This window comes from Mesorhizobium sp. M0058 (assembly GCF_040323095.1).
In the GTDB taxonomy this organism is placed as follows: domain Bacteria; phylum Pseudomonadota; class Alphaproteobacteria; order Rhizobiales; family Rhizobiaceae; genus Mesorhizobium.
On sequence record NZ_JAMYUQ010000012.1, the window covers coordinates 163,470 to 263,244 of the forward strand.

At 62.4% G+C, this 99,775-nt stretch carries 89 protein-coding genes, 1 tRNA gene and 1 pseudogene (1 of these 91 running past the window's edge); 53 read left to right on the forward strand and 38 right to left on the reverse strand.

What is annotated here, in order from left to right; all coding sequences use genetic code 11:
- The 3 genes from NKJ75_RS21850 to NKJ75_RS21860 form a co-directional block, all read left to right on the forward strand.
- Positions 1 to 1,201 carry the 3' portion of a polyhydroxyalkanoate depolymerase gene (locus NKJ75_RS21850; RefSeq protein ID WP_352500179.1) on the forward strand. 77 nt of this gene lie to the left of the window's left edge, so the window shows 1,201 of its 1,278 coding nt (coding positions 78-1,278); the start codon falls outside the window, past its left edge; its stop codon occupies positions 1,199 to 1,201.
- 192 nt (positions 1,202 to 1,393) lie between these two features.
- Complete coding sequence (locus tag NKJ75_RS21855) at positions 1,394 to 2,011, forward strand: transglutaminase-like cysteine peptidase (RefSeq protein ID WP_023752821.1); 618 nt, start codon at positions 1,394 to 1,396, stop codon at positions 2,009 to 2,011.
- A gap of 285 nt (positions 2,012 to 2,296) precedes the next feature.
- Entirely contained in the window at positions 2,297 to 2,503 is a 207-nt protein-coding gene (locus tag NKJ75_RS21860) for a hypothetical protein (RefSeq protein WP_023672099.1), read from the forward strand.
- A 95-nt stretch (positions 2,504 to 2,598) separates the two neighbouring features.
- Here the strand turns inward: NKJ75_RS21860 and NKJ75_RS21865 are convergent, their stop codons facing one another.
- The 4 genes from NKJ75_RS21865 to NKJ75_RS21880 all read right to left on the reverse strand — a co-directional run bounded on the left by NKJ75_RS21865 (position 2,599) and on the right by NKJ75_RS21880 (position 5,366).
- Positions 2,599 to 2,967, reverse strand: coding sequence for a helix-turn-helix domain-containing protein (locus NKJ75_RS21865; RefSeq protein ID WP_023672100.1), 369 nt, complete (start codon positions 2,965 to 2,967; stop codon positions 2,599 to 2,601).
- A complete protein-coding gene (locus NKJ75_RS21870; RefSeq protein WP_023672101.1) occupies positions 2,967 to 3,485 on the reverse strand; it encodes a Smr/MutS family protein in 519 nt (172 codons plus the stop codon). Before NKJ75_RS21870 ends, NKJ75_RS21865 begins: the two co-directional genes overlap by 1 nt.
- Positions 3,482 to 4,582: a murein transglycosylase A gene (gene mltA / locus NKJ75_RS21875; RefSeq protein WP_023714415.1), complete on the reverse strand. Its 1,101-nt coding sequence runs from the start codon at positions 4,580 to 4,582 to the stop codon at positions 3,482 to 3,484. Before mltA ends, NKJ75_RS21870 begins: the two co-directional genes overlap by 4 nt.
- 79 nt (positions 4,583 to 4,661) lie before the next feature.
- Positions 4,662 to 5,366, reverse strand: coding sequence for a Tim44/TimA family putative adaptor protein (locus NKJ75_RS21880; protein WP_023672103.1), 705 nt, complete (start codon positions 5,364 to 5,366; stop codon positions 4,662 to 4,664).
- A gap of 196 nt (positions 5,367 to 5,562) precedes the next feature.
- On the opposite strand from NKJ75_RS21880, the gene NKJ75_RS21885 reads away from it, so the two are divergent.
- Positions 5,563 to 6,063, forward strand: coding sequence for an FxsA family protein (locus tag NKJ75_RS21885; RefSeq protein ID WP_352500180.1), 501 nt, complete (start codon positions 5,563 to 5,565; stop codon positions 6,061 to 6,063).
- Positions 6,064 to 6,202: 139 nt separating this feature from the next.
- Positions 6,203 to 6,703 (forward strand): protein-export chaperone SecB, encoded by a 501-nt coding sequence (secB, locus tag NKJ75_RS21890; protein WP_023672105.1) that lies wholly within the window; start codon positions 6,203 to 6,205, stop codon positions 6,701 to 6,703.
- A 272-nt stretch (positions 6,704 to 6,975) separates the two neighbouring features.
- Here the strand turns inward: secB and dnaQ are convergent, their stop codons facing one another.
- The 5 genes from dnaQ to NKJ75_RS21915 form a co-directional block, all read right to left on the reverse strand.
- Positions 6,976 to 7,680, reverse strand: coding sequence for a DNA polymerase III subunit epsilon (gene dnaQ, locus NKJ75_RS21895; protein WP_023728728.1), 705 nt, complete (start codon positions 7,678 to 7,680; stop codon positions 6,976 to 6,978).
- Positions 7,681 to 7,805: 125 nt separating this feature from the next.
- Complete coding sequence (gene coaE / locus NKJ75_RS21900) at positions 7,806 to 8,390, reverse strand: dephospho-CoA kinase (RefSeq protein ID WP_352500207.1); 585 nt, start codon at positions 8,388 to 8,390, stop codon at positions 7,806 to 7,808.
- 27 nt (positions 8,391 to 8,417) lie between these two features.
- Complete coding sequence (locus NKJ75_RS21905) at positions 8,418 to 9,245, reverse strand: shikimate dehydrogenase (RefSeq protein WP_352500181.1); 828 nt, start codon at positions 9,243 to 9,245, stop codon at positions 8,418 to 8,420.
- Positions 9,238 to 9,837, reverse strand: coding sequence for a Maf-like protein (locus NKJ75_RS21910; RefSeq protein WP_023685039.1), 600 nt, complete (start codon positions 9,835 to 9,837; stop codon positions 9,238 to 9,240). The genes NKJ75_RS21905 and NKJ75_RS21910 overlap by 8 nt, the downstream gene beginning before the upstream one ends.
- A 58-nt stretch (positions 9,838 to 9,895) precedes the next feature.
- Positions 9,896 to 10,834 (reverse strand): pyruvate, water dikinase regulatory protein, encoded by a 939-nt coding sequence (locus NKJ75_RS21915; protein WP_502903907.1) that lies wholly within the window; start codon positions 10,832 to 10,834, stop codon positions 9,896 to 9,898.
- 283 nt (positions 10,835 to 11,117) lie between these two features.
- Between NKJ75_RS21915 and hemE the strand changes: the two genes are divergently transcribed.
- From hemE to NKJ75_RS21960, 9 genes are all read left to right on the forward strand, one after another.
- Positions 11,118 to 12,149: a uroporphyrinogen decarboxylase gene (hemE, locus tag NKJ75_RS21920; RefSeq protein WP_352500183.1), complete on the forward strand. Its 1,032-nt coding sequence runs from the start codon at positions 11,118 to 11,120 to the stop codon at positions 12,147 to 12,149.
- Complete coding sequence (gene hemJ / locus NKJ75_RS21925; RefSeq protein ID WP_352500184.1) at positions 12,149 to 12,691, forward strand: protoporphyrinogen oxidase HemJ; 543 nt, start codon at positions 12,149 to 12,151, stop codon at positions 12,689 to 12,691. The genes hemE and hemJ overlap by 1 nt, the downstream gene beginning before the upstream one ends.
- Positions 12,692 to 12,854: 163 nt before the next feature.
- Complete coding sequence (rho, locus tag NKJ75_RS21930) at positions 12,855 to 14,120, forward strand: transcription termination factor Rho (RefSeq protein WP_023672113.1); 1,266 nt, start codon at positions 12,855 to 12,857, stop codon at positions 14,118 to 14,120.
- Between the two features lie 155 nt (positions 14,121 to 14,275).
- Positions 14,276 to 15,202, forward strand: a complete 927-nt coding sequence (yddG, locus tag NKJ75_RS21935) for an aromatic amino acid exporter YddG (protein WP_352500185.1) — start codon at positions 14,276 to 14,278, stop codon at positions 15,200 to 15,202.
- Between the two features lie 466 nt (positions 15,203 to 15,668).
- Entirely contained in the window at positions 15,669 to 16,991 is a 1,323-nt protein-coding gene (gene mnmE / locus NKJ75_RS21940; protein ID WP_352500186.1) for a tRNA uridine-5-carboxymethylaminomethyl(34) synthesis GTPase MnmE, read from the forward strand.
- A gap of 429 nt (positions 16,992 to 17,420) precedes the next feature.
- Positions 17,421 to 19,295, forward strand: coding sequence for a tRNA uridine-5-carboxymethylaminomethyl(34) synthesis enzyme MnmG (gene mnmG / locus NKJ75_RS21945; protein WP_352500187.1), 1,875 nt, complete (start codon positions 17,421 to 17,423; stop codon positions 19,293 to 19,295).
- Complete coding sequence (gene rsmG / locus NKJ75_RS21950) at positions 19,292 to 19,924, forward strand: 16S rRNA (guanine(527)-N(7))-methyltransferase RsmG (protein WP_352500188.1); 633 nt, start codon at positions 19,292 to 19,294, stop codon at positions 19,922 to 19,924. Before mnmG ends, rsmG begins: the two co-directional genes overlap by 4 nt.
- A 65-nt stretch (positions 19,925 to 19,989) precedes the next feature.
- Entirely contained in the window at positions 19,990 to 20,787 is a 798-nt protein-coding gene (locus NKJ75_RS21955) for a ParA family protein (RefSeq protein ID WP_023672118.1), read from the forward strand.
- Positions 20,788 to 20,849: 62 nt separating this feature from the next.
- The gene (locus NKJ75_RS21960; RefSeq protein WP_023687600.1) at positions 20,850 to 21,737 is read left to right on the forward strand and encodes a ParB/RepB/Spo0J family partition protein; all 888 of its coding nucleotides are present in this window, start codon (positions 20,850 to 20,852) and stop codon (positions 21,735 to 21,737) included.
- 273 nt (positions 21,738 to 22,010) lie between these two features.
- Here the strand turns inward: NKJ75_RS21960 and holA are convergent, their stop codons facing one another.
- On the reverse strand, positions 22,011 to 23,054 hold the full coding sequence (holA, locus tag NKJ75_RS21965) for a DNA polymerase III subunit delta (RefSeq protein WP_352500189.1): 1,044 nt from the start codon (positions 23,052 to 23,054) through the stop codon (positions 22,011 to 22,013).
- A gap of 511 nt (positions 23,055 to 23,565) precedes the next feature.
- Here holA and NKJ75_RS21970 point away from each other — a divergent pair.
- From NKJ75_RS21970 to NKJ75_RS21990, 5 genes are all read left to right on the forward strand, one after another.
- The gene (locus NKJ75_RS21970) at positions 23,566 to 24,798 is read left to right on the forward strand and encodes a 3-methyl-2-oxobutanoate dehydrogenase (2-methylpropanoyl-transferring) subunit alpha (RefSeq protein ID WP_023687602.1); all 1,233 of its coding nucleotides are present in this window, start codon (positions 23,566 to 23,568) and stop codon (positions 24,796 to 24,798) included.
- A 2-nt stretch (positions 24,799 to 24,800) separates the two neighbouring features.
- Positions 24,801 to 25,814, forward strand: a complete 1,014-nt coding sequence (locus NKJ75_RS21975) for an alpha-ketoacid dehydrogenase subunit beta (protein WP_023672171.1) — start codon at positions 24,801 to 24,803, stop codon at positions 25,812 to 25,814.
- Positions 25,815 to 25,816: 2 nt separating this feature from the next.
- A complete protein-coding gene (locus NKJ75_RS21980) occupies positions 25,817 to 27,220 on the forward strand; it encodes a dihydrolipoamide acetyltransferase family protein (RefSeq protein WP_023687604.1) in 1,404 nt (467 codons plus the stop codon).
- 235 nt (positions 27,221 to 27,455) lie between these two features.
- Positions 27,456 to 28,844, forward strand: a complete 1,389-nt coding sequence (gene lpdA / locus NKJ75_RS21985; RefSeq protein WP_352498845.1) for a dihydrolipoyl dehydrogenase — start codon at positions 27,456 to 27,458, stop codon at positions 28,842 to 28,844.
- A gap of 207 nt (positions 28,845 to 29,051) precedes the next feature.
- Entirely contained in the window at positions 29,052 to 29,918 is an 867-nt protein-coding gene (locus NKJ75_RS21990) for a glycosyltransferase (RefSeq protein ID WP_352500190.1), read from the forward strand.
- A 161-nt stretch (positions 29,919 to 30,079) separates the two neighbouring features.
- Here the strand turns inward: NKJ75_RS21990 and NKJ75_RS21995 are convergent, their stop codons facing one another.
- Entirely contained in the window at positions 30,080 to 31,183 is a 1,104-nt protein-coding gene (locus tag NKJ75_RS21995) for a saccharopine dehydrogenase family protein (protein ID WP_352500191.1), read from the reverse strand.
- A 150-nt stretch (positions 31,184 to 31,333) separates the two neighbouring features.
- Here NKJ75_RS21995 and NKJ75_RS22000 point away from each other — a divergent pair, with 150 nt between their 5' ends.
- On the forward strand, positions 31,334 to 31,762 hold the full coding sequence (locus NKJ75_RS22000; protein WP_023834533.1) for an Lrp/AsnC family transcriptional regulator: 429 nt from the start codon (positions 31,334 to 31,336) through the stop codon (positions 31,760 to 31,762).
- Between the two features lie 91 nt (positions 31,763 to 31,853).
- Here NKJ75_RS22000 and NKJ75_RS22005 read toward each other — a convergent pair whose 3' ends face one another.
- The 5 genes from NKJ75_RS22005 to NKJ75_RS22025 form a co-directional block, all read right to left on the reverse strand.
- Positions 31,854 to 33,887: an aldo/keto reductase gene (locus NKJ75_RS22005; protein WP_352500193.1), complete on the reverse strand. Its 2,034-nt coding sequence runs from the start codon at positions 33,885 to 33,887 to the stop codon at positions 31,854 to 31,856.
- 29 nt (positions 33,888 to 33,916) lie between these two features.
- Positions 33,917 to 34,996, reverse strand: coding sequence for an ABC transporter ATP-binding protein (locus tag NKJ75_RS22010; RefSeq protein ID WP_023726711.1), 1,080 nt, complete (start codon positions 34,994 to 34,996; stop codon positions 33,917 to 33,919).
- A 12-nt stretch (positions 34,997 to 35,008) separates the two neighbouring features.
- Positions 35,009 to 35,845 carry a carbohydrate ABC transporter permease gene (locus NKJ75_RS22015; protein WP_352500194.1) on the reverse strand — a complete coding sequence of 279 codons (837 nt, stop codon included), beginning with the start codon at positions 35,843 to 35,845 and terminating at the stop codon, positions 35,009 to 35,011.
- A 13-nt stretch (positions 35,846 to 35,858) separates the two neighbouring features.
- Positions 35,859 to 36,719 (reverse strand): carbohydrate ABC transporter permease, encoded by an 861-nt coding sequence (locus NKJ75_RS22020; RefSeq protein ID WP_023672163.1) that lies wholly within the window; start codon positions 36,717 to 36,719, stop codon positions 35,859 to 35,861.
- Between the two features lie 284 nt (positions 36,720 to 37,003).
- A complete protein-coding gene (locus NKJ75_RS22025; protein WP_023672162.1) occupies positions 37,004 to 38,272 on the reverse strand; it encodes an ABC transporter substrate-binding protein in 1,269 nt (422 codons plus the stop codon).
- 106 nt (positions 38,273 to 38,378) lie between these two features.
- Here NKJ75_RS22025 and NKJ75_RS22030 point away from each other — a divergent pair, with 106 nt between their 5' ends.
- Positions 38,379 to 39,248 carry a helix-turn-helix domain-containing protein gene (locus NKJ75_RS22030; RefSeq protein ID WP_352500195.1) on the forward strand — a complete coding sequence of 290 codons (870 nt, stop codon included), beginning with the start codon at positions 38,379 to 38,381 and terminating at the stop codon, positions 39,246 to 39,248.
- A 192-nt stretch (positions 39,249 to 39,440) separates the two neighbouring features.
- Here NKJ75_RS22030 and NKJ75_RS22035 read toward each other — a convergent pair whose 3' ends face one another.
- Together NKJ75_RS22035 and NKJ75_RS22040 are read right to left on the reverse strand one after the other, a co-directional pair.
- A complete protein-coding gene (locus NKJ75_RS22035; protein WP_023816117.1) occupies positions 39,441 to 40,829 on the reverse strand; it encodes a HAMP domain-containing sensor histidine kinase in 1,389 nt (462 codons plus the stop codon).
- 56 nt (positions 40,830 to 40,885) lie between these two features.
- Positions 40,886 to 41,557, reverse strand: coding sequence for a winged helix-turn-helix domain-containing protein (locus NKJ75_RS22040; protein WP_023742038.1), 672 nt, complete (start codon positions 41,555 to 41,557; stop codon positions 40,886 to 40,888).
- 224 nt (positions 41,558 to 41,781) lie between these two features.
- On the opposite strand from NKJ75_RS22040, the gene NKJ75_RS22045 reads away from it, so the two are divergent.
- The gene (locus tag NKJ75_RS22045) at positions 41,782 to 42,783 is read left to right on the forward strand and encodes a LacI family DNA-binding transcriptional regulator (protein ID WP_023692902.1); all 1,002 of its coding nucleotides are present in this window, start codon (positions 41,782 to 41,784) and stop codon (positions 42,781 to 42,783) included.
- A 6-nt stretch (positions 42,784 to 42,789) separates the two neighbouring features.
- Here the strand turns inward: NKJ75_RS22045 and ocd are convergent, their stop codons facing one another.
- Both ocd and rocF read right to left on the reverse strand, forming a co-directional pair.
- Positions 42,790 to 43,851 carry an ornithine cyclodeaminase gene (gene ocd, locus NKJ75_RS22050; RefSeq protein ID WP_023692901.1) on the reverse strand — a complete coding sequence of 354 codons (1,062 nt, stop codon included), beginning with the start codon at positions 43,849 to 43,851 and terminating at the stop codon, positions 42,790 to 42,792.
- A complete protein-coding gene (rocF, locus tag NKJ75_RS22055) occupies positions 43,848 to 44,783 on the reverse strand; it encodes an arginase (RefSeq protein ID WP_352500196.1) in 936 nt (311 codons plus the stop codon). The genes ocd and rocF overlap by 4 nt, the downstream gene beginning before the upstream one ends.
- A 146-nt stretch (positions 44,784 to 44,929) precedes the next feature.
- On the opposite strand from rocF, the gene NKJ75_RS22060 reads away from it, so the two are divergent.
- From NKJ75_RS22060 to NKJ75_RS22075, 4 genes are all read left to right on the forward strand, one after another.
- Positions 44,930 to 45,370 carry an Lrp/AsnC family transcriptional regulator gene (locus NKJ75_RS22060; protein WP_023685065.1) on the forward strand — a complete coding sequence of 147 codons (441 nt, stop codon included), beginning with the start codon at positions 44,930 to 44,932 and terminating at the stop codon, positions 45,368 to 45,370.
- A 590-nt stretch (positions 45,371 to 45,960) separates the two neighbouring features.
- A complete protein-coding gene (locus NKJ75_RS22065; RefSeq protein WP_023672150.1) occupies positions 45,961 to 47,175 on the forward strand; it encodes a glycosyltransferase family protein in 1,215 nt (404 codons plus the stop codon).
- 1 nt (position 47,176) lies between these two features.
- Entirely contained in the window at positions 47,177 to 48,421 is a 1,245-nt protein-coding gene (locus NKJ75_RS22070; protein ID WP_023692899.1) for a glycosyltransferase, read from the forward strand.
- Positions 48,418 to 49,566, forward strand: coding sequence for a glycosyltransferase family protein (locus NKJ75_RS22075; protein WP_352500197.1), 1,149 nt, complete (start codon positions 48,418 to 48,420; stop codon positions 49,564 to 49,566). The genes NKJ75_RS22070 and NKJ75_RS22075 overlap by 4 nt, the downstream gene beginning before the upstream one ends.
- Here NKJ75_RS22075 and NKJ75_RS22080 read toward each other — a convergent pair.
- Positions 49,544 to 50,215: a class I SAM-dependent methyltransferase gene (locus NKJ75_RS22080; protein WP_081725482.1), complete on the reverse strand. Its 672-nt coding sequence runs from the start codon at positions 50,213 to 50,215 to the stop codon at positions 49,544 to 49,546. The two genes, NKJ75_RS22075 and NKJ75_RS22080, sit on opposite strands and share 23 nt — an antisense overlap.
- Before the next feature lie 262 nt (positions 50,216 to 50,477).
- Between NKJ75_RS22080 and NKJ75_RS22085 the strand changes: the two genes are divergently transcribed.
- From NKJ75_RS22085 to NKJ75_RS22095, 3 genes are all read left to right on the forward strand, one after another.
- A complete protein-coding gene (locus tag NKJ75_RS22085) occupies positions 50,478 to 53,192 on the forward strand; it encodes an ABC transporter transmembrane domain-containing protein (protein ID WP_023706793.1) in 2,715 nt (904 codons plus the stop codon).
- A gap of 34 nt (positions 53,193 to 53,226) precedes the next feature.
- A complete protein-coding gene (locus NKJ75_RS22090; protein ID WP_023672144.1) occupies positions 53,227 to 53,694 on the forward strand; it encodes a cyclic nucleotide-binding domain-containing protein in 468 nt (155 codons plus the stop codon).
- 111 nt (positions 53,695 to 53,805) lie between these two features.
- Positions 53,806 to 54,657 (forward strand): MBL fold metallo-hydrolase, encoded by an 852-nt coding sequence (locus NKJ75_RS22095; RefSeq protein WP_352500198.1) that lies wholly within the window; start codon positions 53,806 to 53,808, stop codon positions 54,655 to 54,657.
- Between the two features lies 1 nt (position 54,658).
- Here the strand turns inward: NKJ75_RS22095 and NKJ75_RS22100 are convergent, their stop codons facing one another.
- Both NKJ75_RS22100 and NKJ75_RS22105 read right to left on the reverse strand, forming a co-directional pair.
- Positions 54,659 to 55,417 carry a polysaccharide deacetylase family protein gene (locus NKJ75_RS22100; protein WP_023816113.1) on the reverse strand — a complete coding sequence of 253 codons (759 nt, stop codon included), beginning with the start codon at positions 55,415 to 55,417 and terminating at the stop codon, positions 54,659 to 54,661.
- Positions 55,414 to 56,502, reverse strand: a complete 1,089-nt coding sequence (locus NKJ75_RS22105) for a glycosyltransferase family 4 protein (RefSeq protein WP_352500199.1) — start codon at positions 56,500 to 56,502, stop codon at positions 55,414 to 55,416. The genes NKJ75_RS22100 and NKJ75_RS22105 overlap by 4 nt, the downstream gene beginning before the upstream one ends.
- A 74-nt stretch (positions 56,503 to 56,576) precedes the next feature.
- Here NKJ75_RS22105 and NKJ75_RS22110 point away from each other — a divergent pair, with 74 nt between their 5' ends.
- From NKJ75_RS22110 to NKJ75_RS22140, 7 genes are all read left to right on the forward strand, one after another.
- On the forward strand, positions 56,577 to 57,755 hold the full coding sequence (locus NKJ75_RS22110) for a DUF3095 domain-containing protein (protein WP_502903908.1): 1,179 nt from the start codon (positions 56,577 to 56,579) through the stop codon (positions 57,753 to 57,755).
- Between the two features lie 303 nt (positions 57,756 to 58,058).
- Positions 58,059 to 59,399: an adenylate/guanylate cyclase domain-containing protein gene (locus NKJ75_RS22115; protein WP_023672139.1), complete on the forward strand. Its 1,341-nt coding sequence runs from the start codon at positions 58,059 to 58,061 to the stop codon at positions 59,397 to 59,399.
- Positions 59,400 to 59,550: 151 nt separating this feature from the next.
- Positions 59,551 to 61,446 (forward strand): ABC transporter ATP-binding protein, encoded by a 1,896-nt coding sequence (locus tag NKJ75_RS22120; protein ID WP_023745921.1) that lies wholly within the window; start codon positions 59,551 to 59,553, stop codon positions 61,444 to 61,446.
- Positions 61,443 to 63,341 carry an ABC transporter substrate-binding protein gene (locus NKJ75_RS22125; protein WP_023740137.1) on the forward strand — a complete coding sequence of 633 codons (1,899 nt, stop codon included), beginning with the start codon at positions 61,443 to 61,445 and terminating at the stop codon, positions 63,339 to 63,341. Before NKJ75_RS22120 ends, NKJ75_RS22125 begins: the two co-directional genes overlap by 4 nt.
- 2 nt (positions 63,342 to 63,343) lie before the next feature.
- Positions 63,344 to 64,342, forward strand: a complete 999-nt coding sequence (locus NKJ75_RS22130; protein WP_023672136.1) for an ABC transporter permease — start codon at positions 63,344 to 63,346, stop codon at positions 64,340 to 64,342.
- Positions 64,339 to 65,520 (forward strand): ABC transporter permease, encoded by a 1,182-nt coding sequence (locus NKJ75_RS22135; RefSeq protein ID WP_031193182.1) that lies wholly within the window; start codon positions 64,339 to 64,341, stop codon positions 65,518 to 65,520. The genes NKJ75_RS22130 and NKJ75_RS22135 overlap by 4 nt, the downstream gene beginning before the upstream one ends.
- Positions 65,521 to 65,667: 147 nt before the next feature.
- Positions 65,668 to 66,147, forward strand: a complete 480-nt coding sequence (locus NKJ75_RS22140; protein WP_023672134.1) for a class I SAM-dependent methyltransferase — start codon at positions 65,668 to 65,670, stop codon at positions 66,145 to 66,147.
- Positions 66,148 to 66,162: 15 nt separating this feature from the next.
- Here NKJ75_RS22140 and NKJ75_RS22145 read toward each other — a convergent pair whose 3' ends face one another.
- Positions 66,163 to 67,578 (reverse strand): adenylate/guanylate cyclase domain-containing protein, encoded by a 1,416-nt coding sequence (locus NKJ75_RS22145; RefSeq protein WP_023685078.1) that lies wholly within the window; start codon positions 67,576 to 67,578, stop codon positions 66,163 to 66,165.
- Between the two features lie 213 nt (positions 67,579 to 67,791).
- On the opposite strand from NKJ75_RS22145, the gene NKJ75_RS22150 reads away from it, so the two are divergent.
- From NKJ75_RS22150 to NKJ75_RS22160, 3 genes are all read left to right on the forward strand, one after another.
- Positions 67,792 to 68,700, forward strand: a complete 909-nt coding sequence (locus NKJ75_RS22150) for a hypothetical protein (RefSeq protein ID WP_352500200.1) — start codon at positions 67,792 to 67,794, stop codon at positions 68,698 to 68,700.
- A gap of 136 nt (positions 68,701 to 68,836) precedes the next feature.
- Complete coding sequence (locus NKJ75_RS22155; protein WP_023672131.1) at positions 68,837 to 69,355, forward strand: GNAT family N-acetyltransferase; 519 nt, start codon at positions 68,837 to 68,839, stop codon at positions 69,353 to 69,355.
- A complete protein-coding gene (locus NKJ75_RS22160) occupies positions 69,355 to 70,728 on the forward strand; it encodes a hypothetical protein (protein WP_031193181.1) in 1,374 nt (457 codons plus the stop codon). The genes NKJ75_RS22155 and NKJ75_RS22160 overlap by 1 nt, the downstream gene beginning before the upstream one ends.
- A gap of 20 nt (positions 70,729 to 70,748) precedes the next feature.
- Here NKJ75_RS22160 and NKJ75_RS22165 read toward each other — a convergent pair whose 3' ends face one another.
- Positions 70,749 to 72,512 carry an adenylate/guanylate cyclase domain-containing protein gene (locus NKJ75_RS22165; protein ID WP_023745924.1) on the reverse strand — a complete coding sequence of 588 codons (1,764 nt, stop codon included), beginning with the start codon at positions 72,510 to 72,512 and terminating at the stop codon, positions 70,749 to 70,751.
- 290 nt (positions 72,513 to 72,802) lie between these two features.
- Between NKJ75_RS22165 and NKJ75_RS22170 the strand changes: the two genes are divergently transcribed.
- Both NKJ75_RS22170 and NKJ75_RS22175 read left to right on the forward strand, forming a co-directional pair.
- Entirely contained in the window at positions 72,803 to 76,087 is a 3,285-nt protein-coding gene (locus tag NKJ75_RS22170; protein WP_023745925.1) for an adenylate/guanylate cyclase domain-containing protein, read from the forward strand.
- A gap of 19 nt (positions 76,088 to 76,106) precedes the next feature.
- Positions 76,107 to 76,787, forward strand: a complete 681-nt coding sequence (locus tag NKJ75_RS22175; RefSeq protein WP_023672127.1) for a redoxin domain-containing protein — start codon at positions 76,107 to 76,109, stop codon at positions 76,785 to 76,787.
- A gap of 20 nt (positions 76,788 to 76,807) precedes the next feature.
- On the opposite strand, the gene NKJ75_RS22180 is transcribed toward NKJ75_RS22175, so the two are convergent.
- Positions 76,808 to 79,030 carry an SAM-dependent methyltransferase gene (locus NKJ75_RS22180; RefSeq protein ID WP_352500201.1) on the reverse strand — a complete coding sequence of 741 codons (2,223 nt, stop codon included), beginning with the start codon at positions 79,028 to 79,030 and terminating at the stop codon, positions 76,808 to 76,810.
- 258 nt (positions 79,031 to 79,288) lie between these two features.
- On the opposite strand from NKJ75_RS22180, the gene NKJ75_RS22185 reads away from it, so the two are divergent.
- The 3 genes from NKJ75_RS22185 to NKJ75_RS22195 all read left to right on the forward strand — a co-directional run bounded on the left by NKJ75_RS22185 (position 79,289) and on the right by NKJ75_RS22195 (position 80,568).
- Entirely contained in the window at positions 79,289 to 79,615 is a 327-nt protein-coding gene (locus tag NKJ75_RS22185; protein ID WP_023745927.1) for a hypothetical protein, read from the forward strand.
- A 73-nt stretch (positions 79,616 to 79,688) separates the two neighbouring features.
- Entirely contained in the window at positions 79,689 to 80,345 is a 657-nt protein-coding gene (locus NKJ75_RS22190) for a hypothetical protein (protein ID WP_023745928.1), read from the forward strand.
- Positions 80,346 to 80,358: 13 nt separating this feature from the next.
- Positions 80,359 to 80,568, forward strand: a complete 210-nt coding sequence (locus tag NKJ75_RS22195; RefSeq protein WP_023745929.1) for a hypothetical protein — start codon at positions 80,359 to 80,361, stop codon at positions 80,566 to 80,568.
- Here the strand turns inward: NKJ75_RS22195 and NKJ75_RS22200 are convergent.
- A complete protein-coding gene (locus tag NKJ75_RS22200) occupies positions 80,561 to 81,685 on the reverse strand; it encodes an acyltransferase family protein (RefSeq protein ID WP_023745930.1) in 1,125 nt (374 codons plus the stop codon). The genes NKJ75_RS22195 and NKJ75_RS22200 overlap by 8 nt on opposite strands.
- A gap of 273 nt (positions 81,686 to 81,958) precedes the next feature.
- A complete protein-coding gene (locus NKJ75_RS22205; protein ID WP_023745931.1) occupies positions 81,959 to 82,288 on the reverse strand; it encodes a hypothetical protein in 330 nt (109 codons plus the stop codon).
- Between the two features lie 128 nt (positions 82,289 to 82,416).
- On the opposite strand from NKJ75_RS22205, the gene NKJ75_RS22210 reads away from it, so the two are divergent.
- Together NKJ75_RS22210 and NKJ75_RS22215 are read left to right on the forward strand one after the other, a co-directional pair.
- Positions 82,417 to 83,013: a Stf0 family sulfotransferase gene (locus NKJ75_RS22210; RefSeq protein WP_023745932.1), complete on the forward strand. Its 597-nt coding sequence runs from the start codon at positions 82,417 to 82,419 to the stop codon at positions 83,011 to 83,013.
- A gap of 118 nt (positions 83,014 to 83,131) precedes the next feature.
- Positions 83,132 to 83,329, forward strand: a complete 198-nt coding sequence (locus NKJ75_RS22215; protein WP_245265825.1) for a hypothetical protein — start codon at positions 83,132 to 83,134, stop codon at positions 83,327 to 83,329.
- A 461-nt stretch (positions 83,330 to 83,790) separates the two neighbouring features.
- Here the strand turns inward: NKJ75_RS22215 and NKJ75_RS22220 are convergent, their stop codons facing one another.
- The 5 genes and pseudogenes from NKJ75_RS22220 to NKJ75_RS22240 all read right to left on the reverse strand — a co-directional run bounded on the left by NKJ75_RS22220 (position 83,791) and on the right by NKJ75_RS22240 (position 88,336).
- Entirely contained in the window at positions 83,791 to 84,045 is a 255-nt protein-coding gene (locus NKJ75_RS22220) for a DUF768 domain-containing protein (protein WP_245265826.1), read from the reverse strand.
- A 349-nt stretch (positions 84,046 to 84,394) separates the two neighbouring features.
- Positions 84,395 to 85,251, reverse strand: a pseudogene (locus NKJ75_RS22225) (ATP-dependent DNA ligase).
- A gap of 196 nt (positions 85,252 to 85,447) precedes the next feature.
- Positions 85,448 to 85,969, reverse strand: coding sequence for a MerR family transcriptional regulator (locus tag NKJ75_RS22230; protein ID WP_352500202.1), 522 nt, complete (start codon positions 85,967 to 85,969; stop codon positions 85,448 to 85,450).
- Positions 85,970 to 86,259: 290 nt separating this feature from the next.
- Entirely contained in the window at positions 86,260 to 87,981 is a 1,722-nt protein-coding gene (locus tag NKJ75_RS22235) for an ATP-dependent nuclease (protein WP_352500203.1), read from the reverse strand.
- Positions 87,982 to 88,261: 280 nt separating this feature from the next.
- Positions 88,262 to 88,336: transfer RNA gene (locus NKJ75_RS22240), tRNA-Gly, on the reverse strand.
- 218 nt (positions 88,337 to 88,554) lie between these two features.
- Here NKJ75_RS22240 and NKJ75_RS22245 point away from each other — a divergent pair.
- The 4 genes from NKJ75_RS22245 to NKJ75_RS22260 all read left to right on the forward strand — a co-directional run bounded on the left by NKJ75_RS22245 (position 88,555) and on the right by NKJ75_RS22260 (position 91,195).
- On the forward strand, positions 88,555 to 89,052 hold the full coding sequence (locus NKJ75_RS22245) for a prolyl-tRNA synthetase associated domain-containing protein (protein WP_023710270.1): 498 nt from the start codon (positions 88,555 to 88,557) through the stop codon (positions 89,050 to 89,052).
- Between the two features lie 80 nt (positions 89,053 to 89,132).
- The gene (gene trxA / locus NKJ75_RS22250) at positions 89,133 to 90,140 is read left to right on the forward strand and encodes a thioredoxin (RefSeq protein ID WP_023745938.1); all 1,008 of its coding nucleotides are present in this window, start codon (positions 89,133 to 89,135) and stop codon (positions 90,138 to 90,140) included.
- Between the two features lie 110 nt (positions 90,141 to 90,250).
- Positions 90,251 to 90,922, forward strand: coding sequence for an LON peptidase substrate-binding domain-containing protein (locus tag NKJ75_RS22255; protein WP_023745939.1), 672 nt, complete (start codon positions 90,251 to 90,253; stop codon positions 90,920 to 90,922).
- Between the two features lie 30 nt (positions 90,923 to 90,952).
- Positions 90,953 to 91,195 (forward strand): Trm112 family protein, encoded by a 243-nt coding sequence (locus NKJ75_RS22260; protein ID WP_023672122.1) that lies wholly within the window; start codon positions 90,953 to 90,955, stop codon positions 91,193 to 91,195.
- A 119-nt stretch (positions 91,196 to 91,314) separates the two neighbouring features.
- Here the strand turns inward: NKJ75_RS22260 and NKJ75_RS22265 are convergent, their stop codons facing one another.
- From NKJ75_RS22265 to NKJ75_RS22275, 3 genes are read right to left on the reverse strand one after another with little or no spacing between them, the layout of a single operon-like run.
- Positions 91,315 to 94,587: an error-prone DNA polymerase gene (locus tag NKJ75_RS22265; RefSeq protein ID WP_023745940.1), complete on the reverse strand. Its 3,273-nt coding sequence runs from the start codon at positions 94,585 to 94,587 to the stop codon at positions 91,315 to 91,317.
- Entirely contained in the window at positions 94,584 to 96,062 is a 1,479-nt protein-coding gene (locus NKJ75_RS22270) for a DUF6504 family protein (protein ID WP_023745941.1), read from the reverse strand. The genes NKJ75_RS22265 and NKJ75_RS22270 overlap by 4 nt, the downstream gene beginning before the upstream one ends.
- Complete coding sequence (locus NKJ75_RS22275; RefSeq protein ID WP_023745942.1) at positions 96,004 to 97,056, reverse strand: ImuA family protein; 1,053 nt, start codon at positions 97,054 to 97,056, stop codon at positions 96,004 to 96,006. Before NKJ75_RS22275 ends, NKJ75_RS22270 begins: the two co-directional genes overlap by 59 nt.
- Before the next feature lie 229 nt (positions 97,057 to 97,285).
- On the opposite strand from NKJ75_RS22275, the gene NKJ75_RS22280 reads away from it, so the two are divergent.
- From NKJ75_RS22280 to NKJ75_RS22290, 3 genes are all read left to right on the forward strand, one after another.
- Positions 97,286 to 97,708 (forward strand): metallopeptidase family protein, encoded by a 423-nt coding sequence (locus NKJ75_RS22280; RefSeq protein WP_023673918.1) that lies wholly within the window; start codon positions 97,286 to 97,288, stop codon positions 97,706 to 97,708.
- 65 nt (positions 97,709 to 97,773) lie between these two features.
- Positions 97,774 to 98,094: a type II toxin-antitoxin system RelE/ParE family toxin gene (locus NKJ75_RS22285; RefSeq protein WP_023673919.1), complete on the forward strand. Its 321-nt coding sequence runs from the start codon at positions 97,774 to 97,776 to the stop codon at positions 98,092 to 98,094.
- Positions 98,095 to 98,103: 9 nt separating this feature from the next.
- Positions 98,104 to 98,385, forward strand: a complete 282-nt coding sequence (locus NKJ75_RS22290) for a helix-turn-helix domain-containing protein (RefSeq protein ID WP_023673920.1) — start codon at positions 98,104 to 98,106, stop codon at positions 98,383 to 98,385.
- 30 nt (positions 98,386 to 98,415) lie between these two features.
- Here the strand turns inward: NKJ75_RS22290 and NKJ75_RS22295 are convergent, their stop codons facing one another.
- Both NKJ75_RS22295 and NKJ75_RS22300 read right to left on the reverse strand, forming a co-directional pair.
- A complete protein-coding gene (locus NKJ75_RS22295; protein WP_023673921.1) occupies positions 98,416 to 98,622 on the reverse strand; it encodes a DUF1737 domain-containing protein in 207 nt (68 codons plus the stop codon).
- Between the two features lie 39 nt (positions 98,623 to 98,661).
- On the reverse strand, positions 98,662 to 99,543 hold the full coding sequence (locus tag NKJ75_RS22300) for an HpcH/HpaI aldolase/citrate lyase family protein (RefSeq protein ID WP_023745943.1): 882 nt from the start codon (positions 99,541 to 99,543) through the stop codon (positions 98,662 to 98,664).
- Positions 99,544 to 99,775 lie beyond the last annotated feature (232 nt).

Genomic DNA, 99,775 nt, shown 5'->3' on the forward strand with positions numbered 1-99,775 from the left:
CTACACCAACCCGCTCAATCCGTTTTCGCATACGCCGTGGGGCCGCTCGGTCGCCGCCACCGCCGAACTGTTCGAGCGCACGACGCGCCGCTACAGCAAGCCGCATTTCGGCCTGAGCAAGACCGTGGTCGACTGGAAGAGCGTCGAGGTCAGCGAAAAGACGGTGTGGTCGAAGCCGTTCTGCAATCTTACCCGCTTCGAGCGGTCGGTGCCCGCCGGGCGAAAGGCCGACCCCAAGCTTCTCATTGTGGCGCCGATGTCGGGCCATTATGCGACGCTGCTGCGCGGCACGGTCGAGGCGATGCTGCCCTATGCCGACGTGCACATCACCGACTGGGTCGATGCCCGCATGGTGCCGGTGACTGACGGCCATTTCGACCTCGACGATTATATCGACTACATCATCGACATGCTGCATGCGCTGGGGCCGGACACCCATGTGATGGCGGTGTGCCAGCCTTCGGTGCCGGTGCTGGCAGCGGTGGCGCTGATGGAAAAGCGCGGCGATCCCTTCGTGCCCTCGACCATGACCTTGATGGGCGGGCCGATCGACACCCGCCGCAATCCGACCGCGGTCAATCTTCTGGCCAAGGAAAAGGGCATCGACTGGTTCCGCGACAACGTCATCATGCACGCGCCCTGGCCGGTGCCGGGCTTCGGCCGCGAAGTCTATCCGGGCTTCCTGCAGCTGTCGGGCTTCATGAGCATGAACCTCGACCGGCACATCACCGCCCACAAGGACTTCTTCATGCACCTGGTCAAGCATGACGGCGACAGTGCCGAGAAGCACCGCGATTTCTACGACGAATATCTGGCGGTGATGGACCTGACGGCGGAATTCTATCTGCAGACCGTCGACACGGTGTTCGTGCGCCATGCGCTGCCCAAGGGCGAGATGACGCATCGCGGCGAGGTGGTCGACACCAAGGCGATCCGCAATGTCGCGCTGTTCACGGTCGAAGGCGAGAACGACGACATTTCCGGCCTCGGCCAGACCCAGGCCGCGCATGATCTCTGCCCCAACATCCCGGCTGACCGGCATGCGCATTACATGCAGCCGGCCGTCGGCCATTACGGCGTCTTCAACGGGTCGCGATTCCGCTCGGAAATCGTTCCGCGCATCGTCGATTTCATCACAAGCTACGGCCGCCAAACACGCGTAGCGGTGAAACCCAAGCTGGTCCGCTCCGCCAAAGGCTGAGGCTCGATCCGGCTGCAGAGTGCATTGCCCGCAGCAGCGGGGCGATTTTGCGCGCCACAGGCGTTCTGTTGCACAATAGACGCTGTTGGGCGGGCGCGGGTAACCATGCCGAAGAATCTGGCTCCCCCGATAATTGACACGGAGTGTAAATCCCCTTTAACCTTTCGTTAACAACAAGGGCGAACGGGGACAATGACTTCCTCACCGATAGCACGGACGCTGCGCTTGTGGGCGGCAGCAGGGCTGGCGATCTCTGCGTGCTGGGCAGTGCCGGCACTTGCAGGCGGCGCCATGGCGACGGGCGGCATGACCTCGCAGCCGATCGGCCACTATGATTTCTGTAAAACCCAGCCCGGCGAATGCTCGATCCGGCCGAGCAACCTCAACCCCGCCGCGATGACCGACGCCTTCATGCGCAAGCTGATCAACGTGACGTCAAGGGTCAACGCCGCCGTCAAGCCGATGAGCGACTACGACATCTATGGCAAGGACGAGGTCTGGGCCTATCCCGACAAGGGCGTCGGCGATTGCGAAGACTATGTGCTGGAAAAGCGCCGCCAGCTCTCGCGCTCTGGCGTGTCGCTGGCCGATCTCTTGATCACCGTCGTGCGCAAGCCGGACGGCGAAGGCCATGCCGTGCTGACGGTGCGCACCGACAAGGGCGACTACGTCCTCGACAATCTGACCGACAAGGTGAAGATCTGGGACGCCACCGGCTATCGCTTCCTCAAGCGGCAGGCCATCGACAACACCGGCCGCTGGGTCTCGATCCGCGGCGGCCAGCAGGTACTGGTCGGCGCGGTTCAGTAAGGACACGACGCTTTCGAACGAGCGGGATATCGGCCCGCGCGCCATCTTCAGGATGAGTCAGCGCCGCCCCTCATCAACGCTGCGGAATAGGTGCCGGCGCAGCGGCTATCTCCCTTCCCCCGTCACTACGGGGAGAAGGTGCCGGCAAGCGGATGAGGGCAGCGCTGCCCTCGAAATCTTATCTCTCGAAACGCCTCCTCAAAAAATTTCGCTACCTGCGTGAACCAAACCGTCTCCAGCGGCGACACACAGCCGTAAACAGAAACCCAACCATGGAGACTTCAAATGACTGCTTTCCTGCGTAATGCTTTCCTCGCCGCCATCGCGGTATCGTCCCTGGCCGGATCCGCTATGGCCGACCAGACCGGCTGCGCCAAGAACAACCAGTGGGGCAATCGCTGTTGCGATCTCACCTCGGACTGCCTGGGTGGCGGTCGCGGCGGCGATCATGACAGCACTGGCGGTCGTGGCGGCCAGGCCGGCGCGAAGTAATCTCGCTATATGCCCGCTGGCTAACGGCCGGCGGGCATCGCCTTCAGGATGAAATGCCGGCGCTATTGATGAGCATTCGTGGCCTTGGCGCCGCCCTACTTACGCCGCTCCAGTGCCGCCCGGATCGAGCCGGTGATGCGGGCAAGCTCGGCTTCGTCCAGCTTCTCGATGTTTTCGGCCAGGAGATTGGCCAACTCGGTGGCGGCAGGACTGAGGCCGGACGTATCGAGTCTCACCCGCGGATGTGAGGCCTCGGCCAGACGCGCCAGCTCTTCGGCATCGTCCCAGATGACGTTGAAATAGCCGATGATCTTCTGGATCAGCGTCCAGGTCGGCGCACCGCGGCGGCCATGTTCCAGCGCCGACAGATAGGCGGCGCTGACTCCGATCGCCTGCGCCATGTCCTTCTGGCGCAAGCCGCGCTCGGCTCGAAGCGCCCGCAGTTTTTCGCCGAACGGCGTCATCAGCGGGTTCGCCTGAGCCGAACGTAGAGCGCGCCCGAACCGCCGTGGTTGCGGGCGGCGTGATCGTGGCTGGAGACCAGCGGCCGGAAGGCAGGCGTCGACAGCCAGGCAGGCACGGCGCGCCGCAAGACGCCGTCGCCGCCCGACGACGACCCTTTTCCCGTAATGACGAGGACATAGCGGATGCCGCCGGCATGGGCCCGGTGCAGGAACGAAAACAGCAGCGAATAGGCCTCGTCCTGGGTCATGCCATGCAGATCGACGCGGCCTTCGATCGGCAGCCGGCCCTTCTTCAGCTTGTCCAATGTCGGCTCGTCCAGCGCGTGCGATACATGCTGCGCCTTCGGCTTGGCGGCGAGGACCGGACCGACAGCGACCGGCGTCTGTGCCGGCTTGGGGTCTACGACGATGTCGGGAATCTCGACCGCGGTCCGGCCCTTCAGCGGTCGGGCGGTGCGCGCCACCAGGTTCCACAGCACCCGATCGTCTTCGTTGAGTTTATCGGGGCGCTTGCTCATCGATTCGATTCCGAAACGAGAGCGCCTGGAACCAAGGCATAGAAATCGGCCGCATTGCGAACGACGCCGGCGATCTCGCCGGCCGCATCGCCGGAGCCGGCGAACAGATCGCCCCGCGCCGCTCCGATGATGGCCGAGCCGGTGTCCTGCGCAATCATCAGCCGCCGGAACGGTTTTCCGTCGAAGGCGGTCAGCGACGGAGCGTCGATGTAGAAGGGGGTACCGAATGTGTGCAGCAGCCGGTCGACCGCGAGCGAACGGCCGGGCGTCAACGGCACCTTGGCGGCGGCGATTGGACCGGATGCGGCATCGTCGACATCGGCTTCGCGAAAGAAGATGTAGGAGCGGTTCTGCCAGAGGATCTCGTCGACGCGATCCGGATGCGCCCTGAACCAGGCGCGGATAGACTGCATCGTCACTTTTTCCAGTGGGATTTCGCCGAGTTCGGCGAGAATCTTCCCCGGACCGCTGAAACGTTGGCCGGATTTGGCGGCGTAGGTGACGCGGCAAAGCCGGCCGTCGGTCATCTTCAGCCTGGCCGCACCTTGCACATGGATGAAGAAGACGTCGACCTTGTCGGCAAGCCAGGCGATTTCCAGGCCTTGGCCGGCCAGCGCGCCTCTCTCGATCTCACTGCGGTCGAAATACTCCACCAGGCCCTGCGGCGTATCGCGTGCGAAGGCGAGATAGTCGTCCATCCCTCGAGGACGGTTGGCGTCATCGATGTCGACGAGGTCGGCCGGCCGCTCCAGTAGCGGCACCGTGAATTCATCCGTGCGCACTGGTGAGGCCTCGACCTCCGGCTCGTAGAAGCCGGTGACCAGGCCGGGGTTTTCGGATCGAATCTGGACTGGGGCGAAATGGCGCTCGAAAAAACCCTTGGCCGCCGACCGATTCGCCGGCGAAACGGTGCGCGCCTCGTCATAAGCGCCGGCAAACGCGTCGAACCGGACGCCCAACGAACCGGTGCGGTAGGGCTTGTTCAGGACATGAAAGGCCGAACGGCGGAAGGCTTCGAAAGCGGGCAGATGGTCATCGGAATTCCAACCGGGAAGATCATCGAAGGACTTTTCCACGAAAAGCGGCGAGAGCGACACCTCAGCCTCGCCACTGCCCATGTTTGCCTGCATGTCGCTATCCCAAAAAAGCTGCCCGCATCGGGCGACATGCATAGGCTCAGTCTTCTTCCTCGGTGGCGACCAGCTTCCAGTTCGGATCGCGCGAGCGTGTGTCGCGGGCGAAGGTCCAGACATCCTTGACCTCGGCCACCGTCTCGGGATCGCCATCGATGACCGCACCCGCCTTGTCGCGGGTCGCCGAAATCAGTTCGCTCACGATGCGCAGCGTGATGTGGGCCTCGCCGCCCTTCATCTCGGCCGAGACGATGTCGGCCTTGTCGATGCCGACGAAGGAGGACTGGATCTTTTCGGCTTTCGCCTCGCGGTCGCCAATCGCGGCAACGAAGCCGTCAAAAACCTCGCGCGACAACAGGTTCTTCAGCGTTTTTCGGTCGCCATCGGCATAGGCCATGACGATCATCTCATAAGCCATCTTGGCGCCGTCGACGAAGACTTTGGGGTCGAAGGAGGGATCATTATCCTTGATCGCGCGCAGGCCCTTGTTGAGGTCGGTGTCGGGCTTGGCGAAGGCATCGATGGCCGCATAGGTCTCGGCAGCCGTCTCGCCCGGCATGCGCTTGCGCGGCAGCGAAACCACATTTTCGGGCTTCTGGGTCGCGTCCTTCTCGGTGCGGCTGGCCGTGTACGGATCGAAGGGCGGGCGCTCGCTGCCCGTGCGGCGGCCAAGCACGTTGCGCAGCTGGAAAAAGATCACCACCGCCGCAATCAGAAAGAAAATGGTGCCGAAGTCGAAGAATCCCATATCTTTCGCCAATCAATCCCTGACCTGGCCGGGACCGCCAGCCAATCGGGCGGCGGTCGCATGGCGTTAAACATGCAAAGCATATAGAACGCATGGCGCAATCATTCAAATCAAAGGCAGGCATACCTATCTAACGGCCTCAGTGCCAGCGGCGATTATGCGCCGCCCGGCAAACATGGAAACGATCGGTCAAGACTTGCGCATTTCCTTCCTTCCTCTGTTCCTGCTTGCGCTGCCGCTGCTGGAAATCGCCGGTTTCGTCATTGTCGGCCGCGAGGTCGGGGCGCTGGCGACGGTCGGCCTGGTGCTGGCTTCAAGCATTGCCGGCGTGCTTCTGCTCCGGCACCAGGGTTTTGGCGTCATGGCGCGGGTCCGCGCCGAGATGGCCGGCGGCGGCGACCCCAGCCGCCAGCTCGCGCATGGCGCCATGATCGTGGTCGCCGCGATCCTGTTGATCATCCCTGGCTTCATTACCGATATTGTCGGTCTGCTGCTGTTCCTGCCGCCGGTGCGCGACCTTGCCTGGCGCAGGCTCAAGGGCCGCATCGTCGTCGCGACCGATTTCACCGCCGGCGGTTTTCGCGGCAGGTCGCGCGACAAGGTCATCGACCTCGACGACGGCGACTATTCGCGCGAGGACGATTTCAAGCGCGGTCCCGACCATAACTCGCCGTGGCGCCGCCTGAAGGACGACTGAACGTCACCTTGCCAACGACTGACTATTGACCCCTTCCGGCCTGAAGGCGGCAAACCTTGTCTTGTCTTGCCGACCATGCTAGCCAACGCCCGATTTCAATTCGGTCAGCGCTGCTGTCCAGGCAAAAGGAACAAGGCTCATGGCCAGCAAAGATGACGCGCCGGTCGGCGCCGCCAACGGCAACGGCGAAACGGCGCAGCCGTCGCTCAACGTGCTTGCCCAGTATGTGAAGGACCTGTCCTTCGAAAGCCCCGGCGCGCCGAACTCGCTGCGCGGCCGCGACAAGGCCCCAGGCATTGCGATCAATGTCAATGTCAATGCCAACCCGCTCTCCGACAAGCAGTTCGACGTCAATCTGACCTTGAACGCCAAGGCGTCCTTCGACCAGGAAGTGCTGTTCAATGTCGAACTGGTCTATGGCGGCGTCTTCGCCATCGCCGGCTTCCCGCAGGAGCACATGCTGCCGATCCTGTTCATCGAATGCCCGCGGCTTTTGTTCCCGTTCGCCCGCCAGATCATCGCCGAAGCCACCCGCAATGGCGGCTTCCCGCCCCTGATGCTCGACCCGATCGATTTTGCCCAGATGTTCCAGCAGAAGCTGGCCGAGGACCAGGCGGCATCGAAGGTCAAGGTGAGCTGAAGGCAAGCGTCACGCGCATGAGTTGAAAGCCCGGCTTCGTGCCGGGCTTTTAGTATACTGAGATGCTGGCGGGACAGCACGCCCTCTGCCTTGCTAGGCATCTCCCCCTAAGGGGTCCCTAAGGGGGGAGATTGGCCGTCATCGCGACCTTCGCCAAATTTAGACGTTGCAGGAATGGGCTGGAGCGGCGAAGCTGCTGATCTCCCCCCTTGAGGGGGAGATGGCCGGCAGGCCAGAGAGGGGAGTGACGGAACGCTACCTCCGCGATCCGTTCACCCCGCCGCCACCTTCAGCCACAGCGCCTTTTCGCCCAGCGTCGCCACCAGCCCCGCATGCGCCGCTCGCTCGCCTTCAGTCAGGCGCGGCGGCAGGGCGATTGGCCTGACGGCGATCGAGATGTCGATGTCGGCAACGTCGCCATTGCTGTTGAGCTGCACCACGACCGCGTCGAGGACAAGTGCGGCCTGCTTGCCGCCGATGAGTTCGATGTAGACTTCGGCCAGGAGCTCGGAATCGAGCAGCGCGCCGTGCTTGGTGCGGTGGCCGTTGTCGATGCCGTAGCGGCGGCAGAGCGCGTCGAGCGAATTGGGTCCCATAGGGTGCTTGCGCCGCGCCAGCGCCAGCGTGTCGACGACGCGCCCGGTGTCTATGGCCGGCTGGCCGAGCCGCCCGAATTCCGTGTTGAGGAAGCCGATGTCGAAATTGGCGTTGTGGGCGACGAGCTTGGCGCCGTCGGTGAAGGCGAGCCATTCCTCGGCGATTTCGGCAAAGGTCGGCTTGCCGACGAGGTCGGCGGCGCTGATGCCGTGCACGGCTTGCGCCTCGACATGGACGGCGCGCCCCTGCGGATTGATGAATTTGTGGAAGGTGCGGCCGGTCGGGAAGCGGTTCACCAGCTCGACGCCACCAAGCTCGATGATGCGGTCGTCGCGCATGTCGAGTCCGGTGGTTTCGGTATCGAAAATGATCTCACGCATAGAATCAACCCACTCCTGGAGGAGTAGAATCATGGAGCGGAACAAAATGGCAATGGGCAATGCCGACAGCCTGCCGTCAGGAGCCTGATGGGCGCGACTTATCCCCCAGGAGTTAGCAGGCGAGTTCAGCGCCCTGAGAGCTCGGCAATGATCGCGCCGACCGCGGTGCGGGCGGCGTCCATGCCTTCGCCGGTGTCGATGACGAAATCGGCCTGCCGGCGCTTTTCGGCGTCGGGCACCTGCTTGGCCAGGATTGCCGCCAGCTTTTCCTCACTCATGTCAGGACGCGCCAGCACGCGGGCGCGCTGGATATCGGCCGGCGCGGTGACGACGACGACCTTGTCGACACGGTTGCGGCCGCCGGTTTCGAACAGCAGCGGAATGTCGAGCACGACGAGCGGCGCGCCGGCGGCGCGGTGCCTTGCCAGAAAGGCATCGGCATCGGCCCGCACCAGCGGATGGACGATCGCCTCCAATGTCTTCAGCGCAGCAGCGTTGCCGAGCACGCGGCGCGCCAACTCGGTGCGGTCGACCGAACCGGCAATCACGGTGCCGGGAAAGGCCGCCTCGACGAGAGGTGCTGCCTTGCCGGCATAGAGGCGATGCACGGTCTCGTCGGAATCATGCACCGGCACGCCGGCGTCGACGAACATCTTCGCCGTGGTCGACTTGCCCATGCCGATCGATCCGGTGAGGCCAAGCACGATCATCATTTGGCGCCCATCATTTGCAACCCATCATTTGGCGAGGATGTCGGCGACGATCATCTGCCGCAGTTCGGCAGTGACCTGCGGCATCTTGCCGAACCAGCGTTCGAAACCGGGCACAGCCTGGTGCAACAGCATGCCGAGCCCGTCGACCGTCTTCAAATTTCTCGCGCGGGCAGCGGCAAGCAGCGGTGTTTCCAGCGGCACATAGACGATGTCTGCGACAATGGCGTGAGCTGGCAGGCCGGCCGGATCGGCGGCCAGCGTCGCATCGCCATGCATGCCAAGTGCCGTCGTGTTGATCAGCAAGCCGGCATCGCCAAGCAAGTCGCCGACCGCGCCATGCGCCGAGACGCCGGCCCCGAAGCGGTCGGCGAGTTCCTGCGCCCGCGCCAATGTGCGGTTGACGATGCGGATATCTTTGATGCCGCGCGATTTAAGCGCGTGGATGACCGCGCGCGACGCGCCACCGGCGCCGAGCACCACGGCCGGAGCGTTTCTCTCCCAGCCCGGGGCATGCTCGTCGAGATTGCCGGCAAAGCCGATCCAGTCCGAATTGCCGCCCCACAGCACGCCGTCGTCCAGCCACAGCATGTTGACCGCGCCGATCATCTCCGCCGCCTCGTCGCGGCGTTCGACCTGGGCGAAGGCGGCTTCCTTGTGCGGGATGGTGACGTTGCCGCCTTGATAGCCATTGGCCTCGAGCGATGAGAGGAACTCGGGAAAATCGGCCGGCGCGACATCGATCGCACGGTAGCTGCCGTCGATGCCGTATGTATTCAGCCAATAGCCGTGGATCTTCGGCGAGCGCGAATGCGCGATCGGATGGCCGGTGACGAAAGCTTTTTTCTCAACCATCGATGGCTCCGAGCGCACGCAATTCCGCCAGCACCGGTAACAGCGGCAGGCCGACAATGGTGAAATAATCGCCTTCGATCTTTTCGAACAGCTGGATGCCTTCGCCCTCGATCTGGTAGGCGCCGACGCTCGACAGCGCCTTGGCGCCGACGCGGGCCAGGTGCCGGCCGACGAAGGCCGGATCGAGCTTGCGCATGGTAAGGCTGGCGATGCCGACATGGCGCCACAGCACCTTGCCGTTGCGGCAGAGCACGGCGGCGCTGTTCAACTGATGCGTCTTGCCTGACAGCGCCAACAGATGGCGGCGGGCGCCTTCCATGTCGGCCGGCTTGTGGAACACTTCATCTCCCAGTGACAAAGTCTGGTCGCAGCCGAGCACCAGGGCGCCCGGTCTGCGTTCGCTGACCTCGGTCGCCTTGGCTTCGGCGAGTATCAGGGCGACATCTTCCGGCGACACACCGCTGTCCTGCAACGGCGCCTCGAGCGCACGCTCGTCGACATCGGCAGGCACCGCTTCGATGCCGAGCCCGGCATTGATGAGCATTGCTTTGCGGAACGGGCTGCCGGAGGCAAGGATGATTTTTTCGGTCATGGGTTCTGGGCCTGGTCGATTGTGGTTGATCGGGGCAGGAGGTCGCGTTGCCATCCCATCATCTATTCTTCCCCCGCAGGGCAACAATGGCTGCCGCGGTCTCTTCGATCGAACGGCGGCTGACGTCTATCATCGGCCAATTGTGGCGGGTGCAGATCTGGCGGGCATAGGCGAGCTCTTCGGCGATCGAGGCATGGTCGACATAATCGGTCGCTTCGTAGGTGCTGCTGTTGCCGAGCACGCGGTTCTGCCGGACATGCGAGATGCGTTCGGCGGTGGCGATCAGCCCGACGATCAGCGGCTTGGTGGCAGCGACCAGGCTTTCGGGCACGGGCACGCCGAGCACGATCGGGATGTTGGCGGTCTTGATGCCGCGGTTGGCGAGATAGATGCTGGTCGGCGTCTTCGATGTCCTGGAAATACCGATCAGCACGACATCGGCGTCGTCCATGTTGAGCGGCAGCTGGCCGTCATCATGCTCCATCGTAAAATTGAGTGCGTCGATACGGTGGAAATAATCGGCGTCGAGCACATGCTGGGCGCCGACGCGGCGGCCGGCCGGCGTGCCGAGATAGGACTGGAAGACGGTGAGGACCGGCTCCAGCACCGAAACGCAGGGCAGCCCCATGGTGGCGCAGCGCTCGTCAATACCGCGCGCCAGCTTCTGGTCGACGACGGTGTAGAGGATGATGCCCGGTTCCTCCTCTATGTCCTCGAAGACTTTCGCCACCTGCTTTTCGGTGCGGATGAGCGGATAGATATGCTCTATGGCGCGCGCATCCTTGTATTGCGCCGAGGCGGCTCGGCCGGCTGCCAGCAGCGTCTCGCCGGTGGCGTCGGAAATCAGGTGCAGATGAAAGAAGCTCTGGGGTTTGTTCACAGGGGGCGCCTCAGGCTGTGGGCTTGTGTGGATAAACCGGGGCCGCAAAGGCGACCGGCTGGAGGCGACTGTATCAGAAGGCCAGTTGTCCACAATTCGATGCGCTGTCAGCTTCACTGTGCGGTTGGGGACAAATCTGGGGACGGGCGTTTTTGCCAGCGCTTCATCCACAGAGGCGGTTTTTCAGCGGCTACGCCAAACCATTGACTCCAGTGATGGAATCCTGGTCATCCACACTCATTGCCAATCCCGCGGAAGAAACACGCGACAAAATGCTGGCTGGCCTTTTCCAAGGCAAAGCGGGACAGGTGACAACCACCGATACCAACAGACTCTTAGAATCAGAAGATTCTAGAAATAGACTATTCAATTATAGAGAAGGCAGGGAAGAGAGCGCTCAATGCCCGAGAACCGCATCGTGCTGGACGTGCTGAGAGGCGAGGCAGTGTTTCCGCCGCCGCTCTGGATGATGCGCCAGGCCGGGCGCTATTTGCCGGAGTACCGCGAGACCAGAAAGCGCGCCGGGTCCTTTCTCGATCTTTGCTACAATCCTGATCTGGCTGTCGAAGTGACGCTGCAGCCGATCGAGCGCTTCGGCTTCGATGCCTCGATCCTGTTCTCTGACATTCTGGTCGTGCCGCATGCGCTGGGACGCGATGTCCGCTTCGAGGAGGGCCGCGGGCCGCTGCTGACGCCAATCACTGCAGCTGAGATTTCGGCTCTCAACAGTGAAACGTTTCACGTGAATCTCGAACCGGTCTACGAAACGGTTCGCCGGCTGCGGGCAAGATTGCCTGACGAGACCACGCTGATCGGCTTCTGCGGCGCGCCGTGGACGGTGGCGACCTACATGATCGCTGGCCACGGCACACCCGACCAAGCGCCGGCGCGGCTGTTTGCCTATCGCGAACCGACGGCCTTCAAGCATCTCCTGAAAGTGCTCGCCGATCACTCCGCGGCCTATTTGATCCGCCAGATCGAAGCCGGTGCCGACGTGGTGCAGATTTTCGATTCCTGGTCCGGCGTGCTTGATGATGCGTCTTTCGAGCAGTTCTGCGTGCAACCGGTGGCGGAGATCGTCAGGCAAGTTCGTGCGGTTCATCGCGATGTTCCGATCATAGGCTTTCCCAAGGGCGCCGGCGCCCGCTACGAGACCTATCGTGAGAAGACCGGGGTGACGGGGCTGGGGATCGACTGGACCGTGCCCCTGTCGGTTGCGAACGAACTGCAGCATTCAGGGGCGGTCCAGGGCAATCTCGATCCCTTGCGGCTCGTGGCTGGCGGCAAAGCCCTGTCGGACGGCGTCGATGCGATCCTCAAGGCGCTGGGCGACGGACCGCTGATCTTCAATCTCGGCCATGGCATTACGCCGGAGACGCCGGTGGCGCATGTCGAGGCGATGGTGAAGCAGGTGCGGAGCGCGACACGCTGATGGCTCAATCGGATAATACGGGCGGCAACAGCACTCGTGGGGCGATGATGCGCATGACCATCGGCATCGGAGTGCTGGTTGTTCTCACCGCACTTTTGTTTTTCTTTGCGCCTGAGGGTTTCTATCCCTGGGCGAAGGCAATCCATATCCTGGCCGTCATCTCCTGGATGGCCGGCATGCTCTATCTGCCGCGATTGCTGGTCTACCACGCCGACGCAGAGAAGGGGTCCGTCCAATCGGAGACCTTCAAGGTGATGGAGCGGCGTCTGCTGCGCGGCATCATCAATCCGGCGATGATCGTCACCTGGGTGTTCGGGCTTTGGCTTGCCTGGAAAGTGTTTGGCTTTCACGGCGGCTGGCTGCACGCCAAGATGGGCTTGGTGCTGTTGCTGTCGGGCGTGCATGGCTATCTGGCCGGTGCTGTCAGGAAATTCGCCGAGGACCGCAATGAAAAACCGGCGCGGCACTGGCGAATCGTCAACGAGATCCCCACATTGCTGATGATCGCCATCGTCATCCTGGTTATCGTCAAGCCGTTCTAGGCCCATTTCGGTCGACAAAACGCAGCTTGCTCTTTCCCCCGACCGACGATAAAAGACGGGTCTTCCTTCCCGTCATGCGCCGCCCTTGATTGCTTTCGGCCGCGCCCGGCATTTATCGCATCCAGCCGATATATTTTCCCCAAAGCAGATTCAGAGTCCGTCTATGCAAGAAATGAAACTCGCAGAGTTCAAGAACAAGAAGCCGCCAGAGCTGATCGCCTATGCCGAATCGCTCGAAGTGGAAAACGCCAGCGTCATGCGCAAGCAGGAACTGATGTTTGCCATCCTGAAGAAACTGGCCGCCCAGGACGTCGAGATCATCGGCGACGGTGTGGTCGAGTTGCTGCAGGACGGTTTCGGCTTCCTGCGCTCAGCCAACGCCAATTATCTGCCGGGTCCCGACGATATCTACATCTCGCCCTCGCAGATCCGCCGCTTCTCCTTGAAGACCGGCGATACCGTCGAAGGGCCGATCCGCAGCCCAAAAGAGGGCGAGCGCTATTTCGCCCTTCTCAAGGTCAACACGATCAATTTCGACGATCCCGAAAAGATCCGTCACAAGATCCATTTTGACAATCTGACGCCGCTCTATCCGACCAAGCGGCTGAAGATGGAGATCGACAATCCGACCGGCAAGGACATCTCGTCGCGGGTGATCGACCTGGTGGCGCCGATCGGCAAGGGACAGCGCGCGCTCATCAACGCGCAGCCGCGTACCGGTAAAACGGTGCTGATGCAGAATATCGCCCACTCGATCACGGCCAATCATCCGGAATGCTATCTGATCGTACTTCTGATCGACGAACGGCCAGAAGAAGTGACCGACATGCAGCGTTCGGTGAAGGGCGAGGTCGTGTCCTCGACCTTTGACGAACCGGCGGTGCGCCACGTCCAGGTCGCCGAAATGGTCATCGAAAAGGCCAAGCGCCTGGTCGAGCATGGCCGCGACGTCGTTATTCTGCTCGATTCGATCACCCGCCTCGGCCGTGCCTACAACACCGTTGTGCCGTCCTCCGGCAAGGTGCTGACCGGCGGTGTCGACGCCAACGCGCTGCAGCGGCCGAAGCGCTTCTTCGGCGCGGCCCGCAACATCGAGGAAGGCGGCTCGCTGACGATCATCGCCACCGCGCTGATCGACACCGGCAGCCGCATGGACGAAGTCATCTTCGAAGAGTTCAAGGGCACCGGCAACTGCGAAATCCAGCTCGACCGCAAGGTCGCCGACAAGCGCATCTACCCGGCCATGGACATCTTGAAGTCAGGCACCCGCAAGGAGGACCTGCTGGTCTCCAAGCAGGATCTGCAGAAGATCTTCGTCCTGCGCCGCATCCTGGCGCCGATGGGAACCACCGACGCGATCGAGTTCCTGATAGACAAGCTGAAGCAGACCAAGACCAACGCCGATTTCTTCGATTCAATGAACACGTAAGCAGTTTCACCGGATCATCGGTCATGCATGAAACCGGGACGGGGTTTTTCATTGCGGGGGCAAACAGGTCGCATTTCCGACAGGGCGTGGCCTTGGGCGGCAATTTCCATCGCCGTCGTCATGCGAGTAATCCCGTCTCGAAGATCGGAGGCCGCATGAAGAAAACAATCCCGACCCTGATCGGCTTCTCGGCCATTCTGACATGGTCGTTCCTGGCGCTGCTTTCGACTGCGGCTGGACCGATTCCGCCCTTTCAGCTGGCGGCGATGACGTTTCTGCTTGGCGGGTTGGCCGGCGCGTCGAGCTGGCTTGTCCGTCCGGCGGCGACCAAGTCGCTGCGCCAGCCGTGGCAGGTCTGGGCGCTCGGCACAGCGGGGCTGTGCATCTATCACTGCGCCTATTTCTTCGCCATCCAGTCGGCGCCGCCGGTCGAGGTCAGCCTGATCGCCTATCTCTGGCCGTTGCTGATCGTCGTCTTTGCCGCCTTCCTGCCTGGAGAAAAGCTTAGGGCCCATCACATCGCCGGCGTCGTGCTCGGCCTTGCCGGCGCCATTGTGGTGATCACCAAGGGCGGCACGATCGGACTGGCCAATGGTGTGATGAAGGGGCATGTCATCGCGCTGTTCTGCGCTTTCATCTGGGCCGGCTATTCGGTTCTATCGCGCCGCTTTGGCAAGGTGCCGACCGATGTCGTCGCCGGTTACTGCTTCATCACCGCTGCGGTCGCCTTGGTGCTGCACCTGACGCTTGAGGCTACCGTCTGGCCACAGACGGCGACGCAGTGGAGCGCCATCGTCATCTTGGGCGTAATACCGCTAGGCGCGGGCTTTTACGCCTGGGACTATGGCTGCAAGCACGGCGACATCATGATCCTCGGCGCCCTCTCCTATGCCGCGCCCCTCTTCTCGGTCCTCGTGCTTCTGCTGGCAGGCTTTGGTGTGTTTCACTGGTCGGTGGCTGTTGCTTGCATCCTGATCACGGTCGGAGCGGTGGTCGCAGCCAAGGATTTGCTGTTCCGGCCGCGGCCGCCATCCATTGATGTGAAGCCGCTTCCTTCGGCGTTGGACGGAAACACGGGTTGAGCTACCGGCGTCGCAGCAGCGGCTCGGTTCCTACGGAATCCGTCGCCACCGGCATGATAGCGGTGCATAGCCCCGGTCTGCCGTCGGCGGCCGGATGCCACTGGCCAATGTTAAGTCGATTCGCATCCGTCCCAATCGGGCGACGATCGGCGTGACGCGGGTCGGGATTTCCGATTCGCAACCGGAACGAGGCTTTCCCCATGGGGAGATGGGCTCCAGCTTCACGGTTCCGGGCCAGGAACAGGTGTTAACGATGCCGGCCAGCCGTAGGGCTTGCTGGCCCGCCCAGAACTGCTTGGCGTCGGGATTAGGACCCGCCTGCTCGCACATGGATGACAAGGCGGCTATACAGATTTGGTAATCCGGTCGCTCTCGCGATCGACCTTGATATTGACGGACAGCCGGTTCATGACGGCCGCGACACTGTGGGATTGTTGACACCTAGGCGACCGGTGAGAACGGGCAAATGATTTCGGGCGATTCGATCGTTGCGCTTTCCAGCGGGCGCCTGCCCGCCGGCATCGCTGTCATCCGCATTTCCGGACCGAGGACTCGATTCGTTGTCGAAACGGTGGCTGGTGGCACGGTCAAGGACCGGTGTGCGACCCTGCGCAAGCTCCGAACGGTGGACGGGTCGCTTATCGACAACGGCCTGGTGCTGTTTTTTCCTGGGCCGAACAGTTTTACCGGCGAGGATGTCGCCGAGTTCCACGTCCATGGCGGCCGCGCCGTCGCCGGCAAGATGCTGGAGATCGTCGCCGGCTTTGACGGCCTGCGTCATGCGGAGCCTGGGGAATTTACGCGCCGGGCTCTTCTCAACGGCAAGCTGGATCTGGTCGAGACGGAGGCGTTGGCCGATCTGGTCAACGCCGAAACCGAAGCGCAGCGGCGCTTTGCCGTGCAGAATGCCGAAGGAGTGCAAAGCGAACTCTATCTTGGCTGGCGCCATCGCCTGATCCATGCACGGGCCATGATCGAGGCGGAAATCGACTTCGCCGACGAAGACGACGTGCCCGGTTCCGTTTCGGACACGGTTTGGTCCGATGTGCGCGCAATGGTGGGGGAGATCGGCCGGCATGTCGATGGCTTCCATGCCGCCGAGATCATCCGTGACGGGCTTGAGGTTGTCATCCTCGGTGCACCGAACGCCGGCAAATCCAGCCTGTTCAACGCGCTGGCCAGGCGTGAGGCGGCGATTGTTACCGACGAGCCCGGCACGACGCGGGACTTGCTCGAAGTGGTGCTGGATGTCCACGGAGTGCGGGTCAGGGTAACCGACACCGCGGGCCTGCGCGAGGCGCCCGGCAAGATCGAAGCGATCGGTATCGAAAAGGCGCGGGCCAAGGCGCACACGGCTGACCTGGTGCTGTTGCTGGAAGATCTGGCGGACCCGAGTGCGATCGGCAACATGCCTGTCGAGGCCCCGGCCTTGAGAATCGGCACCAAGGTCGATCTCTTGAAAGGTTCGCCGCGATTGGAGGCGTATGATGCGTTGATCTCGACGGTGGACGGCACTGGGTTGGCTGAACTCCTGGCCGAGATCGGCAGGCGCGCCGCGGCTGCTATCGGCGATGCCGGTGACATCCTGCCGTCTCGGTTGCGGCATGTGGAGCTGCTCAATGAGACCAGACGCTTTCTGATCTCGGCTTTGTCGGGGCAAGAGCGCGGCCAGGAGCTGCGGGCGGAGGAGCTGCGTCTTGCGGCGGACCGGCTCGGCCGGATTGTCGGCGCGGTGGATGTCGAGGACCTGCTGGACGTAATCTTTTCGCAGTTTTGCATTGGAAAGTGACTCACGTGAAACAGGGGGGCGCGCTGTGTGAGTGACTCACGTGAAACACAGGGGGCCGCCCTAGTGCGTGTTTCACGTGAAATGAGGAGTTTGGCAAAAACGGCAAGTGCCGAAGGCCGGCCCCGCCCCTCATTGTCCTCCCGGGCATTTCTCACGTGCAGTGACGGGGAGAAAGATACTATTATCCAGGATTTCGCCAACCACCGAAACGCGCCAGCGCTTGAGCTCCTCCGTGTTCATCGGGAGAAGATGCCGGCAGGCAGATGAGGGGCAGCGCCAGCCGAGTAATTGTCGCCGCTTCCCTGACTCACGTGAAACACCTCTGCGGCTTTCAGCAATCCGTTCCCCGTGAACGAATCAACCTGCAATCCTTGACAGCGTCCTCTCGTGGGGACATGTGTCGGGAAATCTCTGAATCTGGAAGGGACAATGATCGATCACTATGATGTGGTTGTGGTGGGCGGTGGCCATGCCGGGTGCGAGGCTGCGAGCGCTGCCGCGCGCGCCGGTGCCAGGACCGCGCTGATCACGCTGCGCTTCGACACGATCGGTGTCATGTCCTGCAATCCGGCGATCGGCGGCCTCGGGAAGGGCCATCTGGTGCGTGAGATCGACGCCATGGACGGGCTGATGGGCCGCATCGCCGATGCTGCCGGCATCCAATTCCGCCTGCTTAATCGCCGCAAAGGCCCTGCCGTGCGCGGGCCGCGCACGCAGGCCGACCGCAAGCTTTACCGGCTGGCCATGCAGGAAGCGATTCGGCAGCAGAACGGTCTCGACGTCGTCGAAGGCGAAGTCTTGGATTTCGAGATCGAAGAAGGACGGATCGCCGCTGTGCTCCTGGCCGACGGGCGCCGGTTGGCGTGCGGTGCAGTCGTCCTGACCACCGGCACTTTTCTTCGCGGCCTCATCCACATTGGCGACAGGAAGATTGTCGCCGGGCGGATGAACGAGCAAGCGAGCCTTGGCCTGTCGGCGACGATGAGCCGCGCCGGTTTCGCGCTTGGACGGCTGAAGACCGGCACGCCGCCGCGGCTCGATGGCCGCACCATCGACTGGGCGTCGCTGGAAAGCCAGGCGGCCGACGAACATCCAGTGCCGTTCTCGCTGCTCACCGACACAATCAAGAATCCGCAAATCCATTGCGGCATCACGCGTACGACACCGGCGACGCACGAGCTGATCCGCGCCAATCTCGGCCGCTCCGCCATGTATTCCGGCTCGATAGAGGGAGTCGGACCACGCTATTGCCCGTCGATCGAAGACAAGATCGTCAAGTTCGGCGATCGCGAAGGCCACCAGATTTTCCTCGAGCCGGAAGGGCTGGACGACGACACGGTCTACCCCAATGGCATTTCGACCTCCCTGCCCGAAGACGTCCAGCTCGACATTCTGAGGACGGTCCCGGGCCTGGAGCGGGCGACCATGCTGCAGCCCGGCTACGCCATCGAATACGACCATGTCGATCCGCGCGAGTTGGAGCCGACGCTTGAGGCCAAACGTATTGCGGGGCTTTTCCTAGCCGGTCAGATCAACGGCACCACCGGTTATGAAGAAGCCGGAGCGCAGGGCCTGCTCGCCGGGCTCAACGCCGCGCGCAAGGCGGCGGCCGACGACCAAATCGTGCTCAGCCGCACCGAAGCCTATATCGGTGTGATGGTCGACGACCTCACCAGCCGCGGCATTGCCGAGCCCTACCGCATGTTCACTTCGCGGGCGGAGTTTCGCCTATCGCTGCGCGCCGACAATGCCGATGAAAGGCTTACGCCTCTGGCAAATCGGCTTGGTATCGTGTCGCCGGAGCGGACGCAGCGGTTCAATCAAGTCACACAGGATCTTGATAGGGCGCGCGAACTCGCAGTTGCGACGACGATGACGCCCAACGAAGCGGCGCGGCATGGGCTGGAGATCAACAGGGACGGCGTGCGCCGCTCCGCTTATGAATTGCTTGCTTATCCCGGCGTCGATATCGCTTGGCTGGCCCGTGTTGTGCCGGCCTTTGGCGCAATCGACCCCAAAACCGCCGAGCGGCTCGAAACGGAAGCGAAATATTCGGTTTACCTCGATCGCCAGCAGGCGGATGTCGGACAGATCCGCCGCGAGGAAAGCCGGCTGATCCCGGCGTCGGTGGATTTCGCCGATGTTCCTGGCCTGTCCAATGAGCTGAAGCAGAAGATGCTAACGCGTCAGCCCCGGTCGATCGCTGACGCGCAGCGTATGGAAGGCATGACGCCGGCGGCGCTGGCCATCATCGTCGCGCACGTCCGCAACGCCGAATCGGCCGCCCAAAGGGCCGTTGCGTGAGCGCTGCCTCATGGGCGAGCCTGCAAGAGGCCGCGGGACCGGTTTCACGTGAAACATTCGATCGGTTGGTGACGTTCGAACGGTTGTTCCTGAAATGGAACCGCAGCATCAATCTGGCCGCGCCGTCGACGCTGGACGATGTCTGGGGCCGCCATATTCTGGATAGCGCGCAGCTGGCGCGAATCGCACCGCGGGCCAAATGCTGGGCCGATCTCGGTTCGGGCGGCGGTTTTCCGGGCCTGGTATTGGCCTTCCTGCTGGTCGAACGCGATGGCGCGTCGATCGATCTGGTCGAGAGCAACCGCAAGAAAGCATCGTTTTTACAGGCGGTCATTGGCCAGTTCGGTTTGCCGGCACGGGTCGTCGCCCGGCGCATCGACGACAGCTATGCGCTTGTTTCCGCACCGGAAATCATCACGGCGCGGGCGCTTGCCGCGCTGCCGGCGCTGCTCGATCTGTCGGCGCCGTGGCTGACCAAGGGATCGCGGGCGCTGTTCCACAAAGGCCGGGATTACCGCTCCGAGGTGGAAGAAAGCACTCACCGCTGGGCTTTCGATCTGGTAGAACATCCGAGCATGACCGACGCCCATGGCGTCATCCTCGAAGTGACCGATCTGCGGACGGCGTAAGCTCTCCTTCGCAACCTTGGCGACGCAATGAATACCTGGCCCACATGAATACCTGGCACAGACCCATGAAAACCGGACCTCGCATCATCACCGTCGCCAACCAGAAGGGCGGAGTCGGCAAGACCACCACCGCCATCAATCTGGCCACGGCGCTGGCCGCGATCGGCGAAAAGGTGCTGATCGTCGATCTCGACCCGCAAGGCAATGCCTCGACGGGTCTCGGTATCGACCGCAAGGACCGCACCGTCTCGTCCTACGATGTGCTGACCGGCGAACTGGGCCTGGAAGAGGCCGCCATTCCGACTGCGGTGCCCGGCCTGTCGATCGTGCCGTCGACGCTCGATCTGCTCGGCATCGAGATGGAAATCGCCTCGGCGCCGGATCGCGTGCTTAAGCTGCGCAACGCGCTCCGCGCCGCCACCGAGCGCGGTGCGCCGTTCGGCTATGTGCTGATCGACTGCCCGCCCTCGCTCAACCTTTTGACTTTAAATTCAATGGCGGCAGCCGATTCTGTTCTTGTGCCGCTGCAGTGCGAGTTCTTCGCGCTGGAAGGGCTAAGCCAACTCCTGGAAACGGTGGAGCAGGTGCGTCGTTCGATCAATCCAGACCTGATCATCCAGGGCATCGTGCTGACCATGTATGACGGCCGCAACAACCTCGCCAACCAGGTGGTGCAGGACGTGCGGGCACATATGGGCGACAAGGTCTACGAGACCATCATTCCTAGGAATGTGCGAGTGTCCGAGGCGCCCTCCTATGGCAAGCCGGCAATCCTCTATGACCTGAAATGCTCGGGCAGCCAGGCCTATCTGCAGCTGGCGTCCGAAGTGATCCGCCGCGAGCGCAAATTGCGCGCTGCTTGATTAGGCAGGGTCGATAAACAAAGCCGATCCGTTACCGAAACGATCAAGAATCTGGAATTGAGATGAGCGAAGACCTTTCGAGAAAGAGACTGGGCCGCGGATTGGCGGCGCTGATCGGCGAAATAGATCGCCCGGCAGCGGCCGAAAAGCCAGGCCTGAATGCCGACGGCAAGGTGCCGATAGAGTTCCTGAGCCCGAACCCGAAAAACCCGCGCCGGTACTTTGGCGACGCCGACCTCACCGATCTCGCGCAGTCGATCCGCGAGCATGGCGTGGTGCAGCCGGTGGTGGCGCGGCCTTCGCCCACGCAGGCCGGGCGCTACGAGATCATCGCCGGCGAGCGCCGCTGGCGGGCGGCGCAGCGAGCCGGGCTGACCGAGATCCCGATCATCGTGCGCGACGTCAACGACCGCACAGCGCTGGAACTGGCGATCATAGAAAACGTGCAGCGCACGGACCTCAACCCGGTCGAAGAGGCGCTGGGTTACCAGCAGTTGATCGACGACCACGGCTACACACAGGCCGACCTCGGCAATGTCATCGGCAAGAGCCGCAGCCACGTCGCCAACACGCTGCGGCTGCTGAAGCTGCCCGACGTGATCCGCGACATGCTGGTCGACGGCGCGCTGTCGGCCGGCCATGCCCGGACGCTGGTGACGGCGCAGGATCCCGCCGGGCTAGCCAAGCAGATCGTCGAAGAAGGGCTTTCGGTGCGCCAGGCTGAGGCGCTGGCGCAAATGCCGGCGGGCGGCACGCCGCCCAAGGCAAAACCAGCACACGCCGCATCGGGCAAGGATGCCGACACGCTGGCGCTGGAAAGGCTGATGACCAACACGATCGGCATGATCGTGACCATCGAGCACAAGGGCAAGGGCGGCGCGATCCGCGTGGACTACCGCAGTCTGGAGCAGCTCGACGAGCTATGCCGGCGGTTGAAGGACGAGCGGTAGAGGGTTGGGGTTGCGCCATATTTAGCCGGCGAATGAAGTTCTGGCTTAGGATGAAGAAAGGGCTTGGCGGTTGCCGGCCCTTCTTTTTATTGGGGATTGCCGAAGGGATCGAACTGCTGATCTCCCCCCTTGAGGGGGAGATGGCCGGCAGGCCAGAAGGGTCGTCTCCCATCAAGCGGCCGACCTCGTTTGTCGTTGCGAAAGGCGCCAGCGCTCCACGCGCCGCGACCCCCTCTGTCGCCTTTGGCGACATCTCCCCCTCAAGGGGGGAGATCACCGCTGCGCCAGCCTCGCGCTCTCCACCGCAATGCCGAGCAGCGCCTGCCGCGCCAGCGCTTCCGACAAATCCGGCCTGCGCCTGGTCTGCAGCACGGCCGATTGCAGCCGGTTCAGCGCGCGGCTGAGCGCCTCGACGTTCCAGCGCTCCAGCGCCTTCTCCACCAGCTTGCGCCGCGAGAAAAACACCGGTGGACGGGCGCCGGCCACTGCCGAGGCGGCGTTGCGGCCGGCGGTGTCCATCTGGCCGCGCATGACCTGAAGCTGCTGCAGCTGCCGCATCGCCGAGGACAGTACCAGGAAAGGATGGCCGCCGGACAGGCAGTGGCGGGTGAAGGCGGTGTCGAAGTCACCGATCCTGCCCTCCAGCACAGCATCGACCGCGTCGTCGAAGGAGGCGCCGGAGACGTCGCCGGACATCGCCCTTACGTCGTCGAGGCTGATGTCCTTCTGGCCGTGGGCATAAAGCACCAGTTTTTCGATCTCACCGCGTGAGGCCAGCCGGTCGCCGCCGAGATTGCGGCGCAGCGCCTGGCGTGCGTCGAGCGCCATCGACATGCCGGCCTTGCGCAACTCGTCGTCGATGACGCTGTCGATGTCGCGCGCTTCATCGGCATAGCATGGCAGCGCCATGGCGTTGTCGGCCGCCTCGACCACGGCGCGCAGCCCGACGCCTTTTTTCAGGTCGCCGACCTCGATGAGAATGATCGCGTCGCGCGCGGGCTCCGCGGTCAGCGCCTTGACGTCCTCAGCCAGCGGCTTCTGGCCGCTGGCGTTGCGCACCCACAGAAGCCGCCGGTCGGAGAACATCGGCACGGTCCGGGCTTCGTCCAGCAGCCGGCCCTGGTCGCGATCGACCTCCGCGCCATCGAGCCGGACGACTGAGAACGGATCGTCGAGCGACAGGCCGGTTTTCGCGGCAAAGGCTTTGGCCCGCTCGGCGACCAAGCCGCGGTCGGGTCCGTAAAGCAGGACGATCGATATGCGCGCGTCCGGCTTCGCCAGCCACGAATCGACTTCGTATCCTTTTTTCTGCGCCATTAGCGGTGGTTAGCATGGGGAGAGGGCGGAGTGAACGTTCTCCAGAGAGTTCGAGACCCTTTTGCCTTCCTCTCCCTCCGGAGGGGGGAGAGGTGGCTCGGCGAAGCCGAGACGGAGTGGGGGAACCACCTGGCAATCGCCGCGAACGGACAAAGGAAGGGCACTATCTCAAGCGTTGCCTAGCGCCCAAGGGTCGACCCCCACTCCGTCGAGCTTCGCTCGACACCTCTCCCCCCGATCGACGGGGGAGAGGAAAGCGCCAGTTCGCCGACCTTGATGCGTTCATCTCTCCCGGAGGCCGTGAAGTGACTATCTGCTGGAAATCCTGCAAAACTTTGCGCCTAATTGCGCGCCGCTCCCCAACATCGACAAGAAATTTCGCCGACATATCTGCATCTTGCGGTCGCCTGCCGGCCGTGACGCCGTATGGGTTGCGGCGCCCCATGAATTGGCGCTGTGCCGGGCGCGCGGATGTGCAAATATCACCGCAGCAAATGGGAGGACCATGGTCATGACCGATGCTGGGATGTTGCGGTTTCATGTGCCGGAGCCGGAAGTGCGGCCGGGCGGAACGCCCGACTTCTCCAACGTGCCTATCCCCAAGGCGGGCTCGGTGCCGCGACCGGACATCGATGTCGATCCGCGCACAATCCGCGACATGGCGTTTTCGATCATCCGCGTGCTCAACCGCACCGGTGAGGCGGTCGGGCCATGGGCCGGGCTGCTCACCGACGAGGAGCTGCTCGAGGGGTTGCGCCACATGATGACGCTGCGCAGCTTCGATGCGCGCATGCAGATGGCGCAGCGCCAGGGCAAGACCTCGTTCTACATGCAGCATCTGGGCGAGGAGGCGGTGAGCTGCGCTTTCCGCAAGGCGCTGGCGCCAGGCGACATGAATTTCCCGACCTATCGGCAAGCCGGCCTGCTCATCGCCGACGGCTATCCGATGGTCACGATGATGAACCAGATCTATTCCAACGAGGCCGATCCGCTCAAAGGGCGGCAGCTGCCGATCATGTATTCGTCGAAGGAGCATGGCTTCTTCTCGATCTCCGGCAATCTGGCGACGCAATACATCCAGGCGGTCGGCTGGGCGATGGCTTCCGCTATCAGCAACGATTCGAAAATCGCGGCGGCGTGGATCGGCGACGGCTCGACGGCCGAATCCGATTTCCATTCCGCACTGGTGTTCGCCTCGACGTACAAGGCGCCGGTCATCCTCAACGTCGTCAACAACCAGTGGGCGATCTCGACGTTTCAAGGCATTGCGCGTGGCGGCTCCGGCACCTTTGCCGCGCGCGGCCTCGGCTTCGGCATTCCGGCGCTGCGCGTTGACGGCAATGATTATCTCGCCGTGCATGCCGTGGCCAAATGGGCGGCGGAGCGGGCGCGGCAGAATCTCGGGCCGACGCTGATCGAATATGTCACCTACCGTGCCGGCGCGCATTCGAGCTCGGACGATCCGTCGGCCTATCGGCCGAAGACGGAATCCGACGCCTGGCCGCTCGGCGATCCGGTGATGCGGCTGAAGAACCATCTGATCCAACGCGGCGTCTGGTCGGACGAGCGTCACGCCCAGGCCGAAGCGGAAATCCTCGAGACGGTGATCGCGGCGCAGAAGGAAGCTGAAGGCCACGGCACGCTGCATGCCGGCGGCAAGCCGTCGACGCGCGAGATGTTCGAGGGCGTGTTTGCCGAGATGCCGCCGCATCTCAGGCGCCAGCGCCAGCAGGCGGGAGTCTGACCATGCCGAGACGGACCATGATCGAGGCGATCCGCGACGCCATGGACGTGTCGATGGCGCGCGACGAACGCGTCATCGTCTATGGCGAGGATGTCGGCTTCTTCGGGGGTGTCTTCCGCTGCACGGCAGGCCTGCAAGCGAAGTACGGCAAGACCCGCTGCTTCGATGCGCCGATCAACGAATCCGGCATTGTCGGCTCCGCCATCGGCATGGCCGCCTATGGGCTGAAGCCATGCGTGGAAATTCAGTTTGCCGACTACATGTACCCGGCTTACGACCAGCTGACGCAGGAAGCAGCACGCCTGCGCTACCGCTCGAACGGCGATTTCACCTGCCCGATCGTGGTCCGCATGCCGACCGGCGGCGGCATCTTTGGCGGCCAGACGCACAGCCAGAGCCCGGAAGCGCTGTTCACCCATGTGTCGGGGCTGAAGACGGTGGTGCCGTCCAATCCTCATGATGCCAAGGGGCTGCTGATCGCGGCGATCGAGGATCCCGATCCGGTGATTTTTCTGGAGCCGAAGCGGCTCTATAACGGACCGTTCGATGGCCATCACGACCGACCGGTGACGCCATGGTCGAAGCATGAACTGGGCGAGGTCGCCGACGGCCATTACACGGTGCCGCTCGGCAAGGCGGCGATCCGCCGGGCGGGCTCGGCCGTCACCGTGCTCGCCTACGGCACCATGGTCTATGTCGCGCAGGCGGCCGTGGAAGAAACCGGCATCGATGCCGAGATCATCGATTTGCGGACCCTGCTGCCGCTCGATCTCGACGCGATAGTCGCTTCGGTGAAGAAGACCGGACGCTGCGTCGTCGTGCACGAGGCGACACTGACCTCCGGCTTCGGCGCCGAGCTGTCGGCGCTGGTGCAGGAAAATTGTTTCTACCATCTGGAAGCGCCGGTGGCGCGCGTTACCGGTTGGGACACGCCCTACCCGCATGCGCAGGAATGGGATTATTTCCCGGGGCCGGCCCGTGTCGGCCGCGCGCTTCTCGAAACCATGGGAGCCTAGGGATGGGCGAACACATCATCAAGCTGCCGGATGTCGGTGAAGGCGTCGCCGAGGCCGAACTTGTGGAATGGCACGTCAAGGTCGGCGACCTCGTGCGCGAGGACGCTTTGCTCGCCGCCGTGATGACCGACAAGGCGACGGTGGAAATACCTTCGCCGGTCGATGGCGAGATCCTGTGGCTGGGCGCCGAGATCGGCGACACGGTGGCGATCGGCTCGCCCATCGTGCGGCTGAAAGTGGCGGGGGAGGGCAATGTCGCCGAAGGCTCGAAATCGTCAGAGGTCACGGCGGCACCGACCCCCACCCCTGCCGGGGCGAGCCACGGGTCTCGCCCGTCCTCCGGACCCCCACAAGAGGGAGGCGTTTCGGCCACGAAATCCGACGCCAAGTCGCCACCACCTGCACCAGCAGCCAAAAGCGCACGGGCAGCTGAGACTGAATCCCCCTCCCCCTTGTGGGGAGGGGCTAAGGGTGGGGGTGCTGCGCCGACATCTAAAGGTGCGGCACCCTCCGGCGCGCCGCGCCCGGAGGGCGAAAAGCCCCTGGCGTCGCCCGCCATCCGGCTCAGGGCGAAGGAGGCGGGGATCGATCTGCGCCAGGTGTCGGGTACCGGCCCTGCCGGCCGCATCAGCCACGAAGATATCGAGGCCTTTCTCGCGCGCGGGCCGCAGGTGGCGAAGGCGTCGGGTCTGGCGCGCAATGACAGCGTCGAGGATATCAAGGTCATCGGTCTCAGGCGCAAGATCGCCGAAAAAATGTCGCTGGCGAAGTCACGCATCCCGCACATCACCTATGTCGAGGAGATCGACGTCACAGCACTTGAGGAGTTGCGCGCGGCGCTCAACAAGGAAAAGCGCAAGGGTGTGGAGAGGCCGAAGCTGACGCTGCTGCCGTTCCTGATGCGGGCGATGGTCAAGGCGATTGCCGACCAGCCCAACATCAACGCGCTGTTCGACGACGAGGCCGGCATCATCCATCAGCATGGCGGCGTCCATATCGGCATTGCCGCGCAGACGCCGTCGGGCCTGGTGGTGCCGGTGGTCAAGCACGCCGAGGCGCGCGACCTCTGGGATTGCGCGGCCGAGCTCAACCGCCTGGCCGAAGCGGCGAAGTCCGGCACGGCCAGCCGCGACGAGCTGTCGGGATCGACCATCACCATCACCTCGCTCGGCGCCATGGGCGGCGTGGCGACGACGCCGGTCATCAATCATCCTGAGGTGGCGATCGTCGGCGTCAACAAGATGATGGTGCGGCCGGTCTGGGACGGCACCCAGTTCATCCCGCGCAAGATGATGAACCTGTCGTCGAGCTTCGACCACCGGGTGGTCGACGGCTGGGACGCGGCGGTGTTTGTGCAGCGCATCAAGGCGCTGATTGAGACGCCAGCGCTGATATTTGTGGATTGAGGGGCGGAACGACCGAGATGACGGCGGGACAGCGCCCCCCTCTGCCTTACCAGGCATCTCCCCCACAAGGGGGGAGATTGGACGTCACGCAGGGTTTCGCCAATCTCCATCGTTGCAGGAATGAGCGAAGCGAAGAAGCTGCTGATCTCCCCCCTCGTGGGGGAGATGTCCGGCAGGACAGAGGGGGGCGCGAAGGATCGCGACGGAACATTCCCTCGCATCAAAGGGTCACGCCATGAAAGAAATCTCCTGCAAGCTGCTGGTCATCGGCGCCGGGCCCGGCGGCTACGTCTGCGCTATCCGTGCCGGCCAGCTCGGCATCGATACGGTGATCGTTGAAGCCGGCAAACCGGGCGGCACCTGTCTCAATGTCGGCTGCATCCCGTCCAAGGCGATGATCCATGCGGCGGAAGAGTTCGAGAAGGTCGCGCATATGGCCGGCGGCAGCAGTCCGCTCGGCATCTCGGTAGCAGCGCCCGTGCTCGATCTCGGCAAGACGGTTGCGTGGAAGGACGGCATTGTTAGCCGGCTGACCGGGGGCGTTGCCGGGCTACTGAAGAAGGCCAAGGTCAAGACCGTCTATGGCTGGGCGACGTTCCGCGACGGCAAGACCGTCGCGGTCGAGACCGAGACCGGCACCCAGATCATCCGCGCCGAAACGGTTGTGATCGCCACCGGCTCGGCGACGGTGGAACTGCCGTTCCTGCCGTTCGGCGGCCCGGTGATTTCATCCACAGAAGCGCTGGCTCTCGGCGAGGTGCCGAAAAAGCTCGCCGTGGTCGGCGGCGGCTATATCGGGCTGGAACTCGGCATGGCGTTCGCCAAAATGGGCGCCGCGGTGACCGTGGTCGAGGCGCTGCCGCGCGTGCTGGCGCAGTATGATGCGGAACTGACCCGGCCGGTGGTGAAACGGCTGGCCCAGCTCGGCGTCGAGGTGATGCTTGGTGCCAAGGCCAAGGGGGTCAAGGGCGACGCGCTGCTGGTCGAGACCGCGGACGGCAAGAGCACCAAAATCGCGGCAGACAAGATCCTGGTCACGGTCGGCCGCAAGCCGGTGACGGAGGGCTGGGGCCTCGATCAGATCGATCTCGACATGGCCGGCAAGTTCATCAAGATCGACGACCAGTGCCGCACCTCGATGCGCGGCATCTATGCCATTGGCGACGTCACCGGCGAGCCGATGCTGGCGCACCGGGCGATGGCGCAAGGCGAAATGGTGGCCGAGATCGTCGCCGGCCACAAGCGCAGCTGGGACAAGCGCTCGATCCCGGCCGTCTGCTTCACCGATCCGGAGCTGGTGACGGCAGGGCTAACGCCGGAGGAGGCGAAGGCTTCAGGCGAAATCAAGATCGGCCAGTTCCCCTTCGCCGCCAACGGCCGGGCGATGACGAAACTCGGCGAGGACGGGTTTGTTCGTGTTGTCGCCCGCGCGGACAACCATCTGGTGCTGGGCATCCAGGCGGTCGGGCAAGGCGTGTCGGAACTGGCGGCGGCGTTCGGCCTGGCGCTGGAAATGGGCGCGCGGCTGGAGGATATCGCCGGGACCATCCATGCGCATCCGACGCAAGGCGAAGGCTTCCAGGAAGCGGCGCTGAAGGCGCTGGGCCACGCGCTGCATATTTGAAGTGCGCTTACCCTCCCCCTTGTGGGGAAGGGTCGATCCGCGTAGCGGAGCGGGGTGGGGGTCCTCGCCGACCGTCAGCGCTCACCCCCACCCCGTCTCGCCATCTCCGCTTCGCTCCGACCGCGAGCCGACCCTCCCAACAAGGGGGAGGGTGGCCGCTCAGCCGTTGGTTGTCGCAGATCAGCGGAATGTACTAAGTGTCGGTCCATGGACACCGGCCTGAAGAAATACATCGCCATACGCTACAACATCGCCGCTGGCTTCAAGCCAAGCCAGTGGGACGGAAAGGGCCGCGCCAATCTCGACCCGGTCTGGCTGGTCGAGCGCCTGGCGTTGTTCGACACCTATTGCGCGTCGTCGCTCGAAGGCCAGTCGCTGAAGGATTTTACCGTCCTTGTGGCGTTCGATGCCGATACGCACGAGAACTATATTCGCACCGTGTGCAGCTGCGTGGCCGGTGTCGACGTCAGGCCGATCCTTGTCGAGGCCGGCGAGGATTACAATGATCGCTTCAATGCCTTCGTCCAGGCCGATACCGATGCCGACTATGTTTCGCTCACGCGGCTCGACAGCGACGACGCGCTGGCGCCGACCTTCATGGAGCGCGTCGAGCACTACGCGCGCCGGGAGATCGAAAAGCGTGTGGTGGACCTGCAGCCGCTCTACATTGCCTTTCCGGACGGCCAGAATTTCGACACGGCAAGCGGACGCTACACGCACCACGACTATGTCACGTCGGCGTTCGGCACGCTGGTCGAAAGGAGATCGCCGGCGATGAGCGGCGTCTACAGCGAGCACCACGCAAAAATGGCGACGCGCTTCAACACCGTCGTGGCGGCATCGAAGGGCGCGCAATGGTGCATCGTCATCCATGACAACAACGCCGCCAACGTGTTGAGTGGGAAGCCGGTCTCGGGCCCCTCCTTCACGGTGGGCCGACCGGGTGTCGAACCCAAGGTGCCAGCGCGAAGGCAAAGCGCGCCACGACAGGCGACGCAGCCCCGCATGGCGCCGCGGACCGCGGGCAACTTCATCCGGTTTCTGCTCGGACGACCGATGGCTCTGCGGAAGTAGCGGGCGCTTTACCCTCCCCCTTGTGGGGAGGGTCGATCCGCGGAGCGGAGCGAGGTGGGGGCTCTCGTCGACCGTCGGCGCTCACCCCCACCCCGTCTCGCCATCTCCGCTTCGCTCCGATTGCGCGCCGACCCTCCCCACAAGGGGGAGGGTGAAGTAGCTCAGCTTGCGAGCCGGCTCACCATCTCGTGCTGGGCATAAGCGCGCCCAAAACGATTGGCGAGAAACGCATCCAGCGCGATGTCTTCCTGCTTGACGAAACCGGTCGTCGGCAAGGTGCCGTCGGCCAGCATGTCGAGCACGGCGCAGATGCCGGACGCGGTGGTGATCTGGATTGCGCTGCGCACCTGGTTGCCGATGCGCTGCGAATAGATCTTGTTGGCGTAGGTTTCCTGCAGCAGGCGGCCATTGCGGCGGCCCGAGACGGTGACGAAGACGATGACCACGTCCTGCAGCGTTGCCGGCAGGGCGCTCTCGAAGATATCCTTCAGTACGTCGCGGCGGTGGCGCAGGCCGAGGTCGTTGAGCAGCGCCTTCATGATCGCCGCGTGGCCGGGATAGCGGATGGTGCGGTAGTTCAGCGTGCGCACCTTGCCCTTCAGCGTCTCGGCCAGCGTGCCGAGACCGCCGGAGGTGTTGAAGGCCTCATAGGTGACGCCGTCGAGCGAGAACTCTTCGCGCTCCTCCAGCGGCGGCACCTCGATCAGCTCGCCCTCGACGATCGCCTCGCAGGGTTCGCAATATTCGTTGATGACGCCGTCGGTGCTCCAGGTCAGATTGTAGTTCAGCGCATTGGACGGGTATTGCGGCAGCGCGCCGACGCGCATGCGAACGCTTTCCAGCGTGTCGAAGCGGCTGGCGAGATCGTTGGCGACGATCGAGATGAAGCCCGGCGCCAGGCCGCATTGCGGGATGAAAGCGCTCTCGCCCGATTTGGCCAGCTCCTTGACGCGGCGGGTGGAGACGACATCCTCGGTCAAATCGAGATAGTGCACGCCGGTGGCGGCGGCCGCTTCGGCGATGCGCGTGGTCAAATGGAAGGGGGCGGCGCTCAGCACGGCGAAGGCGCCGGCAAGGGCGGCCTCGAGTGCGCCCGGCGCTGCGATATCGAGCTCCAGCCCCTCGACGCCGGCGGGAAGTTCGGCCGCGGCAAGCTGCGCCGCCGCGCGGTCGACAACGGTGACGTGGTAGTCGCCGCTGTCGGCGAGCATGCCTGCAATGGTGGAGCCGATCTTGCCGGCGCCGACGACGATGATTTTCTTCATGACCTTGCCCCTCGTGAAAACTCTTTGGCCCAAACTGCCGCGCGGTGGACGCTATGCCTTCAAGAATCGCAGCTTGCCTGCCGAAAGGAAGCGTGAAACTGTTCGAAACGAACCCCACAATTGATCAATACGCCGACAAGGCTCGTCGAAATGCTCAGTGACGCCGAACAAAAACTGCTTTCCCTGCTGCGCGCCAATGCCCGCGCGTCGACCACTGAGCTGGCGCGCAAGCTCGGCGTTTCGCGCACGACGGTGCAGAGCCGGATCGAGCGGCTGGAACAGCGCGGCATCATCACCGGCTATGGCGTGCGGATGGCGCCGGACTACGAGCAGGGGCTGGTGCGGGCGCATGTGCTGCTCACCGTTACGCCCAAGCTCGCCGACAAGGTGGTGCGGGCGCTGCAGGCGCTGCCGCCGGTACGGACGCTGCACTCGGTGAGCGGCAATTTCGACATGATCGTCATCGTCGACGCGCCGTCGATCAGGGATCTGGATGCGTTGCTGGACGAGATCGGGGCGATGGACGGGGTCGAGCGGACGTCGTCGTCGATTATTTTGTCGACACGGATCGATCGGTAGGTGGAACGCATGAGCCGCTAATCTCCCCCGCAAGGGGGGAGATCAGCCTTCGCCTTGGCTTTCGCCAACCTCCAAACTCTGAGCTTGCTCCCTAAGCCCGCCGCCTTTCCGGCCCGCTATCCAGCCACGCCACATCCTCCGCCGACAGCTTGATATCCAGCGCCTTCAAACTGTCCTCCAACTCGTCCAGCGTGCGCGGGCCGATCAACGGCACCGACGGAAAGGGCTGCGCCAGCACATAGGCGAGCGCGATGTGGATCGGGCTTTTGCCGAGCCGCTGCGCCAGCTCGATGGCACGGTCGCGCCGGCCAAAATTCTTCTCCGAATACCAGACCCGCACCAGCTCCTCATTGTCCTGCTTGTCGCGGCCGGCGCGGTCGGTGAAGAAGCCGCGGCCCTGGCTCGACCAGGCGAAGTTGGGCATCTGCCTTTTCGTCAGCCAGGATTTCCAGTCGTCGGTGGACGAGGTGATGCAGCCTGCCCAGATCGGCTCCAGCATCTCGGCCAGCGAGAAATTGTTGGAGAGCACGCCGGGCTTCTGCTTGCCGGTGCGCTCGGCATAAGCAATCGCCTCGTCCATGCGCGCCATCGTCCAGTTCGAGCCGCCGAACGGGCCACGGATGCGGCCGGCCTTGACCTCGGCGTCCATGGCATCGACGAATTCGCCGACCGGCACATCCGGGTTGTCGCGGTGCATGAAATAGAGGTCGACATGGTCGGTCTGCAGCCGGTCCAACGACTGGGCGAGCTGCTTGCCGATGACATCGGGATAGCAGAGCGGCGAGTGCGCGCCCTTGGCGATGATCACCGACTGCTCGCGCACGCCGCGATTCCTGAGCCACTGGCCAAGCAGCGTTTCGGTGTAGCCGGCGCCGTAGACATAGCCGGTATCGAACAGATTGCCGCCGGTCTCGAAGAAGGCGTCGAGCAGGATTGCGCCCGACGAGAAGGTGCGGAAATCCTCGAAGCCGAGCGCCACCACGGAGGCCGGCTTCGACAGGCCCGGAATCTTGCGCTTGCCAATGGCCGTGCCGCCGGTGCGCAGCGGCCGGCCCGAAAGGGTGTTGGTTCGCTTAGCCGGCTTTTCGATCTCATATTCGAGCCCGACGGCAGCGCGCCATTTGTCGAGCACACGCAGCGTGCCGAGACTGTCGGCCCAGCCCATGCCCGGCCAGGCGAATTCCTGTTTGCCGGCCAGGATCGCCTCGCCGGCGGCGTCGACCTCGAAGGAATAGAGATGGCGGGTTTCGTTGAGGCTGATGGTCTCGCGCGTGTCGTCGGCGAGAATTACATCGATCCGGCCAGGGCCGCCATCGCGGTTGCCGCCGCCGGCGAACCAGAAATCCGGCACCTCGATGCGGCCCTTGGTGCCGAGGATGCGCAGGACATTGTCCTGTTTCAGCGAGATGCTGCAGGACACCTCGGCAACGATTCCACCGGGAAAATGCAGCAGCGCCGAGGCCCATTCGTCGACGCCGGACTTGCCGAGATGGGCGGTGCCGACAACCTTGTCCGGCTCGGCGAAGGGTTTGCCTGTGGCAGCGCCCGCGATCAGCCGCACCATGGAGACGGGATAGCCGCCGACGTCGAGAATGCCGCCACCGGCGAGATCGTTGGAATAGAGCCGGTGCTCGGGCATGAAGCCGGGCATGGCGAAGCCGAAGCTCGACTTGATCAGCCTGACATCGCCGATGACGCCCGACTGGATCACCTCGACCAGCTTCGCCGTCTGCGGGTGCAGGCGGTACATGAAGGCTTCGCCGAGGAAGGTGCCGGCCTTGCGCGCGGCATGGATCATGGCGTCGGCCTCGAAGGCGGTCAGCGCCAGCGGCTTTTCGCACAGCACATGCTTGCCGGCTTCCGCCGCCTTGATTGCCCATTCGGCATGGCCGGGATGCGGGATGGCGATATAGACGGCGTCGACCTCGGGGTCAGCGAGCAGCGCGTCGTAACCGTCGAGGATGCGGGCGCCGGGAAACGTCTCGGCCAGGCCTGCCTTGCCGGGATTGCGGGCGCCGAGCGCCACGATCGTGCCGGTGCGCGAGCCTGCCACGCCGCGGGCGAACGCTTTGGCGATGTCGCCGGGCCCGAGTATCCCCCAGCGAATGGGCGCGGTTGCAGTCATGGTCATTCTCCTTGCAAGGCTGGAAGGGCTCAGCGCAGCCGCTGGCCGTTTTCATCGAACAGATAGGATTTGCGGATGGACACGGTGATCTCCTGGGTGTCGGGGACCTTTGCCGCGTCGCGCTGGATCACCAGGTCTTCGCCATGGGCGGTCCTGGCATAGATGAAGCTGGTGCCGCCGAGATGCTCGACCACGTCGATGCCGACGGTGAGGTCGGCGTCGCCTTCGCCGCCATTGCCGAAATGTTCGGGCCGCACGCCGACAATGACCTTGGCTCCTGTTTGCGGCACGGCGCCGGTCAACGGTTGCATAATGCGGGTCTTTTCCTCGCCCACCAGCTCGACGGTGACGCTGCTCGTGTTGCGCCCGACGACGCGGCCCTTGATGAAATTCATCTTCGGCGAGCCGACAAAGCCGGCGACGAACTGGTTGTCGGGATTGTCGTAGAGATCGAGCGGCCGGCCGATCTGCTCGACATGGCCGCCGCGCAGCACCACGATCCGGTCGGCGAGCGTCATCGCTTCGGTCTGGTCGTGGGTGACATAGATCATCGTCGTACCGAGCTCCTTGTGCAGGCGCGAGATCTCGACCCGCATCTGGACGCGCAGCTCGGCGTCGAGATTGCTCAACGGCTCGTCGAACAGGAAGACTTGCGGTTCGCGCACGATGGCGCGGCCAATGGCAACGCGCTGGCGCTGGCCGCCGGACAATTGCCTCGGCCGCCGCGCCATCAACTCTGTGATGCGCAGGATTTCGGAGGCCCGCTTCACCCGCCGCTCGGTGTCCTCCTTGGGGTTTCCGGTCATCCTGAGGCCAAAGCTCAGATTCTGCTCCACGCTCATGTGCGGGTAGAGCGCGTAGGACTGGAACACCATGGCGATGCCGCGCTCGGCCGGCTCGACATCGTTCATCACCTTGCCGCCAATGGCGATCTCGCCGCCGCTGATATCCTCCAGCCCGGCGATCATCCTGAGCAGCGTCGATTTTCCACAACCCGACGGGCCGACAAAGACGACGAACTCGCCATCGGCGATATCGATGTTGGCGCCATGGATGATCTCATAGACGCCGAAGCGTTTTACGACATTGGTGAGGGTGACTGCCGCCATATCGCTCTAGTCCTACTTGACGGCGCCGGCGGCGATGCCGGCGATGAAATGGCGCTGCAGCAGCACGAAGACGACCAGCATCGGTACGGTCAGCATGACGGCGCCGGCCATGATGCCGCCCCATGAGACCTTGGTCAGGCCGATCAGCGTGCCGAGCGCCACAGGGGCCGTCATGGCGCCGGGCTGGCTGTTGATCAAAAGCGGCCAGAGATAATTGTTCCACGCGGCGAGGAACAGAATGATGGCGAGCGCCGCCAGCATCGGCCGCGCCAGCGGCAAAGCGACGAACAGGAAGATACGCCATTCCTTGACGCCTTCGACTCGCGCGGCGTCGAAGAGGTCGGCCGGCATCATCGAGAAAGCCTGGCGCATGAACAGCACGCCCAGCGAATTGAACAAGGGTGGCACGATCAACGCAATCCAGGTGTTGGCGAGCTGGAAGTCGCGCGCCACCATGATGAATTGCGGGATCAGCACCACCGCATAGGGCAGCGTGATGGTGCCGAGGATGATCGCCACCACCGCGCCCTTGCCGAAGAACTGATAGCGGGCGAGCGCCCAGCCGGCCATCGAGGTCAGCAGCACCGAGAAGAAGGTGTAGGTCACCGCCACCGCCACCGAAATGCCGATGGCGCCGACGAAATTGGTGTCGCGCTGCAGGTTGTTGAAATTGTCGACGAAATTGCCGTGCGGCAGAAGCTCGATGCCGGGGCTGAAAATGCCGTTGTCGGGCATGGTCGAAAACACCACCATCATCCACAGCGGAAACAGCCAGATCACCGCCAGCGGCGTCAGGACCAGATGCAGCAGGACGCTACGGCCGAGCCGGCGTTGCGAGAGCGAACTCACTTCGGCTCCCCTCTCATTTCGGCTCTCTTGTCAGCCACAGCTGCACCAGCGTGATGGCGATGGCCAGCCCCGCCATCGTGTAGGCGACGGCCGAGGCGTAGCCGAAATTGAGCGAGCGAAAACCCTGGCGGTAGAGCAGCAGGCCAAGCGTCTCGGTGCCGCCGCCGGGGCCGCCGCGCTCGGTGATCAGGAACGGCTCGGTGAACAGCTGCATGGTGCCGATGATCGACAGCACGGCGCAAAACACGATGACCGGCTTGAGCAGCGGCAGCGTTATGTAGAAGAACTGCTTGAGCTTGCTGACGCGGTCGAGCGTCGCTGCTTCATAGACATCCTCGGGGATCGACTGCAGGCCGGCGAGCAGGATGATGGCGTTGTAGCCGGCCCAGCGCCAGGTTACCGCGATCATGATCAGCGCCATCGCCGGTGTGACGTTGGAGAACCAGTCGATCTTGGCCAGGCCGACGCCGGCGAGCAATTTGTTGATGATGCCGAAATCGAGATTGAACATCAGCCGGAACACGGCGGAATAGGCGACCTCGCCGACCACCACCGGAGCGAAGAAGGCGAAGCGGTAGAGGCCACGTGCTTTCAGCAGCGGCGAGTTCAGCAGCACCGCCATGATGATCGCCAGCGAGATCATCACCGGCACCTGGATGACGAGGATGAGCAGCGTGTTCTTCAGCGCGTTGAAGAAAGCGGGGTCGCCGATCAGGCGGCCCCAGTTGAACGTCGGCGCAAAGCGCCAGGGCACCGTGCGCGTCGCCTGGAAGGAAATCATGAACGAGGAGATGATCGGCCACACCCAGAAGATGGCGAAGATCAGGAGGTAGGGCGTGAGGAAGCGATAGGCCGTGGCGTTCTGGTAGCGCATGGTTTCCTCCTCCTTCCGCTTTCCCGGTTGATCCGGTGTGTTGTTGGCTGGCGTCAATTATTAAGGCTTGGCGCCGCCCCTCATCCCCCTGCCGGGACCTTCTCCCCGTATAGTGACGGGGAGAAGGGGCTTGTTGGGACGCCGCCGGCGATTGGCGAACTGTTGGGCGAGAGCGTCCCCTCTCCGTCACTATACGGGGAGAGGATGCCGGCAGGCAGATGAGGGGCAGCGCCAACGGTCCGGCAAATTGCCCTATATCTGGCCCGCCAACATCTCCGCCTTGGTCACTTGATCGGCAGTCCCGTCGCCGAAGCGATCTGGCTGGCGGCGTCGTCGAGGGCGGCCTTGGCATCGGGATAGCCGCCGCCGAGATATTTGGTCTGCACGGCGCGCATGATGATTTCGGCGTCGCTCTGGAACGGCGTGCCGCGGCTCGGCACCACCTTGGGCAGCGTGGCGAGAATGTCCTTCCACACTGCCTGGCCGCCCCAATAGGGCAGGCCCTGCGAGACGTAGGGGTCGTCGAGGGCCGAGATCAGTGACGGCACCAGGCCGAAATCCCTGAGCATGGTGATCTGGCCTTCATTGGTCTCGAGCGTGTATTTCAGATAGGCGTAGGCGGCCTCCTTGTTCTTCGAGGCTGAGGTGATGGCGAGCGACGAGCCGCCGAGATTGGCCGCGCGCGGGCCGTCGGCGGTGAGGCTCGGCATCAGATAGACACCCCATTTGCCGTTTTCGCCGGCCGATTCGGTGCGGATGGTGCCCTCATACCAGCCGCCATAGACCTGGGTGGCGACGGTGCCGGCGGTGTTGTTGGTGATCTTGGTGCCCCAGTCGGCCGACGAGATGATGCCGGCGTCCTTCATGTCCTTGATCTTGGCCAGCGTGTCGACGCATTTCGGCTGGTTGACGGTGATCGACTGCCCATCGGCGGCGAAATAGCCGCAGCCCTGTTCGTTGGAAATCATGCGGAAGAATTCGGTGTCGCCGTTGAAATCGGCATTGGTCATGGTGACGCCGGGATTGGCGGCCTGGACCTTCTTGCCGGCGGCGATGAAGTCGTCCCAGGTCTTGATCGAGGCCGGATCGACGCCGGCCTTCTCGTAGAAGTCGCGGCGGTAGAAGGCGGCGACCGGGCCGGAATCCCACGGCATGGCATAGGCCTTGTCGCCGACCTCCAATTCGGTGCGCTTGAAATCCGGGAATTTCTTCTGGTCGTCGGCGGTGTAGCCCAGCGTGTGCAAATCGACGAAGCAATCGGGGAACTGGCTCCAGTAGTTCTCGGCCTCGCCGTTTTCGATCGAGACGATATCGGGCAGGCCGACGCCGCCGGCCGCACAGCCGGCGATCGACTTGTCATAGGTCGGCTGGTTGCCGAGATCCTGAACGGTGACCTTGACGTCGGGATACTGCTTGTTGAAGCCGGCCACCGTCGCCTTCAGCGACGAAGCGGCGATATTCCAGCTCCAGATCGTGATTTCGCCGGACTGCGCCAAAGCCGGGCCTGAGCCCAGGCCAAGCGCCAGCGCGGCACAGATCAGTGTCGTGCGCATTGAAATCCTCCCATTTCATTTGCTCTCTCTTCGCGAGCATGGCTAGACTAGGCGGCGCGGAAGGCTTGTCCCTGACAACGGGAATAAAAGATGGGCGGAAAGTAAGATGCCGGAACGGCCGTTTTACCAGCCTGGCGCCAGCAGCGTCGAAGGCCTGCCGATGGCTTTGCAGATGTTTCACAACCATCCGCTGGTGATGCTGAAGCCGCATTGGCATGCCCAGGTCGAGGTCAATTTCATCGTCCGCGGCAGCGTGCACTACCGCATGAACGAGCACGAGATCGCGCTCACGGCGGGCGACATGTGCCTGTTCTGGGGCGGGCTGCCGCACCAGATGGACGATCTCTCCGACGACGCCATCTATGCCGGCGCGCATCTGCCGCTGGTGCATTTCTTCCGCCTGCACCTGCCGACGGATGTCCGCCACCGGCTGATGACCGGCGCCACGCTGGTGACATCGGCGACCGACCAGGCCGACCATCACAATTTCGAACGCTGGAACCGCTATTTCCGCTCGGGCGATCCGGCGATAACCGAGCACGCCGTGAACGAGCTGCTGCTGCGGTTGGAGCGGGTGCGCTTCGAGCCCTACCGGCTGGTGCCGGAAACCGCCATCGGCCAGGAACCCGGCGGCCCGTTCGACCAGCAATCGCTGCGCAATGTCGGGCGCATGTGCGACTTCATCGCCGGGAATTTCCTCTACGACATAGACTGCGTCGACATTGCCGCTGCCGCCGACATCCACCCCAAATACGCCATGAGCATTTTCAAGAAATCGACAGGCATGACGCTCAACGAATATATGAATCTGCTGCGGCTGAGCTACGCGCAGGCGCTGCTGATGCATGAAGACGCCAATGTGCTGCGCGTCGCCATGGATTCAGGCTTCGGCTCGCTCAGCGCCTTCAACAAATCCTTCCGCAAGCTGGCAGGGATGTCGCCCTCGGATTTTCGCCGGGGTGCGGTGGGCCGATAGGTTCGACGGTCATCTTGATCAACCCGCAGCCGTTCCGGGTGGAAACATGTGCAAGGCTAATCGCGACCGCCTTTGTCGGATGCGATCATCAACTTGGAGAAAGTTGTCAGCGACTTCGCGTTTGATGAGCGCCTTCCCCCACTCCGTCGCTGCTTCGCTCGACGGAGTGGGGTCGACCTGGCTCTGGCGTTGTCATTTCAAGCCGGGACCGGTGCCCTCCGCCCGAGGAAACCCGACAATTACCGCCAGCCCAGGCCGGCGATCCTCCAGCGCAATCGTTGCACCATGCAGGTCGGCGATGGCCCGCACCAGGCTGAGGCCCAGGCCGCTGCCGGGCGTGGTGCGGCTGGAGTCCAGCCGGTAGAGCCGCTGGAACACTTTTTCGCGCTCCTGCGCCGGGATGCCGGGGCCATTGTCGGCGACCTCAGCCAGAATGCGGTCGCCTTGCCGCCGCACCGATAGAAGGATTGCCGTGCCATCGGGGCAATGCCGCAGCGCGTTCTCAACCAGATTGGCAAACAATTGCGTCAGCAGGTCGCGGTCGCCGTGGACCAGGCATGGCGTGCCGTGGACGATCGTGGCCGACAGCGACTTGCCGTCATCCTCGGCGACACCGGCGTAGATTTCGGCAATGGCATCGATGACGCCGGTGAGGTCGAGATCGACAAAGCGCGCCTTGCGGGCGCCGGCCTCGATCTGGGCAATACGCAACAGCGCATCGAAAGTATCGTTGATCTGCAGGCTTTCCCCACGTGCCTCCGCCAGCTCATCGGCAACGGCCTCACCCCGCGCGGTCCTGTCGGCCGCAGCTTCCAAAATCATCTGCAGCCGGTTGAGCGGCGTCTTCAGATCATGCGCGATGTCGGCGCTGACCTGGCGCATGCCGTCCACCAGCGCCGCCAGCCGCTCCAGCGCGGCGTTGACCTGGCGCGAGACGCCGTCAATGTCGTCGCCATTGCCGAGCAGTGGAATGCGGGCGTCGAGCCGGCCGTTGGAGACATCGTCCATGGTGGTGGCAATGCCGTCGAGGCGACGCTGCACACGCGACGCCAGCAAGGCGCCGCCAGCCACCGCCAGCCCTGAAATGATCAGGGTGGCCCAGCCGAAGTTCATCAAAACGATGCGTTCCAGCTCCTCGGTTTCGGAAAGCGAAAAGGCAATTGTCAGGCTGTTGGGCCCGACCGAACCGGTCCAGGCGCGGTACATAGTGTCCGGCGCAACGCCTGGCAGGGAAGCGGCAAAATCGGAAAAGCCATCCGGAAGGTCGGCGGCGGTGAAATTCCCGGCCAGGCGATTGCCGGCGGGATCGGTGAGCGAGAACAGCTGTTCCTTGCTCGGGCTGAGCGCGGCGTGGCTGTCGACTGCCGAAACCAGATCCTCCCGGTCGTTTCCGGCATAGGTCACCGCCACGACCGAATAGGTCTCCTTGACCGACTGGTCGAGCTGCTCGGCAAGATCCGCGCTCATCAGCTGGTAGACGATGGCGCCTGACAGGATGAAGGCGAGCACGAACAGCAAGGCGAAGGTCAGGGCCAGCCGAAACGGCGTGCTGCGCAGCAGGCGAGAGCCTGTCTCAGTCATAGTGCGTTTCAGTCATTGCAAGCTTCAGTCATGGCAAGTTTCTGTCATGCCGCGCCTCAGTCGTGAACACTGTAGCCAGTGCTGCGCACGGTGTGGATCAACGCGGTTTCGAACGGCCTGTCGATCTTGGCGCGCAGCCGGCTGATATGGGTTTCGACGACGCTGGTCTTGGGGTCGAAGTGAAAATCCCAGACCCGTTCCAGAAGCATGGTGCGGGTGATGACGCGGCCCTCGCCGCGCATCAGCACTTCGAGCAGGCTGAATTCGCGCGGCTGCAGGTCGATCGCCTGGCCCTGCCTGGTGACGCGGCGCTGGATCAGGTCCATTTCGAGGTCGGCGATGCGCAGCGTCGTCTTCAGCTCCTGCACCGCAGGGCGACGGCCGAGCGCGTTGATGCGGGCGAGCAGTTCGGAAAAGGCGAATGGCTTGACGAGATAGTCGTCGCCGCCGGCCTCGAGCCCTTCAACCCTGTCGTCGACGCCGCCGACCGAGGTCAGAAAGATCGCCGGCGTACGCACGCCCGCTGCCCGCACCGCCTTGATCATCGACAGGCCGTCGAGGCCGGGCAGCATGCGGTCGACGACGATCACGTCATAGGCGTCGCGTGTCGCGGCAAACAGCGCGTCGCGGCCATCGCGCCTGAGGTCGCAGATATGGCCTGCCTCGCCAAGGCCCTTGACGACATAGTCGGCGGTGCGTGGGTCGTCCTCGACAAGGAGAAGTCGCATCGTTGTTCCGATCGTTGGCGATTGAGCAGTTCCCGGCTCTCGAACCTTATCCGGTTGCGACAACAGGTCGACCACCAAGCACCCAGCCTTGCGGCTTTTTCTTGGCGGCAGATCGCTCCGCTCAGCAGGTTGCTCAAAGGGACATTGACACTCGAAAGCTGCGCTCTAGCGTGCGACACATCCGGTTACGCAATCATTAGGCTAATCGAGTCAGGGGACAAGAAATGACGACGATTGCCGATGTCGCGCGCCATGCCGGAGTGTCGGTCGCAACCGTCTCGCATGTGATGAACCGCACGCGCCATGTCGAGCCTGAGACGGCCGAGCGCGTGCATTCGGCCATCGCCGCCTTGCGCTACAGTCCGAACACGCTGGCGCGCAGCCTGAGGCGCGGCGAGACCAAGACCATCGGCCTGCTGCTGCCGGACAATTCCAATCCGTTCTTCGCCGGCGTGGCACGCCAGATCGAGGATGCCGGCTTCCTTGCCGGCTATACGGTGATCCTGTGCAACTCCGACGGCAGCGCCGAGAAGGAGGAGCGCTACCTCCAGGTGCTGATGGCCAAGCAGATCGACGGGCTGATCTTTGCCGGCTCGTCCGATCATGCGCGGGTGTTCTCCAGCCTTCTGCCCGGCGTCCCGGCGGTGCTGATCGACCGCGAGATCCATTCGGTCAATGTCGATTCCGTGCTGGTCGATCACGATTATGGCGGCTATCTCGCCGGCCGCTATCTGGCCGGGCTCGGTCACGAGAAGATCGGCGTCATCGGCGGCCCGCGCGATTCCAGCTCCAGCCCCGCCCGCCTGCGCGGCTTCGCCAGGGCGCTGCAGGAAGCCGGCCTCGACCTGCCGCCGGCCTCGGTGGTGGATTCCGACTACCACTTCGCCGGCGGCCGCATGGCGATGGAGCGGCTGATGGCGCAGGCGCCGGGGATCACGGCGCTGTTTGCCTGTAACGATCTGATGGCCATGGGCGCGCTGACAGTGCTGCGCGGGCGCGGATTGCGGGTCCCCGGCGACATGTCGATGATCGGCTTCGACGACATACCCTATGCCGTCACCACCTGGCCGCCACTGACGACGATCGCACAGCCGGTCGAGAAGATCGGCACGCGGGCGGTCAGCCTGCTGCTCGAGCGGGTTGCCGAGCCGGCGGCGCATTCGCGCCGCGAAGTGCTCACCCCGGTGCTCGTCGAACGGGAGAGCTGCGCGCCGTTGCGCGGCTGAAGCCCCTCAGGCGGCTGCCGGCTGCAGCGCTGCCCTGAGCAGCATGCCGAAGAGGTCGCGCGGCTCGTCGGGATCGGCGAGCAGGTCGAGCTCCTCGTAGAGGCCGGTGGCCTGAAGCTGGTCTCTGATATAGCGCAGTGCGGAAAAATCCTCGGTGGCGAAGCCGACGGAATCGAACAAGGTGATCTGTTCCGCCGTCTTGCGGCCTTCCGCCTTGCCGGTCATCACCTGCCACAACTCGGTCACCGGATGGTCGGCGTGGAGCTGCTGGATTTCGCCCTCGATGCGCGTCTGCGGCGAGAACTCGACGAAGATGTCGGAGCGCAAAAGGATGTCGCGGTGCAGTTCCGTCTTGCCGGGGCAGTCGCCGCCGACCGCGTTGATGTGCACGCCGGAACCGACCATGTTGTCGGTCAGAATGGTGGCGGACAGCTTGTCGGCGGTCACCGTGGTGATGATGTCGACTCCTTCCACAGCATCCTGGCCGGTGGCGCAGATGGTGATGTCAAAGCCTTTGCCGGCGAGGTTGCGGGCGCATTTTTCCGAAGCCGAGCGGTCGATGTCGTAGAGCCGCAGCCGGTCGATGCCGAGCAGCGCTTTGAAGGCGACAGCCTGGAATTCGGACTGGGCGCCATTGCCGATGATGGCCATCGAGCGCGCGCCTTTCGGCGCCAGATATTTGGCCGCGACAGCGGAGGTCGCCGCGGTGCGCAGCGCCGTCAGGATCGTCATTTCGGTGAGCAGCATCGGATAGCCGGAGCCGACATCGGCGAGCACGCCGAAGGCGGTGACGGTCTGGCGCCCCTCGCGCATGTTCTTGGGATGGCCGTTGACATATTTGAAGCCGTATAGCCGGCCGTCGCTGGTCGGCATCAGTTCGATGACGCCGTCATGGCTGTGCGAGGCGATGCGCGGCGTCTTGTCGAACAGCTCCCAGCGGCGAAAATCCTCCTCGATATAGGCGGCGAGTTCGGTGAGGAACCGCTCGACGCCGATGGTCAGCACCAGCTTCATCATGCGGTCGACGCTGACGAAGGGGACGATGGCAAGGCGGGAAGGCTGGGTCATGCAATGCTTCCGGAATGGCTGCGGGTCGGGCGGTCCATGATCCGGCGGCCCATCAGGCTGGCGGCGAGGTCGACCATCAGCGTGGCGGTGCGGCCGCGCTCGTCGAGGAACGGGTTGAGCTCGACCAGATCGAGGCTGGAGACCAGACCGCTGTCGGACAGCATCTCCATCACCAGATGCGCCTCGCGGAAGGTGGCGCCGCCGGGCACGGTGGTGCCGACGGCCGGCGCGATGGAGGGGTCGAGGAAGTCGACGTCGAGGCTGACATGCAGCAGGCCGTTTTCCTTTTCGACGATGGCCAGGAAGGCGCGCAGCAAAGGTGCAACGCCGTGCTCGTCAATGGTGCGCATGTCGTGCACGGTAACCCCCGCTTCGCTCAGCGCCCGGCGCTCCGCCGGATCGACGCTGCGCAGGCCCATGACGCAGATGTGGGCAGGGTCGACGGCGACAGGCAGGTCCGGGAAATAATCGTTGAAGCCCGGCCGGCCGCTGGCATAGGCGAGCGGCACGCCGTGCAGATTGCCGCTGACGGTGGTATCGAGCGTGTGGAAATCGGGATGTGCGTCGAGCCACAGCACGAAGAGCGGCCGGCCGCGTTCGGCGGCGCGGCGGGCTATGCCCGACACCGTGCCGGCCGATATCGCGTGGTCGCCGCCAAGGAAGATCGGCATGGCGTCTCGCGAAGCCGCATAGGCGGTCTCGGCAATTGCCGCCGTCCAGGCGGAAATCTCCGGCAGGGCCTTCAGCGCGAGATTGCCGTGGACGATTGCGCGCACGGCGGCCGGTTGCACCGCGCCCCAGTCCTCGACCTCGTGGCCGAGTTCCGACAGCACCGAGACAAGCCCGGCCGTGCGCAGCGCGCTCGGCCCCATCTCGCATCCCATCCTGCCGGCGCCGTCCTGCACCGGCGCGCCAACGATCCTGCAGCGCATGGTTTTTGGTGTCCTTGCAAATTGATTGGGCAATTGATGCGTGGAATGAACCATCCTGGACCGGCAGTTTGAACAGGCGAAATTGGCATTTCGAGAAGAATGATTTATCAATTCGATAAGTCAGTTTGGTCAAAGTGGATAGAATCATGGACTTGCTCGACGAAAGGCTGGTCACGCTGCTCAGGCATGATGCCCGGCGCAGCATCTCCGATCTCGCGGTCGATCTCGGGGTGTCGCGCGCCACGGTCAGGGCGCGCATGGAGCGGCTGGAAAAAACGGGCGAGATCATCGGCTACACGGTGGTGCTGCGCGCCGACGCGGTCGACCAGCGGATACGCGGCGTGATGATGATCGAGATCGAGGGCCACGCCGCCGACCGCGTGGTCCGGGCGCTCGGCGGCCTCGCCGAGGTTTCGACCATTCACACCACCAATGGCCGCTGGGACCTGGTGGTCGAACTCGGAACGGCGTCGCTCACCGATTTCGACGCGGTGCTTAGGCGGATACGGCTCATCCCGGGGATAACCGGCAGCGAGACAAGTCTGCTGCTGGCAACGCCGAGGACGACAAGGGCAAGGTTGGCGTAGCCGTCCTTCCGGCCGGCGTGTTCACGCAAAGCTTTGTGACGGATCTGGCGAATGGGTCGCCTGGCTGACGAATCTCATTGGGGCCGCAGCTATCCTCCACATGACGGAGGAAGCCGGCATGACGCGAGATTGCACCAGCTTCAACGGTGCAAGGACCGGACGCTTGCCACAGGCCAAGGCTGATGGCAGGATAAAAGGCCGCAACGTGCGGCCTCTGGCGGCCGTTGTGTTTCGATGGATTATGAAGCATTTTCCCAAGGTGCGGGTTCTCCTCACAATGTGCGGCAGCCTCGTTTCGCCTTGGTCGCCCTTGATTTTTCGCAATGTGCGCTTTGCCTGCCTCAGGCCGCAGGGCATTTAATTCCACGGGGTCAAGCCTCATGACAGAGATTTGTGCTCGGGCCGTCTATCGTCGGCGAAGACAAGGCATGGCGCCACAATCAGCGCCCCTGGCATTCGTGACCTGGTGAAGAATGCCGTTGCGTACCTCTCGCCCCCATGTTTCAAAACAGGTCGATAGACCCGCGAGAATGGTTTCGAAGCCTGCGGGGTTGCCCACGGTCCGGCGAGAATTCTAAAAGACGTTCACAATGACACAGCACGCAAAAGACGCACGAATTCTCATGTACAGCCACGACACGTTCGGGCTCGGCCATTTGCAGCGTTGCCGAACGATCGCGCATTCGCTGGTCGGGGATTTCCGCGGACTTCAGGTGCTAATCATTTCGGGCGCCACCATCGCCGGCGCCTTCGACTACCGCGCCCGCGTCGACTTCGTGAAGATCCCCAGCGTCATCAAGCTGCGAAACGGCGAATACACCTCGCTGGAAAAGGACATCGATCTGCACGAGACGCTAAGGATGCGGCAGTCGATTATCCGCCACACGGCCGAGAGCTTCCGGCCGGATATCTTCATCGTCGACAAGGAACCGCTGGGGCTGCGCGGAGAGATTGAGGATACGCTGTCCTACCTCAAGACGCGGGGCACCACGCTCGTGCTTGGCCTGCGCGAGGTGATGGACGCGCCGCATTTGCTCGAAGCGGAGTGGGCACGCAGGGATGTGATGCGCAAGATCGGCCTGTTCTACGACAAGGTCTGGGTCTATGGCCCGCCGGATTTCTACGATCCGCTGACCGGCCTGGAGGTGCCGCCGGCGGTCAGGGCAAAGATGAAGTTCGTCGGTTTCCTGCAACGGAGCCTGCAGCAGAACCAGTTGCCCGGCCACCGGCCCGAGGGCGACTATATCCTGGTTACCACCGGTGGCGGCGGTGACGGCGCCGACCTGATCCACAACGTCATCGAGGCCTATCAGCAGGATCCGCGATTGCAGCACCGGGCGCTGATCGTGCTTGGGCCCTACATGCCGGCGCGCAAGCGCAACAAGCTGGTCCGGAAGGGGGCCAAGATCCCCTATGTCAAGATCATCGAATTCGACAACCGGATGGAAGAGCTGATTGCCGGCGCCAAGGCGGTGGTGGCGATGGGCGGTTACAACACCTATTGCGAGATACTGTCTTTCGACAAGCCGGCGCTGATCGTGCCGCGCGTCACGCCGCGCGAGGAACAGCTGATCCGGGCACGGCGCGCAGCCGAACTCGGCCTCATCGAGATGCTTTTGCCCGAGGAGGCTGAGGATGCCCAGCGGTTTGCCGATGCGCTGCAGGTTTTGCCGGGCCGGCCGCGCCCATCGCAGAGCAATGCGCATCTGACGCTGGAAGGGCTGCCTCATATTTCCGAAATCGTCGCGGAACTGCTCGACCGGCGGGCCGGCCATCACCTTTCGGTCATTGAAGGCATGAACTGAGTTGCAACACCGCAAGATCGTCGTGGTTCTGAAGGGCTACCCGCGGCTGTCGGAAACCTTCATCGCGCAGGAGCTGCTCGGTCTGGAGCGTGCGGGGTTCGACCTGATACTTTTCGCGCTCAGGCGGCCGACCGACGCAAAACGTCATCCCGTGCATGACGAGATCAAGGCCCCCGTCCATTATCTGCCGGAATATCTGCACAGAGAGCCGCTGCGCGTGGTTCGATCGCTGTTTGCCTGTCTGCCGCGGCCTGGCTTCTGGCGCGCGCTCAGATCGCTCGCTGCCGATATCCGCCGCGACTTTACCCGCAATCGCGCGCGGCGCTTCGGGCAAGCGCTGGTGCTGGCGGCCGAATGGCCGCAAGATGCCGGATGGCTGCATGCCCATTTCGCGCACACGCCGGCATCGGTGACGCGCTATGCCAGCCAGCTTCGTGGCTTGCCCTGGAGCTGCTCAGCCCATGCCAAGGACATCTGGACGTCGGCGGACTGGGATCTGGCCGGCAAGCTTTCCTCGGCGCGCTGGACGGTCACGTGCACGAAAACCGGCTTCGACCATCTGAAAAAACTCGCCAACGGCAGTTCGTCCGTGCATCTGAGCTACCATGGGCTCGACCTTGACCGCTTCGGCAGTTTCGGCGAGGCGCGAAAACAGCGTGACGGCTCGGCGCCGGCCGAACCGGTCATGATCTTGAGTGTCGGACGCGCCGTTGAAAAGAAGGGCTATGATACGTTGCTGGAGGCTCTTGCCCTCTTGCCTGGCGATCTGGCGTGGTGTTTCGAGCATATCGGTGGCGGCGAGGAACTGAAACGGCTGAAGGCGCTGGCGCAAAGGCTCGGACTGGAGGGGCGCGTCTCCTGGAAAGGCGCGCTGGCGCAGGAGGAGGTGCTTGAGCACTACCGCAGCGCCGACATCTTCGCTTTGGCCTGCAGGATCACCGCGGATGGCGACCGGGACGGCCTGCCGAATGTTCTGGTGGAGGCGGCCAGCCAGCGGCTTGCCTGCGTGTCGACCGATATTTCCGGCGTGCCGGAGCTTTTATCGTCGGATGAAACCGGGCTGCTGATTCCCTCGGAAAACCCGACTGCCCTGGCACAGGCGCTGGAGCGCCTGATCCGCGATCCCGTCCTGCGCGTCCGCCTCGGCGACGCCGCGGAGCGGCGCGTGCGAAGCAATTTCGATCATGTGGCAGGCATTGGACAGCTCAAGGAACTGTTCGAGCGGGAGTGGCGGGCCGCCGAATGAAGCGGCTGCGCGCTTTCTTCTATGTTCAGCACCTGCTCGGCATCGGCCATCTCGCGCGCGCCAGCCGCATTGCGGCGGCTCTGGTCGATGACGGGTTCGACGTCACCGTCGTGACCGGCGGAGCGCCGATCGCGGGATTTCCGGGATCGGGTGTAAAATCCGTGACCCTGCCGCCTGTCACCTCCGGTGACGAAGGATTTTCCGGACTTGTGGACCTGCAGGGCAAAGCCATCGACGATGATTTCAAGAGGCGGCGCTCAGAGATGCTGCTGCAGGCTTTCCGGGATTACAGGCCCGACATCGTCATTATCGAGGCGTTTCCCTTTGGACGCCGGCAGATGCGTTTCGAACTCTTGCCACTGATCGAGGCCATCGAAGCGACATCGCCCAGACCGCTGCTGGCGGCGTCCGTCCGCGACATCCTTCAGGAGCGCGTGAAGCCGAGCCGAAACGAAGAAACGGTCGATCTCGTCAACAGGTATTTCGATCTTGTCATGGTCCATGGCGATCCGGCTTTCGCAACCATCGACAAGACATTTCCGCTGGCTGGGGCGATCAGGGCCGAGGTCGCCTACACCGGGCTCGTTGCTGCGCCGCCGGCGCAAGCGGCCTCAGAGCGCTTCGACGTTCTGGTGTCGGTTGGCGGCGGGGCGGCCGGAAAGAGCCTTGTCAGATCCACCGTCGCGGCGGCGCGAAATGCCGACAACGCCTGGACATGGTGTTTGATCACCGGCCCAAACCTGCCGAAGGACGAGTTTGACGCGATTTCACGCGATGCCTCCCCACGCCTGTCCATCTTCCGGTTCCGCGAGGATTTCGCCAGCCTGCTGACCGGCGCCCGCCTGTCGGTCTCGCAGGCGGGTTACAACACGGTCTGCGATGTCATGCGCGCGGGGTGTCGCTCGCTGCTCGTTCCATTTGCAGCCGGCGGGGAAACCGAGCAGACGCGTCGCGCTCTGATGCTCGAAGAGCTCGGTCTTGCAACGGTGCTGACGGAACAGGACCTGACGCCTGAAGGTCTGGCGCATGCGATCGAGCAGGCGCTTGCCGGACCGCCGCCAGCCTCGCATCGTCTCGATCTGGAAGGGGCGCGGCGCTCGGCGCAAATCCTGCGCGAGCGCTTCAAACAGTTCCAATCAGCATGAAGCGTGTATAATTTTTTGTCGGCAATTCGCCGGAGAACCTGATCTGCCGCAGCGCCGCCATTGCTTCGAAGGCTGCAAGTGACGCCACGCAGTTGATGTGCGTCGGCTCGCTGAAATAGTCGTTCGACTGCAGCAGCACGTTCGTACCCCGCGGAAGCAGGGCAAGCCAGGCGCTGAGATCGGCTATGTGTTCGCAGCTCGTATTGACCACCAGGTCGGGTCGGCCGGCGCCATAGTCGAGTGCGTACATATCTGCCGTCAGTGCTTGAAACCGCTCGCCGGCTTGCCGGTTGAGTGTCCGGGCGACCGCGCCGACTTCGGGATCGATGTCGATGCTGTCGATCGCCCCGATGTCGAAGCGGGCGTCGTTGAAAAGCATCGCCGGCAATACGCCGTACCATCCACCCAGAACCCATATGCGTTCGAACCGGCCGCCGTCGCTTTCGAACAGCCTGTCGAGCGCCCACATCTTGCAGGCGACCTGCTTGTGGTTGAAGGCATTGGCGATATCGGCCTGCGGATGCTTGGCGATGACGCGCGCCAGCCCGGCCACGAGAGGGTGGTCGACGTAGGCGGCAATTCCCCGCGTGAGGTCCAGGGCTTGCTCATGCCCACCCATGCCGGCATTGCGTGGTTGCGTGACATCCATCATATTCGTCTTCTATGTTGGGATTTCGGGCGACACAACGCAATCTTGCCTCTTGCCTGTTCGACTTGCGGACGCGACTGTGCCGCAAGCCGTTTCGCCATTGCCCGGAGGAGGCCGATTGAATTTGTCCGGACCATCGGCGCCCATCCGCTTGGCGCGCAGCTGCCGCTTTGAGCTCGTCGTTGGCGGCGAAGACATGGCCGATACACCATTTGCCAGCAGGTGCCTTTACATTCCGCATCCTTCAAACTGACAATCGCATATGGAAACCAGCCTAGCCCGCTATATCTGGACGCACACCAGGAAGCAGCAGCTCTGGATATTGATGATCGTCGTGCTTTCGATGGTCCCGTATTTCATGTCGTTCGACCTGCCGAAGCTGATCGTCAACGGCCCGATCCAGGGCAAGGGGTTCGAGCAACCGGGCGCGACCCTGCCATTCATGCGGTTGCACTATAACCTGCCGTTCATCGGCGAGGTCCAGTTCTTCTCCGGTTTTCAACTGGACCGCACCTCGACCCTGCTTGCGCTCAGCCTTGTGTTCCTCTTGCTGGTCGTCATCAACGGCTTGTTCAAGCTCTACATCAACACTTACAAGGGCCGGCTCGGCGAACGCATGCTGCGGCGTATTCGTTTCGATCTGGTCGATCGTGTGCTGCGGTTTCCGCCGGTTTACTTCAAGCGGGTGAAATCCGCCGAAGTGGCGACCATGGTGAAGGACGAGGTGGAGCCGCTGGGCGGCTTCATTGGCGATGCCTTCCTGCAGCCGGTGCTGCTCGGCGGCCAGGCGCTGACGGCCATGCTGTTCATCATGGTCCAGAACGTCTGGCTCGGAATGATAGCGGTCGTGATCGTGGCGATCCAGATCGTGCTTATCCCGCGAATGCGGCGGCGGCTGCTCGTGCTCGGGCGCCAGCGGCAGTTGACGGCGCGCGCGCTTTCAGGCCGGGTTGGCGAAATCGTCGACGGCATCGGCGCGGTTCACGTCCACGATACGTCGAACTACGAGCGCGCCGACATAGCAGCCCGGCTCGGGCTCATCTTCAAAATCCGCTTCGATCTTTACCAATGGAAATTCATGGTAAAGTTCCTCAACAATTTTCTCGCGCAGCTCACGCCCTTTCTGTTTTACATGATCGGTGGCTATCTGGTCATCCAGGGGAGGTTGGATGTCGGCCAGCTCGTGGCCGTGATCGGCGCTTACAAGGACTTGCCCGGACCGATGAAGGAACTGATCGACTGGGATCAGGACCGGCAGGATGTCCAGGTCAAATATCAGCAGGTCGTCGAACAGTTCACCGTCGAGAATATCATCGCGCCGGAAATCGGAGCACTGACGGTCGACGATCCCGATCCGATGACCAAGCCGCTGTCGGCGGTCAGCCTGTCGATAGCAGACGATGGCGGCGCAATGCTCCTCAATCGCATCTCGCTCGAGGTCAAGCCGGGTGAGACGGTGGCTCTGGTCAGCACCGCAACAGGGGGAGCGGAGGCGCTTGCGGAAGCCTTTGCGCGGCTGACCTGGCCGGACAGCGGAAGGATCGTTTCGGGCTCCGATGACTTGCTTGATCTCCCCGAAGCCGTGACCGGCCGGCGCATGTCCTACGCTTCGTCGGATGTTTTCCTGTTCCAGGCAAGCCTGCGCGACAATTTGCTCTACGGGTTGAAGCATGCGCCGCTGACATCGGTGACATATGACGGCGCAGCGGCGGACCAGCACCGTTGGAATATCGACGAGGCGCGCCGGTCGGGCAATCCGGATCTCGATATCCGCAGCGACTGGATCAACTATGCCTCCGCCGGCGCCACCGGCCCGCACGACCTCTTCGAAGCCGTGCGCCGGGTGCTCGACGCGGTTCTTCTGTCGCGCGACATTCTGGATCTTGGCTTGCGCTCTTCGGCCGACCTCAAGCGCCACACGAAGCTTGCCGAGCGGATCGTCGAATTGCGTGCGGCGCTGCGAACCCGGTTGGAGGAAGAAGGCCTGAGCGCGCTGGTGGTTCCTTTTGAACCGGGCGCCTACAACAAGGAAGCGACGATCGGCCAGAACCTGCTCTTCGGCGCCGCGGCCGGCCCCGAACTGGCTCACAAGGCACTGGCGTCCAATCCCTATTTTGCTTCCGTGCTGAAGCAAGCCGGCCTCGACCGCACGCTCTACGAAATGGGCATGGAGATCGCCGAACAGGCGATCGAGCTGTTTGCCGACCTGCCGCCCGAACACCAGTTCTTCCAGCAGCTCGCCTTCATGAGCGCCGAGGAGATACCCGCCTACGAAACCTTGCTGCAACGGCTCAAGAATCGCCCCTACGATGCGGTTTCGGAGAACGACCGCGCCATGATGGTCACCTTAAGCTTTGCCTATATCGAGCCCCGGCATCGCTTCGGCCTGTTGACCGACGAGCTGATGAGCAAGATCATCGCTGCACGCAACCAGTTCTATGAAAACCTGCCGGCCGAGCTGGAGAAAGCTGTCGAACGGTTTGACCCTGCCAAATACATCGCCGCGGCCACCGTCATGGACAACGTCCTGTTCGGGCGTGTCGGCAACAACCATCCCGACGCGCCGGACCGCATTCGCTCCATCGTCTATGATATTCTTGACGAACTGGGGCTTTATGCCGAGCTTCTGGATGTCGGCCTGGACTTCAACGTCGGCGCCGCCGGCAGGCGGCTGACCGGCGGACAGCGACAGAAGCTCGATGTTGCCCGCGCCTTGCTCAAGCGTCCCGATTTCCTCATTCTCAATCGGCCGCTGTCGGCGCTCGACCAGCGCGTGCAGGACAAGGTGTTGCGGAATGTGCTCGACGAAGCCAGACGCGACGGCCATTCGCCGGCAATTGTGTGGGTGGTGACGAATCCGGCAATGGCGGCGATGTTCGATCGGGTTGTGGTCTTTGACTCAGGCCAATTGGTGGAAGACGGAACACACGAGACACTCTTGGCGGGAAACGGTATCTTCAAGGAACTTGTGTCATAGTCTGGCAAACGCGAATTCAGGAAGGTTTGCGACAATGCTGCTCAAGGATGAAGTTGGAATGCTGCAACGCGTTCCCTTGTTCTCTGGCATCGAGCCGACAAAGCTCAAGCTGCTCGCGTTCACGTCCGATCGCGTGAACTACAGTGCCGGCCAGATTCTTTTCCGGCAGGGCGACGAGGCAGACGCCGCCTATGTCATCCTTTCGGGCAGCGCGGATATTCTGGTCGATTCCGACAATGGGCCGATCAAAGTTGCCGAATTGCTGCCAAATTCGATCGTTGGCGAGATTGCCATATTGTGCAACAGCTCCCGTACTGCCACCGTCAAAGCGGCAAGTGAGCTGGAGGCCTTGAGAATCCGCAAGGACCATTTCCTGAGGCTTATGAAGGAGTTTCCCGAAATGACCATCGAGATATTGCGGGTTCTTGCCGATCGGCTAAGCAGTACGACCGCGGACCTGATCGACGCACGAACGGCCGAGAGCGATTCACAGTTGCACTGAAACGGCGAGCCGCTCTGTTTCTTTGTTTTGATGCAGTTTCCGGAACCGTGTCACACCTTTCCTGGAACGACTCTGGCAGCAGTTGGGTGGCTACGATGGGCGAAAGGGTGCATGGACGACGATTTCTTCCTTGTCAGGTTTTGGGGCGTGCGCGGCAGCATTGCGGTGTCGGGGCCAGAATTTGCTCGCTATGGCGGCAACACGATCTGCATCGAGATGCAATGCGGCAAGCATACGCTTCTGTTCGACGCGGGCTCCGGCTTGCGGCCTGCCGGCAGGACGCTTCGGGCGGCGGGCGTCACCGATTTCGACCTGTTTTTCACCCATTGCCACTACGACCACGTCATCGGGCTGCCGGCTTTCAAGCCTATTTATGAACGAGGCATCAAAGTTACGCTTTGGTCCGGGCATCTGGCTGGACGCATGACGACGCGGCAGATGGTCGATGAATTCATTCGGCCGCCATGGTTTCCGGTGACACTCGGTGTCTGCAAGGCGAGCCTCGACTGCCGCGATTTCGCATCCGGAGACGTGCTTCGGCCGCGCGAAGGAGTTGTTGTGCGGACCGGTAGTCTTACCCATCCGGGCGGCTGCATCGGCTACCGGGTCGAATGGGGGGGCCGCGTCGTGGCGGTCATCACAGACACCGAGCACGAGCCGGGCAAACTCGATCCGGCGGTGCTCGGCCTGATCAGAGATGCCGACCTCGTCATTTACGATTGCACCTACACCGAGGAGGAAATGGAGCGCTACCGCGGCAACGGGCACTCGACATGGCAACAGGGCGTCAAGCTCTGCGAGGCGGCCGGCGCGCGCGGGCTTGCGCTGTTTCACCACGATCCGGCACGCACCGACGATGAGCTGGACGAGATGGAGAAACTGGCCAAAGACAGATTTGCCGGCGCTTTTGCGGCGCGGGATGGCCAGACGCTCACATTTCCAGTCTTGCACAAAAAGCGCTGAGCTATTTTCCGGCGCTGCGTTCTGTCAGTGTGCTGATCGGAAGCCATGCGCAGCCTTCTGCCCGCGCGGTGATCGTGAACAGCCGTTCGAGGAAAAGCCAGGCCGATTCATCATGGACGAGATGGTGGGTGAGCAGGCCGACCGGTTCGCCGCCGCCGAATGCACGCTGCAATTGCGCGACGATGGCCTGAACCAACAGACCATGATCGCGGCAGCCGCGCGTGCCATGCCAATCCATGATGTCGACATTGCTGTTGATGACCGCCAGGGAAGCCGGCCTTGGCGGCCCGAACACCGACAATGCCGCAAATCCTATCGATCGGAGGTCGGGTACCAGGCCGGCGTCGATCCGGTTCCAGGGCGGCACCAGCATCGGAACCGCACGTGCGCCGTGCAGGCCGCTTACACGCGACAGCCCGCCGGCCAGCTCATCCAGCACCACCTCGCGTGGCCGATGCGCGCCAAGCTCCTGCTTTTTTTGACCCTCGGGCGCATGATTTCGGTGCGCCCAGCCATGAATGGCGACCGTGGCATGCGGCGCCGCGTCAAGCCGGAGGACAAGCGTCCCGTCGGTCCGGGCCGGAATGACGGCCAGAGTGACCGGCACCGCGAAGTCACCGGTGAGGTCGAGCAACCGATCGAGCGCCGGCGTCGGATCCACGGCGTCATCGTCGCGCAGCCAGAACTCTGCCTTGCGGCCCGCCCGTTGCCGGTGCGCCAGCTCGTCCACCAGGGGCTGCCAAGTCGGGTCGGATGTCATGACAACGGGATCATCTTGAGAAGTTCCGCCAGACGGGCCTTTGCAGCACCGAGAGAGCGTTCTTCGAGAACGAAACGTCTGGCCTCTGCAGCCATGATGGTTCTTTCATCATTGTTGGCCAGAAGCCTTGCAATTGCGGAAGCGAACGCCGCCACATCGCCTGGCGGGGTGAGAAGCCCGGTCTGGCCATGCCGCACGACCTCCGGCACGCCGGCAATGTCCTGAGCCACCACCGGAAGGCCGGCGGCCTGTGCTTCAAGATAGGCAATGCCATAGGCCTCGCCGTAACCCGGCCAGACGTAGATTCCCCCGCTATAGAGGACAGCCGGCACGGCGACCGGCTCAATCGCGCCAAGCCATTCGATACGGTCGGCGGGCAAGCCGGCGAATTGCGCCTTTACCTCGTCACGGGCAGGTCCGTCCCCGACGACCGATAGCGTCCAGGGGAGATGGCCGATCAAACCGAGCGCCTGCGCCAGCATGCGATAGCTCAAGACCTTGTCGCCCGGGCGCATCATGGCGACGGTCACGAGGCGCGTGGGATAATCCAGTAGCGGCATTTCGTGGAATGCCGATGTGTCGATGAAGGGTGAAAGCATACCGAGAGCGGCGTGGGGAACAGCATCCGCCAGCCCCTGGCGATCCCTTTGCGTGAAGCAGATGTTCAGCGCCGCCTGTTCGATGGCTCGCGCCACCAATGCCTGGCTATCGGCCCACGAACCGGCGTTGCGCCGTTCGGAATAGGAGGCTTCAGCCGTCACATAGGGGACGGCAAAGGCCAACGCCAGCTCGGGCCCGATCAGGTCGGGCGCCTTGTAGTAGGGATGATAGGAGAACCAGAGATCGGGCTTGCCGTCACGGTCCCAAAGCCTTGTCAGTCGCGCGGCTTCGTCCCGGGCCTCGATCATGAGCGCATCGAAACTTTTCGGTTCCGGCTGGCGTAGATAGAAGCGCAACTCCGATGCCAGTTCGACGCTATGCCCGCCATGCCGCAGCGCCTGGACCAGCATCCGTGCCATCTGGCGGTCGCCGGAGACAACGGGATGATTGGGCGACTTCAGCGGGGCGTAGAAGGCAATTCGCATCGCGCGATCCTATCATCGCAAAGCCTGCCCAAGTCAATTTCGAGGCATGATCGACTTCACCTTCAAGCGCTGGAATGTGCTATCTGATGCTTATGGAAACAGCTGTCGCGTCCGACCCGTTCGTCGCTTCTTTGCCGGTCTTCGCAAAGTTCGAAAGCGTTGCCGATATCGACAACTATCGGCCTCTCCCCGATGGCTGGGCGCTGGCCACCGCCGACATCGTCGGCTCGACCAAGGCGATCGAGGCCGGGCGCTACAAAACCGTCAATATGGCCGGCGCCAGCGTCATTTCGGCGCTTCTCAACGCGCTGGGCCGGCAAGATCTTCCCTTCGTCTTCGGCGGCGACGGCGCGCTCGTGGCGTTTCCCGGCTCGGCGCTGGAGATCGCCCGTATCGCGCTGGCTTCTGTCCAGAGATGGGTGGCGGACGAACTGGACCTGACCTTGCGTGCCGCAATCGTGCCGATAAAGGACATAAGAGCGCAAGGCCTCGACGTTCGCGTGGCGAGGTTCCAGGCCTCCGAAGCAGCCTTCTATGCCATGTTCGCCGGCGGCGGCGGCAGTTGGGCGGAAGCCGAAATGAAAGCCGGGCGCTACCGCGTCGACCCCGCCCCGGCCGGCGCGCGGCCGGATCTGACCGGCCTCTCCTGCCGCTGGAACCCGATCGAAGCCCGGCATGGCGAAATTGTCTCGATCATAGCCGTGCCCGGGGCATCGCGCGACTTGCGTGGTTTCCAGTTTCTGGCTTCCGACATCATCGCCCTTGCCGGCAGGCAGGAGCGCGATGGCCACCCGGTGCCGGTGGACGGTCCGGCCTATAGTCTCTTGCCCGCCGGTCTCGATGTCGAGGCACGGGCCACGGCGCCGCCGGGGCGGCGGTGGCTGGCCAAGCTGTGGGTGATCTTCCTGATGACGCTTACGGCCGTCACCGACAAATTGGGCTGGACGATCGGCGGTTTCGACCCGAAGGTCTACAAACGCGAGGTGGCCAGCAATTCGGATTTCCGCAAGTTCGACGACGGCTTGAAGATGACCATCGACGTCGACGCGGATGTGTTGCAGCGGATCGAGAACCGGCTGAAACAAGCGGAAGAGGCCGGCATCTGCAACTATGGCCTGCACCGCCAGAAGTCGGCCTTGATGACATGCCTCGTCATCTCGCCGCTGCAGCGCGATCATGTTCACTTCATCGATGGCGCCGCCGGCGGCTATGCAATGGCTGCCGCAAGCCTGAAGGCGAAGGCGCCGGTCTGATGACGGCTTGGGGAATCGATTTTCCGCAATGCGCCGCGGCCATGGTTCTTGGGACCCGGCGAGCCCAACGGTGCCTGAGCCGACCAATTATTTGCGCGATGTCAGGATCGGGATTGCACTTCGCCGGCAGCCTCGCCACATAGTGTTGCAGGTGATTTGTGCGGTCGACGTCTGCTTGCTTCCTGCAAGGACAGTCATTCGGGATATTCTTCGCCGGCTTCTGCCCCCGAAGCCGGCTTCATTGACTTCGAGAATTTTGCGGATCAAAGGAGATGGCTCGTCTTCGACGGGTTTCGAGATAGCATGAGCACAGCGCAAGCAGAAATTTCCAACATTCTCATGGATAAGGTTGCCGATTGGCTGACCCAATCGGCGCTGGCGGGCGACGACCTGGAAACATTGGTCAAGGGTTTTTGTGAACGGCTGGCTGCTGCCGGCCTGCCGCTGAAGCGGGTGCATTTGAGCTTTTCGATGCTGCATCCGCTTTATGACGCGCTCGGTTTCACCTGGATTCGCGGCCAAGGCCTGGAAGTGGAAGGCTTCCGGAGTGAGAACGGCGTCCATTCCGACAGATTCCTGACCAGCCCATACTACCATCTGCTCAGCAACAAGCTCGACCATCTGCGGCGCCGGCTCGACCCGTCGGTGCGGTCGGAGTTTCCTGTTTTCGATGAGCTCAGGCTTATGGGCGTCACCGATTACATGGCTTTCGTCCATCCCTTCAATGGCGATACAAGTCAGGGCATGTTGGGGTCCTGGTCCACCGACAGTGCTTCAGGCTTCAGCGACAGCATGATTTCGGCGCTGCTGCGGATCCAGAACCATCTCGCTATAGCAAGCAAGATGGCGGTGCTCACCAAGCTCGCCGACAACATGATGACCACGTATCTCGGCGGTGACGCCGGCAGGCGCGTGCTGGACGGCCAGATCAAGCGCGGCGAGGGCGACACAATCCGGGCCGCGCTGGTGATGGGCGATATGCGCGGGTCGACAAGGCTCGCCGAAACCTCCGGCCGCGAAGTCTATATCGATACGCTGAACCAGTTTTTCGATGCCATCGCAGCACCTTTCAATCGCAAAGGCGGGCAGATCATGAGTTTCCTGGGGGATGGATTCATTGCCGTCTACCCCTGCGAAAGGCACCGGGCGCAGTCAGAGATCGCCTGCCAGGCTGCTCTTGCGGCTGCGCACAAGGCCAGCATGCGCATGATGGAGCTCAATCTGCGCAGAAAAGAGCAAGGACTGGGCGACATAAAATTTGGTATCGGCCTGCATGTCGGCAATGTGATGTTCGGCAATGTCGGGCTTACCGACCGACTCACATTCTCCGTCTTCGGCTCGGCTGTAAACGAGGTCCAGCGTCTCCAGACCCTGACTAAGAAATATCCGCACAGCGTTCTCGCCAGCAAGGACTTCGCCGGCTATTGCGGGGCCAACAGCTGGCTGACGCTCGGCGAGGAGGAACTGGCGGGCAGCAAGCAGAAGCTGACGGTGCTTTCACCCGATCTGTCGGGTGCTCTCGCACTCGATGAAGACGCTGCGCTGCAGCCGTTTCACGATCGGATATCGGACGCCGAGCAGGTCATGCTGCTTCATCGCGATGCCGCGCGGCTGTCGGCGGGCGACCGGAGGAAGCTCCAGTAGTCACCACCATCCGATCTGGACGCCCTGGTATGCTGTCCGGCCGCCGGTCGCCGGGGAATTCGTTTCGAATCCAAGTTGCTCTGCGCTGACAATGCGCTAGTCTTGCTTTTTGGGGCCGGTCGGGAGGCGCCAGATTGGGGCTGGTGTGGGAATGGATGCAGGCGTTGATCTGCTGCGGATCGAGGATGTTGGCATCTCTTTTGCCATTGTCGGGGGACCGTTGCATGCCGTCAGGCGGGCAAATCTTCGCGTCCTGCCCGGCAAGGTCACCGCACTTGTCGGTGAGTCCGGTTCCGGAAAATCGGTTCTCAGCCAGGCCGTGATGGGCATCTTGCCGAACACGGCCCATGTTCGCGGCCGTATCCTGTTTTCCGATCCCAAAAAGCCCGGCACGACGCAGGATATCCTGCAGATGCCGCGAGACGGACCCGAAATCCGGGCGTTGAGAGGCAGCCGCATCGGCAAGATCTTTCAGGAGCCGATGACATCGCTGTCGCCGCTGCACACGATCGGCAACCAGGTCAGCGAATCCCTGCAGATTCATACGCACATGGATCGGACGGAGCGCAAGGCACGGACCGAGGAAATGCTCGGCCTCGTCGGGTTTCCCAATCCCAAGCGCGCCTACGACATGTATCCATTTGAACTTTCGGGAGGATTGCGGCAACGCGCTATGATCGCCATGGCGCTTATCTGCCGGCCCGCTCTGTTGATCGCCGATGAGCCGACGACGGCGTTGGACGTCACCATCCAGGCGCAAATCCTGCAATTGCTGCGTGGGCTCCAGACCAAGCTCAACATGGCAATGCTGCTGATCACGCACGACCTCGGCGTGGTCGCCAATGTCGCCGACGAGGTGGTCGTCATGTACCATGGCGAGATCATGGAAGCAGGCCCTGTGGAGGCAATATTCCGCCGGCCAGGCCACCCTTACCTGAAGGGCCTCATGGCAGCCGTTCCGCATTTCGACCTGAAGCCTGGCGAAAGGCTGAAGGCGCTCCGCGAGGTGCCGGTGAATGTCGGGACCCTGCTGGGCAAGCAGACGGCGCCGGAAGCGAAAGGGCCGGACGACATTCTGCTGTCGGTCAGGGATCTGAAAAAGGTCTACACCATCCGCAACTCCGGATGGTTCAGCGGGAGCAATCAAACCTCTGTTCGCGCCGTGGACGGCGTGAGCTTCGACATTAGGCGGGGTGAGTGCCTGGGCCTGGTTGGCGAAAGCGGCTGCGGCAAAACCACCGTCAGCAAGATCCTGATGCGGGCCGTCACCCCTACCGGCGGCTCCGTGATCTTCAACGGCCGCGACGGACCGATCGACGTCCTGGAAGCAGAGGGAGACGCCCTGCGCTTGCTGCGGGCGAAACTCCAGATGGTCTTCCAGGATCCGGTTTCGTCGCTTTCGCCTCGCATGACAGTGGAAAACATCTTGAGCGAGCCGCTGGAAATCCATCAACGTGGCAATGCCGCGTCCCGGCTAGCCACAGTCAAGAGCCTGATGCAGGCAATCGGGCTCGATCCGCGCTTCATCCAGCGTTATCCCCACAGCTTCTCCGGCGGGCAGCGTCAGCGTATCGGCATTGCGCGCGCGTTGGCGCTGGGGCCTGAGCTGCTGATCTGCGACGAGCCGGTTTCGGCGCTCGATGTCTCCGTGCAGGCGCAGATCCTGAACCTTCTGAAGGACCTGCAGAAGGAACTGGGCCTGACCTACCTGTTCATATCCCACAATCTTGCGGTGGTGGACTACATGGCGGACCGCATCGCTGTGATGTGCGGCGGGCGTATCGTCGAGCTTGCACCGCGCGAAATTCTGCTCAGGAAACCGATCCACCCCTACACGCGCTCACTGCTCGCCGCAGTCCCCTTCCCTGATCTCGACCGGCCGATGGATTTCAAGATGCTGAACCTCGGCGGCGCTTCCGACACCAGCGCATGGGGACCGCAATTCCACGACGAGGGTGAGGAGGATACGCTGTCGCCGATCGATCTTGGCGGCGGCCACCTCGTGCTGGCCCGACGTTCGGCCGATATCAGCGAGCTACGCCATTGATCAGTCGTCGCACCGTCCTTGGACTGATGGCTTCGGCACTTCTTCCGGGCACGGCGCGTGCCGGAGATCTGGAGCCGGATTTTCTTCAGCCGCAGCTGACGGCCAAGGCGTTGCCGGCACTCGCTGAGCGCTTGCCCAAGAGCCCGCGCGCGTTGAACCTCGCTGCGATGGGCCGGCAGCCCGGCCAGTATGGCGGCACGCTGCGTACGATCATCGGCAGCCAGAAAGATATCCGGATGATGACGATCTACGGGTATTCCCGGCTGGTCGGTTATGACGAAAAACTTAACTTGCATGCCGACATTCTCGAAAGTTTCGACGTAGCGGATGATCGCATCTTCACTTTCAAGATACGGGAAGGCCATAAATGGTCCGACGGCAGCCTGCTGACGCCGGAGGATTTTCGCTATTGCTGGGAAGATGTCTGGCTGAACGATGAGCTTTCGCAAGGGGGGCTCGCCCCGACCCTGCTGGCGGACGGCCAGCCGCCGCGCTTCGAGATCGTCGATCCGCTGACGGTGCGCTACAGTTGGGACGCGCCCAATCCCGACTTCCTGCCCAAGCTCGCTGCTGCCGCGCCGATATCGCTCGTTCTGCCGGCCGCCTATCTCAAGCAGTTCCACAAGAAATACCAGGATCCATTCCGGCTCGCCGGCCTGATGAAGGAGAACCGGGCCAAGAAATGGACGCTCCTGCATATCCGCATGTCGCGGCAGTATCGCCCAGAGAACCCGGAATTGCCGACGCTCGATCCCTGGCGGAACCGGACCAAGCCGCCAGCCGAGCAGTTTATCTTCGAGCGCAACCCGTTCTTTCATCGAATAGACGAGAATGGCCGGCAACTGCCCTATGTCGACCAGATCATCATGAATGTCAGCTCGTCGGCGATCATCTCGGCCAAGACCGGTGCGGGGGAGAGCGACCTGCAATGCATGGGAATTGACTTCAGCGATTACTCCTTCCTGAAGGATGCGGAGAAGCGCTACCCGGTGAAGATGCATCTATGGAAACGCACTCAGGGCTCGCGGCTGGCGCTGCTGCCCAATCTGAATTGTGCCGACCCGGTGTGGCGTGCCCTTTTGAGAGACGTGCGCGTGCGCCGCGCACTTTCGCTTGCTGTAGACAGGCGTGAGATCAACATGGCCGTGTTCTATGGATTGGCGCAGGAAAGTGCCGATACGGTGTTGCCGGAGAGCCCGCTCTACCGGCCGGAATACGCGAAAGCCTGGATCGCCCATGATCCCGACAAGGCCAATGCCCTGCTAGACGAGGTCGGGCTTCAGGCCCGTGACGATGACGGCGTGCGGATGCTTCCGGATGGACGCTCTGCGCAGATCATCGTGGAAACGGCCGGCGAAAGCACGCTGGAAACCGACGCGCTCGAACTTATCACCGATCACTGGCGCAAGATCGGCATCGCTTTGTTCATCCGGACTTCGCAGCGCGACATCTTCCGCAGCCGCGCGCTTGGCGGCCAGATCATGATGTCGATGTGGTCGGGCATCGACAATGGCGTGCCGACCGCCGACATGAATCCGTACCAACTGGCCCCCACCATCGACGACCAATTGCAGTGGCCGCTCTGGGGTGCTCACTATCTGTCCCATGGCAAGATGGGTGAGGCGCCCGATCTTCCTGAAGTGGTCGAGTTGATGGCTTTGCTCAAGCGATGGAACGGATCGACCGAAGCCAGCGAGCGCGCCGAAATCTGGAACTCCATGCTGTCGATCTACACCGATCAGGTGTTTTCAATAGGCACGGTGAACGCAACGCATCAGCCGATTCTGGTATCCTCGCGGCTGCGCAACCTGCCTGACAAGGCACTTTTCGGCTATGACCCGACCTCCTATTTCGGTGTCTACATGCCGGACACATTCTGGCTTGGAGGCTCCTGAGCGTGCTTCGATATCTTGTCTGGCGCATCGCCGTGATGGTTCCAACGCTGCTGGTCATATCGGCGCTGGTGTTCACCATCATCGAACTTCCACCGGGCGATTATTTCGACAGCTATGTCGCTGAGCTTCGGGCCCAGGGCGAAGCGGTGGATTCCGACCGCATCCAGATGATGCGCAAGGAATATGGTTTCGACCAGCCGCCGGTCATTCGCTACTTCTACTGGGTGGGCGGGATGCTGCACGGCGATTTCGGCTATTCCTTCGAATATGAGCTGCCGGTTCGCGACGTCGTCGGCGACCGAATGTGGCTGACCGTGCTGGTTTCCTTCGTCACGATCATCTTCACCTGGCTCATCGCCTTTCCGATCGGCATGTACTCCGCCACGCATCAATACAGCTGGGGCGACTACGGCCTGACTTTCTTCGGCCTTCTCGGCCTTGCCATTCCGAATTTCATGCTGGCGCTGATCCTGATGTATTTCGCCAACATCTGGTTCGGCACGTCCATCGGCCACCTCATGGACCAGCAATATCTCGGCGAGCCGATGAGCTGGGCCAAGGCGAAGTCGATCCTCGCCCATCTCTGGATCCCGGTCCTGATCATCGGCACCGGCGGCACGGCGAGCATGATCCGGCGGCTGCGCGCCAATCTGCTCGACGAACTGCACAAGCAATATGTCGTTACGGCGCGCGCCAAGGGCCTGCATCCGTTCAAGGCGCTGGTCAAATATCCGCTGCGCATGGCGCTCAACTTCTTCATTTCCGACATCGGCTCGATCCTGCCGGCCATCATCTCCGGCGCTGAGATCACGGCTATCGTTCTGTCTTTGGAAACGACCGGGCCGATGCTGATCAAGGCGCTGCAAAGCCAGGATATGTATCTGGCAGGGTCATTCCTGATGTTCCTTGCCTTCCTGACGGTTATCGGCGTGCTGATTTCCGACCTGGCGCTGGCGCTGCTTGATCCACGAATTCGTTTGCAGGGTGGCAGCACCAAATGAAGCAGGACTCGCCGCTGCCCGCTCCGGGTGCTCCACTGCAACACTACATTTCCGGCGCGCCTTTCGACCTGCAGTCGGTCGAGGCGATGACGCCGGAGCAATCGAAGGTCTTTCAGGCATCGCAGTTGCGGCTGATGTGGTGGAAATTCCGCAAACACCGGCTTGCGCTTATATCCGGCATATTCCTGGCAGTGCTGTATTTAGGGATACTGATCTGCGAGTTCCTGGCGCCCTACAATCTGCACTCGCGCAACATGGACTACATCTATGCGCCGCCGCAGCACGTGCACCTGTTCCACAATGGCGAGTTCGTCGGGCCGTTCGTCTATGGCCGCCAGATGACGCTGGATATGGACACGCTCAAGCGGAACTACATCGAGAACCACGACGACGTTCAACGGCTCCGTTTCTTCTGCAAGGGCGACACTTATCGGTTCTGGGGCCTGATCGAAGGTGACAGGCATTTTGTCTGTCCTGCCGAAAACGGGCAGCTGTTTCTGGCCGGCACCGACAGGCTGGGGCGCGACGTGCTCTCGCGCATGATCTATGGCGCACGCATTTCACTGACTATCGGCCTCGTCGGCATCAGTTTCAGCTTCCTGCTCGGCATCGTCATCGGCGGACTGGCCGGCTATCACGGCGGTATCTTCGACTTGATCGTCCAACGGATAATCGAAGTCCTGCAATCGATTCCCAGCATTCCGCTATGGCTGGCCCTGGCGGCGATCATGCCGATAACGTGGAGTCCGATCCTGATCTATTTCGGCATCACCGTCATCCTCGGGCTGCTCGACTGGACCGGACTGGCGCGAGCCGTGCGTTCAAAGCTTCTGGCCTTGCGCGAGGAGGATTACGTTCTGGCCGCGCAGTTGATGGGCGCGGGGAGCAGCCGCATCATCAGGCGGCATCTCATTCCCGGCTTCATGTCGCATCTGATCGCGACGGCGACGCTCTCCATCCCTGGCATGATCCTGGGCGAAACGGCGCTGAGCTTCCTCGGGCTCGGCTTGAGGGCGCCGATAACCAGCTGGGGCATCCTGCTCACCGAGGCGCGCAGCGTCAGCGTGATCGCGTTCTATCCATGGCTGCTTTTGCCGATGCTGCCCGTCATCCTCGTCATCATGGCGTTCAACTTCCTCGGCGACGGCTTGCGGGACGCCGCAGACCCCTACAAGTGATATCGCTGTTCCACCGCCCGGCCTGCCGAACACTCCACCCGGTATGACGCTTGTCGGCGGCCGGTTGCGTTATTGCAGGGTTCGTCGTTCGCCTTTATATGCAGCAAGCCTCGATCGGGGCTGCTGGTTCAGGACACACAATCGCATATGAGTCGCCTCGATAATTTCATCAGCAGGATGACCGCGCAGCGCGACATTCTCAATCGAATCTGCCCCGAGGTGGCGAAGATGGAGGGGCTTGTGCTTGAGCTCGGCCTCGGCAATGGCCGGACATTCCACCATCTGCGCGAGCTTCTGCCCGGGCGCCGGATCGTGGTGTTCGACCGCGAAGTTGGCGCGCACACTAGCTCAATTCCCGAAGCTGAAAACCTCGTGCTCGGCGAAATACGCGAGACGGGCCGCAAGTTCATTGGCATCGAAGCCGCCCTTGTTCATGCCGACATTGGCACCGGCTATGACGATCGCGATGCAGTGACCGCTACCTGGCTTCCCGATCTGATTGCGAGCCTGCTTCGCGTCGGCGGCTTCGCGGTCAGTGGCACGCCGCTCGATCACCCGCTGCTGCAACACCTCCCGGCGCCCACTTCGGAGCCCGCCGACCGTTATTTCCTCTGCAAGCGCGTGTGAGCGGTAGAGAACTCTTCAGGGGATCGTATAAACCGCAATCTCCCGCTCGATGCCGCGCAGCGAGACCTCGTGCGGCACGGGCGTCAGCGCGTTCCTGTGCAACAGATCGGCGGTGAGATTATCGTCGACCACCGCACGCGTGGCGAAGATCGCCTGTGCGTTGGCGAGGTTCTGGACCCGCGAAGCAATGTTGACCGTCTGGCCGAAATAATCCTGCCGCTCGTTCATGGACACGGCTATGCAGGGGCCGGCATGAACACCGATCTTGAGCAGAAGGTCCTCGCGCCCGCTTTTGTCATTGAGCGCCCGCATGGCGTCGCGCATCCGCAGCGCCGCGGCAATCGCACGGTCAGGCGTCGCGAAGGTCGCCATCACCGCATCGCCGATCGTCTTCACAACCGCGCCTGCCTCCGCCGCGACGATCTCGTGCAGAACCTGGAAATGCTCGCGCACGAGATCGAAGGCTGAAAGATCGCCCACCCGCTCGTAAAGCTCGGTCGATCCGCGCAGATCGGTGAACAGGAAGGTCAGGCTGGTGATCTTCAGGCGCTGGTTGATGTCGAGCGTATCCGTGCGATAGAGATCCCGGAACGTCTGGTTGGTGAGCAGGCGCTTGGCGGTCACGAAGGGCCGGCGCTTGCCCAGGAAATCATGCAATACCGGGCAGGCGATGAAGACCGTCGGCAGCACGCGCGTGTCGGTCCTGTTTTCCAGCGAAATGCGCAATGGGCCGGGTTGCATCTCCAGCGTCTGGCTCTGGACATGGTCGCGGTCGAAGGCCAGAGAGAGGTTTCGCCGCTCTTTTGCCGGTTCGCCCTTCGCGTCGATGAACTGGGCCGAATGCGTGACCGGCTCGAAGACGATGATGAATTGGGGCGGAAGCTGGATGTGCAGAACCGCCTTTTCACCGGGCGCAAGCTCGATATCTTCCAGCGAGAACGCTTCCATCTTTTCCGCCAGATCCTCGTCCGGCAGATCGGCCCCGGACGCCCAGTAGATCTGGCGGTAATATTCCACCAACGGCAGTTCGTGTGGATTGTGGGCGGCAATCCTGCGCACGCGGGGACTGACGGTGAATGTCACCTCGACCATCTCGTCGAGGGTCGGCGAATAGCCCTGGGAGCACAGCGCGCAGGTGTATTCGTCCTTCTGCATGGTTTTCAGCGTGGCGTTGGTGTCGAGCACGCCGCCACAGCCGGGGCACAGAACATTCCAGGAAATGTCGAAGATGCCCACCCGCGCCGCATGGAGAAAGGCGCTTATGGTGCGTTCCTCGTCGAGGCCATGCTTGCTGGCGAAGGCGAGCGCATTGATGCGGCAAAGTTCGCGGTCCTTGCCCTCGGCGATGGTTTGCCGGATTGCGTCGATTGCCTGCGGATCGACATCGGTCGATTGCCGCAGAAGCGAGAACAGATCCTGAGCTTCGGTCATCGTGCAGGCTCCGGAAATTGCGCCGCTAGAGCATGATGCCGAAAAGTGTGAAGCGGTTTTCGGACGACATCATGCTCTATTTCCTGATTTAGAGGCGGATTCAGATTTCAGGTCGGACAGACCTGAAATCATCCGGCTCTAGGCGTGTTGGCCGGACCGATCTTCGACCCGAACGCTCCATCATACTGCGAAACGGACCGTACGGCCATTCGAATGGACAAGCCTGGTGACAGGTCAATTCCATTTGTTGAATTCCAAACTATGATAGCCCATGGGGCATTCATCTCTGGGGTTTTCTCCATGCCGACACGCGACAACCCGCCATTTCCGGCGGCCCTTCGCCTTTTCTCGGCGGGGGTCATCATCGTCCTGATCGTTGGGGCCGGCCTGTTTTTCGCGCCTGCGCTGGTCAAGCCGCGCTGGCCCTGGGCCGTCACGCCGTTCAATGCCCGCTTCCTCGGCGGCTTCTACACCGCCGAAATGGCAGTGATGGCGGTGCTGCTGGTCTGGAATCGCTGGTCGCCCGGCAGGCTTGTGCTGGTCATGGCCTTCATCTTCACCGTCATCGTGTCGGCGGCTTCGTTCATCAACCTTGGCTATTTCAACTTCGAGCGCAAAGCCCTTTGGCTATGGTTTCTGGTCTATCTTGCGTCGGCCGCTGTATCCGCGCTGTTCCTGTGGCGGGCAAGGGCCCGCCCTTCTGCAAAAGGCGTGATCTTAAACCCCGCATGGCGCGCCTACCTACCGGTGGAGATGGCGATCCTCGGGCTCTACGGCGTCGGCCTGTTGCTGTTTCCCCTGACATTCGGTGGCTTCTGGCCGTGGCCGATCGATGCCTTCCACGCCCAGGTCTACAGCGCCATCTTCCTGGCGGGTGCAGGCGGCACCTATCTCGTCTGGAGAAGTGCGCCGCGCGAGGAACTGCTGGTGCTCGGCCTGGCGCAGTTTCTGGTTGGCCTGCTTGCTGTTCTTGGCCTCTTCATCACCGACGCCGCCGTGCACCGGATCGACTGGACGGCGGCCGGGACATTGTGCTGGCTCGCCCTTTTCGGCTGGATCGGCATCAGCGGTATCCTCAAACTCTGCGCCGCCCACCGGCATTTTGCCGCGCAATCGGCATAGGTCGCAGAGACGGCTGGATTTTCAGGTGACGTCCGGTGCATCGTGCCGGGCATATTGCCTCTGTCCTTTGTTCTGACGCAATTCCGGACGGAAAACCGCTCACACTTTTCCTGGAATTGCTGTAGCCGGAAAAGCCATGACCAGCACGCCACCCCTAGAGAAAATCCAGCCGCAGCTCCGGGCCGTCCGGCCAAGCGATGCCGAGGCGCTTTGCGCTATCTTCAATATGCCGGGCTTCCGCTGGGGCACACTCAGGATGCCATTCGAGATGGTGGAGCAGGTGGAGCGGCGCATCGCCAAGTCCGGCCCGGAAACCACCTGGATCGTTGCCGAGTCGGACGGCAAGGTTGTCGGCCATGGCAGCCTGGTCGCGCAGGGTTCGCCGCGCCGCTCGCATATCGGCGAGATCAATATCGGCCTTGACGATGGTTTTGTCGGCAGAGGCATCGGCTCTGCCATCCTAGGCGCGCTGCTTGACGTGGCCGACAATTGGCGCGCCCTTAAGCGGGTCGAGTTGACTGTCTATGCCGACAACGAACCGGCCATCCGTCTCTACACAAGCCATGGCTTCGAGGTCGAAGGCCGGCATGTGAAGGCCGGTTTTACCGACGGGCAGTACCACGACCTCCTGAGCATGGCCCGGCTGCGGTTCTGATGACCACCGTCCCTGCCCTTGCCCCTCCGGTGGACATTTTGGCCGTGCTGTCGCTGCTCTGCCCCGAGGTCGTGCGTGACATCGAGCAGAACTGGAATGCACCGGTTTCCGATTATGCCCGCCATCTGTGGCGGCCGGTGGCAAGGCCTGGATCGGCCCCGTCGATTGCTGCCCGCTCGATCCTGCGCGACGTCCTGCAGCAGCGCCTCGGTGCGATCATGCAGCCTGAAGCGATCGGCAAGGCCCTCGACGAATTCGACCACAGACCGGTTATCCAGTCCGGCCTGCACTGCCTGCTTCTGATGGATCGCATCACCTTCGATGCCCTGCTGCTTGCCTGGCTCGGCGCGGTCGAAAACAGGCTGTCGGCTTTTTTCGGCTTCATGGGAACGACCATGACCATGGAGACAACCGGCCGGGAGGGGCCGGGATGGCTCGATGTCGGCGACGACAAGGTCAATTTGTTTGGCATGGGGCGCCACAAACTGTGCCGCAAAAGCGCCTGCGCGGCCGGTCCCGTCGCCCTCAACGGGCGCGCGCTCGAAACGGTGGGCAATGAGACGGATGCCAGAAGCTGGCTGGGCACGCTGCTTGCCAGCCAGGACAAGGTGTTTGCAACCGCCGCCGATGCGCTGACAGAACTCAACGAGGATCTGGTCGCCGATTGGGATCGTTCCGGCATGGCTCGGCCGGTTTTCATCGATGATAGGCTGGCCGCGACTGTCGTGTCGCGGCATCTGGAAGATGAAGGCAGCCTTCTTTCCAGGCTGCTCCTCGAGCCCGCAAGGCGCCGGCGTCTCGACCATGCCTTGCAAGAAGCCGCATCTGGCCCATTTGGCAGGTTCCTGCCCAATGCCACGGACTATTTCTGGGGCATCCGCGAGCAGCGCGTGCGCAAGCTCGTCCTCGAGAAGGGGCGGCTGATCGAGCCTGACAGGCCGCATGGTCTTTCCATCCCGTTCGAGCGGCCGCATCTCCAGCAGGCACTGCTGGACGGCCTGCTTTTGCCGGACTTGTTCCTGATGTTCCTTGCCCTTGCCATATTGCCGCGCGTGCGGGTTGTGGGCGGCCTGAGACAGATTGGCTATGTCGCGCTTTTCCACTCGATCCTGCTGGCTGCGCTGGATGAAAACGCGCCAGAAGAGCGCGATCTGGCCGCCGAGCTGCAGGTTCGGGAAAATGCCTGGGGCATGCGGGTCATCGATGAAAAGATCTCGGTCCGCGAGCAGCTTGCCGGCCTGCCGGAAGGGGCGCTCTTCCCGGACCTGCTGCGGCAATACCGGTTGCGGACATTTGCCGAGACGACCGACGACCTGAAACCGGTTCGCGAAAACGCCCGATGGTGCAAGATCGGCCGGGCCTCAGGCCTCTGATCCGGCCGGGCTTTAGCCCGTCATTGCACCAAGCCGGCCTTGCGGAGCCCCTCGACCATCAGTTCGAAATCGGCAGGGTTCTTGTAAGGCAAGACCTTGCGACGATGTTCCAGCGAATAGGCGGGATTAACGCGAAGCAGGTCCTGCCATGCCGCATGGGCCTCCTCCAAACGGCCCAGATGGCCGTAGCATGCGGCCAGAAGCGCACGCGAGACGTCGGTGACAGCGTTGCGAGCCAGCCGTTGCAGCAAGAGGTCGACGGCCTCTTCGTACCTTCCCAGTTGAAACGATGCCAAAGCCTGGAAGTGCAGAAGCACATCCGGGAAGTATGGATTCAAGGTCTTTCCCCGGGCGAAACTCTCTAGCGCCTCCGCGGATCTACCCGAATAATACAGCGCCTCGCCGCGGGCGACGTGCGCTTCGGCGAAGTTCGGATTGAGAGCTATCGCGCGCTCGACCTCGCCGATGGCTTCATCGTGCCGCCGTGTGTAAAGCTTGGCCGATGCCAGCGCCCAGTGCGCCCAGGGATCGCTGTCATCCAGCGTTACCGCTCGCGTTGCTGCCTCTTCCGATTGCGCCATCGAGTCCGACGCACCCCACCTGTTGAGGTAATCGAGCCCGTACGTGAGGGCTAGGAAAGCGTGGGCAGAGGCAAATTTCGGGTCCAGTTCGATGGCCCGCTGCAAGAGCTCGCGGGCCGCGACGTTCGTGTCCTTCGTCAGCCGGTGCCACAGCTCTCGGCCCCGCAGGAAACAGTCATACGCCTCCGGGTTGCGCTGGTGTTCGGGTGCCAGCCGCAGACGGTCATCCTCGGTCAGATTGAGCGCCAGCGCACCGACGATGTGCTGCGTCACGTCATCCTGCACGGCGAATATGTCGGTCAGATCGCGATCGAACCGCTCCGCCCAAAGATGGCCGCCTGAAATTGCATCGATGAGCTGCGCGGTGATGCGTACCTTGTTCCCCGACTTGCGTACGCTGCCTTCAAGGACATAGCGCACGCCGAGCTTCGTGCCGACATCCTGCACATGGACGTTCTGGCCCTTGAAGATGAAGGACGAATTGCGAGCGATGACGAAGAGCTGTGACAGTTTGGACAGCGCCGTGATGATGTCTTCGGAGATGCCGTCGGCGAAGTAGTCCTGTTCGGCATCACCGCTCATATTGGCGAACGGCAGCACGGCGATCGACAGTTTCGGCGGCGCTGCCGCAGCCGGAGGGCTCGTCGCGGTTTGCGAGGTCGCGGCCGCCTTGGCCCCGGCGCCGACTTGCAGCGAATAGACCCGGATCGGCTCGGCGATGTTCTTGAGCTGTGTGCTGCCGAGATCGCTGACCGAGAGGTCAAGCCTGGCCTTGACCTGGCGATAGGCATCCTCGGACAGGCAGATGGCGCCGGGCGCCGCAACGCCCTCCAGACGCGAGGCGATGTTGACGCCGTCACCCATCAGATCGCCATCGCTCTCTTCGACCACATCGCCCAGATGGATGCCGATCCTGAACTCGATGCGGCGCTCCTGCGGTACGCCGGCATTGCGCTCAACCATACCGTTTTGAATCTCAACGGCGCAGCGCACGGCATCGACCACACTGCGAAACTCAACCAGTGCCCCATCTCCGGTACGCTTGATAACCCGCCCGTGGTGCACTGCAATGATCGGATCGATCAGGTCGCTGCGCAGTGCCCGCAACCGCGCCAAGGTACGATCTTCGTCCGCGCTCGCGAGCCGGCTGTATCCGACCACATCTGCAGCCAGGATTGCGGCCAGCTTACGGTTCTCGCTCATGGGTCGCCTCCTCATCTCCATCATAGCAGGAAGACGGCGGGACGAGGGAATTTTCGCAAATCACGGCCACGCGGCCGCCCGTATCGGCAGTGCTCCACCGCCGAACCCAGACCGATGCCCATTTGCGCTGCCGCTTGCCGGTTGACGACTATCGGTTCATCCTTGTGAATACCCCGGCCGTGACGAGCGTGGCGAGATCACGCGTCATGGCCCAAGGTCAAAGAGATAGAGCATGATGTCGTCCGAAAACCGCTTCACACTCTTCGGCATCATGCTCTGGTGAGGTGTCCATGAACTGCTCGGGCTGCGGTTTCGAGATCGAGGGCGGTTACGCCTTCTGTCCGAAGTGTGGCCGCCGCCAGCCCGTGCCATGCGCCAGTTGCGGCTACGCCTGCGCACCTGATTTCGAATTCTGTCCTAAATGTGGGGCAAGCGTCGGTGCGTCCGCAAAAGCTGCCGAACGGCCTGCTCCGACACCAAGCCGCACCATTGCGCAGCCCTCTCGAGCTCCGTCGCCGAACATCGAAAGCGAAGAGGGGCCGCATTCCGTCTCCGACGCCGATCGACGAACGGTAACGGTGCTGTTCGCCGATCTCTGCGGCTTCACGACACTCAGCGAGCAGCTCGACCCCGAGGTCATGCAGGCGCTGCAGAACGAACTGTTCAAGGAATTGACGGCGGCCGTGCAAGGCTTTGGTGGTTTCGTCGACAAATTCATCGGCGACGCTCTGCTCGCCTTGTTCGGTGCGCCGGTCGCGCATGAGGACGATCCGGAACGTGCGCTTCGAGCCGCTCTCGACATGATCGCCCGGACGGCGCGGCTCGGTGAAAGCACCCGCCACTCCGGCTCGCCGCTGCTGCTCCACATAGGCATAAACACGGGTCCGGTCGTTACTGGCGGATTGGGCATCGGCACCGCCAAATCTTATTCGGTGACCGGCGACACGGTGAATACGGCGCAACGCCTGCAATCGCTGGCTGCACCGGGTGAGGTGCTGGTGGGCGAACTCACGCACAGGCTGACCCGGCATGCCTTCTCGTACGAGTCGCTGGGCGATGTCGTGTTTCGCGGCAAGGCTGGCAGTGTGCTCGTCCACCGACTGGATGCACCGCTTGCGGCGCCGCGTGCAGCGCGCGGGCTCGAGGCGCTCGGCCTCAGTGCGCCCATAATAGGTCGTGATGCGGAGCTCAACAGAATGCTGGCGAGCCTTGACTTGGCGTGCGGCGGCTCGGCCCAGCTTGTCCGCATCGTCGGCGAAGCCGGTATCGGGAAGTCGCGGTTGGTGAAGGAGTTCGTCGCCCGCGTCGGCGACGAGGATCGTTTTCGCAACGTCGCCGTGCGGCAGGCCACGTGCTCACCGCTGGGTGAACAATCATTTGGCGCCTTGGGTGCAGTGGTGCGCAGCGCTGCCGGGATGATGCAAAACGACAATGGGGACGAAATGCGGGGCAAGCTCGCAGCCTTGCTTGCCGATCTCGGCCTGCAGGGCGAGGAGGCGAAGCGGCTGATGCCTTTGCTCTACCATGTGCTTGGCCTCGGCGACCCCCATGCCACCTTGCAGCATGTCGAGCCCGAGCAGCTGCGGCGGCAAATTCTCTACGCGGTCCGCACAATCATGGAATGGCGGCTTGCGTTGTCGCCGCTGTTGATTGTCGTCGAAGACCTGCACTGGGCCGACTCCGTCTCGCTCGAGGCACTGCGTTTCGTGATGGACAGACTGGAACGCACGCGGCTGATGTTGCTGGTCACGCATCGTCCGGCGTCGGACAACGACCAACTCGACTCAAGTCGGGTCAGCCACACAGCGCTCAGGCTTTCGCCGCTCGACAGCGATGACGGACGCCGCCTGGTGGCGGCGCTTTTCGGCGATAACTGGGTAAACGCCGCAAGAGGGCTTCTCGACCAGATCCTCGAGCGCGCGGGCGGCAACCCGCTTTTCTTGGAGGAGATCGTTCGCGGCCTTATCGATCGCGGTGTATTGGTGCGCGAGGGCCAGCAATGGCGGACCGTGGCAGGCGAAGTCGCAACCGGCATCCCCGCCACGATCCAGGCAATGTTGCTTGCTCGCGTCGACCGGCTGCCGCAAGGGGTGCGCCGGTTGGCCCAGGAAGCCGCGGTAATCGGCCCGCGCTTCGATGCCACGCTTCTGAAAGCCGTGGCAGCCGACCCCGGCCGACTGGAAGCGGGCTGCGAACTGCTTTGCGATGCGGAAATCATCGAGGAAGTTGCCGGATCAGGCTCGGTCTCGTCGCAAAGCTACCGCTTTACACAAACATTGCTGCAGGACGTGATCTACCAGAATCTGCTCCTGCAACGCCGGACCGACATCCACGGCCGGGTAGGTGCCGCCCTGGAGCAACTGTGCGGCGACAAGCCGGAACGGTTCGAGGATCTGGCCGTGCTCGGTCACCATTTCGCTCAGAGCGCCGAGCGGGAGAGGGGCGCGCATTACCTGCAGGCGGCGGGAGATCGCGCTCGCATGATATACGCCAATGACGACGCCCTTCGTTTCTACGAGCGAGCACTGACTGCGTTGGGCGCGATCGGGCAAACACCGCTCAAACTGGCAATTGCAGAGCGCATTGCCGATTTGAGCGGCCCGGCAGGCCGCCGCGAGATTGCACACCGCCACTACGAGGCGGTGCTGCAGGCCTATCGCGAGTCAGCCGATCGTGTCGCGGCGGCGCGCGTTTTGCGCAAGATCGGTCGGCTGTTTTGGGACGTGGGCAAGCGGGACGACGCGGAATCGCGCTACGCTGAAGCGGCAGCGCTCCTCGATGGAGCGGATGCCCCGATCGAGCAGGCGCATCTCTGGCAAGAACGTGGCCGACAGGCGTTCCGCAGCGGAGATCACACTCTCGCGGCAAAATGGGCAGACGCGGCGCTGGATTGCGTACGCTCTCTGACAACGGAACATGTCTCCGATGATGCCACCCTCGTGACCGCCGAGGCACTTAATACCAAGGCTGTTGCGCTGGCTCGCCTTGGGCGAAACCATGAAGCCGTGCGTGAGGTTGAGCGCAGCATTGAATTGGCCGAAGCCGCCGGTCTGCTGGGCGCGGCCTGCCGCGGCTACACCAATCTCGGGGTGCTCTACACGACCATCGATCCGGCGAAGGCGATGGAGGTCTGTCGGCGCGGTCTTGAAGTGGCGCGCCGTATTGGCGATTTGGGTTTCCAGGCGCGCCTCCTCGCCAATCTGGCGGTAGCTTGTTGTACTTTCACGGATCGCTGTCCAACGGAGGGCGTGCCTGCTGCCGAGAAGGCCATCGAGATTGACCGGGCGCTCGACCAGCGCGAGCACCTGCCAGTGCCGTTGATCGTGCTTGGGCAGATCCACCAGTGCAACGGCCATCCGGAACTGGCGATCGGCTTGTTCCACGAAGCACTGGAGGTAGCCCGCGAAACGGGCGAGCCCCAACTTCTGTTTCCGTGCTATGATGGACTCGCAACGCTTAATCTCGACCTCGACAATCTGGCCGAGGCCGAACGCTTCTTTTCCCTGGCGCAGGGTATATGCGCCCAGCACGGGCTCGACCCGGAAGCGCTTGTGGTGCTGCCTTTTCTCGACTAGCCGGGATAGGGGGTTGGACATGTCCGCGCCTAGTGGATTGATACCGCTTCAACCGGGCGACCGGGCGCCGAACCTGATACTCGACGCCATTACCCAGGAAGGCAAGATTGCGCTTGACGACTTTCGCGGGCAAAAACCGGTGCTGGTCGGCCTGTTTCGAGGTCTGCATTGTGCGTTTTGCCGGCGCCACATCGCCGCTCAGGCGCGTCTCGATCCGGAGCTGCGCGAAAAGGGCGTGGAGAGCCTGACGGTGGTCAACACGCCGATCGAACGGGCGCGGCTCTATTTCCGCTACCATCCAATGCCGAACCTGCTTGCGGCGTCGGACCCGGAACGCGCTTCACATCGTGCTTTTGGACTGCCCAATCTCGAATTCACCGAGAACGAGACGAACTGGCCGTACAAGGTCGCGATGGCAGCGGCACAGGACATGCGGGTCGACATACCTGGCGAATTGCCCGGTCCCATGGATCCGATGACAGCCGCCGCAATCCTCGACAAGAAGGACCACTACGAACTGACCGAAGCCGACGAGCAGATGATGGCCACGGGACACGGACAACTGGTTGGTCAGTTCCTGCTGGACCGGCAGGGGATCGTCCGCTGGAGCTTCACGGAGGTCCCGGAGGGTGGGCGATACATGTTTGGCGCCCCAAACCCGAAGGAGCTGATGTCAGCCGTGTCGCAAGTCGCCCAATAATGAACTGACAAGTTCACCGTTTATCCGAGCACGGCCTCGACAGTGGCGACAAAGTCATCGAGCGAGCGGTCGCCGCGAATCTCGATGCGCGGAAGGTCGATGAGATCGCTATGGAGGTCCGCCGGCCCGTGCCTGCGGCCGAAGCCTACTCGATAGCCGCACTCCCTAGCCAGCCGGCCAAGCCGTCGGTCGGTGACGGAGAAGGGGGCCGCGAACGCCCTGGTTGGCCGGCCGGTCCAGCGTTCGATGAACAGACGAGAGCGCAGGAGCTCGGCGGCCAGGTCAGCGCTCGACAGACCATCTATGGCGCGATGCGTCGCCATGTGGCTGCCGAAGAAGGCGCCTTCGGCAGCGAGGCGTCGCACCGTCCCGGCGCCCATAAGCGGCGTCGGCGGACCGATGTCGGTGTCCCACTTTGCACTTTCGCCCACCAGGTCCGTCACCAGGAACACTTCCGCGTTCAGGTCGTTGGCGCGCAAGATCGGCCAGGCATGGTCGGCGAAGTTCTGGAAGCCGTCATCGAAGGTGATGAGCACCGGGCGGCCGACGAAAGGCTGACGGTTGGCGATGGATGCTTCCAGCTGCTCGGAGCCAATGGCGTGAAAGCCATTGGCGCGCAGCCATCCCATCTGGCTGGCGAATGCGGCGGGCGTGAGCCGAAAGCGAGCGAGCGCGGCCGGACCTTCATCGGCAACGCCGTGATACATGAGGACAGGGATATGCTGGCGCTGCTCGTTACGTGCGACGTCGCGGCGCAAGGCTCGCGCCCCACCCCAGACGATATTTCGCGCGACGCCGATTTCGATGGGCGCGCGGATCGGCACATGATCGATCACCGGGTCCGTCGCCACATCGCCCGGCGATAGGCGGCGGAAGCGGTCTATGCGGTAGAGCTCGGTCTGGATCGATTGCTCGAGCACCAGGCCTTCGGTCGCTGCCAGCGTCTCGGAGATCGCCTGGGCACCGAATGTGTTCCAGTCGAAGCCCGTCTTTTCGACATTGTCACGCAGCACGAATGCGTGTGCGCTGATGAAACTACCGCCAGGCGCCAACGCCTCGGCAAATTTCTTGGCGATGCGCCGCAACTCGGCGAGATCGTCCAGATAGTAGAGCACCTCCGAACAGAAGATCAGATCCATCTCACCCGGCAGCGTGTCGGCAGCGAAATCGAGTACGCCGAACTCGACATTCGCCTGATTGTTGCATCGGGCGCGGGCTCGCTCGATGGCTATGGCGGAGATGTCGGTTGCGGTCAGATGGCCCACGCGCGGCGCCAGCTGCCGCGTGAAATGGCCCTCCGCACAGGCCAGCTCAAGCGCCCGGCCGATGGGACCGGCAGGCAGGATCTCGATCTGCCGCTCATATTTTTCCTGCTCATAGAGCGAGCTGTAGTTCCAGGGATCCTCGGTCGCGAAATAGCTGTTCCAGAACGCCGTGCGATCCTTGTCGTGCTTGTCCGCGACCCGTGCGCGGCGCGGCGTAACAGGCTCTGACGGTTCAGCGCTCGACCGAACCAGGTCATGCGCCTGTGCGGCCAATTGCGCGAGTTTGCCGAAGTGGCTGTCCTGATCGGGCTCGCTTCCCGCCATGGCAAACGATACCTCGGCTGCAGGCGTGTTTGACGTGGTCGCGCCGGCGCCCTTTTGCGGTCCAGGCGATCCTCCCGCAAGCCGCTCAGCAGGCACTACATCCAGGATCAATTCAATCCAATGATCGCTCGTCACCGTCCCGAGTGCACCGAACTGCACGACAGCCTCGATCCGGCCATCCAGCATCAGATGGGCATAGATCTGATCGATGCCTTCCGGCAGTTCGGTCGCGGTCGGATTGCGAGCGTCGACGCGAATTCCGAGCGTTCGCGCCAGCCTGCGCGGCGTGGCAAGATCGTCGGGTTCGAGAAGCATTTGCTCAAGCTGGTACTGGACGCGGCGAGCCGCTGCGGGATTGTCCCAGTCCTTGCCGAGTTCGATGATCAATGCGGTGGTTGCGCTGCCGAAGCTGTCCCACCGGGCAGCCAGTTGCCCCGGCACCGAAAGGCTTCCTGCCACAAGGCCATCGAAGATTACCTTGGCAATCTCATGCGCCCACTTGCGTCCCGCCGGGAGTGCGCGCAGGGGCTGCGGGTCGATCAAGCGCGAGCCTGAGCCGCATTCGGACGCGGCGTTCCGCAACGCCAGCCAAGCAAGCGCTTCGGATGCGGTGCCGCCGTTCGCCGAACTGGAAACCAAGGGATTATGCGCCACGCCGTACTACCCGCGCCTGGTTTTGAGGGAGAACAAGTGTCCCGCAACGCGCTTACATCGCCGGTCTGGAAAAAGCAAAAGGCGCCCCGAAAGGCGCCTCTTCATCGCTTGATTCCCCCTGAAGGAAACTGGAGCGGGTGAAGCGATTCGAACGCTCGACCCCAACCTTGGCAACCCTTGATTCTACGACACTTCTCGTCACAACCCGTAACCTATTCAGCCAGAAAATGATTGTCCAAAGCCGATAGGGGCATTTGCATGAATGAAGTCGAGGATGAATTTGACGATGATGAGGCTGTGCGCGCCGAGATAATCCGACGCGTTCGGGTGGAGGGCGTCAAGGTCGCATACGAGAGCGCGCTGGAGATTTGCCGCGACAAAACACAGACGGCCGTTGCAAGGGCGTCGTCGCAACGGACTCTCCTTCAAATTGGGGGTATGCTCGACCGAGCGGACCGCAACGCGGGCGTCGTGAAAGATCCGGCAGAGATGGATGGCACCGAATTGGAGAAAGCCACCCAGGACCTCATGCGCAGACAGCGCCGCCCAGCGGCAGTTAAGCCAGCCGGCGGCGCCTTCGATTAGTCACTACTCGACAGGCGCGCTCCACTCAACCGGGCAGGCGATCCTGCTTAAGAACACCGACAACATCGCCGCCATGACCGTGGGTGGGGTCAACGTCGCCCCGCTCCTTTTTTTGGATTCGACAGACAACACCTGGGTGGCGGCTGGTGGGAAATCGAAGGCGGTTTTCTTTGGCAATTCGGACTTTGAGAAACAACTTGCGATTCTATCGACCGACAACGCCGTCAACAATTTCGAATTCTCCGGCGCCGTCGCCGGGCAGTCGCCGCTGTTGTGGATGAAGGGTTCAGATACCGATGTCGGGTCCAGCTTCGGCACAAAGGGAGTCGGCGTCCATTCGTTCTATACGAACGGCGCCAGCTTCGCCAAACAGGTTGAAATCGGCCATGTCGCTTCGCCGACAAGCTTCCTTTCGCTCAAGGGAGCAGCGGCGGCCGGGCATCCGATCATCCAGCCGAGCGGCACGGAAACCAATCCCAGCATCATCGTGCAGGGCAAAGGCACGGGCGGTGTGAAGATCAATGATGGCGCGGCCGCCACCAAGTTCGAGGTCAACACCACCGGCATCGGCTTCTTCGGCACTGCGCCTGCCGCACGGGGCGCTGTCGCCCTACCCACCGGCACAATCCAGCGCACCACCTACGCAACCTCGACCGTGACGCTGGCTCAGCTTGCCGGCGTCGTGATGGCCATGATCGCCGATGATCGTGCCATGGGCCTACGCAGCTAAGGAGACGACAAGAATGGTTACGCTGAACTTCACCGACACCGATCTAATTCTACTCGAACTAGCTCTCCAGGAACTACCTGAAAAGGCACGCAACGCGCTTGGGACAAGGATCAATCAGCAGATCATCGCCCAGCGGGAGGCCCTTGCCAAGGCGGCCGAAGATGAGCCCAAGAGCCCCGAGAAACGAGAAGGGCGAGAACGGACTGCCTCGCGAGCTAGATGACCGGCCTCGCAGCGACAACGCGGCGATCCGCCCAGGCGTCAACTTTTCGACGCAGATAGCGATTTGACGGCATCTCGATGTACCTGTTCAGCGCTACTGAACCGACCAAGACAATGCAGAGGTAGGCCGGCACATCCGACGGGGTTGCAAAGCCAATAGCCATTGCCTTGTCCTGCACCATGAGGTGTAGGAGATATATCGCGAAAGATGCCTCGCCCAGAATGATCAGAGGGCGTACCGAGAGCGCCTGTGAAAGGCGGCCTCGCCCGATTGCCAGCACGAAAATTAGCGGAGTGAAAAAGACCGCACCCATGGCATTCTGCATCCACAGTGCAGGGATTCCACCAACATGAAGGAAGTTCGCGATCGACCCAGCGATCTGCTCGTTCCGCAAAAAGTAGGCTCCTGCAAACAGGAGGCACAGAACCTCCCATACTGTGGCGGCGCGCGGTCCAATTTGCCACTCGCGCGATATAAACATTCGACAGGCGAGTATGCCTGCTGCAAAAAGCACGAAAAACGATCCCGGATGCATCCTGACAATCCCAGCGGCGGTCGTTCCAGGCAGGTCCAATGGTGCACTAAGTACTGGCACTGCAAATGCCCAAGACAAGGTCAACGTTGTAACTAGCAATGTAATTGCCACAATCCAGCGACTGGACATGATCGTTAGGAGTGGGAAAGTCAGATAAAAAAACAACTCCAAAGACAGTGTCCAAGCGACGGGGTTCCCATTAAACGAATATGTGTAATCTCCAAACCAAGCCTGCAAGAGAAACACCGAGGCCCAGAGTTTGTGAATGTCATGGAATGGGTTTGAGGCGTCGTAGACTAGCAGATAGAAAAGCCCGAGCATTGCGATGTGTAGCGGCCAGATACGGGCCACGCGGTATGCGACTATCTTGATCGCATGATCAAACCCATCGATCCGCCGGTATGTGTACGCGAGGATGAACCCTGAGAGCACAAAGAACAGGTTCACTCCGATGCCAAACATCAATCCGGTGTCTTGGGGCCCGGGCAGCCCCCAGTTATTATGAAGATGAAAAACAACGATCGCCGCAGCGGCGAAAAAGCGCATCGCCGTAAGCGGCGCCAGATTTTGCCGCTGTTCCATTCTATAAACCCCCCCCCCCCCGGTCAAATAATCGATATTTAGACCGCCAAAGCCACAAGTATCGTTATTTAGCTCATTCTAATGTATAGCATGGATTCCTTTCAAGTCAGGAAGCATGCTGCACCTGCTCAGAACGGATCGATACATGTGCGTATGTTGCCGAATTGCACCGGAAAACCTAGGCTCACCTTCCCAATTGGTTTTGAGGCTAACGAGAAGCTCCAAGTCGGCAGGCCGGATTTAGCTTGACGGCTTCTCACTTGGCTGCGCCGCTCATTCCATTGGATGAACTGCGCCTTGTTGCCCGTGATCATCTCGATCGATTTCAGCAGTGGCATGGACGTCAAGAAGCGCGCGGTATTGCTCGTAGTGGTACGCCAGGAGCACGAGAAGCGTGATCTTGATCTGCGGCTTGCACCGGTTGCAGTCAAACTTCAGCTTCTGCGGGTCGACGCCGCCGCCGTAGACCATCATGAGATCGGCGGATCGGCAGTAGCGGACGTTGCCGCAGCTGCATTCGGCTTTCACAAGCATGTTGTGCCGGGTCGCCTTGCCCAGCGTGTCGATCGGATCGTGCGCCATAGCGGACAAAATGAGGAACATATTCCTGTCAAGTCAAGACGGATGGAGCTATTTACTTCGCCAAGGGCCGGCAGGACGACTGACGACGGTTTTGCAACCCTGAAGTGGCAAGGTGGACTCGGCGGTGATACCGTAGTTATTTGTCGTCCATGCTGATCAGCCCGCCCACAGGTTGGAAACCTCCCGGCAGGACGCTTATCATTGCGACCTTGCAGCGATCCGGTAGCACGCTTCTTAGCGAAAAGATGCGCAGCACGGGGGTGCTGGGAGATCCGAAAGAATACTTCAACCGAGAAGAGAAGACCCCGACGGTTGAGCGTTGCACCCGTATTGCCGCCAGCGCCACGCCAAACGGAGTAGCAGCTACCAAACTGTTCCCGTCCCATTTCTATGAGCTAAGCAGGGATATCAGGCTTACGGAGTGGTTTCCTGACCCGGGGTGGATATACCTTGAAAGGCGCGATCGGCTCGGCCAGGCAATTTCCTGGGCAAAAGCATCGCAGGATGGTGCTTGGACCAGCAAGACTGCTGCCGTGAAGAAGGCCGAGTACTCGGCGTATGGCATCGACTTCGCCCTTGCCCAGATTGCCATCGGCACCGGTCGCTGGAATTCGTTTTTTGCTAGGGCCGGGATCGAACCACTCCGCCTGTTCTACGAAGACAGCTTGACGATTTCGACAGCGTTAGCCCGCACATCGGCCTTCTGGCGGGGTTGGATGCTCCCGTGCCTCGTGGGGGCAAGCTGAGTCTCAGACGGCAGCGAAACGAGCAAAGCGATGAATGGCGGCGGCGGTTTCTTGCCGAGTGCGACCCGGATGACTTCGACAGGCCGATTGTGCGGCTTCGTAAGCGCAGAAGGTCCAAATGGATATTCTGGAGGAAATGGTTCCGCGGCTAGAGCATTTCACCCGTGCGACGCCGCGTTACCTCCAAAACCAATTCAAATACGCTTTCGACCTCGCCGTTGATTTCGTCGGCAGGGATGCCGGCCTTCTCGGCTGCGGTCATCCGTTGATCTGCCAGGTCGCTGGCAGCGATCGGATCTCCCCCGCGCCACAATAGGCAGTTGCTCGGCAACCCACTTGTCGAGAAACCTTACGCCACTGTGTGCTCACTTTGTTCGGCGCTCGGGCGCGCATTAACCACCTCCAAAGATGTGATGCACCCTAAAGATCGCGCTAGGCGTTGTGCAGATATGGAAAATCATCAACACAGATTTTACTGCCACATGGAAGCCAAGGGAACCTGGGGTGTTTGGGACTGCCTCGCCAATAGGCCTGCCAGGCTAGGAGGTGGTGAACTCCGCGGATGCACTGCTCAAAGGGCAGAAGCCGCAGAGCACGTCCTCACCAGGATTTACAAAAGCGGACTTGATGCAGTCGCCCTCCGGATCGCTGGAATTGTCCGTTAGCCATCAGTGCGGGCCGAGCGCGGCAAGGGTCAGGGACATAACTAGGGCGAGCACGATAAGCGTTGTGAGAACCCCGACGACAATCCAAAACCGTTTCGATTTCGGCATGGTGTCACCCGCCCTCGCCGCCGCCAGCGCGGTTCTTCATCGCCTCAAGGATGACCTCGAATAGGCTGCCAACCTCTTCGCTGACCTCGTCGGAACTGATGCCCTCACGGTCGGCCGCCTTCATTGCCTGGTCGGCAAGATCGCTGATCGCCACGGGATCATCCATGTCGTCAATCAAGACGTTGGGCAGGTGCTCTGCCATCCATTTGTCGAGAAAATTGACGCCGCGTGTGCTCATAGCGGCATAAGGTCGAATCACGCGGTTAGGTTCCGGTAGGAAGCCCGTTGAGCAATCCCCATCAATTGAGGAATAAGGCGGGGTTCATTGGACTCGGCCGCGAACTTCAATCGCCGAGACAGCCTTCAAAGCAATTTCGTGAGCCAGACCGACCAGGCAATCGATCTCGTACATGGCATCGATGTGCCCGCGATCACGGACTGACCGTCGCAAGAGGTGCAGCGCGTCTCGCGTTTCACACAAAGTGGTTCGAAGGGAAAGTGGCATGTTGAGCCCGCCTTATTAGGCTCAACAACCTCGCGCACTGTCTGTTCCGTACAATCGCGCTTAAATTGCAATCAGGATGATCTGGCCAGCAGCGACTTTGCGACTATTCTTCCTCCCGGAAATCTTGCAACGAAGCGTGTCGCAAATCTTCCTCACCCCGCAAGTGCTTCACGCGGCCGATAAGCCCGGGCTTAACCCACTGCGTCGCCGGCCGCTTCATCCCCTTCGGCGCCGGCCCGGCGTGCTCCTGCACGCGCTTCCACAGCCGCTCCCGGATTGCGCCGCGGGAGTTGATGAACGCTGAGCCGACATACTGGCCGGTCTCCCGGTCGGCCATCAGCGCAAAGGCCGGCTTGCCGGGTCCCGCTCGACACCGAGCAAATCGTATTCTTCCACCATGTAGCTTTTGACCTTCAGCCAGGCAGTCGACCGGCCGCTGCGGTATTTGCTGTCGCGGCGCTTCGAAACCATGCCCTCGATGCCGGCTTCGTCGATCAGATGGAAGATGGCTTTGGCATCGCCAGGCAGCGCCTGGCTGAACTGAATGCGGTCATCAGGCAGGATGATGCCTTCAAGAACTTCGCGTCGGTCTTCGAGATCCATGTCCCGCAGATCGTGACCGTTAAGGTGAAGCAGATCGAAGGCGACGAAATACAGGTCGTGCTGGCGGCGGGTAATGGCCGTGCGCAGGGCTTGGTAGTCCGACAAGCCGGCTTCGTTGAGCACGACAATCTCGCCATCGATGATGGCATTCTCAACCCCGAGCCGTTTCGCTGCTCCGGCCAGATCGCTGTATTTCGCCGTCCAGTTGTGGCCGTTGCGCGTGAAGATGCGCACGTCGTGATCGATGATGACCTGGCTGCGGTAGCCGTCGAACTCGACCTCGTGAATCCATTCGTCGCCTTCGGGAGGCTTCTCGACAAGGGTCGGCAGCAAAGGCTCGACGAATTTTAAACGCATGAACTCACCCGCAACCCGGTGATTCAATTAGCTTGCGCTGAAATGGTTCGAAACCTTTGCGCGATGGAAAATGAAACGGTCGAGTGTGACCGTCGGCCTCGGCATAGCGGGGCCGAAGTCGATGGGCTCAAGGCAGAATCCAAGTGGTAACGGCGCGATCGGAACCCAGATAACGAACAAGCGGAGCGTCAGTTAGCTATCGCCTGGTAGCCCTCGGAGATGGACCGGTTGCATATTCGAGTTCGTAGTGGCCGAGCTCAAACCGCTTTCGTTTGGAAGGGCTGATCTCGTTTTTGACACTTCGAGATGCCCCTTCAATATCAAGAACAAACGCAAATGCCAGTTGCCCCTTGTTTGTAATCTCGGTCAGGGTTCCGTTGGCGTTGTGGTAGAATATCTCTAGCCCGTCGGTCGAGACGAAGGAAAGGGGCGACTTTTTGTCGGCCATACTCCACATATTACTTTCGCGCAGAAGCTGAATGGCAGGTTTAATGCGTCGGATCTCGATCCCCGACAGAGAAAAGTTATTAAGTAGACGCGCAATGACCAAATCTCGATACGAATAATAACGGACGACACCCCTTCGGCCAACTGTCGCATGGGAGGCTGTGAGGTAGTTTTCCCGCGCCAGATAGTTGACCATATGGAGGCTTAGCCCCGAGATCGCCGCTACCTCTCGGGCCGTGAATCCGTTGAGGACTTTACGGGGCGTGGGCACCTGTGAAAAACCTTGTTAACAAAATTGAAGTTATAGCTTACTTCAATTATACTGATTTGCAAAGGATACCCCTTCGGTACTGGCGACTACACCCACTGATCTGTTGACAACCTCGCTGGAGAAAAGCGCGCCGGAAGAACTGGCACGGCAGCGTACAATCGCAGCCTTGGCGGCATTACGAAGCGATGATCTCGAGCGCGTAGTGGTCATGGTCGTAGCGCTAGCGAACGAACGGCGATAGTGTCTCGCTTGTTTGGCGGCCTGAAGCAAGCATCGTTCATATGTGCGGTTCAGCTCTTGAGCGCACTTTCAAGCAAATCACGCAAGTCGTCTGCCATTTGGCCTGATAAGACTGCTGGAACAATCAATGAGTAGCTCTGCCCCGTCTTCAGGCCTGCCTTGTGCGCCACCTTTCGTATCGCGTTTCGCAGATCTTTTCCGAGAACCACATACTGTTTTCCGTGCTCGGCGGCCTCGACTTCAACCTCAGAGTCGCCGAATTGCGGTAGATTGCCCTTTTTGTTAAACTTGTTTGCAGCGTCGTTGCGCTTGCGTCGACGTGTTTCTAGCGCAACGTTATTTGCCGCAGCTTCCGCGACTGCATCTTCAAGTAACTGCCGGGCGGTTTCTTCCGAGATGCCGAAGTGCGAAGCGATCGCCGATTCATTGGTCCAGTACGCCTCCATGTCGGAATACTTGGTGAACCAGACGACATGGCCCTTGTCGGAATAGGGGCCGCCAAGAGCGGCTAACTCTCCGGGCATTAAGAAGTCACGATCGCGATGTATAACAACCTTAAGACTACCAGCGGTGATCTCAATAAAATCCTTGATGACCTCTGCTTCCGGCACTTTTCCTGATCCGCGCACAGGCCAAACGGCCACCGCACGGTCCAGATGGGGCCATTGAGACAAAATTGTCCTTATCATCCCGGCATCTTCATCCTCGGTCAGCATAAGGATCTTCCGATCCAATAGACCCCAGCCCATTAGCCGCCGGCCTTCGGTGTCGCCGCCATCCTGCACCTTCCCTTCCTTCATCCAAATGACCCGCGCATCGCTTGGAAGGGCACGAACCACTGATGGGCTATGGGTCGTCAGAACAACTTGTGTGTCCGTCCTCTGAGAAGCTGCCACCAATACTGGTACGAGCCGCTCTTGAGCTGTGGGATGCAGATGGGCGTCAGGCTCATCCACCAGCAACAGCGCCGGTCGAAAGTAAAGCAGATAGGCAAATATCTGGATGACCTGTAGAAAGCCAACACCGGCGAGTTCAAGTGGCCTCCATTTCTTTTCCGACGCTTGCATGTCAGCCGTTGTAAAGCGAGCCGAGATGTTTGAGTCCCTTTCGTCCAAGAACGTCACATCGAGCGAGAGTTTCCCCATTACTTGCGATACATACTCTTCAAGCAGCATCAGGCCATTCTTGCCGTCTATTGCGGTGCCTTTTAGGAGGAGGAGGACGTTGCGTAAGACCGTATTTGCGTCGCCAGCTGCTGCCAAGCGTTGAACGATTGCTCGACTTCGCTTTTCTTCGCTGAGAGGAATGCCGGCCAAGCCGGGGATGTATGCACTAAATTCCCGAGAAGGGTCTCGAAGGTTGCTGATGAACGCATTGCCGCTGGGGATATGGACCAGGATACCCGCGTTACGAGCTGACTTGATCCAAAGCTCTGCCGTCACCTCAGAGCCATCATCCATGATAGCTACTACGCCCATATCAAGCTGGGGCGTACCTGTCTTATTCCCGTACTCCGACGAGTGACCAGCATTTCGGTAGTCGGGGGATGGCATATATGTGGCATTTTTTTCGGAAAGCGTGACCCCGTCTGACGACTTTGACCGAGCCTCAATCCGACGGTTCCTCCCCGACTGAAACATCCAGTGCATGGCCTGCAGCACGGAGCTTTTGCCGGAGCCATTCGCACCAACAATGACATTGAAGTCTAGAAGATTGACCTTCGTCGAACTGATGGCTTTGAAATTGCCGATGTCGATGGATTTGATTCTCACTTATTGCGCCTCCGCCCCAATCGGTAAGGATAGAGCGAGTGGCGATCAATCAGTCAACTGCAGCCCAGCATTCATGGTAAAGTTGTGACCGTTTGGATTGAATATACTGCGCGTCCGGCAACACACTAATCCCCACTGCGCCGGATCCGCGAAAAACTGGTAACCCGCATGTAACCCTGGTATTCCAAGCCGCTTGCCACAAGCGCGATTCAGTCGGCCCTAAAAACGAAAAAGCCGCGGCGAACCGCGGCTTTTCGATGCCTGATTTCCCGGAGGAAACTGGAGCGGGTGAAGCGATTCGAACGCTCGACCCCAACCTTGGCAAGGTTGTGCTCTACCCCTGAGCTACACCCGCTCACACGGCCCTCGGGGCCGCAAGCCGGGCCTATATGGCTGAAGAGCGCGGCGATTGCAACAAGGAAATGACGGGCTTTTTAGCCGCGCCAAATTCGCCTGGCCGAACCTTGTCGGCCACGCGGGTGGTTCATCGACTTCCCGCATGACGGTCTTGTCTCGGCGGCATCATTGGCCGTAAACGGCTTTGCCGCGCGCCGATACAGGGGAAGACCACCAATGCCGAAGACCGAAGCCGAGCTTTTCGCCTTTCTTGCCGATCTCGGCATATCAGTGTCGACCGTGCGCCATCCGCCGCTCTATACGGTGGCCGATTCGCAGTCGCTGCGCGGCGAGATACCGGGCGGGCACACGAAAAATCTGTTTCTCAAGGACAAGAAGGACAATTTCTTCCTGGTCAGCGTCGGCGAGGAGGCGGTGGTCGACCTGAAGCAGATCCACACGATCATCGGCGCCGCCGGCCGGGTGTCGTTCGGCAAGCCGGAGATGCTGATGGAGCTGCTCGGTGTCATTCCGGGCGCGGTCACCGTGTTCGGGCTGATCAACGACACCGAAAGACGGGTCAAGGTGGTGCTCGACCAGGATTTGATGGCACATGCGACAGTCAACGCGCATCCGCTGACCAATGAGGCGACGACGTCGATCGCGTCCGCCGACCTCATCAGATTCGTCGAGGCAACCGGACATGATGCTGCTATCTTGAAAGTCTCGGCTTGATCGCCACATGGATGGCGAAAACTGACCTCTAGTTAAGGACGTCGCGCTGCTCCGCTGGGCGCGACCGGAAGGGCGACGAGATGAGCGACAACAACAATCCGTTTGGCGGCCAATTCGGCGGCAATTCGGGCCAATACACCACTTCCGTGCGATATGGCGGCGCCGAGCCGGCCAAGTCGGCACTTGGCCCGACACCCGGCGCAGCACCTGCCGCTGGTGAGCTGATCAAGGACACCACGACCGCCACTTTCGCCGCCGACGTCATCCAGGAATCGCGCAAACAGCCGGTACTGGTCGATTTCTGGGCGCCGTGGTGCGGGCCCTGCAAGCAGCTCACGCCGCTTCTGGAAAAGGCGATCAAGGCCGCCGGCGGCAAGGTCAAGCTGGTCAAGATGAACATTGACGATCATCCCTCGATCGCCGGCCAGCTCGGCATCCAATCGATCCCGGCGGTCATCGCCTTCAAGGACGGCCAGCCTGTCGACGGCTTCATGGGCGCCATCCCCGAGAGCCAGATTGCCGAGTTCATCACCAAGGTCGGCGGCAAGGGCAATGGCGCGCCGCCCGTCGCCGAAGCACTGGCCGCGGCGGCGGAAGCGCATGCGGCGGGCGATGCGCAGACCGCAGCCGACATTTACGACGCCATCCTGGCGCAGGCGCCGGAGACGATCGAGGCGATTGCCGGGCTGGGCGAGCTTCTGTTCGAGGACGGCGACAGCGACGGCGCCGAGGCGCTGCTGGCAACGGCGCCGGAGGCCAAGAAGAATGCGCCGGCACTTGCCGCGCTGCGTGCCAAGATGACGCTGGCTGCGGAAGCGGCAGCACTTGGCAATCCAGCTGAATTCGAGCAGCGACTGGCCGCCAATCCCGGCGACCACCAGGCGCGTTTCGACCTCGCCATGATCCAGAACGCCAAGGGCGAGCGCCATGCGGCGGCCGACAATCTTCTGGCGATTATAAAAGCCGACCGGACGTGGAACGAGGACGGCGCCAGGGCGCAGCTGCTGAAACTGTTCGAGGCCTGGGGCATGACCGACGAGGCGACGCTGGCGGCACGGCGCAAATTGTCGTCGCTGCTGTTTTCCTGAGCCGTTTGCCGGCCAAATTGCCGGGGCGTGGCTGTCGGGCCTTGCGGTCGGCGGCCGCCGCGCCAGATTAGGCCGATAACATCGCGCGCGAGCGGGTCGGAGGAGTGAAGGTGCAGGTCGGAAACGCATTTTACCGGGTCGGCAAGGATCTGCCGGCAACCATTCCGGTGTTTCCGCTTGCCGGCGCGCTGCTGCTGCCGGGCGGGCGCATGCCGCTCAACATTTTCGAGCCGCGCTATCTGCAGATGGTGGATGAGGCGATCGCCGGCGCGCGGCTGATCGGCATCGTCCAGCCCAGCCTCAATGGCGCGTTGCGCGCCGACGGCGAGCCGGAACTGTGCAATGTCGGCTGCGCCGGGCGCATCATCTCGATGGCCGAGAGCGGCGACGGCCGATATCTGATTTCGCTGCAGGGCGTCTGCCGTTTCCGCATCACCAGCGAATTGCCGGTGAAGACGCCGTTCCGGCAATGCAAGCTGGCGCCGTTCCTCACCGATCTCACCGAAGACCAGGCGGCAAGCGAGATCGACCGGCCGGCGCTGTTGAAAGCGTTTCGCGCCTATCTGCAGGCCAACGATCTCGAAGCCGATTGGGAAAGCGTCAGCCGCGCCGAGAATACCATGCTGGTCAATGCGCTGTCGATGATGTCGCCCTACGGACCGGCCGAGAAACAGGCGCTGCTGGAGGCGCCCGACCTGAAAGCCCGCGCGGAGACGCTGATCGCGATCACCGAAATGGCGCTGGCGCGCGAGAATGAGGACTTTGGTTCCAGCCTGCAATAAGGGCTGAGCCGATGGCTGAAGGGGGATCCAATGGCTGCGGATGGGCGTGACGGCAAGTCGGTCAATGTCGATCCAAAATTGCTGGAGCTGCTGGCCTGCCCGCTGACCAAGGGGCCGCTGGCCTGGGACCCGGTGCGCGGCGAGTTGATCTCGCGGCTTGCCAAGCTCGCTTATCCCGTGCGCGACGGCATCCCGATCATGCTGCCCTCGGAGGCGCGGACTATTTCGGCGGAAGACGTGCTGTCGCCGCCGCGATTGGGTGGGCCGGGCTGAAGGGCCAGGGGTGGTTCAAACGGACCTCAGCCTAAGAAGCCATTCTGTTGGCGATCCTTGCGCCCCCCTCTGCCCTTGCCGGCATTAATGTCATGGGCTCCCGACCGCCCTGCACTTGCCTACTGAAAATTCCGCCCCTTGGGCATGACCCTTTCAGCTTTGTCCGAGAGGGTGGCAATGTCGGGCCGGGCAGCCGGCGTCATCTCTTCCAGCAGCACCGTCAGCCACGGCGTCAAATCCTCGATCTTCTCGGCGACGATGTGGATGACGTCGGATTCCGACTGCAGCTTGCCGGTGACCTTGACGAAGCGCGCGCCCATGACGATGGGCCGGAAACGGGTAAAGGTCCGCTCCCAGAAAATGACGTTGGCGACGGCCTTGTCGTCTTCCAGCGTCAGGAAGATCGCATTGCCCTTGCCGGGCCGCTGCCGCACCAGCACCAGGCCGGCGACCGAGACCCGCCTGCCGTCGCGCACCGAGCCGAGATTGGCATTGGGAATGACGCCGGCGCGGTCGAGCCGCTCGCGCAGGAAGGCGACCGGATGCGCCTTCAGCGACAGGCCGAGCGCGCGGTAGTCGTGGATGACGTGCTCGCCGAGCGGCATTGTCGGCAGTTTTGTCTCGGGCTCGAGTTCGCGCAGCCGGATCGCCGGCTGGTCGAACAGCGGCAGCCGTTCGGCGGCGCTCTTGCCATCCAGCGCGCGCACCGCCCACAAGGCTTCACGACGGTCGAGGCCGAGCGAGCGGAAGGCGTCAGCCTGCGCCAGTCTTTCGATTTCGCCGACATTGAGGCCCGAGCGCAGCCAGACATCCCTGACGCTTGTATAGCCGGCGCCGCGCCGCGCGGTGAAAGCTTCCATACGCTTCTCGGCCAAGCCCTTGATCTGACGGAAGCCAAGCCGGACGGCGCACCGGGTCTTGATGACACCGCGCATTTCGGCATGGCGCGCAAGGATGCGGCCCGGATCGAATTGGGCTTTCTCCAGGGTGCAGTCCCAGTCGGAAAAATTGACGTCGACGTCGCGGATATCGACGCCATGGTCGCGCGCGTCGCGCACCAGCTGGGCCGGCTGGTAAAACCCCATCGGCTGCGAATTCAGGATCGCGGCGCAGAACACGTCGGGATAAAAGGTCTTGAACCAGCAGGAGGCATAGACGAGCAAAGCGAAGGAGGCGGCGTGGCTTTCGGGAAAGCCGTATTCGCCGAAGCCTTCGATCTGCTTGAAGCAGCGCTCGGCGAAGTCCTTGGTGTATCCCTTGCCGACCATGCCGTCGATCATGCGCTGGCGGTAATTGCCGATGGTGCCGGTGCGCTTGAAGGTGGCCATGGCGCGGCGTAGTTCGTCCGCCTCGCCCGGCCTGAAGCCGCCGGCGACGATGGCGATCTTCATCGCCTGTTCCTGGAACAACGGCACGCCCAGCGTCTTGCCCAGGATTTCTTCCAGTTCCGGCTTGGGGTACTCAGGCATTTCCTTTTTCTGCCGGCGGCGCAGATAGGGATGCACCATATCACCCTGGATCGGACCGGGCCGCACGATCGCCACCTCGATGACCAGGTCGTAGAATTCGCGCGGGCGTAGACGCGGCAGCATAGACATCTGCGCGCGCGATTCGATCTGGAAGACGCCGAGCGTGTCGGCGCGGCAGATCATGTCGTACACGTCGTTCTCTTCCGGCGGCAGGGTGGCCAGCACATAGGGTCGGCCGTAATCATCCCGGGCCTTCGGATAATAGTCGGTGAGCAAGGTGAAGGCGCGTTTGAGGCAGGTCAGCATGCCGAGCGCCAGAATATCCACCTTCAGGATCTTCACCGCGTCGAGATCGTCCTTATCCCACTCGACCATCTTGCGCGCCTCCATCGCCGTCTTGACGATGGGGACGATCTCGTCGAGCCGGTCGCGGGTAATGACGAAGCCGCCGACATGCTGCGACAGGTGCCGGGGAAAGCCCATGATCTCGTTGGCGTGGGCGATCACGCGACGGGTCGAGGTCTCGTTGCGGTCGAGGCCGCCGGCATGCGCCTCCTTCTCGCCGAGCTCCGAGGTCGACCAGCCCCAGATCGAACTGGAGAGCGCACTGCGGACATCGTCCGACAGGCCCATGGCCTTGGCCACCTCGCGCAGCGCCGAGCGGCCGCGATAGCTGATGACGGCGGCAGCCAGCGCGGTGCGCTTGGCGCTGTATTTGGAGTAGATGTACTGGATCACCTCCTCACGCCGCTCATGCTCGAAATCGACGTCGATGTCGGGCGGCTCGTTGCGCTCCTCGGAAATGAAGCGCTCGAACAACGTGTCGATGCGCTCGGGGCCGACCTCGGTGATGCCGATGCAGTAGCAGACGATCGAGTTGGCGGCCGAGCCTCTGCCCTGGCACAGAATGCCCTCATTGCGGGCGAACTGGACGATGTCGTAAACGGTCAGGAAATAGCGCGCATAATTCAGACGCTCGATCAGAGCGAGCTCCTCACTGATGCGCTGCAAGACGGAAGCGGGGACGCCCGCCGGATAGCGCGTGGCGGCCCCCTCCCTGGCCAGACGCTCTAGCTCGGCCTGCGGCCCAAGCCCTGATTGCGTCGGCTCGTCGGGATAATTGTACTGGAGGTCGCTGAGCGAGAAGGTCAGTTCGCCGGCAAAGCGCAGCGTCTCGGCCAGCGCCCGTGGATGGCGGCGGAAGAGACGGGCCATTTCCAGCGGCGGCTTCAGATGGCGCTCGGCGTTGGCCGTCAATTCCAGCCCGACCTCGGCGACCGGCAAATTGAGGCGGATGGCGGTGAGCACATCTTGCAGCGAGCGGCGCTCGGCGCTGTGATAAAGCACGTCGTTGGTCGCCATCAGCGGCACGCCGGCGATGTCCGCCATGCCCGCCGCCTGCTCGATGCGGAAACGGTCATTGCCGCGATAATCCGGCGCCATGCCTAGCCGCAAATTAGCGCCGAAACGGTCTTTCAGTTGACGGACCAATGCCAGGGGATCGTCGGCATTCGCCGAGAGATCCGGCAGCACCGCCAGCGACAGCAGGTCGCCCCATTCGAGCAGGTCGCTGCGCTGGAGAAGGGTCGCGCCCTTCTCGTTTTCATCGCGCAAATTGGCTTGCGTCAGCATGCGGCAGAGATGGCCCCAGCCCTTGCGGTTCTGCGGATAGGCGAGAATGTCCGGCGTGCCGTCGCCGAACACCAGGCGGCAACCGGGGTGATAGGCGAGCTTCTCGACCTTGGCCTGCTGCCAGGCGCGCACGACGCCGGCCACCGTGTTGCGGTCTGCCAGTCCGATCGAGGAAAAGCCGAGGAATTTGGCCGCCACCACCAGCTCCTCCGGCTTGGAGGCGCCGCGCAGGAAGGAGAAGTTCGACTGGATGCCGAATTCCGCATAGGGGATGACGGTCAGCGCGTTCATGCGAAGACTCCATGCATGAACCAGCGCGGCGGCACCTGCGGGTTGCCATAGAGGCCTTGCCGGTAGAGCCAGTAGCGGCGGCCGTCGGCATCCTCGATCCGGAAATAGTCACGCGTCGATGTGAGCGGATCGCTTGACGTTTCACGCCACCATTCCGGCGCGATGCGTTCCGGCCCCTCGGCGCGCGCGACCCGGTAGAGCGCGCGGCGCCAGCGGAAATTCATCGGCGGACCCTCAGGCATTTCGGTGGCCGGCACCTCGATCGGCTCGGGCGAACGGAACAGCCGGATCGGCCGTTCCGGCGGGAAGATGGTTGCGCGCGGCGCGTCTTTCGAGCCCGGCTTCCTGAGCGGTGGTTTGCGTTGTGGCGCTTCCGAGAACGGGATGGTGGCGATGGCGCGCTCCGGCAGATGGCTCTCGAGGGCGACCGGTTTCAGCACCGCACTGTCGCCGAGCCTGGCGCGGATGCGGTCGGCAAAGAGTGCCATGTCGGCGCCGTCATCCTCGGTCTCGCCGGTCAAATCGGCCTGCTGCATGTCGAAGCCGGCGGCCGCCAGCACCGAAAGCCGCACCAGGTCGAAGCCGTAGCCGGCATCGATGTCCTGTTCGAGCGCGGCCAGCCGCTCATGGAACAGGCGCTGGATAAGCTTGGGTTCGCGCAACGGTCGCGAGGTACCGACAGCGATGCGGCTGACGGCGCCGTCGACGCGAAACAAAAGCAGCGCCAGCATCCTTGCGCCCTCGCCGCGGCGTTCGAGATCGGCCTTCAGCGTCACCGCCAGCAAGAGCACCAGCCGTTCGATCTCGGCGGTCAGCACGACCGGCTCGGCCAGGTGGCGTTCGACCGAAAGCGGGGCCACGGGCAGGCGCGGCGATACCGCCTCGTCGAGGCGGCCGAGCGCCTGGTCGAGCCGCAACAGCAAGGTCGCGCCGAAGCGACGGGCGAGCGGCGCGCGCGGCGCTGCCATGACCGCGCCGGCGGTCCGCAGGCCGACGCTTTCCAAGCTGGCGCGGATATCGGCCTCGATGCGCAGTGCCGCCAGCGGCAAGGGGGCGAGCAGCGCTTCCTCCTCGCCGGAGACAACGATGCGGTTGCCGCAGAAGCGCGCCGCCGCCCAGGCTGCACCCGGCGTCGCGGCCAACCCGGCGCGGACATCGAAACCCTGCTGGAAAAACCGCGCAAGGATGTCGTCCAGCATGGCGCGCTCGCCGCCGAACAGATGCGTGCAGCCGGTGACGTCGAGATAAAGGCCATCAGTACCGTCGAGCGCCACCAGCGGCGTATAGCGATCGCACCAGTCGGCGAGGCCTTCGAGCAGCCGGCGATCGGCGTCCGGATCGGCCTCGACGATGTCGATCGAGGGATGCATGGCGCGCGCATCGGCAATGCCCATGCCAGGCTTCAGATGCAGCGCCTCAGCCCGCTCGTCGAGGGCCGATATGCGCTGGGCGTTGCGGTCGCGATGGCTGATCACGAGCGGTGGGTGAGATGGCGGCAGATGATCCGAAGGCCGGGAACGCCACGACCGTCCCAGGCGCTGGCGCAGGATCCGTTCTGCCGCCAGATGCGGGAACCACAGCGACAGAATTCTCTGCCCGTTTTTCGCGGGGCTTTCTTTCTTCGAATGCGTGTTCATCGGGGTTCCACTCCAGTGTGAATTGTCCAGGCAGAGCGGTGCGGCTCTTGCCGATGCTGACGGTGAAGGCAGGCCGGCCGATCGAGCCGGCGAGCGACCCGGCGATCGTCCGGCGGCTCGCCGCTGGTGCAGCCGACACGATGAGGCGCACCGGGGCGGCGGTCGGCTCGGCTTCGCCGGCCTGGCGCAGCAGGAACACCGGCCGGCCGGCGTTTTGGGCGCGCGCGTGCAGCCGGCGCGTCGCGGTGAGGTCGAGCCGCTGCGGGCTGCCACGGATTTCGAGGATGATTGCGGCGAGCGCCGTCATCTTCGCGGCCTCCTCGGCTACCCACAGCGCATCGGTGAGTTTCGGCGCCTCGGAAAACAGCAACTGCTCCGGTGCGATACCGAACATGCCCTGCACTCCCCTGGCATAGGGAAAGCCGGCCTCGCGAAAAATCTCCGACGTGCCGATCCACAGCACGGGCAAGGGCTGGCCCTTGAGGATCAGGCTGACCAGCGACAGCACAAAGCCGGCGACGGCCCCGGCATTGCGGGTCTCAAGGCCATGGATTTCGCTCAAGGCGGCTTTCGGAAGGCCGCCGCTCAGCGCCGCATCGAGGCGCTCGACGCCGGTGGCCAGGAAAGCATCCGGCGAAGCCACGGCAAGCCCGCGCCGGATGATGGTGACATCGGCATCGGGTTCAGGCGCGGCGTCGAGACCGCCGCCAGGACCCGCGCGCAGCCCCTCGCCAGCCGGCGCGGCCAGGCGCTCGGGCAGCGTTCCCTCGATCTTCGCGATCTGGCGGCGCAGGGCAAAAACAGTCTCCCGCGCCACGGCTGATGTCGCCATGACGGTCAATTTCTCTCACAACTGTTCCTGTTATGTTCCTATAGATTCCAGAGGGTGCCGGAAGAGTCAAGCGGAGTCAGAAGGAATTTATTCCTTGATCAAAGGTGACGAGGCCAACCTTGGACTTTGGTCGCAGCCATTCGGCGCAAAGAAACAGTCATTGGCCAGGTACCCGGTCCATTTGCCGAGTCCGGAGGGAAAGCCTATATGCCGGATCAAAGGACAAAGCATGGCCCGCATCTACAAGACCCGCACCTGGCACGATGAACTCTCGCCTTCGATCGAGGAGATCGAGTTTCTGGCGCTGGAGGCGTACGCACATCTGCCCGACGATTTTCGCAAGCTGACCGGCGAGATCGTCATCATGATCGCCGAATTCCCGACCGACGAGATCATGGACGATCTGTCGCTGGAGACACCGTTTGATCTGCTTGGCCTGTTCGAGGGCCGCGGCATCGCCGAGCGCTGGAACCCGCAGACCGGCGAAGGCCCGAACCGCATCACCCTCTACCGCCGCGCCATCCTCGACTATTGGGCCGAAAACGAAGAGACGCTGGGCGACATCGTCACCCACGTGCTGATCCACGAGATCGGCCACCATTTCGGCCTGTCGGACGACGATATGGAAAAGCTTGAAGAGGCGGCGGAGTAAGGCTGTGCGATATTCAGGTGGCGAGCCTGCTTGTGAAATTATACAAGTTTTGATATAAAGTCTGTATGCCGACCAAGCGACTGGAGTTTCTTGGAGATTCTCTTGCCAAGCTCCGGGCTTTTCCAGAGGCGGTGCGCAAGGAAACGGGCGTTCAACTGCACAAGGTTCAACTCGGATTTGAGCCAAGCGATTGGAAGCCGATGACGACGATAGGCCTAGGCGTACGGGAAATCCGTGTCCGAGACGATGCTGGCGCGTTCCGGGTGCTTTACGTCGCCAGCATAGGTGACGCCGTCTTTGTCTTGCACGCCTTCCAGAAGAAGACGCAACAGACGGCGAAACGAGACTTGGCTCTTGCCGCATCGCGGTTCAGGCAAATTCAGTGAGACATGCTCATGGAACGTCAAAGCTTTGAAAATGTCTGGGATGCGCTGGAAGACACCCCGGCTCAGTCCGCCAACATGACTATGCGCTCCAATTTGCTGATCGCGATCGAACAGCGGGTGCGGAGTTGGGACGTTACCCAAGCCGAAGCAGCCAACCGGCTCGGGATTACCCAGCCACGCCTTAGCGATCTTCTGCGGGGCAGGATCGCGAATTTTAGTCTGGACACCTTGATCAATCTGGCCACACAGGCCGGACTTACAGTGCGTCTTGATATTGCCGAGGCAGCCTAGCGCTGTCTTAGACAGGCTGGCAAAGCTCGCCTACCAATCACTCAGCTTCGTATCCGGCCCGTATTCCTGGCCGTCGATATCCTTCACCACCGCCTGGCCGCAGCGCATCGATTTGGTCTTCTTGTCATAGGCGTAGGTCGGTGAGCCGTACAGGTGCCAGCCCTTGTTCAGCGCCGCGGTGACCTTGTGGCAGAAGGTTGAATCGTCGGGGGCGGACAGAAAGCGGTAAAGTCTCATGGGTCAGATCCTGTCGTGAGTTCGTCTTTTCGGGGCGGATCATGCGCCGATGGCGGCGGCCTTCGCCAGCAGTTTTTCGGCTTGCACCAGGTGCAGCCGTTCGACCATCCTGCCATCCAGCGCAATCACGCCCTTGCCGGCATTTTCGGGCAAGGCGAAAGCCTCTTTCACCGCGTGCGCCTCGGCCAAGGCTTCGGGCGCGGGCGCAAAGGCGCGGTTGGCGGTTTCGATCTGGGCGGGGTGGATCAGCGTCTTGCCGTCGAACCCCATGGCGGCGGCTTCCGTGCATTCGCGCGCAAACGCGTCGAGGTCGCGAAAATCGTTGGAGACGCCGTCGAGTATGTCGATGCCGCCGGCTCGCGCCGCCAGCACCATCTGCATCAGCCAAGGCACGAGGTAGCGCCGATCAGGCGTCGCCAGAATGCCGGTTTCCTTGACCAGATCGTTCGTTCCGGCGACGAAACAATTTAGCCGCGAAGCGCGATCGCGGCCGAGTTCGGCAATGGCGCCGATATTGAGCATGGCCTTGGGCGTCTCGATCATCGCCCAGAGCTTGACGCTGTCGGGGGCAAAATTATCGTCGAGCACGTCGCCGACTTCGAGGATGTCACGCGGCGTGGCGACCTTGGACAACAGGATGCCGTCGGGAACGAATTTCGCCGCGGCCAGCAGGTCATCGTTGCCCCATTCGCTGGACAGCGCGTTGACGCGCACGATCATTTCGCAGCGGCGTTTCGGTCGGCTGGCGAAAATGCCGGCCAATTTGTCCCGCGCGGCGATCTTGTCTGAGGGCGCGACGGCGTCTTCGAGGTCGATGATCACGGCATCGCAGGCAAGCGTTGCGATCTTGGCCAGCGCCTTGTCGTTGGAGGCCGGGACGTAAAGCACCGAGCGGCGCGGGCAGTAGAGTTCGCTTGTCATGGCCGATCTATGCCGCGTGTGGGCGGGGGAGGCAAGCGTCCGACCGGTACCTGATGACGAGCCAACCGCGAAAGCTTGCGCTGCCCCGCCCGTCCCGCAGCAGTTGCGGAAGGGAGCCTTCCTCTCCCCCGTCGATCGGGGGAGAGGTGTGGTGCGAAACAAGACCGAGGGTGGGGGGGCCCCCTTTTCGCCAACCCGCCAATAGCGAGCTGGGCGTGAGGTTTTCGTTTGG

What these genes read in the sequence shown, in the direction of transcription:
- NKJ75_RS21975 (WP_023672171.1), top strand. Translation starts at nt 24,801, where the DNA reads ATGCCGAGACGGACCATGATCGAGGCGATCCGCGACGCCATGGACGTG.
- NKJ75_RS21995 (WP_352500191.1), bottom strand. Translation starts at nt 31,183, where the DNA reads ATGAAGAAAATCATCGTCGTCGGCGCCGGCAAGATCGGCTCCACCATT.
- hemJ (WP_352500184.1), top strand. Translation starts at nt 12,149, where the DNA reads ATGGCTCAATCGGATAATACGGGCGGCAACAGCACTCGTGGGGCGATG.
- dnaQ (WP_023728728.1), bottom strand. Translation starts at nt 7,680, where the DNA reads ATGCGTGAGATCATTTTCGATACCGAAACCACCGGACTCGACATGCGC.
- yddG (WP_352500185.1), top strand. Translation starts at nt 14,276, where the DNA reads ATGAAGAAAACAATCCCGACCCTGATCGGCTTCTCGGCCATTCTGACA.
- NKJ75_RS21860 (WP_023672099.1), top strand. Translation starts at nt 2,297, where the DNA reads ATGACTGCTTTCCTGCGTAATGCTTTCCTCGCCGCCATCGCGGTATCG.
- NKJ75_RS22110 (WP_502903908.1), top strand. Translation starts at nt 56,577, where the DNA reads ATGTGCTATCTGATGCTTATGGAAACAGCTGTCGCGTCCGACCCGTTC.
- NKJ75_RS22280 (WP_023673918.1), top strand. Translation starts at nt 97,286, where the DNA reads ATGGCCCGCATCTACAAGACCCGCACCTGGCACGATGAACTCTCGCCT.
- NKJ75_RS22300 (WP_023745943.1), bottom strand. Translation starts at nt 99,543, where the DNA reads ATGACAAGCGAACTCTACTGCCCGCGCCGCTCGGTGCTTTACGTCCCG.
- NKJ75_RS22135 (WP_031193182.1), top strand. Translation starts at nt 64,339, where the DNA reads ATGAAGCAGGACTCGCCGCTGCCCGCTCCGGGTGCTCCACTGCAACAC.
- NKJ75_RS22215 (WP_245265825.1), top strand. Translation starts at nt 83,132, where the DNA reads ATGGATATTCTGGAGGAAATGGTTCCGCGGCTAGAGCATTTCACCCGT.
- NKJ75_RS22115 (WP_023672139.1), top strand. Translation starts at nt 58,059, where the DNA reads ATGAGCACAGCGCAAGCAGAAATTTCCAACATTCTCATGGATAAGGTT.
- trxA (WP_023745938.1), top strand. Translation starts at nt 89,133, where the DNA reads ATGAGCGACAACAACAATCCGTTTGGCGGCCAATTCGGCGGCAATTCG.
- NKJ75_RS22160 (WP_031193181.1), top strand. Translation starts at nt 69,355, where the DNA reads ATGACCACCGTCCCTGCCCTTGCCCCTCCGGTGGACATTTTGGCCGTG.
- NKJ75_RS22175 (WP_023672127.1), top strand. Translation starts at nt 76,107, where the DNA reads ATGTCCGCGCCTAGTGGATTGATACCGCTTCAACCGGGCGACCGGGCG.
- NKJ75_RS21960 (WP_023687600.1), top strand. Translation starts at nt 20,850, where the DNA reads ATGAGCGAAGACCTTTCGAGAAAGAGACTGGGCCGCGGATTGGCGGCG.
- NKJ75_RS21905 (WP_352500181.1), bottom strand. Translation starts at nt 9,245, where the DNA reads ATGGTTGAGAAAAAAGCTTTCGTCACCGGCCATCCGATCGCGCATTCG.
- NKJ75_RS21870 (WP_023672101.1), bottom strand. Translation starts at nt 3,485, where the DNA reads ATGAGCAAGCGCCCCGATAAACTCAACGAAGACGATCGGGTGCTGTGG.
- NKJ75_RS22290 (WP_023673920.1), top strand. Translation starts at nt 98,104, where the DNA reads ATGGAACGTCAAAGCTTTGAAAATGTCTGGGATGCGCTGGAAGACACC.
- NKJ75_RS21880 (WP_023672103.1), bottom strand. Translation starts at nt 5,366, where the DNA reads ATGGGATTCTTCGACTTCGGCACCATTTTCTTTCTGATTGCGGCGGTG.
- coaE (WP_352500207.1), bottom strand. Translation starts at nt 8,390, where the DNA reads ATGATCGTGCTTGGCCTCACCGGATCGATCGGCATGGGCAAGTCGACC.
- rho (WP_023672113.1), top strand. Translation starts at nt 12,855, where the DNA reads ATGCAAGAAATGAAACTCGCAGAGTTCAAGAACAAGAAGCCGCCAGAG.
- NKJ75_RS22120 (WP_023745921.1), top strand. Translation starts at nt 59,551, where the DNA reads ATGGATGCAGGCGTTGATCTGCTGCGGATCGAGGATGTTGGCATCTCT.
- NKJ75_RS22105 (WP_352500199.1), bottom strand. Translation starts at nt 56,502, where the DNA reads ATGCGAATTGCCTTCTACGCCCCGCTGAAGTCGCCCAATCATCCCGTT.
- NKJ75_RS22185 (WP_023745927.1), top strand. Translation starts at nt 79,289, where the DNA reads ATGAATGAAGTCGAGGATGAATTTGACGATGATGAGGCTGTGCGCGCC.
- NKJ75_RS22275 (WP_023745942.1), bottom strand. Translation starts at nt 97,056, where the DNA reads ATGGCGACATCAGCCGTGGCGCGGGAGACTGTTTTTGCCCTGCGCCGC.
- NKJ75_RS21910 (WP_023685039.1), bottom strand. Translation starts at nt 9,837, where the DNA reads ATGACCGAAAAAATCATCCTTGCCTCCGGCAGCCCGTTCCGCAAAGCA.
- NKJ75_RS21955 (WP_023672118.1), top strand. Translation starts at nt 19,990, where the DNA reads ATGAAAACCGGACCTCGCATCATCACCGTCGCCAACCAGAAGGGCGGA.
- secB (WP_023672105.1), top strand. Translation starts at nt 6,203, where the DNA reads ATGGCCAGCAAAGATGACGCGCCGGTCGGCGCCGCCAACGGCAACGGC.
- NKJ75_RS22245 (WP_023710270.1), top strand. Translation starts at nt 88,555, where the DNA reads ATGCCGAAGACCGAAGCCGAGCTTTTCGCCTTTCTTGCCGATCTCGGC.
- NKJ75_RS22165 (WP_023745924.1), bottom strand. Translation starts at nt 72,512, where the DNA reads ATGAGCGAGAACCGTAAGCTGGCCGCAATCCTGGCTGCAGATGTGGTC.
- NKJ75_RS21855 (WP_023752821.1), top strand. Translation starts at nt 1,394, where the DNA reads ATGACTTCCTCACCGATAGCACGGACGCTGCGCTTGTGGGCGGCAGCA.
- NKJ75_RS22075 (WP_352500197.1), top strand. Translation starts at nt 48,418, where the DNA reads ATGAAGCGGCTGCGCGCTTTCTTCTATGTTCAGCACCTGCTCGGCATC.
- NKJ75_RS22200 (WP_023745930.1), bottom strand. Translation starts at nt 81,685, where the DNA reads ATGGAACAGCGGCAAAATCTGGCGCCGCTTACGGCGATGCGCTTTTTC.
- ocd (WP_023692901.1), bottom strand. Translation starts at nt 43,851, where the DNA reads ATGACCCAGCCTTCCCGCCTTGCCATCGTCCCCTTCGTCAGCGTCGAC.
- NKJ75_RS22095 (WP_352500198.1), top strand. Translation starts at nt 53,806, where the DNA reads ATGGACGACGATTTCTTCCTTGTCAGGTTTTGGGGCGTGCGCGGCAGC.
- NKJ75_RS22195 (WP_023745929.1), top strand. Translation starts at nt 80,359, where the DNA reads ATGGTTACGCTGAACTTCACCGACACCGATCTAATTCTACTCGAACTA.
- NKJ75_RS22030 (WP_352500195.1), top strand. Translation starts at nt 38,379, where the DNA reads ATGCCGGAACGGCCGTTTTACCAGCCTGGCGCCAGCAGCGTCGAAGGC.
- NKJ75_RS22025 (WP_023672162.1), bottom strand. Translation starts at nt 38,272, where the DNA reads ATGCGCACGACACTGATCTGTGCCGCGCTGGCGCTTGGCCTGGGCTCA.
- NKJ75_RS22010 (WP_023726711.1), bottom strand. Translation starts at nt 34,996, where the DNA reads ATGGCGGCAGTCACCCTCACCAATGTCGTAAAACGCTTCGGCGTCTAT.
- NKJ75_RS22100 (WP_023816113.1), bottom strand. Translation starts at nt 55,417, where the DNA reads ATGACATCCGACCCGACTTGGCAGCCCCTGGTGGACGAGCTGGCGCAC.
- NKJ75_RS22060 (WP_023685065.1), top strand. Translation starts at nt 44,930, where the DNA reads ATGGACTTGCTCGACGAAAGGCTGGTCACGCTGCTCAGGCATGATGCC.
- lpdA (WP_352498845.1), top strand. Translation starts at nt 27,456, where the DNA reads ATGAAAGAAATCTCCTGCAAGCTGCTGGTCATCGGCGCCGGGCCCGGC.
- NKJ75_RS22085 (WP_023706793.1), top strand. Translation starts at nt 50,478, where the DNA reads ATGGAAACCAGCCTAGCCCGCTATATCTGGACGCACACCAGGAAGCAG.
- mnmG (WP_352500187.1), top strand. Translation starts at nt 17,421, where the DNA reads ATGATCGATCACTATGATGTGGTTGTGGTGGGCGGTGGCCATGCCGGG.
- NKJ75_RS21970 (WP_023687602.1), top strand. Translation starts at nt 23,566, where the DNA reads ATGACCGATGCTGGGATGTTGCGGTTTCATGTGCCGGAGCCGGAAGTG.
- NKJ75_RS22065 (WP_023672150.1), top strand. Translation starts at nt 45,961, where the DNA reads ATGACACAGCACGCAAAAGACGCACGAATTCTCATGTACAGCCACGAC.
- NKJ75_RS22210 (WP_023745932.1), top strand. Translation starts at nt 82,417, where the DNA reads ATGCTGATCAGCCCGCCCACAGGTTGGAAACCTCCCGGCAGGACGCTT.
- rocF (WP_352500196.1), bottom strand. Translation starts at nt 44,783, where the DNA reads ATGCGCTGCAGGATCGTTGGCGCGCCGGTGCAGGACGGCGCCGGCAGG.
- NKJ75_RS22265 (WP_023745940.1), bottom strand. Translation starts at nt 94,587, where the DNA reads ATGAACGCGCTGACCGTCATCCCCTATGCGGAATTCGGCATCCAGTCG.
- holA (WP_352500189.1), bottom strand. Translation starts at nt 23,054, where the DNA reads ATGGCGCAGAAAAAAGGATACGAAGTCGATTCGTGGCTGGCGAAGCCG.
- NKJ75_RS22285 (WP_023673919.1), top strand. Translation starts at nt 97,774, where the DNA reads ATGCCGACCAAGCGACTGGAGTTTCTTGGAGATTCTCTTGCCAAGCTC.
- NKJ75_RS22000 (WP_023834533.1), top strand. Translation starts at nt 31,334, where the DNA reads ATGCTCAGTGACGCCGAACAAAAACTGCTTTCCCTGCTGCGCGCCAAT.
- NKJ75_RS22295 (WP_023673921.1), bottom strand. Translation starts at nt 98,622, where the DNA reads ATGAGACTTTACCGCTTTCTGTCCGCCCCCGACGATTCAACCTTCTGC.
- NKJ75_RS21865 (WP_023672100.1), bottom strand. Translation starts at nt 2,967, where the DNA reads ATGACGCCGTTCGGCGAAAAACTGCGGGCGCTTCGAGCCGAGCGCGGC.
- NKJ75_RS22145 (WP_023685078.1), bottom strand. Translation starts at nt 67,578, where the DNA reads ATGACCGAAGCTCAGGATCTGTTCTCGCTTCTGCGGCAATCGACCGAT.
- NKJ75_RS22205 (WP_023745931.1), bottom strand. Translation starts at nt 82,288, where the DNA reads ATGTTCCTCATTTTGTCCGCTATGGCGCACGATCCGATCGACACGCTG.
- NKJ75_RS22090 (WP_023672144.1), top strand. Translation starts at nt 53,227, where the DNA reads ATGCTGCTCAAGGATGAAGTTGGAATGCTGCAACGCGTTCCCTTGTTC.
- NKJ75_RS22040 (WP_023742038.1), bottom strand. Translation starts at nt 41,557, where the DNA reads ATGCGACTTCTCCTTGTCGAGGACGACCCACGCACCGCCGACTATGTC.
- NKJ75_RS22045 (WP_023692902.1), top strand. Translation starts at nt 41,782, where the DNA reads ATGACGACGATTGCCGATGTCGCGCGCCATGCCGGAGTGTCGGTCGCA.
- NKJ75_RS22080 (WP_081725482.1), bottom strand. Translation starts at nt 50,215, where the DNA reads ATGGATGTCACGCAACCACGCAATGCCGGCATGGGTGGGCATGAGCAA.
- NKJ75_RS21990 (WP_352500190.1), top strand. Translation starts at nt 29,052, where the DNA reads ATGGACACCGGCCTGAAGAAATACATCGCCATACGCTACAACATCGCC.
- NKJ75_RS22140 (WP_023672134.1), top strand. Translation starts at nt 65,668, where the DNA reads ATGAGTCGCCTCGATAATTTCATCAGCAGGATGACCGCGCAGCGCGAC.
- NKJ75_RS22020 (WP_023672163.1), bottom strand. Translation starts at nt 36,719, where the DNA reads ATGCGCTACCAGAACGCCACGGCCTATCGCTTCCTCACGCCCTACCTC.
- hemE (WP_352500183.1), top strand. Translation starts at nt 11,118, where the DNA reads ATGCCCGAGAACCGCATCGTGCTGGACGTGCTGAGAGGCGAGGCAGTG.
- NKJ75_RS21980 (WP_023687604.1), top strand. Translation starts at nt 25,817, where the DNA reads ATGGGCGAACACATCATCAAGCTGCCGGATGTCGGTGAAGGCGTCGCC.
- NKJ75_RS22150 (WP_352500200.1), top strand. Translation starts at nt 67,792, where the DNA reads ATGGACAAGCCTGGTGACAGGTCAATTCCATTTGTTGAATTCCAAACT.
- NKJ75_RS22035 (WP_023816117.1), bottom strand. Translation starts at nt 40,829, where the DNA reads ATGACTGAGACAGGCTCTCGCCTGCTGCGCAGCACGCCGTTTCGGCTG.
- mnmE (WP_352500186.1), top strand. Translation starts at nt 15,669, where the DNA reads ATGATTTCGGGCGATTCGATCGTTGCGCTTTCCAGCGGGCGCCTGCCC.
- NKJ75_RS22260 (WP_023672122.1), top strand. Translation starts at nt 90,953, where the DNA reads ATGGCTGCGGATGGGCGTGACGGCAAGTCGGTCAATGTCGATCCAAAA.
- NKJ75_RS22005 (WP_352500193.1), bottom strand. Translation starts at nt 33,887, where the DNA reads ATGACTGCAACCGCGCCCATTCGCTGGGGGATACTCGGGCCCGGCGAC.
- NKJ75_RS22170 (WP_023745925.1), top strand. Translation starts at nt 72,803, where the DNA reads ATGAACTGCTCGGGCTGCGGTTTCGAGATCGAGGGCGGTTACGCCTTC.
- NKJ75_RS22190 (WP_023745928.1), top strand. Translation starts at nt 79,689, where the DNA reads ATGACCGTGGGTGGGGTCAACGTCGCCCCGCTCCTTTTTTTGGATTCG.
- NKJ75_RS22155 (WP_023672131.1), top strand. Translation starts at nt 68,837, where the DNA reads ATGACCAGCACGCCACCCCTAGAGAAAATCCAGCCGCAGCTCCGGGCC.